Origin of the sequence: Roseovarius lutimaris (assembly GCF_900115165.1) — a bacterium.
Lineage (GTDB): Bacteria > Pseudomonadota > Alphaproteobacteria > Rhodobacterales > Rhodobacteraceae > Roseovarius > Roseovarius lutimaris.
The window spans coordinates 1-108,221 of sequence record NZ_FOVP01000020.1 but is presented as its reverse complement, the minus strand read 5'-3'; the positions used below and the strand labels follow the sequence as shown (position 1 = coordinate 108,221).

General features: G+C 61.7%; 106 protein-coding genes. 33 read left to right on the top strand and 73 right to left on the bottom strand.

Translation table 11 applies throughout. From position 1 onward, the window contains the following. On the bottom strand, positions 1 to 576 hold a 576-nt coding region (locus tag BMZ91_RS16970), incomplete at its 3' end, for a GTP-binding protein (protein ID WP_143076351.1). Between the two features lie 171 nt (positions 577 to 747). After that, positions 748 to 1,455: a hypothetical protein gene (locus BMZ91_RS16965; protein ID WP_092841404.1), complete on the bottom strand. Its 708-nt coding sequence runs from the start codon at positions 1,453 to 1,455 to the stop codon at positions 748 to 750. Between the two features lie 117 nt (positions 1,456 to 1,572). On the opposite strand from BMZ91_RS16965, the gene BMZ91_RS16960 reads away from it, so the two are divergent. Continuing rightward, complete coding sequence (locus BMZ91_RS16960; RefSeq protein WP_092841402.1) at positions 1,573 to 2,958, top strand: cytochrome P450; 1,386 nt, start codon at positions 1,573 to 1,575, stop codon at positions 2,956 to 2,958. 50 nt (positions 2,959 to 3,008) lie between these two features. On the opposite strand, the gene BMZ91_RS16955 is transcribed toward BMZ91_RS16960, so the two are convergent. Beyond that, positions 3,009 to 3,884 carry a 3-hydroxybutyryl-CoA dehydrogenase gene (locus BMZ91_RS16955; RefSeq protein ID WP_092841431.1) on the bottom strand — a complete coding sequence of 292 codons (876 nt, stop codon included), beginning with the start codon at positions 3,882 to 3,884 and terminating at the stop codon, positions 3,009 to 3,011. A gap of 160 nt (positions 3,885 to 4,044) precedes the next feature. Between BMZ91_RS16955 and BMZ91_RS16950 the strand changes: the two genes are divergently transcribed. Beyond that, positions 4,045 to 4,878, top strand: a complete 834-nt coding sequence (locus BMZ91_RS16950; RefSeq protein WP_092841429.1) for a DUF6473 family protein — start codon at positions 4,045 to 4,047, stop codon at positions 4,876 to 4,878. A 70-nt stretch (positions 4,879 to 4,948) separates the two neighbouring features. Here BMZ91_RS16950 and BMZ91_RS16945 read toward each other — a convergent pair whose 3' ends face one another. From BMZ91_RS16945 to BMZ91_RS16920, 6 genes are all read right to left on the bottom strand, one after another. Beyond that, on the bottom strand, positions 4,949 to 5,875 hold the full coding sequence (locus BMZ91_RS16945) for an electron transfer flavoprotein subunit alpha/FixB family protein (RefSeq protein WP_092841400.1): 927 nt from the start codon (positions 5,873 to 5,875) through the stop codon (positions 4,949 to 4,951). Beyond that, a complete protein-coding gene (locus tag BMZ91_RS16940) occupies positions 5,875 to 6,633 on the bottom strand; it encodes an electron transfer flavoprotein subunit beta/FixA family protein (RefSeq protein WP_085826124.1) in 759 nt (252 codons plus the stop codon). Before BMZ91_RS16940 ends, BMZ91_RS16945 begins: the two co-directional genes overlap by 1 nt. Positions 6,634 to 6,820: 187 nt before the next feature. Next, entirely contained in the window at positions 6,821 to 7,393 is a 573-nt protein-coding gene (locus BMZ91_RS16935) for a cob(I)yrinic acid a,c-diamide adenosyltransferase (protein WP_092841398.1), read from the bottom strand. Positions 7,394 to 7,396: 3 nt separating this feature from the next. Then, positions 7,397 to 7,603 carry a twin transmembrane helix small protein gene (locus BMZ91_RS16930; protein WP_092841396.1) on the bottom strand — a complete coding sequence of 69 codons (207 nt, stop codon included), beginning with the start codon at positions 7,601 to 7,603 and terminating at the stop codon, positions 7,397 to 7,399. 120 nt (positions 7,604 to 7,723) lie between these two features. Beyond that, positions 7,724 to 8,551, bottom strand: a complete 828-nt coding sequence (locus BMZ91_RS16925; RefSeq protein WP_092841394.1) for an SDR family NAD(P)-dependent oxidoreductase — start codon at positions 8,549 to 8,551, stop codon at positions 7,724 to 7,726. Between the two features lie 37 nt (positions 8,552 to 8,588). Continuing rightward, on the bottom strand, positions 8,589 to 9,206 hold the full coding sequence (locus tag BMZ91_RS16920; protein ID WP_092841392.1) for an SH3 domain-containing protein: 618 nt from the start codon (positions 9,204 to 9,206) through the stop codon (positions 8,589 to 8,591). 162 nt (positions 9,207 to 9,368) lie between these two features. Here BMZ91_RS16920 and parC point away from each other — a divergent pair, with 162 nt between their 5' ends. Then, positions 9,369 to 11,675 carry a DNA topoisomerase IV subunit A gene (gene parC / locus BMZ91_RS16915; RefSeq protein WP_092841390.1) on the top strand — a complete coding sequence of 769 codons (2,307 nt, stop codon included), beginning with the start codon at positions 9,369 to 9,371 and terminating at the stop codon, positions 11,673 to 11,675. Between the two features lie 15 nt (positions 11,676 to 11,690). Here parC and BMZ91_RS16910 read toward each other — a convergent pair whose 3' ends face one another. From BMZ91_RS16910 to BMZ91_RS16880, 7 genes are read right to left on the bottom strand one after another with little or no spacing between them, the layout of a single operon-like run. Next, on the bottom strand, positions 11,691 to 12,569 hold the full coding sequence (locus BMZ91_RS16910; RefSeq protein WP_092841427.1) for a lysophospholipid acyltransferase family protein: 879 nt from the start codon (positions 12,567 to 12,569) through the stop codon (positions 11,691 to 11,693). Positions 12,570 to 12,618: 49 nt separating this feature from the next. Then, positions 12,619 to 12,897 (bottom strand): HPr family phosphocarrier protein, encoded by a 279-nt coding sequence (locus BMZ91_RS16905; RefSeq protein ID WP_092841388.1) that lies wholly within the window; start codon positions 12,895 to 12,897, stop codon positions 12,619 to 12,621. A gap of 12 nt (positions 12,898 to 12,909) precedes the next feature. Beyond that, positions 12,910 to 13,302 (bottom strand): PTS sugar transporter subunit IIA, encoded by a 393-nt coding sequence (locus tag BMZ91_RS16900; RefSeq protein WP_092841386.1) that lies wholly within the window; start codon positions 13,300 to 13,302, stop codon positions 12,910 to 12,912. 7 nt (positions 13,303 to 13,309) lie between these two features. Beyond that, entirely contained in the window at positions 13,310 to 14,203 is an 894-nt protein-coding gene (gene rapZ / locus BMZ91_RS16895) for an RNase adapter RapZ (protein ID WP_092841424.1), read from the bottom strand. A gap of 54 nt (positions 14,204 to 14,257) precedes the next feature. Then, positions 14,258 to 14,695, bottom strand: a complete 438-nt coding sequence (locus tag BMZ91_RS16890) for an HPr kinase/phosphorylase (protein WP_092841384.1) — start codon at positions 14,693 to 14,695, stop codon at positions 14,258 to 14,260. Between the two features lie 4 nt (positions 14,696 to 14,699). Continuing rightward, positions 14,700 to 16,412, bottom strand: coding sequence for a sensor histidine kinase (locus BMZ91_RS16885; RefSeq protein WP_092841382.1), 1,713 nt, complete (start codon positions 16,410 to 16,412; stop codon positions 14,700 to 14,702). Next, the gene (locus tag BMZ91_RS16880) at positions 16,412 to 17,113 is read right to left on the bottom strand and encodes a response regulator transcription factor (protein WP_085826135.1); all 702 of its coding nucleotides are present in this window, start codon (positions 17,111 to 17,113) and stop codon (positions 16,412 to 16,414) included. Before BMZ91_RS16880 ends, BMZ91_RS16885 begins: the two co-directional genes overlap by 1 nt. 366 nt (positions 17,114 to 17,479) lie before the next feature. Here BMZ91_RS16880 and BMZ91_RS16875 point away from each other — a divergent pair, with 366 nt between their 5' ends. After that, on the top strand, positions 17,480 to 19,078 hold the full coding sequence (locus BMZ91_RS16875) for a phosphoenolpyruvate carboxykinase (RefSeq protein WP_092841380.1): 1,599 nt from the start codon (positions 17,480 to 17,482) through the stop codon (positions 19,076 to 19,078). 89 nt (positions 19,079 to 19,167) lie between these two features. Here the strand turns inward: BMZ91_RS16875 and BMZ91_RS16870 are convergent, their stop codons facing one another. After that, positions 19,168 to 19,941, bottom strand: a complete 774-nt coding sequence (locus BMZ91_RS16870; protein ID WP_092841378.1) for a sulfite exporter TauE/SafE family protein — start codon at positions 19,939 to 19,941, stop codon at positions 19,168 to 19,170. Between the two features lie 146 nt (positions 19,942 to 20,087). Here BMZ91_RS16870 and BMZ91_RS16865 point away from each other — a divergent pair, with 146 nt between their 5' ends. Further along, positions 20,088 to 21,776: an acyl-CoA dehydrogenase family protein gene (locus BMZ91_RS16865; protein WP_092841376.1), complete on the top strand. Its 1,689-nt coding sequence runs from the start codon at positions 20,088 to 20,090 to the stop codon at positions 21,774 to 21,776. Here the strand turns inward: BMZ91_RS16865 and BMZ91_RS16860 are convergent. Together BMZ91_RS16860 and BMZ91_RS16855 are read right to left on the bottom strand one after the other, a co-directional pair. Beyond that, positions 21,773 to 22,747 (bottom strand): SLAC1 anion channel family protein, encoded by a 975-nt coding sequence (locus BMZ91_RS16860; protein WP_092841373.1) that lies wholly within the window; start codon positions 22,745 to 22,747, stop codon positions 21,773 to 21,775. The genes BMZ91_RS16865 and BMZ91_RS16860 overlap by 4 nt on opposite strands. 10 nt (positions 22,748 to 22,757) lie before the next feature. Next, positions 22,758 to 23,456, bottom strand: a complete 699-nt coding sequence (locus BMZ91_RS16855; RefSeq protein WP_092841422.1) for a fumarylacetoacetate hydrolase family protein — start codon at positions 23,454 to 23,456, stop codon at positions 22,758 to 22,760. A gap of 163 nt (positions 23,457 to 23,619) precedes the next feature. On the opposite strand from BMZ91_RS16855, the gene BMZ91_RS16850 reads away from it, so the two are divergent. After that, a complete protein-coding gene (locus tag BMZ91_RS16850) occupies positions 23,620 to 24,306 on the top strand; it encodes a DUF1045 domain-containing protein (protein ID WP_092841420.1) in 687 nt (228 codons plus the stop codon). A gap of 149 nt (positions 24,307 to 24,455) precedes the next feature. On the opposite strand, the gene BMZ91_RS16845 is transcribed toward BMZ91_RS16850, so the two are convergent. The 3 genes from BMZ91_RS16845 to ubiA all read right to left on the bottom strand — a co-directional run bounded on the left by BMZ91_RS16845 (position 24,456) and on the right by ubiA (position 27,729). Continuing rightward, on the bottom strand, positions 24,456 to 24,791 hold the full coding sequence (locus BMZ91_RS16845) for an ATP synthase subunit B family protein (protein ID WP_092841371.1): 336 nt from the start codon (positions 24,789 to 24,791) through the stop codon (positions 24,456 to 24,458). Beyond that, positions 24,778 to 26,688: an OmpA family protein gene (locus tag BMZ91_RS16840; protein WP_092841369.1), complete on the bottom strand. Its 1,911-nt coding sequence runs from the start codon at positions 26,686 to 26,688 to the stop codon at positions 24,778 to 24,780. The genes BMZ91_RS16845 and BMZ91_RS16840 overlap by 14 nt, the downstream gene beginning before the upstream one ends. A 63-nt stretch (positions 26,689 to 26,751) precedes the next feature. Then, positions 26,752 to 27,729 carry a 4-hydroxybenzoate octaprenyltransferase gene (gene ubiA / locus BMZ91_RS16835; RefSeq protein ID WP_092841367.1) on the bottom strand — a complete coding sequence of 326 codons (978 nt, stop codon included), beginning with the start codon at positions 27,727 to 27,729 and terminating at the stop codon, positions 26,752 to 26,754. An 11-nt stretch (positions 27,730 to 27,740) separates the two neighbouring features. Between ubiA and BMZ91_RS16830 the strand changes: the two genes are divergently transcribed. The 3 genes from BMZ91_RS16830 to BMZ91_RS16820 all read left to right on the top strand — a co-directional run bounded on the left by BMZ91_RS16830 (position 27,741) and on the right by BMZ91_RS16820 (position 30,433). After that, complete coding sequence (locus BMZ91_RS16830) at positions 27,741 to 28,472, top strand: 16S rRNA (uracil(1498)-N(3))-methyltransferase (protein WP_092841365.1); 732 nt, start codon at positions 27,741 to 27,743, stop codon at positions 28,470 to 28,472. After that, complete coding sequence (locus BMZ91_RS16825) at positions 28,469 to 28,996, top strand: hypothetical protein (RefSeq protein ID WP_092841363.1); 528 nt, start codon at positions 28,469 to 28,471, stop codon at positions 28,994 to 28,996. Before BMZ91_RS16830 ends, BMZ91_RS16825 begins: the two co-directional genes overlap by 4 nt. A gap of 66 nt (positions 28,997 to 29,062) precedes the next feature. Beyond that, a complete protein-coding gene (locus tag BMZ91_RS16820) occupies positions 29,063 to 30,433 on the top strand; it encodes a glutamate--cysteine ligase (protein WP_092841361.1) in 1,371 nt (456 codons plus the stop codon). Between the two features lie 64 nt (positions 30,434 to 30,497). Here the strand turns inward: BMZ91_RS16820 and plsY are convergent, their stop codons facing one another. The 5 genes from plsY to BMZ91_RS16795 all read right to left on the bottom strand — a co-directional run bounded on the left by plsY (position 30,498) and on the right by BMZ91_RS16795 (position 34,466). After that, the gene (gene plsY / locus BMZ91_RS16815) at positions 30,498 to 31,106 is read right to left on the bottom strand and encodes a glycerol-3-phosphate 1-O-acyltransferase PlsY (RefSeq protein WP_092841359.1); all 609 of its coding nucleotides are present in this window, start codon (positions 31,104 to 31,106) and stop codon (positions 30,498 to 30,500) included. Then, entirely contained in the window at positions 31,106 to 32,386 is a 1,281-nt protein-coding gene (pyrC, locus tag BMZ91_RS16810) for a dihydroorotase (RefSeq protein WP_092841418.1), read from the bottom strand. Before pyrC ends, plsY begins: the two co-directional genes overlap by 1 nt. Positions 32,387 to 32,536: 150 nt before the next feature. Next, positions 32,537 to 32,959 carry a hypothetical protein gene (locus BMZ91_RS16805; RefSeq protein ID WP_092841416.1) on the bottom strand — a complete coding sequence of 141 codons (423 nt, stop codon included), beginning with the start codon at positions 32,957 to 32,959 and terminating at the stop codon, positions 32,537 to 32,539. Between the two features lie 23 nt (positions 32,960 to 32,982). Beyond that, a complete protein-coding gene (locus tag BMZ91_RS16800; RefSeq protein WP_092841357.1) occupies positions 32,983 to 33,513 on the bottom strand; it encodes a hypothetical protein in 531 nt (176 codons plus the stop codon). Continuing rightward, on the bottom strand, positions 33,510 to 34,466 hold the full coding sequence (locus BMZ91_RS16795; RefSeq protein WP_092841414.1) for an aspartate carbamoyltransferase catalytic subunit: 957 nt from the start codon (positions 34,464 to 34,466) through the stop codon (positions 33,510 to 33,512). The genes BMZ91_RS16800 and BMZ91_RS16795 overlap by 4 nt, the downstream gene beginning before the upstream one ends. A gap of 155 nt (positions 34,467 to 34,621) precedes the next feature. Here BMZ91_RS16795 and BMZ91_RS16790 point away from each other — a divergent pair, with 155 nt between their 5' ends. The 9 genes from BMZ91_RS16790 to BMZ91_RS16750 all read left to right on the top strand — a co-directional run bounded on the left by BMZ91_RS16790 (position 34,622) and on the right by BMZ91_RS16750 (position 44,668). Then, positions 34,622 to 35,419 carry a uracil-DNA glycosylase gene (locus BMZ91_RS16790; RefSeq protein WP_092841356.1) on the top strand — a complete coding sequence of 266 codons (798 nt, stop codon included), beginning with the start codon at positions 34,622 to 34,624 and terminating at the stop codon, positions 35,417 to 35,419. Beyond that, the gene (locus BMZ91_RS16785; protein WP_092841354.1) at positions 35,416 to 36,015 is read left to right on the top strand and encodes a metallophosphoesterase family protein; all 600 of its coding nucleotides are present in this window, start codon (positions 35,416 to 35,418) and stop codon (positions 36,013 to 36,015) included. Before BMZ91_RS16790 ends, BMZ91_RS16785 begins: the two co-directional genes overlap by 4 nt. Further along, positions 36,012 to 36,635, top strand: coding sequence for a LysE family translocator (locus tag BMZ91_RS16780; protein WP_092841352.1), 624 nt, complete (start codon positions 36,012 to 36,014; stop codon positions 36,633 to 36,635). Before BMZ91_RS16785 ends, BMZ91_RS16780 begins: the two co-directional genes overlap by 4 nt. Positions 36,636 to 36,640: 5 nt before the next feature. Beyond that, positions 36,641 to 37,183, top strand: coding sequence for a molybdenum cofactor biosynthesis protein B (moaB, locus tag BMZ91_RS16775; RefSeq protein WP_073196823.1), 543 nt, complete (start codon positions 36,641 to 36,643; stop codon positions 37,181 to 37,183). Positions 37,184 to 37,288: 105 nt separating this feature from the next. Next, the gene (locus tag BMZ91_RS16770; RefSeq protein ID WP_092841350.1) at positions 37,289 to 38,764 is read left to right on the top strand and encodes an efflux RND transporter periplasmic adaptor subunit; all 1,476 of its coding nucleotides are present in this window, start codon (positions 37,289 to 37,291) and stop codon (positions 38,762 to 38,764) included. A 3-nt stretch (positions 38,765 to 38,767) separates the two neighbouring features. Beyond that, on the top strand, positions 38,768 to 42,166 hold the full coding sequence (locus BMZ91_RS16765; protein WP_092841348.1) for an efflux RND transporter permease subunit: 3,399 nt from the start codon (positions 38,768 to 38,770) through the stop codon (positions 42,164 to 42,166). A gap of 50 nt (positions 42,167 to 42,216) precedes the next feature. Next, positions 42,217 to 43,155, top strand: a complete 939-nt coding sequence (locus BMZ91_RS16760) for a bifunctional riboflavin kinase/FAD synthetase (protein WP_092841347.1) — start codon at positions 42,217 to 42,219, stop codon at positions 43,153 to 43,155. Next, on the top strand, positions 43,152 to 43,622 hold the full coding sequence (locus BMZ91_RS16755; RefSeq protein WP_092841345.1) for a YcgN family cysteine cluster protein: 471 nt from the start codon (positions 43,152 to 43,154) through the stop codon (positions 43,620 to 43,622). Before BMZ91_RS16760 ends, BMZ91_RS16755 begins: the two co-directional genes overlap by 4 nt. Next, positions 43,622 to 44,668, top strand: a complete 1,047-nt coding sequence (locus BMZ91_RS16750) for a threonine aldolase family protein (protein ID WP_092841339.1) — start codon at positions 43,622 to 43,624, stop codon at positions 44,666 to 44,668. The genes BMZ91_RS16755 and BMZ91_RS16750 overlap by 1 nt, the downstream gene beginning before the upstream one ends. A 70-nt stretch (positions 44,669 to 44,738) precedes the next feature. Here BMZ91_RS16750 and BMZ91_RS16745 read toward each other — a convergent pair whose 3' ends face one another. Both BMZ91_RS16745 and BMZ91_RS16740 read right to left on the bottom strand, forming a co-directional pair. Next, complete coding sequence (locus tag BMZ91_RS16745; RefSeq protein WP_092841337.1) at positions 44,739 to 45,545, bottom strand: alpha/beta fold hydrolase; 807 nt, start codon at positions 45,543 to 45,545, stop codon at positions 44,739 to 44,741. A 4-nt stretch (positions 45,546 to 45,549) separates the two neighbouring features. Then, complete coding sequence (locus tag BMZ91_RS16740; protein ID WP_092841335.1) at positions 45,550 to 46,149, bottom strand: 2-hydroxychromene-2-carboxylate isomerase; 600 nt, start codon at positions 46,147 to 46,149, stop codon at positions 45,550 to 45,552. A gap of 102 nt (positions 46,150 to 46,251) precedes the next feature. On the opposite strand from BMZ91_RS16740, the gene BMZ91_RS16735 reads away from it, so the two are divergent. After that, positions 46,252 to 47,268 (top strand): ribose-phosphate pyrophosphokinase, encoded by a 1,017-nt coding sequence (locus tag BMZ91_RS16735; protein WP_092841333.1) that lies wholly within the window; start codon positions 46,252 to 46,254, stop codon positions 47,266 to 47,268. A gap of 60 nt (positions 47,269 to 47,328) precedes the next feature. On the opposite strand, the gene BMZ91_RS16730 is transcribed toward BMZ91_RS16735, so the two are convergent. The 7 genes from BMZ91_RS16730 to BMZ91_RS16700 form a co-directional block, all read right to left on the bottom strand. Then, positions 47,329 to 47,682 (bottom strand): H-type lectin domain-containing protein, encoded by a 354-nt coding sequence (locus BMZ91_RS16730; RefSeq protein WP_092841331.1) that lies wholly within the window; start codon positions 47,680 to 47,682, stop codon positions 47,329 to 47,331. A 113-nt stretch (positions 47,683 to 47,795) separates the two neighbouring features. After that, the gene (locus BMZ91_RS16725) at positions 47,796 to 48,221 is read right to left on the bottom strand and encodes a F0F1 ATP synthase subunit epsilon (protein WP_092841329.1); all 426 of its coding nucleotides are present in this window, start codon (positions 48,219 to 48,221) and stop codon (positions 47,796 to 47,798) included. A gap of 73 nt (positions 48,222 to 48,294) precedes the next feature. Continuing rightward, on the bottom strand, positions 48,295 to 49,719 hold the full coding sequence (gene atpD, locus BMZ91_RS16720) for a F0F1 ATP synthase subunit beta (RefSeq protein WP_092841327.1): 1,425 nt from the start codon (positions 49,717 to 49,719) through the stop codon (positions 48,295 to 48,297). Between the two features lie 19 nt (positions 49,720 to 49,738). Beyond that, a complete protein-coding gene (locus BMZ91_RS16715; protein WP_092841325.1) occupies positions 49,739 to 50,617 on the bottom strand; it encodes a F0F1 ATP synthase subunit gamma in 879 nt (292 codons plus the stop codon). Positions 50,618 to 50,631: 14 nt separating this feature from the next. Then, complete coding sequence (gene atpA, locus BMZ91_RS16710) at positions 50,632 to 52,170, bottom strand: F0F1 ATP synthase subunit alpha (protein ID WP_092841323.1); 1,539 nt, start codon at positions 52,168 to 52,170, stop codon at positions 50,632 to 50,634. After that, entirely contained in the window at positions 52,171 to 52,737 is a 567-nt protein-coding gene (locus BMZ91_RS16705; RefSeq protein ID WP_092841321.1) for a F0F1 ATP synthase subunit delta, read from the bottom strand. A 374-nt stretch (positions 52,738 to 53,111) separates the two neighbouring features. Next, positions 53,112 to 53,852, bottom strand: coding sequence for a methyltransferase domain-containing protein (locus tag BMZ91_RS16700; protein ID WP_092841319.1), 741 nt, complete (start codon positions 53,850 to 53,852; stop codon positions 53,112 to 53,114). A gap of 63 nt (positions 53,853 to 53,915) precedes the next feature. Here BMZ91_RS16700 and gloB point away from each other — a divergent pair, with 63 nt between their 5' ends. The 3 genes from gloB (at position 53,916) to BMZ91_RS16685 (ending at position 58,150) form a co-directional block, all read left to right on the top strand. Continuing rightward, positions 53,916 to 54,683 (top strand): hydroxyacylglutathione hydrolase, encoded by a 768-nt coding sequence (gene gloB, locus BMZ91_RS16695; protein ID WP_092841317.1) that lies wholly within the window; start codon positions 53,916 to 53,918, stop codon positions 54,681 to 54,683. A gap of 156 nt (positions 54,684 to 54,839) precedes the next feature. Next, positions 54,840 to 57,176: an ATP-dependent Clp protease ATP-binding subunit ClpA gene (gene clpA / locus BMZ91_RS16690; protein ID WP_092841315.1), complete on the top strand. Its 2,337-nt coding sequence runs from the start codon at positions 54,840 to 54,842 to the stop codon at positions 57,174 to 57,176. After that, on the top strand, positions 57,173 to 58,150 hold the full coding sequence (locus BMZ91_RS16685) for a M23 family metallopeptidase (RefSeq protein ID WP_092841314.1): 978 nt from the start codon (positions 57,173 to 57,175) through the stop codon (positions 58,148 to 58,150). The genes clpA and BMZ91_RS16685 overlap by 4 nt, the downstream gene beginning before the upstream one ends. 11 nt (positions 58,151 to 58,161) lie before the next feature. Here BMZ91_RS16685 and BMZ91_RS16680 read toward each other — a convergent pair whose 3' ends face one another. The 3 genes from BMZ91_RS16680 to BMZ91_RS16670 all read right to left on the bottom strand — a co-directional run bounded on the left by BMZ91_RS16680 (position 58,162) and on the right by BMZ91_RS16670 (position 61,946). After that, positions 58,162 to 60,120 (bottom strand): peptidoglycan -binding protein, encoded by a 1,959-nt coding sequence (locus BMZ91_RS16680; protein WP_092841312.1) that lies wholly within the window; start codon positions 60,118 to 60,120, stop codon positions 58,162 to 58,164. Positions 60,121 to 60,122: 2 nt separating this feature from the next. Next, positions 60,123 to 61,349, bottom strand: coding sequence for a biopolymer transporter ExbB (locus BMZ91_RS16675; protein ID WP_092841310.1), 1,227 nt, complete (start codon positions 61,347 to 61,349; stop codon positions 60,123 to 60,125). Positions 61,350 to 61,415: 66 nt separating this feature from the next. Then, positions 61,416 to 61,946, bottom strand: coding sequence for a gamma-glutamylcyclotransferase (locus BMZ91_RS16670; RefSeq protein ID WP_177193899.1), 531 nt, complete (start codon positions 61,944 to 61,946; stop codon positions 61,416 to 61,418). Between the two features lie 68 nt (positions 61,947 to 62,014). On the opposite strand from BMZ91_RS16670, the gene BMZ91_RS16665 reads away from it, so the two are divergent. Then, positions 62,015 to 63,016 (top strand): DUF2125 domain-containing protein, encoded by a 1,002-nt coding sequence (locus tag BMZ91_RS16665; RefSeq protein WP_092841306.1) that lies wholly within the window; start codon positions 62,015 to 62,017, stop codon positions 63,014 to 63,016. 159 nt (positions 63,017 to 63,175) lie between these two features. Here BMZ91_RS16665 and BMZ91_RS16660 read toward each other — a convergent pair whose 3' ends face one another. The 10 genes from BMZ91_RS16660 to BMZ91_RS16615 form a co-directional block, all read right to left on the bottom strand. Next, the gene (locus tag BMZ91_RS16660) at positions 63,176 to 63,790 is read right to left on the bottom strand and encodes an extensin-like domain-containing protein (RefSeq protein WP_092841304.1); all 615 of its coding nucleotides are present in this window, start codon (positions 63,788 to 63,790) and stop codon (positions 63,176 to 63,178) included. Beyond that, entirely contained in the window at positions 63,787 to 64,704 is a 918-nt protein-coding gene (locus BMZ91_RS16655; protein ID WP_092841302.1) for a prephenate/arogenate dehydrogenase family protein, read from the bottom strand. Before BMZ91_RS16655 ends, BMZ91_RS16660 begins: the two co-directional genes overlap by 4 nt. Next, entirely contained in the window at positions 64,701 to 65,786 is a 1,086-nt protein-coding gene (gene hisC / locus BMZ91_RS16650) for a histidinol-phosphate transaminase (protein ID WP_092841300.1), read from the bottom strand. The genes BMZ91_RS16655 and hisC overlap by 4 nt, the downstream gene beginning before the upstream one ends. A 112-nt stretch (positions 65,787 to 65,898) precedes the next feature. Then, on the bottom strand, positions 65,899 to 66,519 hold the full coding sequence (gene rpsD / locus BMZ91_RS16645) for a 30S ribosomal protein S4 (RefSeq protein ID WP_092841298.1): 621 nt from the start codon (positions 66,517 to 66,519) through the stop codon (positions 65,899 to 65,901). 231 nt (positions 66,520 to 66,750) lie between these two features. Beyond that, positions 66,751 to 67,815, bottom strand: coding sequence for a Hint domain-containing protein (locus BMZ91_RS16640; protein WP_092841296.1), 1,065 nt, complete (start codon positions 67,813 to 67,815; stop codon positions 66,751 to 66,753). 86 nt (positions 67,816 to 67,901) lie between these two features. Beyond that, on the bottom strand, positions 67,902 to 68,816 hold the full coding sequence (locus tag BMZ91_RS16635; protein ID WP_092841293.1) for a lipid A-modifier LpxR family protein: 915 nt from the start codon (positions 68,814 to 68,816) through the stop codon (positions 67,902 to 67,904). 114 nt (positions 68,817 to 68,930) lie between these two features. Then, entirely contained in the window at positions 68,931 to 69,515 is a 585-nt protein-coding gene (locus tag BMZ91_RS16630) for a GNAT family N-acetyltransferase (protein ID WP_092841291.1), read from the bottom strand. Then, entirely contained in the window at positions 69,512 to 69,904 is a 393-nt protein-coding gene (locus tag BMZ91_RS16625) for a ketosteroid isomerase-related protein (RefSeq protein ID WP_092841289.1), read from the bottom strand. Before BMZ91_RS16625 ends, BMZ91_RS16630 begins: the two co-directional genes overlap by 4 nt. Next, the gene (locus BMZ91_RS16620) at positions 69,901 to 70,362 is read right to left on the bottom strand and encodes an arsenate-mycothiol transferase ArsC (protein WP_092841287.1); all 462 of its coding nucleotides are present in this window, start codon (positions 70,360 to 70,362) and stop codon (positions 69,901 to 69,903) included. Before BMZ91_RS16620 ends, BMZ91_RS16625 begins: the two co-directional genes overlap by 4 nt. Before the next feature lie 4 nt (positions 70,363 to 70,366). Continuing rightward, positions 70,367 to 70,846 carry a UPF0262 family protein gene (locus tag BMZ91_RS16615; RefSeq protein WP_092841285.1) on the bottom strand — a complete coding sequence of 160 codons (480 nt, stop codon included), beginning with the start codon at positions 70,844 to 70,846 and terminating at the stop codon, positions 70,367 to 70,369. Positions 70,847 to 71,124: 278 nt separating this feature from the next. On the opposite strand from BMZ91_RS16615, the gene BMZ91_RS16610 reads away from it, so the two are divergent. The 4 genes from BMZ91_RS16610 to BMZ91_RS16595 all read left to right on the top strand — a co-directional run bounded on the left by BMZ91_RS16610 (position 71,125) and on the right by BMZ91_RS16595 (position 75,764). Continuing rightward, positions 71,125 to 71,784 (top strand): ABC transporter ATP-binding protein, encoded by a 660-nt coding sequence (locus BMZ91_RS16610; protein ID WP_092841283.1) that lies wholly within the window; start codon positions 71,125 to 71,127, stop codon positions 71,782 to 71,784. Continuing rightward, positions 71,762 to 73,414 (top strand): KpsE/RkpR family capsule polysaccharide export protein, encoded by a 1,653-nt coding sequence (locus BMZ91_RS16605; RefSeq protein WP_092841281.1) that lies wholly within the window; start codon positions 71,762 to 71,764, stop codon positions 73,412 to 73,414. The genes BMZ91_RS16610 and BMZ91_RS16605 overlap by 23 nt, the downstream gene beginning before the upstream one ends. Before the next feature lie 2 nt (positions 73,415 to 73,416). Beyond that, complete coding sequence (gene kdsA, locus BMZ91_RS16600; protein WP_092841279.1) at positions 73,417 to 74,250, top strand: 3-deoxy-8-phosphooctulonate synthase; 834 nt, start codon at positions 73,417 to 73,419, stop codon at positions 74,248 to 74,250. A gap of 74 nt (positions 74,251 to 74,324) precedes the next feature. After that, the gene (locus BMZ91_RS16595) at positions 74,325 to 75,764 is read left to right on the top strand and encodes a phosphomannomutase/phosphoglucomutase (RefSeq protein WP_425441595.1); all 1,440 of its coding nucleotides are present in this window, start codon (positions 74,325 to 74,327) and stop codon (positions 75,762 to 75,764) included. A 97-nt stretch (positions 75,765 to 75,861) separates the two neighbouring features. On the opposite strand, the gene BMZ91_RS16590 is transcribed toward BMZ91_RS16595, so the two are convergent. The 6 genes from BMZ91_RS16590 to BMZ91_RS16565 form a co-directional block, all read right to left on the bottom strand. Further along, positions 75,862 to 77,874 carry a M3 family metallopeptidase gene (locus BMZ91_RS16590; RefSeq protein ID WP_092841275.1) on the bottom strand — a complete coding sequence of 671 codons (2,013 nt, stop codon included), beginning with the start codon at positions 77,872 to 77,874 and terminating at the stop codon, positions 75,862 to 75,864. Continuing rightward, entirely contained in the window at positions 77,852 to 78,937 is a 1,086-nt protein-coding gene (locus BMZ91_RS16585) for a HesA/MoeB/ThiF family protein (RefSeq protein WP_092841273.1), read from the bottom strand. The genes BMZ91_RS16590 and BMZ91_RS16585 overlap by 23 nt, the downstream gene beginning before the upstream one ends. Then, on the bottom strand, positions 78,937 to 79,413 hold the full coding sequence (gene dut / locus BMZ91_RS16580) for a dUTP diphosphatase (protein ID WP_092841271.1): 477 nt from the start codon (positions 79,411 to 79,413) through the stop codon (positions 78,937 to 78,939). Before dut ends, BMZ91_RS16585 begins: the two co-directional genes overlap by 1 nt. 14 nt (positions 79,414 to 79,427) lie before the next feature. Continuing rightward, positions 79,428 to 80,630 carry a bifunctional phosphopantothenoylcysteine decarboxylase/phosphopantothenate--cysteine ligase CoaBC gene (gene coaBC, locus BMZ91_RS16575; RefSeq protein ID WP_092841270.1) on the bottom strand — a complete coding sequence of 401 codons (1,203 nt, stop codon included), beginning with the start codon at positions 80,628 to 80,630 and terminating at the stop codon, positions 79,428 to 79,430. A gap of 79 nt (positions 80,631 to 80,709) precedes the next feature. Continuing rightward, the gene (locus BMZ91_RS16570; RefSeq protein WP_092841268.1) at positions 80,710 to 81,480 is read right to left on the bottom strand and encodes a ChaN family lipoprotein; all 771 of its coding nucleotides are present in this window, start codon (positions 81,478 to 81,480) and stop codon (positions 80,710 to 80,712) included. Further along, the gene (locus tag BMZ91_RS16565) at positions 81,477 to 82,355 is read right to left on the bottom strand and encodes an RNA polymerase factor sigma-32 (RefSeq protein WP_092841266.1); all 879 of its coding nucleotides are present in this window, start codon (positions 82,353 to 82,355) and stop codon (positions 81,477 to 81,479) included. The genes BMZ91_RS16570 and BMZ91_RS16565 overlap by 4 nt, the downstream gene beginning before the upstream one ends. 106 nt (positions 82,356 to 82,461) lie before the next feature. On the opposite strand from BMZ91_RS16565, the gene cobU reads away from it, so the two are divergent. The 4 genes from cobU to BMZ91_RS16545 all read left to right on the top strand — a co-directional run bounded on the left by cobU (position 82,462) and on the right by BMZ91_RS16545 (position 86,165). After that, positions 82,462 to 82,989 carry a bifunctional adenosylcobinamide kinase/adenosylcobinamide-phosphate guanylyltransferase gene (cobU, locus tag BMZ91_RS16560; protein ID WP_425441594.1) on the top strand — a complete coding sequence of 176 codons (528 nt, stop codon included), beginning with the start codon at positions 82,462 to 82,464 and terminating at the stop codon, positions 82,987 to 82,989. Then, a complete protein-coding gene (locus BMZ91_RS16555) occupies positions 82,986 to 83,558 on the top strand; it encodes a histidine phosphatase family protein (RefSeq protein ID WP_092841263.1) in 573 nt (190 codons plus the stop codon). The genes cobU and BMZ91_RS16555 overlap by 4 nt, the downstream gene beginning before the upstream one ends. A gap of 58 nt (positions 83,559 to 83,616) precedes the next feature. Then, positions 83,617 to 84,495 (top strand): glutathione S-transferase, encoded by an 879-nt coding sequence (locus BMZ91_RS16550; protein WP_092841410.1) that lies wholly within the window; start codon positions 83,617 to 83,619, stop codon positions 84,493 to 84,495. Between the two features lie 155 nt (positions 84,496 to 84,650). Beyond that, positions 84,651 to 86,165: a YifB family Mg chelatase-like AAA ATPase gene (locus tag BMZ91_RS16545; RefSeq protein WP_092841261.1), complete on the top strand. Its 1,515-nt coding sequence runs from the start codon at positions 84,651 to 84,653 to the stop codon at positions 86,163 to 86,165. Here the strand turns inward: BMZ91_RS16545 and BMZ91_RS16540 are convergent. The 4 genes from BMZ91_RS16540 to rsmI are packed head-to-tail and all read right to left on the bottom strand — an operon-like array spanning position 86,131 to position 89,327. Beyond that, positions 86,131 to 87,048, bottom strand: a complete 918-nt coding sequence (locus BMZ91_RS16540) for an alpha/beta hydrolase (RefSeq protein WP_092841259.1) — start codon at positions 87,046 to 87,048, stop codon at positions 86,131 to 86,133. The two genes, BMZ91_RS16545 and BMZ91_RS16540, sit on opposite strands and share 35 nt — an antisense overlap. After that, the gene (gshB, locus tag BMZ91_RS16535; protein ID WP_092841257.1) at positions 87,045 to 87,980 is read right to left on the bottom strand and encodes a glutathione synthase; all 936 of its coding nucleotides are present in this window, start codon (positions 87,978 to 87,980) and stop codon (positions 87,045 to 87,047) included. Before gshB ends, BMZ91_RS16540 begins: the two co-directional genes overlap by 4 nt. A gap of 59 nt (positions 87,981 to 88,039) precedes the next feature. After that, entirely contained in the window at positions 88,040 to 88,450 is a 411-nt protein-coding gene (locus BMZ91_RS16530) for a YraN family protein (RefSeq protein WP_092841255.1), read from the bottom strand. Positions 88,451 to 88,463: 13 nt separating this feature from the next. Continuing rightward, positions 88,464 to 89,327, bottom strand: a complete 864-nt coding sequence (gene rsmI / locus BMZ91_RS16525; protein WP_092841253.1) for a 16S rRNA (cytidine(1402)-2'-O)-methyltransferase — start codon at positions 89,325 to 89,327, stop codon at positions 88,464 to 88,466. 84 nt (positions 89,328 to 89,411) lie between these two features. Here rsmI and BMZ91_RS16520 point away from each other — a divergent pair, with 84 nt between their 5' ends. Together BMZ91_RS16520 and BMZ91_RS16515 are read left to right on the top strand one after the other, a co-directional pair. Then, complete coding sequence (locus BMZ91_RS16520; protein ID WP_092841408.1) at positions 89,412 to 90,590, top strand: penicillin-binding protein activator; 1,179 nt, start codon at positions 89,412 to 89,414, stop codon at positions 90,588 to 90,590. A 37-nt stretch (positions 90,591 to 90,627) separates the two neighbouring features. Further along, the gene (locus BMZ91_RS16515; RefSeq protein ID WP_092841251.1) at positions 90,628 to 93,393 is read left to right on the top strand and encodes a [protein-PII] uridylyltransferase; all 2,766 of its coding nucleotides are present in this window, start codon (positions 90,628 to 90,630) and stop codon (positions 93,391 to 93,393) included. 117 nt (positions 93,394 to 93,510) lie between these two features. On the opposite strand, the gene folD is transcribed toward BMZ91_RS16515, so the two are convergent. The 14 genes from folD to BMZ91_RS16445 form a co-directional block, all read right to left on the bottom strand. Continuing rightward, positions 93,511 to 94,413 (bottom strand): bifunctional methylenetetrahydrofolate dehydrogenase/methenyltetrahydrofolate cyclohydrolase FolD, encoded by a 903-nt coding sequence (gene folD / locus BMZ91_RS16510; protein WP_092841249.1) that lies wholly within the window; start codon positions 94,411 to 94,413, stop codon positions 93,511 to 93,513. Positions 94,414 to 94,491: 78 nt separating this feature from the next. After that, a complete protein-coding gene (locus tag BMZ91_RS16505; protein ID WP_092841248.1) occupies positions 94,492 to 96,168 on the bottom strand; it encodes a formate--tetrahydrofolate ligase in 1,677 nt (558 codons plus the stop codon). Between the two features lie 159 nt (positions 96,169 to 96,327). Beyond that, on the bottom strand, positions 96,328 to 96,933 hold the full coding sequence (locus BMZ91_RS16500; RefSeq protein WP_092841246.1) for an MOSC domain-containing protein: 606 nt from the start codon (positions 96,931 to 96,933) through the stop codon (positions 96,328 to 96,330). A 78-nt stretch (positions 96,934 to 97,011) separates the two neighbouring features. Then, positions 97,012 to 97,797 carry a methyltransferase domain-containing protein gene (locus BMZ91_RS16495; RefSeq protein ID WP_092841243.1) on the bottom strand — a complete coding sequence of 262 codons (786 nt, stop codon included), beginning with the start codon at positions 97,795 to 97,797 and terminating at the stop codon, positions 97,012 to 97,014. After that, positions 97,794 to 99,713, bottom strand: a complete 1,920-nt coding sequence (gene ftsH, locus BMZ91_RS16490; RefSeq protein WP_092841241.1) for an ATP-dependent zinc metalloprotease FtsH — start codon at positions 99,711 to 99,713, stop codon at positions 97,794 to 97,796. Before ftsH ends, BMZ91_RS16495 begins: the two co-directional genes overlap by 4 nt. Before the next feature lie 79 nt (positions 99,714 to 99,792). Further along, positions 99,793 to 101,049, bottom strand: a complete 1,257-nt coding sequence (tilS, locus tag BMZ91_RS16485; RefSeq protein WP_092841239.1) for a tRNA lysidine(34) synthetase TilS — start codon at positions 101,047 to 101,049, stop codon at positions 99,793 to 99,795. After that, the gene (gene ybgF / locus BMZ91_RS16480) at positions 101,046 to 101,879 is read right to left on the bottom strand and encodes a tol-pal system protein YbgF (protein ID WP_092841237.1); all 834 of its coding nucleotides are present in this window, start codon (positions 101,877 to 101,879) and stop codon (positions 101,046 to 101,048) included. The genes tilS and ybgF overlap by 4 nt, the downstream gene beginning before the upstream one ends. Before the next feature lie 14 nt (positions 101,880 to 101,893). After that, positions 101,894 to 102,397, bottom strand: a complete 504-nt coding sequence (gene pal, locus BMZ91_RS16475; RefSeq protein ID WP_092841406.1) for a peptidoglycan-associated lipoprotein Pal — start codon at positions 102,395 to 102,397, stop codon at positions 101,894 to 101,896. Positions 102,398 to 102,475: 78 nt separating this feature from the next. Next, the gene (gene tolB, locus BMZ91_RS16470) at positions 102,476 to 103,801 is read right to left on the bottom strand and encodes a Tol-Pal system beta propeller repeat protein TolB (RefSeq protein WP_092841235.1); all 1,326 of its coding nucleotides are present in this window, start codon (positions 103,799 to 103,801) and stop codon (positions 102,476 to 102,478) included. Next, positions 103,798 to 104,916 carry an energy transducer TonB gene (locus BMZ91_RS16465; RefSeq protein ID WP_092841233.1) on the bottom strand — a complete coding sequence of 373 codons (1,119 nt, stop codon included), beginning with the start codon at positions 104,914 to 104,916 and terminating at the stop codon, positions 103,798 to 103,800. The genes tolB and BMZ91_RS16465 overlap by 4 nt, the downstream gene beginning before the upstream one ends. 11 nt (positions 104,917 to 104,927) lie before the next feature. After that, positions 104,928 to 105,401: a protein TolR gene (tolR, locus tag BMZ91_RS16460; RefSeq protein ID WP_092841231.1), complete on the bottom strand. Its 474-nt coding sequence runs from the start codon at positions 105,399 to 105,401 to the stop codon at positions 104,928 to 104,930. A gap of 3 nt (positions 105,402 to 105,404) precedes the next feature. After that, positions 105,405 to 106,100 carry a protein TolQ gene (gene tolQ / locus BMZ91_RS16455; RefSeq protein ID WP_092841229.1) on the bottom strand — a complete coding sequence of 232 codons (696 nt, stop codon included), beginning with the start codon at positions 106,098 to 106,100 and terminating at the stop codon, positions 105,405 to 105,407. Between the two features lie 112 nt (positions 106,101 to 106,212). Next, the gene (gene ybgC / locus BMZ91_RS16450; protein ID WP_281243387.1) at positions 106,213 to 106,584 is read right to left on the bottom strand and encodes a tol-pal system-associated acyl-CoA thioesterase; all 372 of its coding nucleotides are present in this window, start codon (positions 106,582 to 106,584) and stop codon (positions 106,213 to 106,215) included. A gap of 438 nt (positions 106,585 to 107,022) precedes the next feature. Beyond that, a protein-coding gene (locus BMZ91_RS16445) for an IS3 family transposase (protein WP_245736442.1) occupies positions 107,023 to 108,155 on the bottom strand; the annotation gives its coding sequence in 2 pieces (ribosomal slippage) (positions 107,023 to 107,876 and positions 107,876 to 108,155; 1,134 coding nt in all). Positions 108,156 to 108,221 lie beyond the last annotated feature (66 nt).

The window sequence follows — 108,221 nt, the reverse complement described above, 5'->3', positions numbered from 1 at the left end:
GGCCGCCATCAGTTCGCGGATCGAATTTTCGCCGATCGCTTCGTCACGGCCTTCCATCGCGGCCAGGGCCGAGCCCTTGATGACCGGAATGTCGTCGCCGGGGTAATCATACGACGACAGAAGCTCGCGGATTTCCATTTCCACCAGTTCCAGAAGTTCCTCGTCATCGACCTGGTCGACCTTGTTCATGTAGACGACCATGTAGGGGATGCCGACCTGGCGACCCAGCAGGATGTGCTCGCGGGTCTGGGGCATCGGGCCATCGGCCGCGTTCACAACCAGAATCGCGCCGTCCATCTGCGCCGCACCGGTGATCATGTTCTTCACATAGTCGGCGTGGCCGGGGCAATCGACGTGCGCATAGTGACGGTTCTCGGTCTCATATTCGACGTGCGCCGTCGAAATGGTGATCCCGCGGGCCTTTTCTTCGGGCGCGCCGTCGATCTGGTCATAGGCGCGGAAATCGCCGAAATACTTGGTGATCGCCGCCGTCAACGTCGTCTTGCCGTGGTCAACGTGACCAATGGTGCCGATGTTTACGTGCGGTTTTGAGCGGTCAAACTTTGCCTTAGCCATGGTGCAGGGCGCCTTGTCGGTTGGGGGGCCCATCGGCCCGATTATCTACTCCGCGCGCCGTTTATTGGGTTACGCGGGGAAAATCAAGCCGTTCCTGCGGTTTTCGGGCGCGCAGATCGAATGGCGCCCTTTGCCCCGACAACCTGATGGCCATAGAGCGCCGCCTTGGCGTCACTCGGCGGCGGCCGGTGCAACGGCGGGCTCTTCGATGACCTCGGCCGCGGCTACGGCGCTGGCCGTCCTGGCCGCAGTAGACCCCTCATCCGCCTCATCCGCCGCAGTCGCGGCGGTGTCGGAGGTGGGCGCAACCTTGGGGCGGGCCTTGGACTTGGCAGGTTTGCCGTCGTCCTCGAACCACCCGAGATCGTTATTCTGGTTCTGAAGCCAGTTCTGAATCTGCTTGGCCGCGTTACGGCTCAGGTTCAGCATTTGTTTTTCCTTGCTCTGGGTCAGCCCGGACCCAAGCAAGACAGGACCAGAGATGCTTTCGAGCACGGTAACGGTATGCGGATTTTCATTGAGCTTTTTGCCCGCCGCATCGTCCCAGACGGTGACGTTGAGAATCAGCGCCGATTTGGGTGAGGCCACAAGAGGCACGCCCGGAATTGCCAGAACATAACCTTCGACGCTCACCCCGAGATGATAAAGTTTGGAGCCATCATAGCGACTGAAGCGGTCCGTCATCGCCTTGGTCATTGCCGCAATCCATTCCTCCTTGCTGGCCGCGCGCGAGGCCGGCCCCTTGGTCAGGTTTGGCGCAACCACCACGTTATGCCCAAGACTGAAGTTGCCCAGATAGGCCGGTGTCTCGTCAAGGTCATTGGGATTGGTGCAGGCGGTGATCAAAACCAGCCCGAGAAGGGCGAACAGGCGCGTCATTGGATATTCCCTTGGAAATGGAGTTGCCGACCGATACAGCAGCAGCCCGGTCTTCGCAATCATTTGCCCAAATGCGGCACCGCCCCTATATCATTGGGACCAGCAGAGAGGTGCCCGATGCAACCCGCAGCCCCGCCCCCCGCCGCCGCCAGCCCGGCCCGCACGTATCCCGTGAAAGTGCCGCTTGTCACCGAACCGATGAATATCTTCGCAAGTCTGAAGGCGGCGCGGGCCAATGTGTTGTCGATCATCCCCGACATCGCCACCCGCCAGCCGATGGTCTCGGGGCGCACCGGAAAACGGTGGCACATGGTGATGGACCCGGATGCAATCCGCCGGATGCTTCTGGAAAACCTCGACGATTACCCCAAGTCTCTGGTCACCAAAAACCTGCTGCGCCCGGCAATCGGCGAATCACTTTTCATCGCCGAGGGCGCGCATTGGCGTTGGCAGAGACGTACGGCGGCGCCGGTGTTTTCGCATCGCAACATGATGGCTCTTGCCCCGATCATGACCGCCGCCGCCGAACGATCCTGTGCGCGCATCGCCGAGGCCGGTCCCCAAGCGGTGGATATGGCCGCCGATATGGTGCGCACCACCTTTGACATCATCGCCGATGTCACCTTTTCCGATGACGGCACCTTTGACGCCGATGTGGTGCATCGCGGCATTGACGCCTATATCTCGGATGCCGGCAAGATTTCCTTGTTTGATATTCTGGGCCTGCCCGACTGGGTGCCGCGCCCGGCGCGGATCATGTCGGGGGGCAGTGTTTCGGCAATGAAACGCGTCGCCGACGAGGCCGTCGAGGCGCGTCGGGCGCGTGGGCCAGAGGGCGTGCCCGATCTGCTTGATCTGCTGATCGAGGGCGAAGACCCCGAGACCCACCGCAAGATGAACACGGCCGAACTGCGTGACAACCTCTTGACTTTTATCGTCGCAGGCCACGAAACCACCGCGTTGGCCTTGTCATGGTCGCTCTATCTTTGTGCCTATGATCAGGGCGTTCAGGACCGCGCCCGCGCCGAGGCGCAAAGCGTGCTGGAGGGCCGCGCCGCCACCGACGAGGATGTGGCCAGGCTGCCCTATATCCGCCAGATCATCGACGAAGCCCTGCGGCTCTATCCACCGGCGGGGATCATATCGCGCACCGCACAGATCGCCGATACCCTTTGCGGCCGCGACATCCGGCCCGGCGACACGGTGATCATCCCGATCTATGCGCTGCACCGCAATCACCTGCTCTGGGACGATCCCGACAGATTTCGCCCGGATCGTTTCGTTGATCGCAAGGCGGTGCCGCGCTATGCATACCTGCCATTTGGCGACGGGCCGCGGATTTGCATCGGGGCAAGCTTTGCCCTGCAAGAGGCCGTCATCATTCTGGCGACGCTCTTGTCACGCTTTCGCTTTACCCCGGTGGCCGGGCGCGACCCGAACCCAGTGATGATCCTGACGCTGCGCCCCGAAGGCGGTGTCTGGCTTGAGGCAGAGCCGGTTTAGGTGCGCTCCGCGCGGGAGTATTTATGGAAAGATGAAAGCCAGCGGTTGCGCTAGCGCGTGGGCACTGGTGTTTCGCCGCGATAGTCATAGAACCCGCGCCCGGTCTTGCGTCCGAGCCAGCCGGCCTCGACATATTTGGTGAGCAAGGGACAGGGCCGGTATTTGGTATCGGCCAGCCCGTCATGCAGCACGTTCATGATCGCGAGGCAGGTATCCAGACCGATGAAATCGGCCAGCTCCAAGGGGCCCATCGGATGGTTGGCGCCAAGCTTGAGCGACTCGTCGATTGATTTGACGTTTCCGACCCCTTCATAGAGCGTATAGACCGCCTCGTTGATCATCGGCATCAGGATGCGATTGACGATAAAGGCCGGGAAATCCTCGGCAGAGGCGGCGGTCTTGCCAAGCTTTTCAACCACGGCAAGGCAAGAATCGTAGGTTTCACGGTCGGTGGCGATGCCGCGAATAAGCTCGACCAGCTGCATCACCGGGACCGGGTTCATGAAATGAAACCCCATGAATTTTTCCGGTCGGTCGGTGCGGCTTGCCAGCCGGGTGATCGAGATCGACGAGGTGTTCGAGGTCAGGATGGTATGGGGCTGAAGATGCGGCAGCAACTCATCGAAAATCGCCTGTTTGACCGGCTCGCGTTCGGTCGCGGCCTCGATCACCAGATCGGTTGCCCCAAGATCAGTCAGTGTCTGGGTGGTGGCGATCCGCGCCATCGCCGCATCCATCTCGTCCTGGCTTATTTTCTCGCGACTGACCTGACGGTCAAGGTTCTTGCGGATCAGCGCAACGGCATTTTGCAACGCCTCGCCGCTGATATCGTTGAGCAGGACATCATAGCCCGCAAGCGCCATCACATGGGCGATCCCGTTGCCCATCTGCCCCGCGCCGACCACGCCGATTTTCGCAATATCCATCTGCCCGCCCCTGCCGTTGTTCGCGCCTAGCATAGGCCCCGTCAGGGCCAGGCTGCAAGAGCCGGAAACCACTAAAAACAGGGGTTAATTTTAGCTTTAGGAAATTCTCAATGGATTTACGCGAATCCTTGGGACGGGTGAGTTAAACATGGGGGGCGTTATGGCCTTTGAACGGATGGGGCGTCAGCCCGTCGACTATATGCCTGTGCGCTATGGGACATCAAAACTGCTGTTTCGTGGGCCGCAACGGGTCTTGAACAAGGATTATGTGGCCTGTCTTGGCGGCACGGAAACCTACGGCAAATTCATTGAGCGGCCTTATCCCGATCTGCTTGAACGGCAATTGGGCGTGACCTGCGTCAACTTCGGCTGGGCCAATGCCGGGGTCGATGCGTTTTTAATGGATGACGGTCTTGTTGATCTCGCGCGGGGCGCCAGGGCGGTGATCCTTCAGCTTCCCTGTGCGATGAACCTGTCCAATCCGTTTTACCGGGTGCATCCGCGCCGCAATGACCGGTTCTTGCAAGCAACGGATCGCATGCGACGGCTTTTCCCCGAGGTGGACTTCACCGAATTTCACTTTACCCGCCACATGATGGCGCAGCTGAACCAGATCGCGCCGGAGCGCTTTTCGGTGTTGCGCGAGGGGCTACAGGAAACCTGGGTCGAACGCATGGAACAGCTTCTGGCGCGGCTTGAGCGGCCCGTTGTGTTACTGTGGTTCGCCGGGCACAAACCCGGGCGCGGCGATGGCCCGGCCGATATTGCCAATGACCCGGCCTTTGTCAGCCGCTCGATGCTGAATGCCATTGGCGCGCGCGCCGCGCGGGTGGTTGAGGTGGTGATAAGCCGCGCCGCGCGCGATCAGGGCACGCGCGGCATGCGATTTGCCCCGATGGAAGAGGCGGTCGCCGCCGATCTGCCCGGTCCGCTGGCCCATGCCGAGGCGTCAAAGGCGCTCTTGCCGACGCTGACTGAGGTGCTTAGCAAATAGGTGAGACTACAAATAAGGCCCGCGCATATTATCTGCGCGGGCCTTTTCAATTCAACCGGCGAGGCCGGGTTTACAGCTTTTCGACAAGCTCGGGTACGGCCGTGAACAGGTCCGCGACCAGGCCGAAATCGGCGACCTGAAAGATCGGCGCTTCTTCGTCCTTGTTGATGGCGACGATGACCTTGCTGTCTTTCATGCCCGCAAGGTGCTGAATCGCGCCGGAAATACCGACCGCAACATAGAGGTTGGGGGCAACGACCTTGCCGGTCTGGCCAACCTGCCAATCGTTCGGCGCATAGCCCGAATCGACCGCAGCGCGCGATGCACCCACAGCGGCGCCAAGCTTGTCCGCGAGGCTTTCGATCAGCGCAAAGTCGTCCTTTGAGCCAACACCGCGCCCGCCCGATACCACGACACCCGCCGAGGTCAGTTCGGGGCGATCCGAGGCCGCGACCTTGTCTTCGACCCATTCCGACAGGCCGGGATTGGCGGCGGCGGAAATCGTCTCGACCGGGGCGGCGGCCTGTTCGCCAGCGGCGTCAAACGTCGAGGTGCGGAACGACACGACCTTTTTGCCATCCCGCGATTTCACGGTCTGAATGGCATTGCCGGCGTAAATCGGCCTCTCGAATGTGTCGGCATCCACAACGCCGGAAGCGTCAGAGATCACCATCACATCCAAGAGCGCCGCCACACGCGGCAACACGTTCTTGGCGTCGGTCGTGGCCGGGGCAACGATATGGCTATAATCACCGGCAAGGCTGACAATCAGCGCCGCAGTGGGTTCTGCCAGACGGTGACCAAGCGAGGCATCCTCGGCGACCAACACCTTGGAAACGCCCGCGATTTTCGCGGCCTCTTCACCGGCGGCCGCGGCAGATGCGCCACAGCACAGCGCCGTCACATCCCCCAGTTTTTCGGCGGCTGTTACGGCCTTCGCGGTGGCATCCAGCGAGAGTTCGCCATCGGTGACTTCTGCGAGAAGTAGAACAGACATTACACGGCCCCCGCTTCTTTGAGTTTTGCAACAAGCTCGTCTACCGAACCTACGATGATCCCAGCCGCGCGGGATTCAGGCTCTGACGTGCCGGTGATTTCAAGACGCGGGGTGACATCGACGCCGTAATCGGCGGCGGTTTTCTCATCCAGCGGCTTTTTCTTAGCCTTCATGATATTGGGAAGGCTCGCATAGCGCGGCTCGTTCAGGCGCAGATCGACCGACACGATGGTCGGCATCGTCACCTTGATGGTCTGAAGACCGCCATCCACTTCGCGGGTCACGACGGCGCTGTCACCGTCGATATCAAGCTTGGAGGCAAAGGTGGCCTGGCTCCAGCCCAACAGCGCCGAGAGCATCTGGCCGGTGGCGTTCATGTCGTTGTCGATCGCCTGTTTGCCGCAGAGTACGACGCCGGGCTGTTCTTCGTCGATCACCGCCTTGAGGATCTTGGCGACCGCCAAAGGCTCGATATCGGTGTGAACATCATCGGCGGCAATCACCAGAATCGCGCGATCCGCGCCCATCGCAAGCGCGGTGCGCAGCGTTTCCTGAGCCTGCTTGACGCCGATGGATACGGCGATCACCTCGTCGGCCTTGCCGGCCTCTTTAAGGCGAATGGCCTCTTCAACGGCAATCTCGTCAAACGGGTTCATCGACATTTTGACATTGGCTAGATCGACACCGCTGCCGTCCGCCTTGACACGGACCTTCACGTTGTAATCGATCACGCGTTTGACAGGTACAAGCACCTTCATTGGCATGGTCTCCCTCGGTTTGATGAAGAGCCGACGACTCTTCTGTAAAGCTATCTTGCGCGTTGATACCGGGTCTGGCGCAGGTGAAACAGGGCAAAATCGTCACGTTGGCGTCTGACGACGTCGCGTTTCCGGTTTTGAGCGCAAGAATCTTGCGAGAGTGTTGCAAGTGGGCGCTTGGCCGCTTTCAGCGGTTCGCGCCCGGAACCCACAAAACATCGTCCTTGCCGCCATCATTCGCCATGCGCGAGGCAACAAAAAACCAATCGCTCAGGCGATTAAGGTATTTCACCGCCGCCTCATTGACCTGTTCAATCGTTGCAAGTTCCACCGTCAACCGCTCGGCCCGGCGCGACACGGTGCGACAAAGATGCAGATGCGCCGCAAGCGCCGCCCCCCCCGGCAGAATGAAACTGCGCAGCGGTTCAAGATGCTTGTTCATCGCGTCGATTTCGGCCTCAAGCCGGTCAACCTGGCTCGCCGCCACGCGCAGCGGCGGATATTCGGCATCGCCGTCCTTGTCCATATCCGGGCGGCACAGGTCGGCACCAAGATCAAAAAGGTCATTCTGAATACGCGCAAGCGCCTCGTCGGTCTCGCCCGCGGCGGCGAGCCGGGCAAGGCCGACGGTCGCGTTGACCTCATCGACGGTGCCATAGGCGGTCACGCGGGCCGAATGTTTGGCCACCCGCGACCCGTTGCCAAGTGCGGTTTCCCCGGCGTCACCGGTGCGCGTGTAGATTTTGTTCAATACGACCATAGCTTAGCCCCCCTGCCTGCGGAAATAGACGAATATCAGGATAAGAACGATGGCAATGGCCTGCGCGATCAGGCGCCATTGCATGAATTTGTTCGACCGCTTGGCGTTCTCGACCCCCTCTTTGCCAAAACTGCTGATCCCTCGGATCAGAATCACCGCAACGGCAATACAGGCAACGGCCACGAGGATGAAAAGCGGGTCTTGCAGCATGAGATCGTCCTTTCCGAGTCGGTCCTTGGGGCCATTTGTAGGCGCGCCGGAACAAAAAGCGAAAGCGAAAACGTGACGCAGCCCCAATGCGCGGCCGGCACGCAAGAGCCGGACAAGCGGCTAGCCCTTGCTCAAAACCCAATCAAGCGCCCGCGCAGGCAGGACCCGGCGCAGCGCGCCCATCGCATAGGTTGGCGTCGTCACATAATAGCGCAGCTTGGGGCGCTTTGCCTCCAAGGCATGCACAAGCTTTTTGGTCACCGCCGAGGCGGGCCATTGCGGGCCCTTGCTGCTGCCTTTGTAAAGCTGATCGAGCAGGGTTTCACGATATTCCTCAACCCGCGCGGAGTTTTCCCAATCAACCCATTTCTCGAATTGCTTGATCGCATTGGCGCGAAACGCAGTGTCGATCGGGCCGGGATCAATGATCGAGACGTGAATGCCGGTGCCCGTCAGCTCCATGCGCATCGCATCGCTCAGGCCCTCGACGGCAAACTTGGTCGCCACATAGGCCCCGCGCCATTTCATCGCCACCAGCCCAAGTACCGAGGAACATTGCACAATCCGCCCCGCGCCTTGCTTGCGCATCACCGGGATCACCCGGCGGGTCAGGTCATGCCAACCGATGAAATTGGCCTGAAAGATCGTGCGCATCGCCTCGGTCGGGATATCCTCGACCGGCCCGGCAATCGCATAGGCACCGTTGTTGAACAGCGCATCAAGCCGCCCGCCGGTCGCCTCAAGCACCTCGGCAAGCCCCCTGGCAATGCTCGCCTCATCCTCGTAGTCGATCCTCGGGCTGTCAAAGCCCTCACCGCGCAGGCGCGCGCAATCGGCCTCTTTGCGACAAGAGGCAAACACCCGCCAACCCCGCGCCCGAAGCCCATGGGCCGCGTCATAGCCGATGCCCGTGGAACAGCCGGTGATCAATACGGTTTTTTCAGTCATGGCGCCGTTCTGACCTGCGCCGCCGGGTGATGCAAGCCTAGTTTGCCGCTGTCAAAAGCCGATCCGCCATCCAGCCGATGCGCCCACTCTCCTGCACCCTGAGTTTGATCCAGCCATTGCCGGGATCGCGCAGCACGATCACCTCGGTCCCGCGTGACAATTGTCCGATCCGGCTATAATTCGTGCCGGGCCCAGAGCGCATGTTAACCTTGGTGCTCGCCACTGTGCGAATATCACGGCTTTGCGACAGTGCCGCCTGCACGACTTCGGCCGGCTCGGGCACCGCGTCAAGACCGGGGGTTTTTGGCACCATGACGGCGGTGGCCTTGACCGTGGGCACGTCGATCACGGCGGTGGTGACCGCCGCTGGTGTTGCCTCGGTAGAGGCAAGCGTGACCGCTACGCGTTTGCCGACGGTCAGATCCAGATCGTGCAGCGAGGTGATGGTGCGCGTCACCGATGTCTCTGGCGCGACCATGCCATCCTGCGCCAGTTCGATCACGTTCACCCGCAACGGGCGTGGCTTGGGGCGCTGATTGTCAAGAATCGCGCGCGCCTGAATGGAATTGGCGACCGGGCGATAATCGGCCCCACCACTAAGGACATAAAAAGACCAACCGAGAAAAGCAAAACTTACAAGAATAAAGCGCCACATCGCGCATCCCCCACATAACCCAAAATAATTGTCTAAAAGCTTGGCAGCTAGACCGATAGTATCAGATTCGCGTCTTTGGTTCAGGGGGAAATCCCAAAACTTTAACGCGCTGTGGTTTCTATGTGCTTTACGTGGATTTGCACGGCGGGTATCACCGCATCTATGAGTGATTTAGTCGATGACCCCAACATGCTGCCCGAGGCCGTGCCAGAGACGCTGCGCCGGGCGATTGGCGAGCGCTATCTGACCTATGCGCTTTCGACGATCATGCACCGCGCCCTTCCCGATGCGCGCGACGGGTTGAAACCTGTCCATCGCCGCATCCTTTATGCGATGCGCGAGCTGCGGCTGAGTTCGACCGGGGGCTTTCGCAAATCCGCCAAGATAAGCGGCGACGTGATGGGCAACTATCACCCGCATGGCGACGCGGCGATCTATGACGCCATGGCGCGTTTGGCCCAGGATTTCGCGGTGCGCTATCCGCTGGTCGATGGTCAGGGGAATTTCGGCAATATCGACGGCGACAACCCCGCCGCCAGCCGTTATACCGAGGCCCGGATGACCGCCGTCGCCGAGGCGATGCTGGACGGGTTGAACGAAAACGCGGTTGATTTTCGCGACAATTACGACGGCACCCTGACCGAACCGGTCGTGCTTCCGGCCAGCTTTCCCAACCTTCTGGCCAATGGCTCAAGCGGGATCGCGGTCGGCATGGCCACCAATATTCCGCCCCATAACATCGCCGAGCTGGTCGATGCCTGCCTGCATCTGATCAAGACGCCCGATGCGCGCGACGACACGCTTTTGAACTATATCCCCGGCCCGGATTTTCCCACCGGCGGGGTGATTGTCGAGCCCCCGGAAAGCATCGCTCAGGCCTATCGCACCGGGCGCGGCTCGTTCCGGCTACGCTGTAAATACGAGGTCGAGGATCTTGGCCGTGGCCAATGGCAGATCGTTGTCACCGAGATCCCCTATCAGGTCCAGAAATCCAAGCTGATAGAAAAGATCGCCGAGCTGATCCAGACCCGCAAGGTGCCGATCCTCGCCGATGTGCGCGACGAAAGCGCCGATGATATCCGCCTTGTGCTTGAACCGCGCTCGAAGAATGTCGAGCCCGAGGTTCTGATGGGGATGATGTATCGTAACTCCGATCTCGAGCTGCGGTTTTCGCTCAACATGAATGTGCTGATCGACGGGGTCACCCCCAAGGTCTGTAGCCTCAAGGAGGTGCTGCGCGCCTTCCTTGATTTCCGTCAAGAGGTGCTGATCCGGCGGTCGCATCACCGAATGGAAAAGATCGACCACCGGCTAGAGGTGCTCGAAGGGCTGATCGTTGCCTTTCTCAATCTCGACCGGGTGATCGACATCATCCGCTATGACGACGACCCCAAGGCGGCACTGAAGCGCGAAGACTGGGGCCAGACATTCGTGCGTGCCGCATCCGAGGCCGATTATGTCCCGCCCCCCATCGGCGGCGAGGAAGGTCTGAGCGAAATTCAGACCGAAGCCATTCTGAACATGCGCCTGCGCAGTCTGCGCCGCCTCGAAGAGCTTGAACTCAAGCGCGAGCGTGACGCCCTGATGGCAGAGCGCGCGGGCCTTGAGGACCTGCTTGACGACGCAGGCCTGCAATGGGCTGCGATTGCCGATCAGCTGCGCGAGGTCAGGAAAACCTTTGGCAAGGATCACATCTGGGGCGCGCGCCGCACCCGCTTTGCCGAAGCCGGCGAAGTCGAAGAGGTGCCGCTAGAGGCAATGATCGACCGCGAGCCGATCACCGTGGTCTGTAGCGAAATGGGCTGGATCCGCGCGTTGACCGGCCATATCGACCTCAACCGAGAGCTTAAGTTCAAAGACGGCGACGCGCCGCGTTTCATGTTCCACGCCGAAACCACCGACCGGCTTTTGGTGTTCGGCTCGAACGGGCGGTTCTATACGCTGAGCGCCGCCAACCTGCCCGGTGGGCGCGGCATGGGCGAGCCGCTGCGCCTGATTGTCGATCTGCCCAATGAGGCCGCGATTGTCGATCTGTTCATCCACAAACCGGGCCGCAAGATGCTTGTCGCCTCCAGCGCGGGCGACGGATTTGTTGTCTCAGAGGATGAGGTCGTGGCCCAGACCCGCAGCGGCAAACAGGTGCTGAACGTGCGCGGCGATATCCGCGCCAAGGTCTGTCGCCCGGTGAGCGGCGATCACGTGGCCTGCGTTGGTGAAAATCGCAAGGTTCTGGTCTTTGCGCTTGATGAATTGCCCGAGCTTGGCCGCGGCAAAGGCGTGCGTTTGCAGAAATACAAAGATGGCGGGCTAAGCGATGCCACCACCTTTACGCTGGCCGAGGGGCTAAGCTGGCTTGATCCGGCCGGGCGCACCCGCACCGAAACCGATTTGACCGAATGGATGGGCAAGCGGGCCGGCTCTGGCCGCATGGCGCCGCGTGGCTTTCCGCGCGACAACCGATTTACCTGATTCAAAGCGCGCGGATCACTCGCCGAGTGAAAGGGTATGCTCGCGCAGCCATTCCATGAAACCGCGCGGATCGTTTTCTAGCATCTTCATCCGCTCTGCGCTGATCGGCGCACCGACAACCGGCTTTTGCGGCCTGTTACAGCTATGCACCACCTCATGCAGCAACAGCCCCTGGCGCAGGGTTGGCGAAATCCGGTTCGCCATCTGATACCAACGCGAATTCGACCCCGGAAAAAAGATCGGCACCACGGTCGCACCCGACCGGCGGATCATCTGGGCGGTAAAGACGTTCCATTCCCGCTCAACCGCCGGGCCAAACAGGGAATCGCTGGACGCGACAACGCCCGAGGGAAAGACACTGATCAGCCCGCCCTCTTTAAGATGGGCCATGGAATTGGCGCGCATCTCGACCGACTTGCGCTGAGCGTCTGGTTCATGCGGGAAGGGCACTGAAATCATGTAAGAGGCCGCCACCTCGTCGATCCCGGTCAAAAGCGCGCGGGTCAGGATCTTGTAATCATTGCGCCGCCGCCCGATCAGATCGGCCAGGATCATCCCGTCCACAAGACCATGCGGATGGTTGGCCACCACCACGACCGGCCCTTCAGCCGGGATATTCGCAATCTCTTCATCCGGCGTGCGAAGCGGGATGCCCATGGTATCAAGCGCCGCGCGCCAGAACGCCTGACCGGTCGGCGCACCGCGTTTTTCAAATTTGCGGATCATGCCAACAATCGCCAGCTTGCCCGTCATCCACTCCATCGTGCGGATGACGGCAGAGGTCACCCTGCTGTCAAAACTATTGGCATAGGTCAGGCTGCGGCGGTCATATTTGGTAAATAGAACCGTTTCGCCGGACTGATCACCGGACTCGTTCTGCGCCTTGATGCTCAAATGCTCCGTCCCTGTCCCGCTTCCATCGCCGTCGCGGACCTCCGCGCCGTCACATATCTTCGCCAAAGCGGTCTGCCACCAGTGCCGTTACCGCATCCGCAAGCGGCTCGGCGTCGGGCCCCGCGATTTCGACGTCAATAGTGCTTCCGTTGCCTGCTGCCAACATCAAAAGCCCCATGATGCTATCGCCCGAGGCGGATTGGCCATTGTTGGAAACCTCTGCCACCGCGTCAAATCCTTCAACCACCTCAACCAGTTTGGCGGCCGCGCGGGCGTGCAGGCCCTTTACGTTCACAATCTCAAGCTGCCGGGTTACCTTGTTTGTCATGGTATTACTTTCTCAATCAGCCGATACGTTGTGGCTATCTATATATTTGCGCCCGGCTTCAAGGGCTGTGCGCACCGCATCCGGCACACTCATCTGGCGGCTTTTCGCCAGCTTGATCAACATCGGCAGATTGGCCCCATAGAGAATGCGGCGACTGTCCGGCCGACACGCCCGCAGCGACAGGTTCGACGGCGATCCTCCGAAGATATCGGTCACAAGGACAACCCCGTCGCCGGAATCAACCGCATCCGCAGCCGCACATATTTCATCCTGCTTGAGGGCCCGGTCGTGATCGCCCTCGATATTGATCGCCAGAATGCCGGTTTGGGCGCCGACCACATGTTCGACCGCCTTCAGATACTCACGGGCAAGCCCGCCATGTGCCACGATCACAATGCCGATCAAGACAGCCTCACTCCTTCGATTTCAGCTCGGGCCCGGCGGGTTGACCCCGCCGCTCAAGCTCACGGTGCCTTATTGACACCTGCCAACCGCCCTCTGCAAGCTTTTGCGCGAAAGTTTCTGCCATGCAGACGCTTCGATGCTGCCCGCCGGTACACCCGAACCCGATCGACAGATAGGCCTTGCCCTCAGCCTCATAGGCCGGAAGCAACAAATGCACCAAATCCCCCGTGCGGGCGCAAAACTCGTCAAAGCGATCATCCCCACGCACGTAACCGGCCACCTCATCCGAGCGGCCATCAAGCGCGCGCAGCGTCGGCTCCCAATAGGGGTTTCGCAAAAACCGGCAATCAAGCACCATATCAAGACCGCGCGGCAGGCCACGTTTATAGGAAAACGAATGCACCGAAACCGCGAGCCGCGCCGCGCCCTTGGGGGCAAACCAGCGTTCCAGTTCGGCGCGCAGATCATGCGGTGACATTTCCGAGGTATCCACCAGGATATCCGCACGCGCTTGCACCGGACCCAATAGATCGAATTCGCGCGCAATGCCCGCTCCGGGGCTTTCGCCCGGAGCCAGCGGATGGCGGCGCCGGGTCTCGGAGAAGCGCCGGAACAGAACGTCCGCATTGCAATCCAGGTACAAGACCTGCAACGGGACACCTGCATGCCAGTCGTTGCGGTCGATCACCTCGATCAGGGCCGCCGTCGAGAAATCGCGATTGCGCACATCGACCCCAAGCGCCAGCGGCTTTTCAGGCGCGCGCCCATCCAGCAGTCGCGGCAAAAGCGACAGCGGGAGGTTATCAATCGCCTCGTATCCCATATCCTCAAGCACCCGGATCGCCGTGGTGCGCCCCGCCCCTGACGGGCCAGTGATCAGCACCAGCCGATTGGCGGCCATGACAGGCGTCTCAACGTCGGGCTCAACTGTGCCGCCGGGCATCCGATATCTCCTTCAGGTCAATCTGCCATGTTTAAGATATAGCAGTAGTGCCGCAGGAAAATGGGGGAAAGAAGATTTTCTGACAGAGGGCAAAGCAACACCCAAAATCCTGTCCCGACGCAAAGGCGGCAGCCGCTCATCCTCGTCATGGTCCAGATCGACAATCAGCGCCAACGGCTGTGCTCCGATCGCCGGCAGATGCAGAATACCCATGCCGCGCGCCTCGATCTGGCCGACGATGGTGTCGGGTGCGGCGGCCATCACCTGTGCGTTCTCGCGCCAGAGGCGGGTTCGGTCATCCGCAACAAGATCGGCCCCAAGCGCCAGAAGTTGCAAAGCAAGCCCGGATTTACCGCGTCCCGCCGCGCCCCGGATAAGCACCGCGCGGCCCGAATGGGCCACGCATGTGGCATGCACCATGATCTCGGACGGCCCCGCCGCGTCGGTCACCGGATCAGACCGGCAAACCCACAACGAAACGCGCGCCAAGCGGCTCGGATGTGGCATCGGCATGGGTCGGGCGGATATTCTCGGCCCAGATCACCCCGTCATGCGCCTCGACGATCTGCTTGGAAATCGCCAGGCCAAGGCCGGAATTATTACCAAAATCGCCTTCGGGACGTTCCGAATAGAACCGCTGAAATACCTTTTCAAGCGCCTGATCGGGAATGCCGGGACCGGTGTCTTCGACCACGACAAGCACGCGGTTGGCCCGTCGCCGCGCCCAAAGCCGGATCGCATCGCCCTCTTCACAAAAGCTGATCGCATTGGTGATCAGATTGACAAACACCTGGGCCAGACGCGCCTCAAGCCCGGTGATGACAATCGGTTGGTTTGGGAAATCGGCGATAAATTCGATGCCCTTCTTGTCGGCCTCTTCGCCAAGATACTGGCCGAGATTGCGCAGCATGTTCAGAAGGTCAAAGGATTCCTGTTCTTCCTTCACCAGTTCACTATCAAGCCGCGACGCGTTGGAAATATCACTGACAAGGCGATCAAGGCGGCGCACGTCATGTTCGATCACCTCAAGCAGGCGCTCGCGCTGATCCTCGCGCTTGGCGATCCGCATCGTACCCACGGCCGAGCGCAGGCTGGCCAGCGGGTTCTTGATCTCATGCGCCACATCGGCCGCGAATTGTTCATTGCCGTCAATCCGGTGATAAAGCGCCGCCACCATACCGCGCAAGGCGCCGGAAAGCCGCCCGATTTCATCCGGTCGCGCCGTCAGATCAGGGATCCGGATACGCCCTTTGGGGCCGTCGCCGCGATTGCGCTCGCGACCGATCTCCGCCGCCATCGCAAGATCGGCAAGCGGGTTGGAAATAGTAGAGGCGAGGATAAGGCTGAGACCGACCGACACAAGCGTTGCGATCAAGAACATCTGCAACACGCGCTCGCGATCCGCGCGCGCGAGCTTGTCAATCTCACCGGTGGCATTGGCAAGCGCCACAACCGCGACCGGCTCACCGGCCTGCATCACAGGGGCCGCAACCGACAAAACCGTACCGACCGCCGTCTCACCGGTTTGCACCTGCACCCCGCCATTGACGGCCAGATCGACCATGTCGCGCGTCAGATCTTCGACCGAGCGCTGGCGCGCCACGCGCTCAGCACCTGAAAACGGCGCCGAAAGCCAACTCCAGAACCGGTCAAGAAAGTCGGTCATCGGTGTCGCGGGCAGGTCCTGCGCCGCCCCAAGCCGCGGCGTCGTTCCAAGCTTGTGCCCCGCCAGCACGCCGGTGCGATCAAAAATGAATATCTCGGTGCCCGCATGAACATCGAACCGCGACAGGGTGTCTTCGACATCGAGTCCGTCACCGCTCATCAGGTTCACAGGCGCACCGGCAGGCAAGCGCGACTCGACCACATCGGCAATAAGAGTGGTCTGCCCGATCAGGCTATCGGCGCGCTGCAATGCGAGATTGTCATGCGATGAGTTGAGATAGAGAATCCCGACCACCAGCACATTGAGAGCGATCAGGTTGAAGGTAATGATCTTACGAGTCAGAGAAGATTCGCGAAACGAAAACCACCCCCGCTGCGCCCGGCGCGCAGTGAGTTCGGTTTCATCCGCCCGGTCAGGGGCGACGAAATCATCCCCAAGGACAACGTCGTTATCCTGTCGCCGCACCATATTGCGAACCTCTATCCCTTCCGCGAGAGCCATTATTCCTCGTTGTACCTGTATCCGATACCATAAAGCGTTTCGATCGCCGAGAATTCAGGATCGGCCATCCGCAATTTCTTGCGCAGACGCTTGATGTGGCTGTCGATGGTGCGGTCATCCACGTAAACCTGATCGTCATAGGCCACATCCATCAGCTGATCGCGGCTTTTGACGAAACCGGGGCGCTGCGCGAGGGCCTGCAACAACAGGAATTCGGTCACGGTCAGCGACACATCCTGGCCTTTCCAGCTTACCGAATGGCGCAGCGGATCCATCCGCAACTCACCGCGCTCGATAACCTTGGTTTCTTCGGTATCGGCCACCACATCGCCGTTATTGGCATCCTGACGCCGCAGAAGCGCGCGAATGCGTTCGACCAGAAGACGCTGTGAAAACGGTTTCTTGACATAATCGTCCGCGCCCATGCGCAGCCCGAGAACCTCGTCGATCTCATCATCCTTCGAGGTCAGAAAAATCACCGGCATCTGCGATTTCTGGCGCAGGCGCTGCAACAGGTCCATGCCATCCATGCGCGGCATCTTGATGTCCAGAACGGCCATATCCGGCAATTTCTTACTGAAGGCATCAAAGGCCTGCTGGCCATCGTTATAGGTTTCAACCTCAAAGCCTTCGGCCTCGAGCGTCATTGATACGGATGTCAGAATATTCCTGTCATCGTCCACAAGGGCGATTTTCGACATAGGTTTGTTCCTTATACTGCTCAGATTACCTGCTTTTTTCGGCTACTATGCTCTGGTTTGGCGCATCCAATCAATCCAAATCTGCGAATCAGCACCCAAGCGACGCCCCATTGACGCAAATAAATCTTAGGAATGGCTAAATTGACTCACTTTTCCCGCAGACCGTGATCACCGCTTACGCCAACTGCCGGGTGGTTGCGCTAACTTGCGCTTGGTTGCGCTAACCGCGCCAATGCGCCCTGTTCTCTTTAAGAACCAGCGTGTTAAGAGGCGCTTAGCCGGGCAAACTGCCCGACCGACGCCGCCAGCCGGCGCCTCATAGATATGCCGCATCGCGCGGACATGGCTAAACAGGAGCTTGGAACCATGACATTCGGACGGGTAAACCCGCAATTTCGACTTGAAGATCAAGGGATCACAGGGTTGGGAAATGTCTATTACAACTTGATTGAACCCGCGCTGATCGAAGCCGCCCTGAAAAAGGGCGAGGGCACCTTAGGCAAAGGTGGCGCGCTTTTGGTGACGACCGGGAAATTCACCGGACGCTCGCCGAAAGACAAACATGTCGTCAAAACCGACAGCGTGGCTGATACGATCTGGTGGGAAAACAACGCCGAGATGTCACCCGAGGGGTTTGACGCCCTGTACAACGACATGCTGGCCTATATGAAAGACGGCGATTTCTTTGTGCAGGATCTGGTCGGCGGCGCCGACCCGACACATGCGATCAACGTGCGCATGATCACCGAACTGGCCTGGCACGGCCTCTTTAACCGCCACATGCTGCGCCGCCCCGAGCGCGACAGTCTGGACACATTCATTGCCGATTTCACCCTGATCAACTGCCCCGGCTTCAAGGCCGATCCGGCCAAGCATGGCTGTCGCTCGGATACCGTGGTTGCGATGAATTTCGATCGCAAGCTGATCCTTGTGGGCAATACCGAATACGCCGGCGAGAACAAGAAGTCGGTCTTTTCCCTGCTCAATTACCTGCTGCCGGAAAAAGGCATCATGCCGATGCATTGCTCGGCCAACCACGCCAAGGGCAACCCCGTCGACACGGCCGTTTTCTTTGGCCTGTCAGGCACCGGTAAAACCACGTTGTCGGCCGATCCCGCGCGCACGCTTATCGGCGATGACGAACATGGCTGGTCGGATCGCGGCACCTTCAACTTCGAGGGCGGCTGTTACGCCAAGACCATCAACCTTGACCCCGAAGCCGAGCCGGAAATCTATGCGACGACCACCAAATTCGGCACCGTGATCGAGAATATGGTGTTTGATCCGCTGACGTTCGATCTGGACTTCGAGGACGATTCGCTGACCGCGAACATGCGCTGCGCCTATCCGCTGCACTATATCTCGAATGCCTCCGAGACAGCGCTTGGCGGTCACCCCAAGAACATCATCATGCTGACCTGTGATGCGTTTGGCGTGCTGCCCCCCATTTCGCGGCTGACGCCAGCGCAGGCGATGTATCACTTCCTGTCGGGCTTTACCTCGAAAGTGGCGGGCACCGAGCGGGGCGTAACCGAGCCGGAGCCGACCTTTTCGACCTGCTTTGGCGCGCCCTTCATGCCGCGCCGCCCCGAGGTTTACGGCAACCTTCTCAAGGCGAAAATCGCCAAGCACGGCGCGACCTGCTGGCTGGTGAATACCGGCTGGACCGGTGGCGCCTATGGCACCGGGTCGCGCATGCCGATCAAGGCGACCCGCGCGCTTTTGACCGCGGCGCTTGACGGATCGCTGAACGAGGTTGAATTCCGCAAGGATGCGAACTTTGGCTTTGATGTGCCCGTGGCCGTGCCCGGCGTTGCCGAAGTGCTGCTTGATCCGCGCCGCACCTGGGAGGATCCCGACGCCTATGATGCGCAGGCCAACAAACTTATGCAGATGTTCGCCGATAACTTTGCGCAATATGTGCCCTTCATCGACGATGACGTCAAAGCCGCCGCAATCGGCTAGGCCATTGCGCGGGCGTGGGTTTCACCCACCCTACACAAACAGCAGACGCCCCGGCCCAATGGCTGGGGCGTTTTGCGTCCGGGGACGCGCTACAGGATCATGATACCCCGCCGGATCAGGTTCAGCCCGGCGATCAAAAGCACCCAAAGCGTCATCCGGCGAAAGGTCGTCTGATCGAACCGGTCCTGTAGGCGAAAGCCGATCCAGATCCCCAAAAGCGCCGGTGGCATCATCCCAAGCGACAGCGGCAATGTCTCGGCTCGAAGCACGCCAGAGCCGATATGCGCCCCCACAAGCGCCAATGCGCCGAGGCCATAGATCACGCCCTGCACGCGCATCTGTTCTTTCTTTTCGGTGCCCCGCGCCGTCAGCATCGCCACCGTGGGCGGCCCCCACATGCCGGAAATGCCGCCGAACACCCCCGCAAGCGCGCCCATCGCCGCCTCGCCCCTTGGCCCCGGATCAGGCGGCAGCCGCAGACCCCGGCCAAACAGGGTGGACAGGGCGTAAAGCGTGATCAGCGGCCCGATGAACAACAGCATTCCCGCCGGTGGCAAGACCGGCACAAGCTGTGCCGCCAGCACCATCACCACGCCGCCCGCAGCCAGAAACACCCGGAACCGGAGCACCGAGGCCAGAGCCGCCCCCGCCCCCTGTCGCAGGGCCTGCCAGAGATTTGTCGCCAGCGTCGGCAAGATCAGCCCCGCCAGCGCCAGATCGGGCGCCATGACAGAGCTAAGCCCGGCGATCAGCACCGTCGGCATGGCAAAGCCGACCACGCCCTTGACCATGCCCGCGCAAATTGCCACGCCAAAGGCAAACGCCCAGCCCCAGAGCGGCCCGATATCAAAAAACGCTTCCATGATCCCCTCTTAACACGCTCTCTAGGGCGGCAGTCCATAAAATCAATGCGCAACTTTCAATCAAAAACCCCAACCTTTTCGTTAAATAGTTGCGCTGCACCTGCGAAGTAGATAAAACCGGCCCCAATCACGAAAGGACGCGTTACATGGCACATGACGGACAGGATATTGCAATGGCGAAACCGATCATTCTGGGCGACCTTCTGGCCCTTACAGGCGCCTCCATTGGCCCGGTTGAAACCCTCTTTGAAGCGGCAAAATCCAATATTCGCCAATTGGTTAGCATTGATGGCCGGGTGTCGGGCGCCACCATCGAGGCGCACCAGAGCGCGGCCCATGGTCTGGCCTGGCTTGCAACCTACACAGAATCTTTGCGGCAGATGCAGCATTGGGCCACCCGGCTGAACGAATCCGGCAGTTTTGGCGAGGTCGAACAGCTTTTGCTGCAAATCGCCTTTGGCGAATATCTTGGCCAGATTCAGGGTGGCATTTTGATGAACCAGGGCGAGATCATCCGTGCCCATGACATGGGTCTGAGCGCCACCGATATGGCCGCCTTTGCGCGCCCCGCCGTGACCACGCTGATCGCCGATGGCAATAGTCAGGCCGCGCGCAGCCGCCTTGTCGAGCTGATGCAGGAACGCTCGGCCGAGATCACCGTCGGGCGCACCGGGCTTGATGACGAGCTTGAAATGATCCGCGAACAATTCCGCCGCTTCTCGGTCGACAAGGTCGAGCCGCACGCCCATGACTGGCACCTCAAGGACGAGCTTATCCCGATGGAAATCATCGAGGAACTGGCCGAAATGGGTGTCTTCGGCCTGACCATTCCCGAGGAATTTGGCGGTTTTGGCCTCTCCAAAGCGTCGATGGTGGTTGTGTCCGAGGAGTTGAGCCGCGGTTATATCGGCGTCGGAAGCCTTGGTACCCGCTCCGAGATCGCCGCCGAGCTGATCCTTTGTGGTGGCACCGATGCGCAAAAGGCGCATTGGCTGCCGAAACTGGCCAGCGCCGAAATCCTGCCGACGGCGGTGTTTACCGAACCCAATACCGGCTCTGATCTGGGCTCGTTGCGGACCCGCGCGGTCAAGGACGACAACGGCGACTGGAAAGTGACCGGCAACAAGACCTGGATCACCCACGCCGCGCGCACCCATGTGATGACATTGCTCGCGCGCACCAAGCCCGACACCACCGATCACCGGGGCCTGTCGATGTTTCTGGCCGAAAAGACGCCGGGCACCGACGCGGCCCCCTTCCCGACCGACGGTATGAGCGGCGGCGAGATCGAAGTACTGGGCTATCGCGGCATGAAGGAATACGAGCTTGGCTTTGACAACTTCCATGTGAAGGGCGAAAACCTGCTTGGGGGCGAAGAGGGCAAAGGCTTTAAACAGCTGATGGAAACCTTTGAATCCGCCCGCATCCAAACCGCCGCCCGCGCCGTTGGTGTGGCCCAATCGGCGCTTGATGTGGCGATGAAATACGCCATTGACCGCAAGCAATTCGGCAAAAGCCTGATCGAGTTTCCCCGCGTCTCGGGCAAGCTTGCAATGATGGCGGTCGAGATCATGATCGCCCGTCAGCTGACCTATTTCAGCGCTTGGGAAAAAGACAACGACCGGCGCTGTGATCTTGAGGCGGGCATGGCCAAGCTGCTTGGCGCGCGTGTCGCGTGGGCGGCGGCCGATAACGGGTTGCAGATCCACGGCGGCAACGGTTTCGCGCTTGAATACACCATCAGCCGCATTTTGTGCGACGCGCGCATTCTCAACATCTTCGAGGGCGCCGCCGAAATTCAGGCCCAGGTCATCACCCGCCGCCTGCTGGATTAATCGGGCACGAAAACCTCGTTGTTTCGCACGGCTTTGGCGGTGCGGAACAACAGCGCCAGTATGATCACGCAAAGCACCGCCAACAGGCCAAGCCCGATGATGCGATGCCCCGCCGATCCGGTGGCATCGGCATAGGTAAAGCTTGCAATCGTCACCCCCGCCATCGGAAAGCTAAGCGCCCAGAACGCCAGTGAAAACGGCAGCCGCAGAAGGCTTGGCAATTGCACCGCCACGATCAGCGTGAACAAATAAGCCACGTTCAAAAGCACGCGGGCCAGGGGATCAATCCCGCCCACAAGCGCCACCCAGGCCAGAAACCCGACCGAGGGCGGCGCAATCAGAATGACCAGCGTCGGCTGAAGCCGCACCGGCAAAGGATCATGAAAAATCAGCCGGTTCATCACCAGCACCAACATGATTATCCAGAAAATGAGCCCGACCGAGGTGAAAAACCAGCTGATCTCGACATAGCCCAGAGGCACGCCGCCAATCGCCACGATCACATTGCCCACCGCCGGAATGAACCAGGCGGGCGTCAGGTGCCCATGCTGAAACGCGCGCGCACTGATCCAGCCGCTGACCACCGACACCGTCAGAACAAGCTGTAGCGGCACCGCCACAAGCCACATCGCCCGCGCCAGCCCCGGCGCCGGATCAAGCATCACCACCGACATCAGGACAAGCGCGATCGAGATCGCCGGAAAGAACGCAAGCTTGACCGGGTGCTGCCATTCGGCCACCACGGCGCCCGGATGGAGCAGACCCTTGGCGACATACAAAAGCGACACGACCGCAAAAACCACCATGGTCAGGACATGCGCCACGCCAGAGATGAGATACCCCACCCCAAGCGTCGCCTCGCCCGCCCGAAGCGCAAGCGTAAAGCCGCAAAGCCCCATCACGACGGTGAAAAGCGTGACCGGCACATGCGCAAGCCAATTGGTCGGGGCGGGCTGTGCCGTCTCTGACATGCGCCCGCGCCTATTCGGGCGCGCCGATGTTCAGCGACAGGTCGCTCAACCCGTCAATCTGACCATGCAATGCGCTGCCGGGTTTGACCGGCCCGACGCCCGCCGGAGTGCCCGTATAGATAAGATCCCCCGGCATCAGATGATAGAATTGCGACAGATGGGCGATCACTTCGGGCACCGACCAGACCATATCGCTTAGCCGCGCCTCCTGCACGGTGGCGCCGTCACGTGTCAGGCGAATCGCCTGATCGGCGATCTCGCCAAACTCTGCCGCTGTGGTCAGGGGGGCGATGATCGCCGAATCCTCAAAATCCTTGCCCAGATCCCAGGGGCGGCGCTTGTCCTTGGCCTGCGCCTGCAAATCGCGGCGTGTCAGGTCGATCCCGCAGGCATAGCCATAGACCGCCTGCATCGCGTTGCCCTTGGACGCCCGAAAGGCCGGCGCGCCGATGGCGACGACAAACTCCATCTCGTAATGGCAATCCTGCGTGCCGAGCGGATAGGCAATGCTCGCCCCGCTGTGACAGATCGTATGCGCCGATTTGGTGAAATAAAACGGTGCTTCGCGATCCACCTCATTGCCCATTTCGGCGGCATGGGCGGCATAATTGCGCCCGACGCAGAAAATCCGGCGCACCGGAAAGCCGCCCTCTTGCCCAAGAACAGGAACTTGCGGCGCTGCGGGAACGTCAAAAAGCGATAAGGTCATAACGGGCTCCGGGGCTGGCTGGTGTCTTTGGCGCCCGTTATGCGCCCGGCCCCCGGCCTTGTCAAAGCCCCCTCGCCCGCCGCGGCATTGGCGCGGGTCAAACCCTGTGTCATGAAGGCACGACATGACCCTGACAGATCATGACAAACCAAAAGGCCCGCGCATGGATTTCAAAAGATACGCCATCTACGCCACCCCTGCCCCCGGACCGCTCGCCGATTTCGGCGCGGCCTGGCTTGGCTGGGATTGCGCGGCGGGCTGTGCGGTTGATCACCCTCATGTTTCGGGCCTGCCCATGCCACTGGCCGAGATCACCGACGCCCCGCGCAAATACGGCCTGCACGCGACGATGAAACCGCCCTTTCGCCTGACCGAGGGGCAAAACGAGGCTGCACTCAAAGCCGCCTTTGAGAGGTTTTGCAGCACCACGGCACCGGTGACGCTTGACGCGCTCACCCTCGCCCGGCTTGGCCGGTTTCTGGCGCTCGTGCCTCTGGGCGATCAAACCGCATTGAACGCGCTTGCCGCCAAGACCGTGAAGGCCTTCGAGCCATTTCGCGCGCCCCTCACCGAATCCGAGCTCACCCATCGCCGCGCCGCAGGGCTTAGCCCCGAACAGGACGCTCTTTTGCTGAAATGGGGCTATCCTTATGTGATAGAGGCGTTCCGCTTTCACATCACTCTGACCGGCAAGCTCCCCCGAGCGCAAGCGGTCGAGACACACACCATCCTTGCTCGGCTTATAGAACCGCTTTTGCCGCGCCCCTTCCCGATCTCATCTCTCGCCCTGATGGGCGAGGATGGGCTTGGCCGGTTTCACCTGATCCATCGGCGTGCCCTGTCCGGATAGGCGATTTTCAAGGCCGTCCCGGGCCTTTACGCCTGCGCGGAATGGTACGACTGGAAAAAGAGGTTTTTGCCTTCGGCGAGGATATTTAGCGCCAGAAGAAACAACAGCCTATTGCATTCACCATTCTGAAAATACTCAAAACCCGGCGCTTACCCCGCCGCGCGGCCGCTGGACTTTTCAAGATGCTCGCGCATCTGCTCGGCCTCATATCGCGCCTCGCGCAGGCCGTCCATCGTGGCCGCAAGCTCGGCTTCGGTCTGGCTCAGTTGATTTGTCAACTCGGCCTCGCGTTGCTGGAGATAGGTGATCGCCTGATCGCGGGTTTCCTCGGCCTCGTGAAGCTCTTGTGCCATGCGCTCCAGCTCGCCGACATCCGAGCCGGCCACCCGGATAAAGCGATGGATCAGCCAATTCGCGAACCAGCCCATGCAAAACGCCACGAACAAGACGATTGCGGTGGCAATGATAAACTCAGTTCTGTTCATCGGTCGGGTTTTCCTGATCCTGCGCGTCGGGCCCTTCTTCCACAGGTTCCTCAAGGCTTTCAAGGGCTGTTTGCTCTTCGGGCACCGGCTCGGGGCGGATCAGGCGGAATTCGATCCGCCGATTGGTCTCGCGTCCGTCCTCGGTGGCGTTATCGGCAATCGGCTTGCTTTCGCCATACCCCTTGGCATCAATCGACGAGGTCAGGACACGGCGCAGGCGCAATTCGTTCAAAACCGCGCGCGCGCGCTCTTCGCTGAGTTGTTCGTTCATTTCTTCGCGGCCCTGACTATCGGTATGACCGCCGATTTCCATGCGGATTTCGCCACAACGCTTCAGGATCTCGGCAATATCATCCATAATCGCCGCACCTGTGCTGTCGATATTGGCCGAGCCGGGCTCGAAATTGATCTTGCGTCCGGCTTGCACAGCGGCAATCTCGGCTTCGCACTCGTCCGGCGTAGGCAGCCCGGCCACCGGATCAAGCGCCGCCTTATAGGTCACCTCAATCGAAAATTGTTCCGAGCCGCCAAGCTTTTCCGACAGGAATTGTGAAATCTCCGCGCTTGCGCTTTTGCGTCCGGTATTGCCCTGCACGGCAAGGGTGTCGGGCGTCACCGTCACCGCCCCGTTCGAGAGATAGGACAGCGCTTCAAGCGCCGTCAGCACCCGCAACGGCCAGCCCTTCGGCAACCCTTCGGCAACCCGCGCGGTGACGTGCACCGCATCGGATGAAAACCGCGCCTTGGCAAAGCTGTTGACGGTGTCACGCGTGGTTTCGCTATTGACCCGTCCACGGATCAGAACCTGACCTTCGGGCGACAGGGTGGCGATGAATTCAGGCACCACCGGCGCGTCGGTATTGGGCGGCGGCGGCAGCGTTGCCTGCAAGGCAAACACCTCGGGCAAATCGGCCTCAAGCTGCCCGACCACATCGTCAAACTGCCCCTGCGGAGTGCCCTCTGGCGCCCAAAGGGCGATATCGGCATCCGAGAAGGTCACGCTGCCGCCGCCCAGTTTGCCCACAGCCGCGATCGCAAGCTCTGCGGCACGCGCCCAGTGCGGCGAGGGTACGCCCATGCCGACAACGCAATCGGCCTTGTCCTGAAGCCCGGCCTGACCTGCGGCGCGCAAAATACGCTCGCGCGCCTCTTCGGTATCGGCCGAACAGGCATCAAAGCGCGCCTGCCCGTCTTCGATCAGAAACCGAAGCGTGAACGGCGTGAGAACCGGACGCGGCGCCGAGATATCAAGCGCAAGGCGCACGTCATTCGGAGCGGTTCGGGCAAGATCGGTTTCCATCCGGCGTTGTGCCTCGGGGCTGTCGACCATGGCGGTGATTTCAACCCGCTCGGCGCTGACCGAAATCTTGGTGCGTGGCAATTTTCCGAGCGAGCGCACCGCATAGCGCAGCGCATCGGGCCAGGTATCGGGAAAAGGATAATCCGCCGCATCCAGCAGATCGGCCACCGGCGCCCCATCCGTGGCCTCGGCAATATCGGCCAAAAGCTTGTGCCGGTCGGTGGTGCTTGGCACCAGCCCGATCAGGGAAATGCCCCGGTCGTTGCGCAAGATCTCGATGGCAAAGCGCGGCGGCGCGATATCGGCGGCATCCTCAACCAGCATCTGGTCAATCACCCGCGCGGCATCAACAACCGTGCCGGCCACCGAAAGCGCCTTGAAGCGCGCGGCTTCGGTCGGGGCCGTGCCGGCCAGAAACACCTGAAGCCCGTTGGTATCGACCTCGGCCCAGACCATGTCTTGCAGATCAAGCGTGTCTCGCACCGCACGGCGCGATCCGTCCTCGATGGCGCTGACCGCGAATCCGGCGGCAACCACGCATAAAACGGCCGCGCCGGTGAATGTGGCGGCAATCGTGAAAACTGAGGATAAACGCATGAGGTTATGGCCGGTCCTTTTTCCCTTGGCTTAGTCTTTAGGCCGCTGCCCGCACAAGATCAATCAAAGCAACAGGGCGACGGCGAAAAATGGCACAGGCAAAAACCCTGCGTCGCGGTTGGAGCGAAACAGCATCAAAAGCCGCGCCGTGTCATCAAGCCTGAGCTGGCGCATCTGCCATTGCATGTGCCAGCCCATCGCCCAAGGCCCGCAGAGCGCCACCAAAAGCGCCAAAGGCCGCCCCGAGGGCACCGCCAGAATGACCGCCACGGCCATGATCGACACCGACGCGACCAAAAACCACCGCAACCAGCGCGGCGAATTCTCTCCGAACAGCCGCGCAGTGGATTTCACCCCGATCAGAGCATCATCCTCGGCATCCTGATGGGCATAGATCGTGTCGTAAAACAGCGTCCAGGCTATCCCTGCGAGGTAGAGCAACACCGCAGGCACCTCCAGCCGCCCGCTATGCGCGGTCCAGGCGAGCAGAGCGCCCCAGTTGAACGCCAGCCCCAGAAACACCTGCGGCCACCAGGTAAACCGCTTGGCAAAAGGATAAATCGCCACCGGCAAAAGCGACAGCACGCCAAGCGCAATCGCGGCTATATTGAATGTCAAAAGGATACCGAAAGCCACCAGGGCCTGCGCGGCGAGCCAGACCAGAGCCCCCCTGACGCTGACCTGCCCCGAGGGGATGGGGCGCGATGCGGTGCGCGCCACCGAGCCATCAATATGGCGGTCGGTGATATCGTTCCAGGTACATCCCGCGCCACGCATCAGAAAGGCGCCAATCGCGCAGCCCGCAAAGATCCAAAGATCATGCCAGCCCGCGCGCCCATCGCTCAGCATCGCAAGCACCAGCCCCCACCAGCACGGCAATAGCAAAAGCCAGGTCCCGATCGGGCGATCGGCGCGCGCCAGTCGCAGATAGGGCCGTGTCGCGGCAGGCGCCAGACGGTCCACCCAATTGCCGCGATAGGCATCGGCCACCTGCCCGCTGCTTTCGCCTCTGGGCTCTGGCGTCTGGTTGGTTCCGGTCATATGTTGGCCTCATGAAAACGGCAAAGATCAGGCTTTATGTAGAGCACCCATTGGGGCAAGGGCAAACGGTTCCTCTGACCCGCGACCAGGCGCATTACCTTTTCGGGGTAATGCGTCAGGGGGCGGGCGACGCGGTTTTGCTGTTCAACGGCCATGATGGCGAATGGCGCGCCAGCGTGGCCGAGGCCGGCAAGCGAGGTGGCCTGCTCAGGGTCGAAGAGCAGACCGGCCCGCAACGCGATCCCCCCGATCTCTGGCTGCTGTTCGCGCCGATCAAGAAGGCGCGCACCGATTTCATCGTCGAAAAAGCCGCCGAGATGGGCGCCGCGCGGATCCTGCCGGTGCAGACCGATTTCACCAATTCCGACCGCATCCGCCAGGACCGTCTACAGGCGCATGCGGTTGAGGCCGCCGAGCAATGCGGCGGCACCTTTGTTCCCGAGGTCTGCGGGTTGCAAAAGCTCGACCGGCTGCTGGCCGAGTGGCCGGAAGGGCGCCAGTTGATGTTTTGCGACGAGGCGCTCGCGGGCGGCTCATCCGCCCTGACAGGCGGCCTCGCAAAGGGCGCGCCATGGGCCATCCTGATCGGCCCCGAGGGCGGATTTTCCAAGGCCGAGCGCGCGCGCCTTCACGCCGTGCCCTTGGCCCATGCCATTGCCCTTGGCCCACGCATCCTGCGCGCCGACACCGCCGCCGTGGCCGCCATGACCCTCTGGCAACGCACCCTTGGGGATTGGTCATGAGCTTTCTGCGCCCCGAAGCACGCGCCACCCTTTGGCGGTGGCGCGAGGTGCTGGTCGGCGCCGCCCTCGTGGCCATCGGTCTGTGGTGGGCGCTGACCACCATCGGCCTGCTGCACTGGCTTGGCTATGCCGTTCTTGTCCTGGCCGCCGCCATCCTTGCCGCAGGTTTGCAACGCGCGCGCTTTCGCGCCGGTTCTGGCGGGCCGGGGGTGGTGCGTGTCGATGAGGGCCAGGTGGCTTATTTCGGCCCGCTGACCGGCGGTGTTGTGGCGATGGGCGATCTTGTCACCCTCAAGCTTGATCCGCGCGCGCGCCCCGCCCATTGGCTCCTGAGCCAGCCCGGCCAGCCCGAGCTTGCCATCCCGCTCACCGCCGAAGGCGCCGACGCGCTGTTTGACGCCTTTGCCACCCTGCCCGGCATTCGCACCGAACATATGCTGGCCCAGATGCGCCGCCCCTCTGCTCAAGTGGTCGTGATCTGGCAAAAGCCTCAAACCGCCGCTTCACACTTAAGGCTGCATTGACACTCTGCGCGTTACGGGCCACTTGTGACCTCTTAATGCTACATGACCCGATCAGGAGGCCCGATCATGTCCATTCCACAATCCGGCGGCGGGCCGATTGAACACCACGACCAGCTTGCCGAATATATGGCTAGTGGCTGTAAACCAAAAGAAGACTGGCGCATCGGCACCGAGCACGAGAAGTTCGGCTATTGCAAAGACACCCTCAAACCGATCCCCTATGAAGGACCGCGCAGCATTCTGGCCGTGCTTGAGGGATTGCGCGACGGCCGCGGCTGGGCCCCGGTGGAAGAGGGTGGCAAGCTGATCGGGCTTGAAAAGGACGGCGCCAATGTCTCGCTTGAACCGGGTGGTCAGCTTGAGCTGTCCGGCGCGCCGGTGGAAACCATCCACGAAACATGCGACGAGGTGAACGCCCATCTGCGCGACGTCAAGGACATCGCCGACAAGGTTGGCGTCGGCTTTATCGGGTTGGGCGCCGCCCCGGTCTGGACGCACGATGAGATGCCGCTGATGCCCAAGGGCCGTTACAAGCTGATGGACAGCTACATGCAAACTGTCGGCACCATGGGGCGCAGCATGATGCGCCGCACCTGCACCGTGCAGGTGAACCTCGACTTCAGTTCCGAGGCCGACATGGTGCAAAAGTTCCGCGTCGCCCTGGCGCTGCAACCGGTGGCCACCGCGCTGTTTGCCAACTCGCCGTTCTTCGAGGGCAAGCCCAATGGCCATAAATCCTGGCGCGCACGGGTCTGGCGCGATCTTGATCCGGCGCGCACCGGCATGCTGCCCTTCGTGTTCGAGACGGGCTTCGGCTTTGAGCAATACGCCGATTACGCGCTCGATGTGCCGATGTATTTCGTCTATCGCGATGGCAAATACATCGACGCCCTCGGCCAATCCTTCCGCGATTTCCTGCGTGGCGAATTGCCCGCCCTGCCCGGTGAAAGGCCAACCCTGTCGGATTGGGCCGATCACCTGACCACGATCTTCCCAGAGGCGCGGATCAAGAAATTCATGGAAATGCGCGGCGCCGATGGCGGCCCCTGGCGTCGCCTTTGCGCGCTTCCCGCCTTCTGGGTCGGGCTGATGTATGATCAATCCTCGCTCGATGCGGCCTGGGATCTATGCAAATCATGGACCGCTGAAACCCGCGAGGCGCTGCGCGTCGCGGCCAGCGTCGATGGGCTTCAGGCCAGGGTCAACGGCATCGACATGCACGATCTCGCCCGTCAGGCGGTGGCAATCTCGAACGTCGGCCTCAAGGCCCGCGCGCGCACCGGCGGCGGTGGCCTTATTCCGGATGAGACCCATTTCCTGAACGCACTCAACGAAAGCATCGAATCCGGAAAAACCCCGGCAGATGAGTTGCTTGAGCATTTCAACGGCGACTGGAATGGCGACCTTGACCGGATCTACACCGAATACAGCTACTGATCGCGGTTTCTTCTGGCCGAAAATATCCCGGGGAGTGTGAGGGGCAGCGCCCCTCGCGCCGCATTCACCCCTTTTGGCCGATCTTCGGCTCTGTCCCGGCCTTGATCCGCGCCATGTTGCTGCGATGCCGCCAGAACACCAGCAGGGTCAGGACAAACGCCAGGATGATGATCGCCCCATTCCCCAGAACAATCGCCCAGCCCGTCGACAGTGACGCGGCCATTATCGCGGCCATTGACGACATCCGGCTGATCAGCGCCGCAACCAGCCAGGTCAGACAGCACGCAATCCCCACCGGCCAGGCAAGCGCGAGCAGGATGCCAAGAAAGGTCGCGACCCCCTTGCCGCCGCGAAACCCAAGCCAGACCGGATAGCAATGGCCGATAAAGGCCATCAGCGCCGCAAGCTGCACCGCATCCTCCGCGGCAAAGACCCGCGCCAGAAGAACCGCCACAGCCCCCTTGCCGCCATCGAGCAAAAGCGTCAGCGCCGCCGCCAGCTTGTTGCCGGTGCGCAGCACATTGGTCGCGCCAATATTGCCCGATCCGATCTCGCGCAGATTGCCGAGGCCCATGACCCGCGCCAGCACCATGCCAAAGGGGATCGACCCAAGCCCATAGCCGATCACGGCCCAGAGAATCAGACCGGCAGTCGTCGTTTCAAGAAGTGGCATCAATCGGCCTCATAAACTGGGATTCCGGCAACATAGGTCGCCAGCACCTTACCTTGCAGGCGCGCGCCGTCAAAGGGCGTGTTCTTGGATTTCGAGCGCAGCGCAAAGCGATCGAGCAGAAACGGCTTATGCGGATCAAACAGTACCAGATCCGCAGGTGCCCCGACCGCAAGCCGCCCCGACGCAAGCCCAAGTCGGCGCGCCGGATTAAGCGACATCGCCCGAAACAGCGTCGGCAGGTCAAGCGCCTCGGCGTGATAAAGCCGCAGGGCCGCCGGCAACAGCGTCTCAAGCGCCACGGCGCCGCTGGCCGCCTCTTCAAACGGCAGGCGCTTGCTTTCTTCGTCCTGCGGTGTGTGCATCGAGCTGATGATATCAATCAACCCCGAGCGCAGCGCCTCGATCACCGCCTGGCGGTCGTCCTCCGAGCGCAGCGGCGGCTTGACTTTGAAAAAGGTCCGGTAATCAGACACGTCCAGCTCATTGAGCGTCAGGTGGTGAATGCTTGTGCCCGCGGTGATATCAAGCCCGTTGCGCTTGGCCCGCTCAAGCGCCGGCAAGGCGCGCGCGGTGGTGATCTGATCGGCGTGATACCTGGCGCCGGTCATTTCCAGCAGGGCGATATCGCGGTCGAGCCCCATCCGCTCGGCCATCGGCGACACCGCTGGCAAGCCGCGCAGGCTGGCGAACTTGCCGCTGGTGGCGGCGGCGCCCGCGCTCAAACCGGGGTCTTGCGGATGACAGATGACAAGCGCGCCAAGGCTGCGCGCATAGGTCAACGCACGTCTCAGAACCTTGGTGTCGCTCACCACATGATCGCAATCGGTAAAGGCGATGGCACCGGCATCCATCAAAAAGCCGATCTCGGTCATCTCGCGCCCGGCGCGCCCCTTGGTCAGCGCCGCCATCACCAGCACATTGACCGGCGCGGCCTCATTGGCGCGCCGCGCCACGAATTCAAGCACCTCGGGGCTGTCGATCGCGGGCAGGGTATCGGGCCGCGTCGCCATGGTGGTGATGCCCCCAGCCGCCGCCGCAAGCCCGGCCGAGCGATAGCTTTCCTTGTGCCGCTCACCGGGTTCGCAGACCTTGACCCCGATATCGACGATCCCCGGCGCAAGACACTGTCCGGCGCAATCGAGCCGCTCGTCCGCCCCTGGCGTGTCGGCCTCGCCCCCCATCGCCGTGATCTTGCTACCCTCGACCAACAGCCAGCCAAGGCCATCGGTGCCCGTCTCGGGATTGATCAGCCTGGCATTTGTGAAAAGGGTCCTGGTCATTGGCCAATCTTTCTGTCTGATGTCCACCCCCTCACTCATGCCGCCACCCAGATCATCACCCCGGTGAGGGCGAAAATCACCAACAGGGCGATCATCGCGATCCGCCCCGACATCTTTGGGTCTTTCGGTTCCTGCATGGCGCTCTCTCCTTCATGTGTCGGCGATAGCGGCCCTGATCCGGGCCATCGTATCGGCGCGATCGGGCTGATATTTCAACAGATGCTTGTCGCCGCTCTTGGTCACCACCTGCACCGCGCTGCCAAGGCTGCGCAAGGTCTTGATCTGGGCAAGTGGCACGGCGCGGGTCTGTGGGCCCAAAAGCCGCCGGTCGGTCAGATCCCACCGCACCTGCATCTCGTCCGAGGCCACATAGAACGCCCGCACCGCCACTGCCGCAAGCCCGCCAACCGCCCCGGTCCAGACATGCGGATTGTCCGCGATCCACAGCGCCAGCATGCCAAGCGCCATCGCCGCCGCCGCAAGCCAGGCATGGTCGCGCCAATAGCTCGCGCGATCCGGTACAAAGGTGTGCAGCACCCGCTCACCCGGCAAAGGCGGCGTCGTCGGCACCATCGAATAGATCAGCCCCTCGCCCTTCACGGCAGCACCGCAAGACTGATCACCAGCGCCAGAACCAGCGCCATGATCGCGAAGAACCCAAGCGCCAGCCAGCGCGCCGCCCGCTGCCGCCCGGGCGTCTTATCCGCCTTCAAGGGCATCACGCCCTGCGCCCCACCGTCGGGAAGGGGCGCAAAACTGACCGGTGGCACCTCTTCGCTAAAGCGCCCGATCATCCTGAGCGGCGCGCGCGGCCGCATCTCTTGGGCGCGCCCGTCAAAGGCACGCGAGGGCAACAACAACACCCGACCCGTCAGACCGTTCAGCTGCGCGCGCATAGGCGCCAGTTGATCGCCCGCGATGCCGTGCCCCTCGGCCAGATACTCCGACAGCGTCATGTCCTGCAAATCGTTCACATCGAACAACTCGACCTCGGCAGTCTTGATCGCCTCGGCGCCCAGCGCCTCCAGAACGGCCTGATCCTCAACCGGTGCGTCTACCGCCTCGTCCACGGCAAACACCCGCAGCACATGCGCCTCATGCGCTGGAATGCGTAACAGCGTGGTCATGTGCCCTCGCCCGCCCCGGTCCGTCTTGCGCGCAGGTTGCGCGCCAATAGGTCCATTGCGGCCATGCGCACCGCAACCCCCATTTCAACCTGATCCTGAATGACCGAGCGATTGATATCATCGGCGATCTCGCCATCAATCTCGACACCGCGATTCATCGGCCCCGGATGCATCACGATCGCATCCTCGCGGGCAAAGGCCAGTTTTTCGCCATCAAGCCCGTAGCGGTGATAATACTCACGCTCGGACGGAATAAACCCGCCATCCATCCGCTCTTTCTGAAGCCGCAGCATCATCACCACATCCACATCCCGAAGGCCCTCGCGCATGTCGTCATAAACCTCGACGCCAAACTCTGCGATCTGCGCGGGCATCAGGGTCGGCGGCCCGATCAGACGCACCCGGTTCTCCATCTTGCCCAGCAGCAAGAGGTTGGAGCGCGCCACCCGGCTATGGGCGATATCGCCGCAAATCGCGATGTTGAGCCGATGAAGCCGCCCCTTGGCGCGCCGGATCGTCAGCGCATCCAGAAGCGCCTGGGTCGGATGCTCGTGCCGCCCGTCGCCGGCATTAAGCACCGCACAACGCACCTTTTGCGCCAGCAAATCCACCGCCCCCGAATGCGGGTGCCGCACCACAAGCAAATCCGGATGCATCGCATTCAGCGTCATCGCCGTATCAATCAGCGTCTCGCCCTTCTTGATCGAGCTGGCCTGCATCGCCATGTTCATCACATCCGCCCCAAGCCGCTTGCCCGCCAGTTCGAAACTGGCCTGCGTGCGGGTCGAATTCTCAAAGAACATGTTGATCTGGGTAAGCCCCTCAAGGGCATCGGCATGCTTCACATCGCGCCGGTTGAGCGCCACATATTCATCCGCCAGATCAAGGATCGCGGTGATATCGGCAGGCGCCAGTGGCTCGATCCCAAGCAGGTGCGCGTGTGAAAAGGTCATGCCGCCTCCAATCCGATTTGCCCCGCTTATAAAAACCGCGTGCCTCAGGGGCAAGGCAGGGCTTTCATCTTTCCATAAATACTCAAATTTCACCGGTTTCACACAGGCCGCTTTCGCGGCTTTCACGTGGCGCCCACCCGAGGTAGCTTGCAAATATGGAATCGGTCCTTGGATATCATGACGCAAAGGCGCTTTTGGCGTGGCAAATCGAACTTGGCGCAACCGAGGCGATTGGCGACACACCGGTCAACCGCTATGAGCTGCCGGAAAAATCCGCCAAACCGGCCGTTGCCGCGTCTCCAGCGCGTGTCGACGGGCCGGTTGCGCCAGGCCCCGAACCGACCATTGATCCTGTCACTGTCGCCAAATCCGCCACCGCCAACGCGGGCTCGCTTGACGGTCTGAAATCGGCCCTGGCCGCTTTTCCACATTGTGATCTGCAACGCGGCGCGCGCAATCTGGTGTTTTGCGACGGGGTGGCAGGCGCGCGCGTGATGATCATCGGCGAGGCGCCGGGGCGCGACGAGGATCGCGAGGGCCGCCCTTTCGTGGGCCGCGCCGGTCAACTTTTGGATCGGATGTTCGCGGCCATCGGCCTTGGCCGTGCGCCCGAACGCCCCGAGCACGGGATTTACATCACCAATGTGCTGCCCTGGCGGCCGCCACAGAACCGCGATCCCACCGCGGAAGAGATAGCGATGATGCGCCCCTTTGTGGCGCGCCATGTCGAACTTGCCAATCCCGACCTCGTGGTGTTGATGGGCAACATAAGCTGTGATGCGGGCCTTGGGAAACGCGGCATCACCCGGTTGCGCGGCACCTGGACAAGCGCCTATGGCAAACCGGCGCTGCCGATGGTGCATCCGGCCTATCTGTTGCGCACCCCCTCGGCCAAGCGCGAGGCATGGGCCGATCTTCTGTCGCTTCAAGCGCGGCTTCGGGGTAGCGCATGAAAATCCTCGCCTTTTCCGACCTGCACCTGTCGCGGGCCCGCGCCGCCGATCTTGTCGCGGCCAGCGTGCACGCCGACCTTGTCATCGGTGCAGGCGATTTTTGCAACATGCGTCAGGGGATTGACGAGGCGATGGATCTTTTGCGCGCGATCACGGCCCCGATGGTGGCGGTCCCCGGCAATGCCGAAAGCGCGCCTGAACTGACCGCCGCCGCCCTGCCGAATATGACCGTCTTGCATGGCACGGGCACCGAAATCGGCGAACTGCACCTTTTCGGGCTGGGCTATGGCGTGCCGGAAACGCCGTTTGGCGCCTGGTCCTGTGATCTCTCCGAAGAGCGCGCGAGTGAGATGCTGGCCCCCTGCGCCGCCGCCGATATCCTGATCCTGCATGCGCCGCCCAAGGGCCTATGCGATGTCACCTCGGCCGGGCAATCGGTCGGCTCAACCGCGATCCGCGCGGCGATTGAGCGTCTTCAACCGCGCCTCGCGGTTTGCGGCCATATCCATGACAGCTGGGGCAGCAGCGGCCAGATCGGCGCCACCCGCGTCGTCAATCTTGGCCCGACCGCCAATTGGTTCGAGGTCACCCCATGATCATCGACCCGCTTGTTCTTCTGGCCTTTATCCCGGCGGGGCTTGCCCTCAACCTCACGCCGGGGGCGGATATGATGTTCTGCCTTGGGCTTGGCCTGCGCTCTGGCCCACGTGCGGCCGTGGCGGCCAGCGCCGGTATTGCGGCAGGTGGGGTTGTGCATGTCATGCTGGCGGGGCTTGGCCTTGGGGCTATGGTCGCTGCATTGCCCTGGCTTTTTGACGTGATCCGCTGGATTGGCGTGGCCTATCTTTTGTGGCTTGCGGTGAGCGCATTGCGCGCGCGTCCCCTGCGCCCGGATGCACCGCCCCTTGGGATGGCCCGCGCCTTTCGGACCGGCATGCTTGTCAATCTCACCAATCCCAAGGTGATCCTTTTCGTGCTGGCCTTTGTGCCACAATTTGTTGACCCGGCGCGCGGCGCGATCCTGCCACAGTTCCTGATCTTCGGGATGGTGCTTGCGATCGGCGGTTTTTTCATCAACGGCGCGGTGGGCGTCTTTGCCGGCTCGCTTGGCCGCCGCATGGCCACCTCGGCGCGCTTTTCGCGTGGGCTTGGCGCGATATCGGCGGTGATCTTTACCGCCCTGGCCGCCCGCCTTGCCCTTCTGGAACGGAGCTGACACCCATGTCCCGCATTGACGACACCAAAGACTTCATCCCCGTGCGCATCGCCGTTCTTACCGTGAGCGACACCCGCGACATCACCGAGGATAAATCCGGCGCACTCCTTGTCGAGCGGATCGAGGCCGCCGGTCACATCCTTGCAGACCGCATGGTCGTGCGCGATGAACGCGATCAGATCGCCGCCCATCTGCGTGACTGGATCGCGCAGGATGACGTTGACGTGGTGATCTCGACCGGCGGCACCGGCCTGACCGGGCGCGATGTCACCGTCGAGGCACATCGCGATGTCTATGAAAAGGAAATCGACGCCTTCGGCACCGTCTTTACCATGGTCAGCATGGCCAAGATCGGCACCAGTGCCGTGCAAAGCCGCGCCACCGGCGGCGTTGCGGGGGGCACTTACCTCTTTGCCCTGCCCGGAAGCCCCGGCGCCTGCCGCGATGCCTGGGATGAAATCCTCAAGCTTCAGCTTGATTACCGCCATCGCCCCTGCAACTTCGTCGAGATCATGCCGCGCCTTGACGAACACCAGCGACGGAAATGACCCGCGCCCGCGTATAACACTCAGGACGCTTGGCATTTCACCAGTCAGGGTTACATTCCAAATGGGCCCGGTCGCGGTGCGGGCCATATCAAGAGGTTGCGTTTCATGCGGTTTTTGCGCCAGTGCCTGACGGGGCTGTTCCTTTTATCGCTTACCCTGGGGCTTTTGGCCTATGCCGGGCAGACCGTGGTCAGCGCCGTCTCTGAACGCATGTCCAAAGAACCGCGCCAGCCCGATCGGCGCGAGCGCGTCTTTGCCGTGCACACCACCCTTGCGCAAGAATCCAGCATTGCCCCGGTCCTGACTGCCTTTGGCCAGGTTCAAAGCCGCCGCACGCTTGAGTTGCGCACCCAGGCCAGCGGAATCATCACCGAATTGTCGCCCGATTTCGTCGAGGGCGGACAGGTGCGCGCCGGGCAGTTTCTGGCCCGGATCGACCCCGCCGATGCGCAAACCGCACGCGATCGCGCCCGCGCCGACCGGATGGACGCCGAGGCCGAGCAACGCGAAGCCGCCCGCGCGCTTGACCTGGCGCGCGACGAGCTTGAGGCGGCGCGCGATCAATTCGCCCTGCAAGAGCGCGCCCTGGCCCGCCAGCGTGACCTGGAAACGCGCGGCGTGGGCACCACCGCCACCGTCGAGACCGCCGAACTGGCCGCCGCACAGGCCCGCCAATCGGTGCTTGGCAGCCGTCAGGCGCTTGCCCTCGCCGAGGCCCGCATTGACCGCGCCGCCACCGATCTTGCGCGCGCCGAACTGTTGCTCTCCGAGGCCGAGCGCCGCCTTGACGAGACCCGCATCACCGCCGATTTCAGCGGCACGCTCAGCGATGTGAGCGTGGTCGAGGGGCGGCTTGTTTCGGCCAACGAACAGCTGGCCCAACTGGTCGATGCCGCCGCGCTTGAGGTCGCGTTTCGCGTCTCGACCCCGCAATATGCCCGGCTTCTGGATGAGCAGGGCGCACTGATTGGCGCGCCGGTCCGGGTCAGTCTTGATGTTTTCGGCCTTGAACTGACGGCCACAGGGCGGATTTCGCGCGACAGCGCCGCCGTCGGCGAGGGCCGCACCGGACGGCTTGTCTTTGCCACGCTGGACAAGGCGCCGACGATGAAGCCCGGCGATTTCGTCACGGTACGCATCAATGAGCCCCCGCTGGAGCGCGTCACGCGTCTGCCGGCCGCAGCGCTTGGCGCGGATGGCGCGGTTCTGGTGCTGGGCAAGGAGGATCGGCTTGCCCCCTTCGCCGTCACCCTGTTGCGCCGTCAGGGCAACGATATCCTTGTGCGCGCGCCGGGGCTTGCGGGCCGCGAGGTGGTGAACCAGCGTACCCCGGTGCTTGGCCCCGGCATCAAGGTGCGCCGCCTCTCGCCCGAGGCGGCCACGCAAGAGGGCGACGAGGGCGCGGTAAAAACCGCCGATCTGGTTGAACTGACCCCGGATCGGCGCGCGCGGCTGGTGTCCTTCGTGCAATCCAGCAATGACATGTCCGCCGCCGTGAAAGAGCGGCTTTTGGGCCAGCTCGACAAACCCCGCGTTCCCGTCGCCATGGTCGAGCGGCTGGAACGCCGGATCGGGGGTTAACCCATGCAGGGCGCGCCCACCGGCCCGTTGCAGGGCATCCTGTCCTACTTCACCCGCCACCGCACGGCGGCGAACCTCTTGCTGGTGGTGATGCTGGCGCTTGGCCTTGCCGCCCTGCCGCGCATGCGCGCGCAGTTCTTTCCCGATGTGGTAATCGACAACATAAGCGTCTCGGTTCTCTGGGAGGGCGCCAGCGCCGAGGATGTCGACAACGCGATTGTCCAGCTTCTCGAACCCGCGCTACTGGCGGTCGAAGGCGTTGAAAGCTCCAGCGCGAGCAGCCGCGAAAACAGTGCAACGCTTCTGCTCGAATTCGAACCCGGCTGGGATATGGGGCGCGCCGCCGACGAGGTGCAGGGTGCGCTCGATACCATCACCACCCTGCCCGATGAGGCCGAAGAGCCGGTGGTGCGGCGCGGCGCCTGGCGCGATCAGGTGACCGATGTGGTGATCACCGGCCCGGTGGGCACGCAGCAGCTTGCGCTTCTGGCCGATGAGTTTGTGATCCGCCTGTTTGATGCGGGCGTGACCCGGACCACGATCCAGGGCGTCGCGGCCCCTGAAACCATCATCGAGGTGCCCTCGACCAGCCTGATCGCCAACGATATCACCATGGCCGAGATCGCCGCCGCCCTTGCCGCCGAAATCACCGCCGACCCGGCCGGCGACATGACCGGCGCCAACACCCGCGTGCGCACCGGCGTCGAAAAGCGAAGCCCCGATCAGCTTGCCGATGTGGTGCTGCGTTCCAACCCCGACGGCTCGTCGCTGACTGTGGGCGATGTGGCGCGCGTGCGCGTCAAGGGGGTGACCCGCGAGGTGGCCTATTTCGTCGGCGATGAACCGGCCATCACCGTGCGTGTCGATCGCTCGGCGCGCGGCGACGCGCTTGATATTCAGGCCAAGGTTCAAACCCTCGCCGATCAGATGGCCGAGACGCTGCCCGAGGGCGTCGACATCAGCCTTATCCGCACCCGCGCCGAGGCGATCTCGGGGCGCATCTCGATGCTGCTCGACAATGCGCTGACTGGGCTCGCGCTTGTGGTCGGGCTGTTGTTCCTGTTTCTCAATGCGCGCACCGCGTTCTGGGTGGCGGCGGGCATTCCCGTGGCTCTCATGGCGGCGATGGCGCTTATGTTTGCCGCTGGTCTTACGATCAACATGATCTCGCTTTTCGCGCTGATCATCACCCTTGGCATCGTGGTCGATGACGCCATCGTGGTGGGCGAACATGCCGATGCGCGCCTGCGCAAACTTGGCGAGCCGCCGATGGTGGCCGCCGAACGCGCCGCCGGACGCATGGCGCTTCCGGTGTTTGCCGCCACGCTGACCACATTGATTGCCTTCTTCGGGCTGGCGGTGATTGGCGGGCGGTTTGGCGATCTGATCTATGATATCCCCTTCACCGTGATCGCCGTGCTGATCGCGAGCCTGATCGAGTGTTTCCTGATCCTGCCCAATCACATGGCCCATGCTCTGGCGCATTCCGGGCGGCGGCATTGGTATGACGTACCAAGCCGGGTGGTCAATCACGGCTTTGGCTGGTTTCGCGACCGCGCGTTTCGCCCGCTGATCGCGTTGGTGATCCGGGCGCGCTATGTGGTGCTTGCCGCCGCCATTCTACTGCTGGCGCTGCAGGCGGCAGCGTTCATTCGCGGCGATGTCACCTGGCGCTTTTTCAACGCCCCCGAACGCGGCAGCGTCAGCGGCAATTTCGCCATGACCGCCGGTGCAACCCGCGATGACACCCTTGCCATGATGCGCGAAATGCAGCGCGCCACCGAGGCGCTTGGCGCCGAATACGAGGCCGAGTATGGCACCAATCCGCTGGATTACGTGATCACCCAGATCGGTGGCACCGCCGGGCGCGGGCTTGCCGGATCCGACAGCAAGGACGCCGATTTGCTTGGTGGCATCACGATCGAATTGATCGACGCCGATTTGCGCCCCTATTCAAGCTTTGCCTTTGTCGCCGACCTTCAGGACCGGGTCGAGCGTCATCCGTTGGTCGAAACCCTGAGCTTTCGCGGCGCGCGTTCCGGCCCCGGTGGTGACGCGCTTGATGTGCAGTTTTATGGCTCCAGCGCCGAGATCCTCAAATCCGCCGCCGAGGCGCTTAAAACCGCGCTCTCCCGCTTTCCCGAGGTTTCGGCGGTCGAGGACAACCTTGCCTATGACAAGGAAGAGCTGATCCTTGAACTGACCCCGCAGGGCCAGGCGCTTGGCTTTTCGATTGACGATCTGGGCCGGGTGTTGCGCCACCGCGTCGGCGGGATCGAGGCCGCGACCTATCCCGACGGCACGCGCTCTGCCGAGGTGCGGGTCGAATTGCCCGAAGGCGAATTGAGCGCGGATTTCATCGAGCGGATGCAATTGCGCACGCCGGATGGCGACTATGTTCTGCTGGCCGATATCGTAAGCGTGACACAGCGCACCGGATTTTCCACCGTGCGGCGCGAAAACGGTCTGCGGCTGATCAATGTAACCGGCGATATCTCCGAGGATGACCCGGCCCGCGCCAGTGAGATCGCCGAGCTTTTAAGAAGTGAAATCCTGCCCGGGGTGGCCAGCGAATTTCAGGTCGAATGGCGCCTTGGCGGCCTCTCTGAGCAAGAGGATGAATTCATGGCCGACGCCCGGCTTGGGCTGATCATGACGCTTCTGGGGATTTACCTTGTGCTGTCGCTGGTCTTTGCAAGCTGGACCCGGCCCCTGGTGGTGATGGCGATCATTCCCTTTGGCCTTGTCGGCACCATTTATGGCCATGCGCAATGGAATGTGCCGCTGAGCATGTTCACGGTGGTCGGTCTTTTGGGCATGACCGGGATCATCATCAACGATTCCATCGTTCTGGTGACCTCGATTGACGAATATGCCCGCGAACGCGGTATCGTTCCTGCGATCATCGACGGGGTCGCCGACCGGCTTCGCCCGGTGCTTTTGACCACACTTACCACAGTTCTGGGGCTTGCACCGTTGCTGTTTGAACGCTCGACGCAGGCGCAATTCCTGAAACCGACGGTGATCACGTTGGTCTATGGGCTTGGCTTTGGCATGTTGCTGGTGCTGCTGGTCGTGCCCGCCCTGATCGCCATGCAACAGGACCTTGCGCGCCAGATCGCGGCGTTTCGCCGGGGCCTCAAGGTGCGGCGCGGCGCGCTTGGGGCAACGCTATGGCTTGGGCTTGGGGCGATGCTGGCATGGTTTGGGGCCACAGTCGGGGTCACGCTTGCCACCGGCGCCCTGCCCGGCGCGATCACGCAGGCCCTGCCGATGACCGCCGCCATGCCTGGGATGATGGCCGCGCTGCTGCTGTTTCTGACCGGGACATTCGCCTTGCTGATGCTGATCTATATTGTCATGGCCATCGCGCTCCATCAGGGGCGCACCTCTGCGGGCTGAGGGCGTGTTCAGGCTTGCACCCAAGGCCGGGCGGCGCTAGGCCTAGCGCCATGCGTATCATCCGGGATTTCCAGTATGTCACCCAGGCCGATCGCGGCGCCAGCGCCGCCATCGGCAATTTCGATGGCGTGCATCTTGGCCACCGTTCGGTAATCGACATCGCCCGTGCGGCTGGGGCCAAGATCAACGCCCCGCTTGGCATTCTGACGTTCGAGCCACACCCGCGCGAATATTTCGCCCCCGACGCACCGCCCTTTCGCCTGATGGGGCCAGAGGCGCGCGCGCACCGGCTTGAAAAGCTCGGGGTCGAGCGGCTTTACGAGATCAACTTCAACGCCGCCCTCAGCGCCCTGACCCCAGGGGAATTTGCCCGCAACGTCATAAGCGACGGTCTCGGCCTGCGTCATGTGGTGGTCGGCGCCGATTTCTGCTTTGGCAAGGGGCGCGCTGGCAATGCCGCCGATCTTGAGGCGTTTGGCGCCGAGATGGGCTTTGGCGTGACCATCGCTCGGCTACTGGAAGGCGATGCCGGGCAGGTCTCTTCGACCGCGATCCGGCGCGCCTTGTCCGAGGGCGAACCGCGCAGCGCCGCCGATATGCTGGGCCACTGGCACCGCATCGAGGGCCCGGTCATAGGCGGCGAACAGCGCGGTCGCGGGCTTGGCTATCCTACCGCGAACATGTCGATTGCCGGGCTTCATCCGCCGAAATTCGGCGTTTATGCGGTGCTGGTCGATGTGCTTGACGGGCCGCACAAGGGCACCTATCACGGCGCTGCCTCGCTTGGGGTGCGGCCAATGTTCAACGGTGAGGTCGCCAATCTGGAAACCTTCATTTTCGACTTTTCCGGCGATCTTTATGGCACCGACCTGTCTGTCGGTCTGGTTGAGTACCTGCGCCCGGAAGAAACCTTTGACAGCCTTGAGGCCTTTATCGCCCAGATGGACACCGATTGCCTGCGTGCGCGCCAAATCCTGGCCGCCCTATGAGCGACCCGATTGAACGCAGCGGCCTGCGCCCCGGGTTCTGGAAGACCACGCCGCTTGAGCGCATGACCCAGGCCGAATGGGAAGCGCTTTGCGATGGCTGTGGCAAATGCTGCATGAACAAGCTTGAGGATGAAGACAGCGGCGAAGTGGTGCTGACCCGCATTGCCTGTCGGCTGTTTGACGATACCACCTGTCGCTGTTCGCAATACCCGATCCGCCATCAATTCGTGCCCGAATGCATCTCGCTTAGCCCGCAGAACCTTGACAGTCATCTCTACTGGATGCCCGAAACCTGCGCCTACAAACTCTTGCATCAGGGCAAGCCGTTGTACGACTGGCATCCGCTGATCTCTGGCGATGAGCAAAGCGTGCATGACGCGCGCGTGTCGATGCAATCGCGCACCCTGCCCGAGTTCGAGATTTCCGAAGACGACTGGGAAGATCATATCATCGAGGAACCACTCTGATGTTTTTTGGCTCTGACAATACCGGCCCCGCGCACCCCTCGGTAATGGCCGCCATGGCCGCCGCCAATACAGGGTTTCAGCCCTCTTACGGCGATGACGCGTTGATGGACCAGGTACGCGACCATATCCGCACCCTGTTTGAGGCGCCGCAAGCCAGCGTTTACCTTGTGGCGACCGGCACGGCGGCGAATGCCCTGGCGCTGGCCACCCTGTCACAGCCCTGGCAGACGGTGTTTTGCACGCCGCTGGCCCATATCCACACCGATGAATGCAACGCGCCCGAGTTCTTTACCGGCGGTGCCAAGCTTAGCCTGACAGGTGAGGGCGACAAGATGACGCCCGCCGATCTTGAGGCGGCGATTGCCAACTGGCCCAAGGGCGATGTGCATGTGGCCCAGCACGGGCCGCTGGCCCTGACCCAAGCCACCGAACGCGGCCGGATCTATAGCTGCGAGGAACTGGCTGCGCTGACCCGCGTGGCGCGTGATCACGGGCTACCGACCTATCTTGACGGCGCGCGCTTTGCCAATGCGGTGGCCGCCCTTGGATGCAGCCCTGCCGACATGACCTGGAAGGCCGGGATCGACGCGGTCAGCATGGGCGGCACCAAGAACGGCTGTCTCGGGGTCGAGGCGGTGATCTTTTTCAACCCCGAAAACGCCTGGGAATTCGAGCTGCGGCGCAAACGCTCGGCGCATCTGTTCTCGAAACACCGGTTCTTATCGGCACAGATGCTTGGGTATCTAGAGGGTGATCTGTGGCTTGAGCTGGCGCAAATCGCCAATGCCCGCGCCGCGATGCTGGTGGCGGGCCTGCGCGAAATACCGGAGGCCACCTTTGTGGTCGAGCCGGAGGTGAACATGATCTTCGCCACCCTGCCGCGCGCCACCCATCAGCGCCTCAAGGCGGCGGGGGCCGTCTATGGTCTCTATCATGGTCCGCTTGAAAATGGCCCCGGTGACGAGCCGCTTATGATGCGGCTGGTCTGCGACTGGTCGATCAGCGAGGACCAGATCACCACCTTCCTCAACGTCGCGCGTGGCTGACACGCTGCTCTTCGCGCCCTTGCGCGCGCGCCTCGCGAGGCCAGCACGCAAGAACCGGATGAGTCCCGCCTCAAGTCCAGCCGAGAAAGCGCAGCACCTCGGAGCTGACCTGCTCGGGGTGGGTGATCGGCCCCATATGCCCGGCGCCAACGATCACCGAGCGTTCGACCCGGTCGATACGCGCCGCCAGCCCCTCGTTGATCGCTGCGATGATCGTCGGTGAGCGATTGCCCTCCAGCAACAGCGTTGGCGCCGTGATCCGCTCCAATGCGCCGCTTGCCAGCATGCCGCCCGCATCGTCATAAAGCGCAGGCGCCGCCGCCTCGATCAGCGGCATTTGCGCGGCCATCGAGGCGCGGACCGTCTCGGGAATATCCGCCCAGTCGCGCCCATCGCCCCAGAGCCGGACAAAGCCTTCTGCTGCGCGACAATGATCTCCGGCGGCCATACCTTGCAAATACATCGCCATTTCCGCCTCATGGGGCGCGCGCAATTCGGGATGATCGGCAAGCGCCACGGCGAAAAATACCGGCTCATAGAGGATCAAAGAGCGCACCAGATCCGGGCGTTCGATCGCCAGCCGCAAGGCCACCGTCCCGCCAAAGGAATGGCCGATGATATCCGTTGGCCCCTCCAGAAAGCTGGCCGCGATCGCGGTGGTGACCCCTTGGATTTCGCCGCGCGGCTCCCAATCGGCACTGCGCCCATGGCCCGGTACGTCAAATGCCAGCATGCTAAGCGCACCGGACAAGCCCCGCGCCATGCCGCCCCAGCTTGCGCTATGGGCCAGCGAGCAATGGATCATCAGCGCCGCGCGCGGCCCCTGCCCGAAGGTCGTCCAATTGGTCTCGACCCCGGCCTTTACTGCACGCGGCATGGGCTCAGAGCTTGCCCGCAAGAGAGAGGTCAAGCTCGTCGAGGCGGTCCTGCCCCCAAAAACTTTGCCCGCTGTCCACCACGTAAAAGGGCGCCCCAAAGACACCGGCATTCACCGCCTCTTCAAGGTTGCGGGCATAGGTTTCGGCCCCGCTCAACAACCCGCTATCGGCAAGCTTGGGATCGAACCCGGCCTTTTCAAGGCACTCGCGCACCACATCATCCCCGGCAATATCGCGATCCTCGGCCCAACAGGCGTGCATGATACCATGCGCCAAAGCCCCGACATCGCCGCCACCGGCATTTTGCGCCGCAATGATAGCATAAGACGACGGCGCGGGGTTGGTCGGCCAATGCGCGGGCTTGGGGTTAAGCGCCATACCGCGCTTTTTCGCCTGACGCGGCAATTCCTGCGCGCGGTAGGCATTGCGCGAGGGATGACGCTCGGCGGGCGGGGTGCCCCCGGTGCGCGCAAACAGCGCCATGATATCAAGCGGCTTATAGGTCACCGTTGCGCCATGCCTGGCCGCAATTTCCTCCAACCCGGTTCCTGCCAGATAGGCATAGGGTGACAAAGTTGAGAAATAATAGTCGATATGGGCCATTTTGGCGTGCTCTCCCGTTGCATAGCTTTGCCTGACCCTAGGCGCATGCTAAGCGGTGTCAACATCACGAATCTGTCACATTGCACAGCCGGGGACTTTACCATGCCAACCACATCGCAACCCAAGCTCATTTCGGGCAACGCCAACATGCCACTTGCCACCGCCATCGCCCGGCGAATGTCGATGCATCGCGGCGTCAACGTGGGTCTTGTCGACGCACGGGTGGAACGCTTCAACGATGGCGAGATTTTCGTCGAGGTCTATGAGAACGTGCGCGGCGAGGATATGTTCATCATTCAGCCCACCTCGAACCCGGCCAATGACAACCTGATGGAATTGCTGATCATGGCCGACGCCCTGCGCCGGTCCTCGGCGGGGCGCATCACCGCCGTGATCCCCTATTTCGGCTATGCCCGTCAGGATCGCCGCTCCAAGGCGCGCACGCCGATCTCGGCCAAGCTGGTGGCCAATATGATCGTTGAGGCGGGGATCGAGCGGGTTCTGACCATGGATCTGCATGCCGCACAGATTCAGGGCTTTTTCGACATTCCCGTGGATAACCTCTATGCCTCGCCGATCTTTGCGCTGGATATCATGATGCAGTTCAAGGGCGCGATGGAGGACCTTATGGTCGTCTCGCCGGATGTCGGCGGCGTTGCGCGGGCGCGCGAATTGGCCAAACGGATCGAGGCGCCGCTCTCGATCGTCGATAAACGCCGCGAGAAAGCCGGCGAAGTGGCCGAGATGACCGTGATCGGCGATGTGACCGGCAAGAAATGCCTGATCGTTGACGATATGTGCGACACCGCCGGCACGCTTTGCAAGGCGGCCGAGCTTTTGATGGAAAACGGCGCCTCAGAGGTACACGCCTATATCAGCCACGGTGTCATGTCCGGCCCGGCGGTCGAGCGGGTCGAGAAATCGGTGATGAAGTCGCTGGTGCTGACCGACACGATCGCGCCTAATGACGCCGTGCGCGCGGCCCACAATATCCGCATTCTGCCGACGGCGCCGGTCTTTGCCCAGGCCATCCTGAACATCTGGAACGGCACCAGCGTGTCGTCGCTGTTCGAAACCCCGACGCTTGAGCCGGTCTATGAGGGCCAGTTCGGCATCTGATCACAAGATAACGGCGCGCAATATCGTAGGGTGGGTGAAACCCACGCCCGCGCGGAGGGCCTAATACATCTCCTGCCAGTCGTCCTCGTGAAACACCTCGCCGATCGCCATCCAGCGGACGCGCACCCGCGCGACGCGGGTATCGGCCCAGGTGCGAAACACCACGTCAAATCCCTTCAGGGTGACCTTTTCCGCCGTCACATCGGCGCGCGCATTGGTGGCGCTGTCCATATCCCAGAGTGACATCGAAAGATGCACGACCGGCTCTGATTTGAACGGTGTCTTGAACACGACCTTGGTGCGCCGCTCACGCTCGCCATGGCCGGTCCACATTTTCCCACCGTCCTCGTAATCCGAAAACAGCACATCATCGCCCTGATCAATGCCTATGGCCTGATTGATGAAAATTTTCATGGCTTAGCCTCTTGGGTCCGGCCTTTGGTAATAAGGGCTTCTGGCAGAATTGAGAACTGAAAAAGAAAAAAGGGCCGCAGAACGGCCCCTTTAGATAACACGACCTTAAGGTCTTAATTGGCCGAAAGACCGATGTGGTCGCCAATTGCCACCATATCCGCCAAAAGCTTGGCGGCATCGTCAACCGGGCCGGGCTCGTTGACAAAGGTCTCCTGCGCATGCGCAAGCTTGTCTGTCGCCTCGGCCACCATGGCCTTGAACTCTTCCGCGGTCATGTCCTCACGCGGGATGGCGCGCTCGGCCAGAACCGAAATGCTGTCACCGCTGATTTCGGCAAAGCCGCCGGTGACGACATATTCGCGGCTCCCGTCGGGGCCTGAAACCTTCAGAACACCGGGGCGCAGCGTGGTGATCAGCGGCGCATGGTCGGCCATGGCCGTGAGATCGCCCTCGGCACCGGGAATCTGCACCTCTTTGGCGGCGACCGATGCCAGAAGCCGCTCGGGGCTCACCAGATCGAATTGCACTGTATCAGCCATTTGGGCCTCCTTGATGATGCAGCGCCCGAGCGGCGCACATGCTGTGGTCCGCTCGGGGGGCTACATGCGTTTCCTAGGCCGCGTCGGCAGCCATGCGTTCGGCTTTGGCGATCACATCGCTGATACCGCCAACCATGTAGAAGGCACCTTCGGGAAGGTGATCGTATTCACCCGCCACAACCGCCTTGAACGACGAAATGGTTTCTTCCAGCGGCACCTGAATGCCGTCAGACCCGGTAAAGACCTTCGCCACGTCGAACGGCTGCGACAGGAAGCGCTGAATTTTACGGGCGCGCGACACGGTCAGTTTGTCTTCTTCCGACAGTTCGTCCATGCCGAGGATCGCGATGATGTCTTGCAGCGATTTATAGCGTTGCAGGATGCCCTGAACGTCACGCGCAACCTGATAGTGCTCTTCACCAACCACCGAAGGATCCATCAGACGCGATGTCGAATCGAGCGGGTCAACGGCGGGGTAGATGCCCAGTTCGGAGATCGCACGCGACAGAACGGTGGTGGCGTCAAGGTGAGCAAACGAAGTGGCCGGCGCGGGGTCGGTCAAGTCATCCGCAGGCACGTAAATCGCCTGAACCGAGGTAATCGACCCGGCCTTCGTCGAGGTGATCCGTTCTTGCAGGGCGCCCATGTCGGTGGCCAGCGTCGGCTGATAGCCCACAGCCGAAGGAATACGGCCCAGAAGCGCCGACACCTCGGAGCCCGCTTGCGTAAAGCGGAAGATGTTGTCGACGAAGAACAGAACGTCTGTGCCCGACTGGTCACGGAACTGTTCGGCGAGGGTCAGACCCGACAGGGCAACCCGCATACGCGCACCCGGAGGCTCGTTCATCTGACCATAGACCAGCGCCACTTTGGAATCGGGAAGATTGTCGGGAACGATAACGCCCGATTCAATCATCTCGTGATAAAGGTCGTTGCCTTCACGGGTCCGCTCGCCAACACCCGCGAACACCGAGAAGCCCGAGTGCACTTTGGCGATGTTGTTGATCAGTTCCATGATCAGAACGGTTTTGCCCACACCGGCACCGCCGAAAAGACCGATCTTACCGCCCTTGGCGTAGGGTGCCAGAAGGTCCACGACCTTGATGCCGGTTTCCAGAACCACGGATTCTGTCGATTGCTCGGCGAATTCCGGGGCGGGCTGGTGGATCGCGCGACGCTCGTCTGCCTTGACCGGGCCCTGTTCGTCAACCGGCTCGCCGATGACGTTCAGGATGCGGCCCAGGGTGGCGCTGCCGACGGGAACCGAGATCGGCTCGCCGGTGTCTGTCACGGCCTGACCGCGCACCAGACCTTCGGTGGCGTCCATCGCGATGGTGCGAACAGTGCTCTCACCAAGGTGCTGCGCCACTTCGAGGACCAGCGTCTTGCCATTGTTATCGGTTTCCAGCGCGTTCAAGATCGCTGGCAGGTGGCCGTCAAAGTGAACGTCCACCACGGCGCCGATGACCTGGGTCACTTTGCCATTTGCTTTTGCCATGTTTACGTCTCCGGTTTTCTTAAAGCGCTTCCGCGCCCGAAATGATTTCAATAAGCTCGTTCGTGATCACGGCCTGACGCGAGCGGTTATACTCGATTGTCAGCTTGTCGATCATCTCACCCGCGTTGCGTGTCGCGTTATCCATGGCGGACATCCGCGCGCCCTGCTCCGATGCGCCATTTTCAAGCATCGCGCTGAAGATGGCCGTCGCAACACCGCGCGGCAGAAGGTCCGCAAGGATCGCCTGCTCGTCGGGTTCGTAATCATAGAACGTGCCGGTATCGGCCGCCTCTGCCGCCTCGCTCACATCAGCAGGAATGATCTGCTGCATGGTCGGGATTTGGCTGACCACATTCTCGAAGCGCGAGAAAAAGATTTTCGCGACGTCGAATTCGCCGGCGTCAAAACTTTTCAGCACATTTGCCGCCACCGTCTGCGCATCGCCATAACCGATGCGTTTGATGGCCGACTGATCGACATGATCCACGAAATACTGGCTGTATTCCCGTTTCATCGCATCGCGGCCTTTTTTGCCCACGGTCACGATCTTGACGGTCTTGCCTTCGGCCAGCAGATCGGTGGCATGCGCCTTGGCCAGCTTGGCGATATTGGCGTTGAAACCACCGCAAAGCCCGCGCTCGGCGGTCATGACAATCAGCAGATGCACCTTGTCGTCGCCTGTGCCGCGCAACAGGACCGGCGCGTTTTCCGCGTCGCCCACTGATGCCGCCAGCTTACCCATCACGGCGTTGAACCGCTCTGCATAAGGACGTGCTTGTTCGGCAGCCTCCTGCGCGCGGCGAAGTTTCGCCGCGGCAACCATTTGCATGGCCTTTGTGATCTTGCGGGTCGATTTGACCGACGCGATCCTGTTTTTAAGGTCCTTGAGGTTCGGCATTGCCTTATCTCCCCTTAAGCGAAGTCAGCGGCGAATTCGTCCAGCGCGGCCTTGATCTTATCCTCGGCCTCACCCTTGATCTTGGGATCTTCCTTGGTGATGTAGTCCAGCAGATCGGCATGTTTGCCGCGCAGATGGCCAAGCAAACCAGCCTCGAAACGACCCACCTGATCGACACCGATCTTGTCCAGATACCCCTTGGTACCGGCATAGATCACGCAGACGATCTCGGCGTTGGTCAGCGGCGAATACTGGGCCTGCTTCATCAGCTCGGTCAGACGCGCGCCCCGGTTCAGCAACTGCTGTGTCGAGGCATCAAGGTCAGAGCCGAACTGCGCAAAGGCGGCCATTTCGCGATACTGAGCAAGCTCAAGTTTCACCGGACCGGCGACCGATTTCATCGCGTTGGTTTGTGCCGAAGAGCCAACCCGCGAGACCGACAGACCGGTGTTCACAGCCGGGCGAACACCCTGATAGAACAGTTCGGTTTCAAGGAAGATCTGACCGTCGGTGATCGAAATCACGTTGGTGGGAATAAACGCCGACACGTCACCGCCCTGGGTTTCGATGATCGGCAGAGCCGTGAGCGAGCCCGAGCCGTTGTCTTCGTTCAGCTTGGCCGACCGCTCCAGCAGGCGGGAGTGAAGATAGAAAACGTCCCCAGGATAGGCTTCGCGACCGGGCGGACGGCGCAGAAGCAGCGACATCTGGCGATAGGCAACGGCCTGCTTGGAAAGGTCATCATAAACGATAAGTGCGTGACGGCCATTGTCGCGGAAATGCTCGGCCATGGCGGTGGCCGAATACGGCGCGAGAAACTGCATCGGGGCGGGGTCAGAGGCGGTCGCCGCCACAACGATCGAATATTCGATCGCGCCGCTTTCTTCCAGCTTCTTCACCAGCTGTGCCACGGTCGACCGCTTCTGGCCAATCGCAACGTAGACGCAGTACAGCTTTTTGCTTTCGTCGTCGCCAGCGGCCTCGTTATACACCTTTTGGTTCAGAATGGTGTCAAGCGCCACGGCGGTCTTGCCGGTCTGACGGTCGCCAATGATAAGTTCGCGCTGGCCACGGCCAATCGGGATCATCGCGTCAACCGATTTGAGACCGGTCGCCATCGGTTCATGAACCGATTTACGCGGGATGATGCCCGGCGCCTTCACATCGGCCAGGCCGCGTGTCTTGGTCTTGATCGGGCCCTTGCCGTCAAGCGGGTTGCCAAGGCCGTCGACAACACGACCCAAAAGCCCGTCACCGATCGGAACGTCCACAATCGACTTTGTCCGTTTGACGGTGTCGCCTTCCTTGATCTCACGGTCCGACCCGAAGATCACGACGCCGACGTTATCGGCCTCAAGGTTAAGTGCCATCCCCATGATGCCACCGGGGAATTCGACCAGCTCGCCGGCCTGCACATTGTCAAGACCGTGAACGCGCGCAATACCGTCACCGACCGACAGAACCCGACCAATCTCGGCCACTTCGGCCTCTTGACCGAAATTCTTGATCTGGTCCTTAAGGATCGCAGAAATCTCTGCTGCTTGGATACCCATTTATCCGACCTCTTTCATTGAATTCTGAAGGGAATTAAGCTTGGAGCGGATCGACGTGTCGATCATCTTCGAGCCCACTTTAACGACAAGACCGCCAATGAGGCTTTCATCGACGGTCGCATTGATCTTGACGTCCTTGCCGACACGCGCTTTCAGCGTCTTGGCCAGTTTGTCTGCTTGTACCTTGGTCAGCGCCTTGGCGCTGGTCACTTCGGCACTCACTTCGCCCTTGTCCTCGGCGATCATCGCGCGCAGCTGGGCCACCAGCTGGGGCAGGACAAACAGGCGACGCTTTTCAGCCATCAGCCCGAGCCCGTTCTGCATCTCTGGGACAAGTTTCATTTTCTTTCCGATGGCGGCCATCACGGCGCCCTGCTCGTCACGTGTCACAACCGGAGAGTTGATCAACGCGCTCAAATCGGCACTCTCATCCAGCGCCTGCGCCAGATCGTTAAGATTGGTTTCAAGTTTCGCCAGAGATTTGCTCTCTTTCGAAATCCCGAAAATAGCCGTGGCATAGCGCTCGGCGATGCCGGAGGAGATCGAAGCTGGTTCGGACACGTCCACCCTTCCGATTGTCTGGCCCCGGTTTGACAAGCCTAACTTGGCCGCTTCCGGGGACGTTTGCGTGCGATGATATTTAAGAAACACCGAAATTCGGCTGCGGTATAGCAGTGCCTTGCCAACCTAGCAAGCCGCGCGAAAATCATTGTATACCATCGAATACCGTATATTTTCAAAGACTTACCAAAGGTGCGACCTATTGCGCGCATTTTGACCATGTAAAAAGATCACTTTTTCGTACCATTTTGCGATTCCCCACTCCCTGACGTCGCTGAATCGCGCAGGCCGCGTTACCGCTATCAGCCACAATCGCCGCAAGACCGCCCGGCCCATCAATCCGCTTAGGGTGGGTGAAACCCACGCCGCCGCCCCCCCCCTCACACCGGCTTCGCCTCGGGCTGCGGCGTCAGCACCCCCAGAGGCTGGCGCACCTTGTCGCGCAGGCCCGGCCCGCTCGGGGCCTGCACCCGTTTCGTGGCCTCGACCATCAAAACACCGCCCGCCGCCACCACCGAAAGCTTGGCGCCCATCCGCTCCCACATGCCGGCGGTCTTGCGCCAGAACGGTTTGTCCGAAGGCGGCTGATAGAGCGCGGTTGCGTGCCGCTCGGGCAGGAAATTATGCGACTTCAGCTCTGTTTCAAGCTGGCTTTGGGAATAGGGCCGCCCAAATCCAAAGGGCGTGCGGTCACTGCGCGACCAGAGCCCGGCGCGGTTCGGCACGATGAACAACGCCGATCCCCCCGGCCCCAGCACGCGCCAGCATTCTTCCAGCAACGCGCCCGGCTGTTCGGAGGTCTCAAGCCCATGCACGACCAAAAGCTTGTCGACATGCCCGGTTTCGATCGGCCAGAGGGTCTCTTCACATAAAACCGAAATATTCGGCATCCCCTGCGGCCAGCCGATCACCCCCTGCGGGGCAGGCATCAAGCCGACCACGCGGCGGGCATCGGCAAGGTAGGGACGCAGGAACGGCACCGCAAAGCCATAGCCGACCACCGTCCGGCCCTTTGCCTCGGGCCAGAATTCGGCCACTTCGGCACGCACAGCCTTTTGAACCGCGCGCCCAAGGGTGCTTCGGTAATAAAAATTTCGTAGGTCCTGCACGTCCAGATGCATTGCAGCCCCGGCAAAGATCGGTCACTCTCGAAACTAACAGTAACCGGCATTCGGGAAAAGACCATGACTTTGCACATCCTGACCATTCCCTGCCTGTCCGATAATTATGCCTATCTCGCGCATGACCCCGCGACAGGTGACACCATGGCCGTCGATATCCCCGAGGCGGCCCCGATCCTTGCCGCGCTTGCCGACACCGGCTGGGGGCTGAACCATGTTCTCCTGACCCATCACCATGCCGACCACACCCAGGGCCTTGACGAATTACTGGCCACCGCCCCGGCCAAGGTGATCGGCGCCGCCGCCGATGCACATCGCCTGCCGCCGCTTGATATGGCGGTGAGCGAAGGCGACACGATCACCATCGGCGGCGAAACCGGCCATGTGATTGACGTCTCGGGGCATACTGTCGGCCATATCGCGGTGCATTTCCCCGACAGCGCCGTGGTCTTTACCGCCGACAGCCTTATGGCGCTTGGCTGTGGCCGGGTGTTCGAAGGCACGATGCCGCAGATGTATCAAAGCCTGTGCAAGCTGGCCGCTCTGCCGCCGCAAACCACCGTCTGCTCGGGGCATGAATACACCCAGGCCAACGCAAAATTCGCCCTGAGCGTTGATCCCGACAATCCCGCGCTTATATCAAGGGCCAAGGCAATCGACGCCGCGCGCGCCGCAGGCCAACCGACAGTGCCCTCAACCCTGGCCGAAGAACTGGCCACCAACCCCTTTTTACGCGCCACCGATCCGGGCATTCAGGCCAATCTTGGCATGACCGGGCAGGACCCTGCCCGCGTCTTTGCCGAAATCCGGGCCCGAAAAGACCGCTTTTGATTGGTATAGTGATCAAATAACCAGCCGATGTTACGAAAAGTGACCCGGATTTAAAAAAAAAGCCTTGAAGGATGGCCACTATCGACCAAACTTTAAGACTATGAGGCCAAGGTTGGGGTGATACCGCCCTGACCCAGATCAGAAGGAGCACTTACCGTGCCTTCATTCTCGACCACGCTGGAACAAGCAATCCATGCCGCTTTGGCCCTGGCCAATGCACGCCAGCATGAATTTGCCACATTGGAACACCTGCTGCTCGCCCTTGTGGATGAGCCGGATGCGTCGCGGGTCATGAAGGCCTGTAGCGTCGACACCGAAGAATTGCGCACCACCCTAGTCGAATTCATCGACGACGACTTGGCCAATCTGGTCACCGATATCGACGGATCAGAAGCGGTGCCGACCGCCGCCTTTCAGCGGGTCATCCAACGGGCCGCGATCCATGTGCAATCCTCGGGGCGAACCGAGGTGACCGGGGCCAATGTTCTGGTCGCGATCTTTGCCGAACGCGAATCCAACGCCGCCTATTTCCTTCAGGAACAGGATATGACGCGCTATGACGCGGTGAACTTTATCGCCCACGGCGTTGCCAAAGACCCCGCTTACGGTGAATCCCGGCCACTGAGCGGTGCCACCAACCTTGAGGACGAAGGCGCCAAGCATCACACCGAATCCGACGCGGTCGAGGCCGGAGAATCCGCGCTTGCGAAATACTGTGTCGATCTGAATGAAAAGGCGCGTTTGGGCGATATCGACCCGCTGATCGGCCGCTCTTCAGAGGTTGAGCGCTGCATTCAGGTGCTGTGCCGCCGCCGCAAGAACAATCCGCTTCTTGTGGGCGATCCGGGTGTAGGCAAAACCGCCATCGCCGAGGGCCTCGCCCATAAGATCATCATGGGTGAAACCCCTGAAGTGCTTTCGAAAACCACGATCTTTTCGCTCGATATGGGCGCGCTTCTGGCCGGCACCCGCTATCGCGGCGATTTTGAAGAGCGGCTCAAGGCGGTGGTGACCGAATTGGAAAAACACCCCGATGCGGTGCTTTTCATCGACGAAATTCACACCGTGATCGGCGCCGGTGCCACATCGGGCGGCGCAATGGATGCCTCGAACCTGCTCAAGCCTGCGTTGCAGGGCGGCAAGCTTCGCTGCATGGGATCGACCACCTTCAAGGAATTCCGCCAGCATTTTGAAAAAGACCGCGCCCTTGCGCGCCGGTTTCAGAAAATCGACGTGGCCGAGCCGACAGTCGAGGATGCGGTGAAAATTCTCAAAGGCCTCAAGCCCTATTTCGAGGATCACCACAGTGTCAAATACACCAATGACGCCATCCGCTCTGCGGTGGATCTCTCGGCGCGCTACATCAATGACCGCAAACTGCCCGACAAGGCAATTGACGTGATTGACGAAGCCGGTGCCGCGCAACATCTCGTGGCCGCCTCGAAACGGCGCAAAAGCATTGGCGTGAAAGAGATCGAGGACGTGGTCGCGAAAATCGCCCGCATCCCCCCCAAGAACGTCAGCAAGAACGACGCCGAGGTTCTCAAGGATCTCGAGGCCGGGCTCAAGCGTGTGGTGTTCGGACAGGATACCGCCATCGAGGCGCTGTCCTCGGCGATCAAACTGTCGCGTGCGGGGCTGCGCGAGCCGGAAAAACCGATCGGCAACTATCTCTTTGCCGGTCCCACCGGTGTCGGCAAAACCGAAGTCGCCAAACAGCTTGCAGATTCCCTTGGCGTGGAACTGCTGCGGTTTGACATGTCCGAATACATGGAAAAACATGCGGTTTCTCGCCTGATCGGCGCGCCTCCGGGCTATGTCGGCTTTGACCAGGGCGGGCTTTTGACCGATGGCGTCGATCAGCACCCGCATTGCGTGTTGCTGCTTGATGAGATCGAAAAGGCGCACCCGGACGTGTTCAACATCCTGTTGCAGGTGATGGATCACGGCACGCTGACCGATCACAATGGCCGCACCGTCGATTTCCGCAACGTGGTTCTGATCATGACCTCAAACGCGGGCGCCTCGGAGCTTGCGAAATCCGCCGTCGGCTTTGGCCGTGATCGTCGCGAGGGCGAGGATACCGCCGCCATCGAGCGCACCTTCACGCCGGAATTCCGCAACCGTCTTGATGCGGTGATTTCCTTTGGCGCATTGCCCAAAGAGGTGATCCTGAAGGTGGTCGAGAAGTTCGTGCTTCAGCTTGAGGCACAGCTTATGGATCGCGACGTGACCATCGAGCTGACCGAACCGGCGGCGGCATGGCTTGCGGAGCGTGGCTATGACGACAAGATGGGCGCCCGCCCGCTTGGCCGTGTCATTCAGGAGCACATCAAAAAACCGCTGGCCGAAGAGCTTTTGTTTGGCAAACTTGCCAAGGGTGGCGTGGTCAAGGTTGGCGTCAAGGATGGCAAGATCGACCTCTCGGTCGAAGGGCCGGTGGCACGGCGTCTTTCGGGCAAGAAAAGGCCGCCGCTGCTCACCGCTGAATGATGGCGCGGGCGGATTTCGCACTGATCGCCTTGCTACTGGCGGCGGCCCCTGTGGCCGCCGCCGATGCGCCACGCCTCAGCCTTCCGATTGACTGTGAGCCCGGCAAAACCTGTTATATCGAAGACTATGTCGATGCCGATCCCGGCCCCGGCAAGCGCGATTTCATGTGCGGTCTCAAGAGCCGCGAAAACCACCGCGGCACCGATATCGTTCTGTTGTCCTTTGACGCGATGGCGGCGGGCGTGAATGTTCTTGCCGCCGCCCCCGGCGTCGTGGCCGCCACCCGCGACGGTGTTGCCGACCAACCTGTAACCCCCGAAACCCGCGACAAGATCAAGGGCCGCGAATGCGGCAACGCGGTTCGGCTTGATCACGGGGACGGCTGGCAAACCCTGTATTGCCACATGAAACGCGGTTCGGTCCAAGTTCGCCAAGGCGACACTCTGGATCGCGGCGCGGTTCTTGGACAGGTCGGGCTAAGCGGACTGACCAATGTGCCGCACGTCCATATCGGCGTGTTGAAGGACGGCGAGATCGTTGACCCGTTCAACCCCGAAGATCGCGATTCCTGCGGCGCCGCGACCGGTACGGGCCTTTGGGACAGCGCGTTTGCCTATGATCGCGCGGGGCTGTTCACGGCCGGGTTTTCCACCGCTGTCCCCGGCTTTGGCGCCGTTAAATCCGGCGCGGCGCGCGCGTCAACGGCCAAGCCCGATCAACCGCTGGTGCTTTATGGTCATGCGTTTTACGCAGAGCCCGGTGATCGCCTGATCTTCACGGCCCAGGGCCCGGACGGTGAAATCTTTCGCCATGACATCACGCTTGATGATCCCCAGGCCCAGCTTTTTCGCGCCTATGGTCGCAAGGCCCCGCCCGCAGGCTGGCCCGCCGGGGCCTATCGCGGCTATGTCCGCCTGCAACGCGGGCAAGAGGTTCTGGCGCTGCGCCATGCGGATATCACCGTCGCGCCCTGACATCCGCCCGCCTATTTCCCGGTCAGCTTGAGTTCGATCCGACGGTTCTGGGCGCGGGCCTCTGGCGTGTTTGCAGGGTTGATCGGCTGATATTCGCCAAACCCGTTTGCCGACAGACGGTCCGCCGGGAATTCGAGCGCTCCGACCAGATAGCGCACCACCGACAGGGCGCGCGCCTGGCTTAGCTCCCAGTTGTCGGCGAATTGCGCCCCGCCGATCAGCGGCACATTATCCGTATGCCCATCGACCTGTAGCACCCAGTCGATGCCCTCTGGAATTTCATTGGTCACATTGCGCAGGATGCCCGCCACCTTGGCGATCTCTCCCTCCCCGGCGGACGACAACCGCGCCTCGCCCGGCGCGAACAGAACCTCAGAGGAGAACACGAAGCGGTCGCCAACAATACGCACGCCCTCTTGCTGCCCCAGCAGATCACGCAACCGTCCGAAAAACTCGGAGCGGTATTTTTCAAGGTTCTCTTTTTCTGCCTCGGCAAGGCGGCGCTTTTCTTCTTCCAGCAACCGGCGGCGGCGTTCCTCGGATGCCACCCGCGCTAGGGCTGTATTCAACTCATTGCCAAGCGACTGAAGCTGTACCTCATTTGCCGCCTCGCGCACCTTGGCATCATCCAGCAACGCCTGAATCCCCGAAAGTTGCTGGCGCAGGGCGGCAACCTGTTGATTGAGCAGGGCCTGTTGTTTTTGCGCCTCACTGGCCAGTTCCTGTTGATCCGCCAGACGTCGGCGCGCCTCTGCCAATAGGGTGGCGCGCTCCTCTGCGGTGCTCATCTGTTGCTCGGCCTGATTTTGCGCCGCAAGCTTGGCCGCCAATGCCGCCGTCAACTGTTGGCGCACCTCATCGGCATCCATCGCCTCGCCTTTGGCCGCCTCGGCCTCGACCAGGGCGCGGGCCAGAGCCTGTTCAAGCTCGGCCACCCTCGCCTCGGCGCGGCCAAGGTCATCCTGCGTCGCCCCGAGCGTATCGTTGACCTCGGCCTGCCCGCTTCGGGCCTCGGCCAAGGCGGTTTTCAAACCGGCGATCTCGGCGTCTTTCGCGGCAAGCGTGGCCTCGCTGCCCTCAAGCTGTGTGGCCACCTCGTCTTGCGCCAAAAGCGCGGCGACCAACTGATTGTCGATATCCGCACGCGCATCCTCTGCGGCGGCCAGCAGGGTCAGCGTTTCCTCGGCGCGCTTGCGCTGTTCCTCAAGTGCCAATGTCATCGAGGTCAGCTCGGCCTGTGCCCCCGTCAGCCGCTTGCGCAAGGCCTCTGCGGCTGCGGCCTCGGCCAGGCGGGCCTGTTCCTGCTCGCTCAACTCGGCCTCCAGCGCGGCCACCTCGGTGCCAAGCGTGGCCTCGGTTGCGGCGTTCTGGCGGCGCAGGTCCTCTGCCAGGGCCTCAAGTGCTTCGCGGCGCGCGGCGGCAAGGCGCGCGGCCTCAGCCTGTGCATCAACCTCGTCGCGCAGGCCGGCCAGCGCCAGTTGCAAGGTCTCCTGTTCGGATAAAAGCGTGTCGCGCTCACCCTCCAGATCGGCAATCCGGCCCTGCGCGAGGTCGCGTTCTGACAAGAGACCGGCAACCTGTTCCTCAAAACTGGCGATCCGGGTTTCGGCCTCGTCCAGGGCCGCTGTCTGTGCTGCCGTCCGGGCGCGTAGCGTGTCGATCAGCGTCGCCTGCTCTTCCTGACGCGCGCGCGCCTCGCCCAAGGTCGCGGTCAGCGTGCCAACCCGGTCCTGCAAATCGGTGCTGCGATCCCGCTCAAGCCCAAGGGCGCGCGACAGCGCCGCCACCTCGGCCCCGAGCGCATCAAGCTTGGTGGCCTGACCGCTGATCTCTTCGCGCAGGACAAATTGCACCACCATGAAGATGGTCAGAACGAACATCAGCACCAGCAAAAGCCCGGTCATTGCATCCACAAATCCCGGCCAGATCGAGCCCTGAAACCGTGCTCCGGTGCGCCGCGACAGGCCCATGCTCAGCTCTCCCCGGTCTTGTCCGGGTCGGCAAGGCTTCCAAAGGGTCGGCTGCGTCGCTCGGGCGTGGCCCGCCCCTGATTAAGCACGCGGGTCAGGGCCGCGAGATCGGTGCGCAACTCGGTCATGGTTTCCTGCCGTCCGGCGCTTATCTCTTCCAGAATCCGCAGCATTTGCACGTCGATCGAGCGCAGCCGCATCCGGCTTTCGGCATCAAGGCCCTCATGGCCAGCGTTCTCGCGGTTTTCCAGCGTCTGGATCAGGCGTTCCTGCCCCTCGGCCATCCGCATCAATGCGCTTTGCACCGGGTTGCTGTCGCTCATCCGGTGAGTCAGCCGTTCAATTGAATCCGCCAGCACGCCCAGCTTTTGATCGACCATGGCACGGCTGACATCCGATTGGGTGATCACCGCCTGCAAGCTGTCCATCTGATCCGCCATATGGTCAAGCACATGGGTCATGGCGTCGGTTTCGCTGCCGCCCTCGCCATCACCGCTGGCAAAGCCGACCCGCGTGATGGTCGACATCCATTCCTCAAGCTCTCGGTAAAACCGGTTCTGGCCGTGGCCTGCGAAGAGTTCCAGCAAGCCAACCACAAGCGATCCCGCAAGCCCCAGAAGCGACGAGGAAAACGCCACCCCCATGCCGCCCAACTGGGCCTCAAGCCCAGTCATCAGGCGGTTGAACACCTCAACCCCGCCTTCGCCATTTTGCGGCGCGAGGCTTCGGATGGTATCCACCACGGCGGGAACGGTCGTTGCCAGCCCATAGAAGGTGCCCAAAAGCCCAAGGAAAATCAACATATTGACGATATAGCGCGTGATATCCCGCACCTCATCGATACGTTGCGCCACGGAATCCAGGATCGAGCGCGCCGAGGTCGAGGCGATCTGCATCCGCTTGCCGCGCGAGCGCAGCATCGTCGCCAGCGGCGCCAGCAATTGCGGCGGAGTGGTCAGCTCATGCCCCGGTGTCTGGGCGACAAAACCTTCAATCCAGCGCGCCGATCCGATCAGCTGAAATACCTGCCAGAAACAGGCGATAACCCCGATCAGAAAGACGAAAACGATAAACCCGTTTAGCCAGGGATTTGCCTGAAACACAGGCAGAACCCGCGGCAAGGCGACAAAGGCGCCAAGCCCGGTCAGCCCCAGAACGAGCAGCATAAGCACGATCTGGCGAACGGGATGTGAAAACTGTGGCTCGACCTCGCGGTCCGGCTGGTCCATCTGGACGCTCCCGACACTTGAATTATTGGCCCAACCCTACGCGGTAAGACCTGACAAGCCAAGGATTTATCCAGCCAGATGGCGCACCCTGCGCACCAGCCAGTCTAGATCGCGGTCCATGATCCCAAGCTGGTCAAGATGGTCGGCGGTGTTAAACAGATATTCGGTGTTGGGCCCGCGCCCGCCCACCGCACGGGCGATGATGCCGGCCTGTTCTTCAAGGTCCAGACCACCGCAATATTGCACGTGATCGGGGTCGATCACATAGGTCACTGCCTCGACGCGGCGACCATCGGCAAGGGTAATATCCAGCATCTTCTCGATATAGGCCGAAGAGATTAACTCGCGCTCGCGCAGATACTCAAGCACCTCACCCGCCTTTTCTGGTGGCACCGACAGGGCGACCCCATGACAGACCGCGCCCGGCGCCTCGTCAAGCGCAAGAACAAGGCCGGGGTTTTCATCGGTGCCGCGGTGGTGAATGCTGCGCATGCAAAAACTTCGGTGATAGCCGGGCAAGCTTGCGATCACCCGGTCCCGCGCCTCGAAACCGGGGTTCCAGACCAGCGACCCATAGCCGAAAACCCACATTGTCATTTTGCTGTTCCTCGTGCTTTTGCCCCTATAAACACCATCCCAAGAGGGCATGAAAGGGGCGCTTGCAGATGAGAGCATTGCTGACATTGATCGTGATCGCCACTCTGGGCTGGTCGGGCTATTGGTTTGTCGGCCAACGGGGCCTGCAACAGGCGTTCGGCCAGTGGTTTGACACCCGCCGCGCCGAGGGTTGGGTGGCCGAAACCTCTGATCTTTCGGTTCAGGGTTTTCCCAACCGGTTTGACACAAGCTTTCGCGATCTTGCCCTTGCCGATCCCGAAACTGGCCTTGCCTGGGAGGCGCCGTTTTTCCAGATCCTGGCGCTAAGCTATCGCCCCAATCACGTGATTGCCGTCTGGCCCGATGATCAGCTTTTTGCGACGCCACAGGATAAATTCCGTGTCCAGAGCACCGATATGCGCGCAAGTCTGGTTCTGGCCCCAAACACCGCACTTGCCCCAGAGCGCGCCACCCTGACGGCCGAATTCCTGCGCGTCGCCCCGGCCCGGCGCCCTGACGAGACGACCGCGCTCACCGCGCTCACCCTCGCGGCCGAGCGCAACGGCGAGGCCACCTATCGCTTTGGTCTTTCGGCCAGGGGCCTGAGCCCGTCAACCCCGTGGCGCGCCCGGCTTGATCCGCAAAATTCCCTGCCGACACAGCTTGCCGGGGTGCGCGCCGATCTGAGTGTGAGGTTCGACAAACCCTGGGATCGCAGCGCCATCGAGGACGCACGCCCCCAGCCCACCCATATCAAGCTCGACCTCGCCGATGCCACATGGGGCCAGCTTCAGCTTCAGGCCGCCGGCGAGGTCTCGATAGATGCCGTCGGTCAACCGACCGGCGAGATCACAATCAAAGCCCGCAACTGGCGCGATATTCTTGAACTTGCCGTGACCGCGGGGGCCGTGCCGGATTCCCTCGCGCAAAGCCTTGAATCCGGCCTGTCGATGATGGCGCAAATGGCGGGCAATCCGCAAACCCTCGACATCCCGCTCAGCCTGCGCAATGGGCGTGTCATGCTCGGCCCGATCCCGCTTGGCCCTGCCCCGGTGCTGCGCCTGCGCTAGGGCGGATTTCGCCAAAAAAGGGTTCAACCTCCGCCCTATCCCTTTGTTTTATCGTGCATTTCCCGCGAAGATCAGCCTTCTTCTGGCTCCAAATATCCGGGGGGTCCGGGGGCACAGCCCCCGGCGGATCGGACCGCCAAGGGCGGTTCGACACCAGATTTACCGGCAATAGGGACCGCCGCGATGCGACGCGGTGTCAAAATGGAAATGGTCACGGTGATGACGGTCTGAATTGGGGCCAAGCACCGTGCCGAACGGCCCACAGGCGGCTTTGTGCGTGCGGCGCAAAATCCGGCCGCGCGGCCCCTGCCCCCAATCGCGCAGCACCGCAATTTCCGACCCATCGCGCAATTGCAGCGCCGCGATATCAATCGCCTTGCCCCGACCGTGTTCGGAAATCCGCGCGCCGGGCCGGTTGTTACGTGTGCGACAGGTGTAATGCGCCACAACCCGCAACCCGCTCAGACCACCGCCCATGCGCCCGACCTCTGGCTTTGCACTTTTCGTAACCCAGGTTTCAAGCGCACGCGCCGTCGGGCAATCCATCGTCGCGGGCTGGCTCAGCCGGATCGCGCCCACCGCCTCAAGCCGGATCGCATGATCAGAGCCACAGCCATCGACGGGATTGCTGAGTGGACCAATGACCTCTCCCGCAAGGGCCGGACGCCCGCACAACCCGCCAGTATTGCGGCTCACGGTCTGATCGTCACCGCGCCCGCACCCCGTGGCAAGCGCGCTTAGCCCGATCGCAAGACCTAGGGCAAGCCGCCTCATGTTTTCCGCCCCCGGCCAAAATCGGGCGCATCGGTGTCCTGCCCGGCCTCGACAATTCCGCGCCGGATCGCGCGCGTGCGGGTGAAATAGGCATGCAGGTGATCACCGTCCCCAATGCGGATCGCCCGCTGCAACGCAAAAAGTTCCTCGGTGAACCGGCCAAGAATCTCAAGCGTCGCCTCCTTGTTGTTCAGAAACACATCGCGCCACATGGTCGGATCGCTGGCCGCAATCCGGGTGAAATCGCGAAAGCCCGCAGCGGAATACTTGATCACCTCAGTGTCGGTCACCCGGCGCAGATCATCGGCCACGCCAACCATCGTATAGGCAATAAGATGCGGCGCGTGGCTTGTGACAGCCAACACCAGATCGTGATGATCGGCCTCCATCTCATCGGTATGCGAGCCCAGAGCCTGCCAAAAGCTCTCTAGCCGGGTCACCGCCGCGCGGTCGCTTCCCGTCTGCGGCACAATCAGACACCAGCGGTTGTCAAACAGTTCGGCAAAGCCGGACCGTGGCCCCGAATGCTCGGTCCCGGCCAGCGGATGGGCGGGCACGAAATGCACGCCCTCGGGCAGATGCGGCGCGACCGCCTCGATCACCGCACGTTTGACCGATCCGACATCGCTTACCGTGGCACCGGGTTTCAGGGCGGGGGCAATCTCGGCGGCCACGCCGCCCATCGCGCCGACGGGAACGCAAAGCACCACAAGATCGGCGCCCTGCGCGGCCTCGGCGGCACTATTGCACACCCGGTCACACAGCCCGATGTCGCGCGCCACATCGCGGGTCTCGGCCGAGCGGGCATAGCCCGTAATCTCGTCGGCCACGCCCGCACGCCGGATCGCATGCGCCATCGACGAGGCAATCAGGCCAAGCCCGATCAGCGCCACACGCTCATAAATCACGCTCATCGCGCGCGCCCCATGAACTGGCCAATCGCATGTGCCACACGGCGACAGCTTGGCTCGTCGCCGACCGTGATCCGCAGGCAATGCGGCAGGTTATACCCCGCCACCCGGCGCACGATAAGCCCCTCAGATTGCAGATGCGCGTCACAGGCCTCGGCCTCGGCACGTTCGGAAAACCTTGCCAGGATGAAATTCCCGGTCGAGGTGTCCGACGCTACGCCATAGCCCGCCAGGGCCTCGGCAAGCCAGGCCCGCATGCGGGTGTTGTCATCGCGGCACTTCGCGGCCCACTCGGTATCGCGCACTGCCGCCTCGGCGGTGACAAGCGCCGCATGGCTAAGGTTGAACGGCCCGCGCACCCGGTTGAGCACATCAACCACATGCTGCGGCCCATAGCCCCAGCCGACGCGCAACCCGCCAAGCCCGTAAAGCTTGGAAAACGTGCGCGTCATCACCACGTTCTCGCGCGCCTCGACAAGGCCCGCACCGCCGTCATACCCATCGACATAATCGGCATAAGCGCCGTCAATCACCAAAAGCGCCCGTTCGGGCAGGTTCTGGGCGAGCCGCGCAAGATCGGCCTCGCCCACCATCGTGCCGGTGGGGTTGTTGGGGTTGGCAATAAACACCAGCCGGGTGTTGTCATTACAGGCCGCCAGGATCGCATCGACATCGGTTACCCGCTCGCGCTCGCGCACCTCGACGGGGGTGGCGCCATTGGCTAGGGCGCTGATGCGGTACATGGCAAATCCGTGCTCGGTATGGATCACCTCATCGCCCGGCCCAGCGTAGGACTGACAGAGAAACGAAATGATCTCGTCGCTGCCGACACCGCAAACGATCCGCTCGGGGTCAAGCCCATGCACCTCGCCAATCGCGGCCCGCAGGCTCGCGTGATCGGTCGAGGGATACCGGTGCAACTCATAGGCCGCCTTGCGAAATGCCTCTTTGGCCGCATCAGAGGGGCCGAACGGGTTCTCGTTCGAGCTGAGCTTGACCACATTGGTCATACCCTCGACATGCGACGCCCCCCCCTGATAGGGCGCAATCTTCAGAATGCCGGGCTGCGGTATAATCTTGGTCATTACAAAAATCCCCCAAGCGACGTTCTAGCTTTGGCACCGCCCCTTGACCAGTACCAAACAAAAAAGGCCGCGGCGGTTTCCCGTCGCGGCCTCTGACACATAAACAGAAAACCTAGTTCTGCGCGTAGAATTCGATGACGAGGTTCGGTTCCATCAGCACCGGATAGGGCACATCCGACAGGCCCGGCTGGCGCACGAAAGTGGCAACCATCTTTGAGTGATCCGCGTCGATGTAATCGGGAACGTCACGCTCGGCGAGTTGCACGGCTTCCAGCAGAACGGTCATCTGTTTGGAACGATCACGCACTTCGATCACGTCGCCCTCTTTCACGCGATACGAGGGGATGTTCACGCGCTGACCGTTCACCTTGACATGGCCGTGGTTCACGAACTGACGTGCGGCAAACATGGTGGGAACGAATTTGGCGCGATAGACAACCGCGTCAAGACGGCGCTCAAGCAGACCAATCAGGTTCTCGCCGGTATCGCCTTTGACACGCTCGGCCTCGGCAAAGATGCGACGGAACTGTTTTTCGGTCAAATCACCGTAATAGCCCTTAAGCTTTTGCTTGGCGCGCAGCTGAAGACCAAAGTCAGAGATTTTACCCTTGCGGCGCTGACCGTGCTGGCCGGGGCCATATTCACGGCGATTGACGGGCGATTTGGGGCGGCCCCAGATGTTTTCGCCCATGCGGCGGTCAATTTTGTACTTGGCAGACGTGCGTTTTGTCACGGCTGATCTCCTTCGTAAAAGTGTGAAGGGCGTTGTCCTTTGGCCTTATCTCTCGACAGGGTCCCGACAGGCATCCCCTTGCAGGGGCCACCAACACCAATGAAGTCGCGCTTATACAGCGCCGGACCCTGCTGTCAACCACTACCGGACAGGGGCTTCTTCTTGGCAAAAATACTCAAAAACAGCACCCGAAGGGCGGCACGGGGCGACGCCCCCGTTCAACACCAGACCCTAGGCCGCCTCATAGGCAAGTATCGCCGCCTCCGACCCGTTCAGACAACGTCGCGCAAAGCCGCCATAAAGTTGCGGCTCAAGCTCCAGATTTGGATTGAGCGCAAGCAATCGCGCGCGATCCGCGTCCGAAAGGGTTGAAAGTGCGGCGCTTGCGGGGTGAAAGCTTTCGGTTTCCACGCCGTTGGCCCAGATGATCTGGTGGCAAGGCAACAAGAGGTGAATATATGTCACCTCGCGCGACGCCAGATCAACGCTCACCGTGTCATTATTGATAAGATCGCGCGCCGTCACCAGAACCTCGGTTGTGTTGAACAGTGCCCGCGCCACATCGCCCTGCACCAAAAGCCGGTGTTCGGGCGACACAAGCAGTTCCGCATCCGGACGGTCAATCCCAAGCGATCCGGCGCGAAGGCGAACAGGCCGCAGCTTGGGCATCGCAAACAGGCGCGCGCCGGTCATCCGGCGGCTACCGATCCACTGGATTTCCTCGGCACCGTTATCCTTGGTCTGAACCCGGTCGCCTTCGCGCAGCTCTTCCACAAGGCGCGGGCCATCGGGGGTTTCAATTCGCGTGCCGGGGGTGAAACAGATCACCCCGCCGCTGGCTGGTCCGGTCGAGGCCCCGCGCATGCCCTCCAACGAGTGATGCACCACCCACATTTCGCGCCCGACCGGCGGAATATCGTCGTGGAACATCAGCAACGGCGCACCGCCGCCGCCGACCTCGATGATCGTCACCGTATAGCTCCGCGTACCGTCGGTCACGACGAACCCGATATCCATAAGGGGATCTGCCACCTCGACCCGATCCAGGTCGCGTGTATTGTTCATTGCAGCGCCCACAAGGCGCCGTACCATCCGTGCCGCACGTTTGCGGTTCACGGCTTCGCCATCCGACATCTCGAGTCGCAGCAATTCATTTGGCCCGTCCACCCGCACGGTATCGCCATGCCAGGACCAGGTGACCCCGACAGAAAGCGCCTGCACGGATGCAGGTCTCAGACCATCTAACTTCGTTTGCGACCAGGAGATGACGAACGTGCCCCGAAAGCCCGTTCCCATAACCCTACTGCCTGCCTCATCGTTTTTTTATTACTAAAAGCTTAACAAAGCCGAATCACTCTGAAAAGCCCTCATTGAAACTTTTGTCAGAAACGCAACCTAAACTGCACAGATCCGACAACCTGGCCGTCGCTCTGCTGGTCGAATTCCTCGCTCAGCCATGTCACACCATAAAACAGAGAGCCGCCCCTGCGGCCTTCCCAATGGGCCCCGCCGCGCAGGCGGGCGCGATCCTCGGTGATCGTGATGCCGCTGCGCGCGGGCAGGTAGTCGCTTTTGTCCACATAGGCGATATCGCCCCCCAGGACAAAGGCTAGGCCGGGGCGGTCGGCGCGCACCACGCGATAGCGTTGCCCGGTCACCGGCTCGCGGACCATCAATTCATTGCGTGTCAGCATTCCGATGGTGATATCGGCCCCGGCGCGCACCAGATCCTCTACGCCCACCCGTGCCTCGGCAAAGGGGCGGATGCGTGCCATGCCAAAGTTGAACTCGCGTCCCGCCTCGAACACGCCGGAGGGGCGAAACGCGTTATCGACCTGATCGCGTCGCACGTTGCTGCTGATATTGCGCTCGCCAACGATGTCATGGATGAAATCCTGAAAATCATCCAGCCCGGTCTGCGAGCCGGTGACAATCAGATCGGCGCCCGCGCTGTATTCGATCCACGCCGGTTTGAAATGCGTGTGCAACCCAAAGCTTAGCGCGCCAACGAACGGTCTGTCCTGAACCGCCGGGCGCGAGAGGTCTTCGGGCGCGATAACCTCGCCGTTGAACCGGAATTCAAGCAGTTCTCCGACCCCCGCAGGGGCCGCGCCGTTCCAGCCATCTGCCCAGACCCGGCTCGACGCCACCGATCCTGTACGCCAGCGGTCCTTGGTATCGCCAATCACATCGTTGGTGAAAAGCACCCCATAGCCGATCCGCTCCCGGCCTTCGGCCAGAGCCATCGTCGACAGACCCGCACAGAGGCCAAGGGCCAAGACAATAAAACGCGTCATCAAGCACGCTCCTGATTTGTTGCCCCCCGGCCCGTTGTGACTAGCAAAGACCAGTGACCCTTTGCCAGCAGAACTTCGGCAATTTCATGAAAAGTGGCAGAATTCCCATAGGCGTCAAAGGGTCCGCATCCAGAATTGGAGCGGGTGGCCGGTCTCTGCGCCCTGATCGGTATCCTTCCAGCGGAACTGCGCGACCGCGCCCTTGAGCGGCGCATAGCCCCGCTTGCGCCAGAACCGGTCAAGCGGGCGGTATCCCTCGGGCCGAAGCGGATGGTCCGCAGGCCGGACCACCGCGCAAAAGGCGCAATGGCTGCGCCCGAGCGCGCGGGCGTGATCCTCGCGAGCCTCAAAAAACCGATGCCCGATCCCCTGCCCGCGATAGCCGGGCAAGAGCACGCTTTCGGCACAATAAAAGATGTCGCTCAAGGCGATGCCCTGCCCGTCAAAGGCGGCGGCGAAATCGTCGGCGTGATCCTCCATCGGGGTGCCGGTCGCGGCCCCGACAAGGCGCGTGCCGTCGTAAGCGCCGACCAGAATGGCGTCGTCACTGTCACGATAGGTCCGAAGGTAGCGTTCCTCGTAAGCGAGATCACCGTCATATAAATAAGGGAAATCACGAAACACCGCGATCCGAAGCGCCGCCACATCGGCAAGCGCCGCCGCAAGCGCCGCCCCGGTCAGCCGCGCAACCCGGATCAAGTGACCTGTGCCGTCCAATCGGCAAGATTGTAATAGGTCACCACGCGCGCGATAAGCCCGTCCTTGAGCGTGAAAAACGACCCCGCAGGCAGACGGTATGTCTGACCATTCGCCTCGGGCAGGCCCTCGTCGGTCTCAAGATAGGTGCCGTTGACGATATATTCCGCCGCTGCACGGGTGCCGCCCTCGGCGTCGAAAATCACCATATCGGTCAGCTCTTCGCGATAACAGCGGTTCATATGCTCGCAAAAGTCGCGAAACATGTCCTTGCCGGGGCGCAGCTTGCCCTCGTTGACGTAATGCGACACATCCTCGGACACACAGGCCAGCATCGCGGGCACATCGCCGCGATTGAAGGCATCGAAATAGGCTTTGACGGTGCTGTTCATATCTGTTCTCCGGGCAGGCCCCAACGCTGTTGCAGATGCCCAATGATCTGATCGCGGGTCTTGCGATAGGCCTCTAGCCGGGCCTCGCGGGTCTGGGCAAGGCCGGTCGGGTCCAAAATCGGCCAGTAAACCACGTCAAGATGGAAAAACCGCGTCAGCTCCAACGCGCGCCGCTGGCTTGCGGGGCTAAGGGCGACGATCACATCGAAAGACGAAAGATCATCGCCCCACTCTTCCATCTCGTCAAAGCTCCGGGTGCGGTGGCGGTCAAGCTCGACCCCGATTTCACGGCATACCGCAATGCTGAACCCGTCGATTTCCATGTCACTCTTGACACCTGCCGATTGCACATAGGTATCGGTGCCATAAAACTTTTTCATGATCCCCTCGGCCATGGGCGAGCGGACGGCATTGTGATCGCAGCAAAACAAAACCGAATGCGGCAGCGGGTCGGGCATGCCGTCAGCCCCCGAAATGCAGTACGCAGATCAGCGTGAACAGGCGGCGCGCGGTATCGTTGTCGACCTCGGCCTTGCCCTCAAGACGTTCCCCCAGAACGCGCGCGCCCTCATTGTGGATCCCGCGGCGCGCCATGTCGATGGTCTCGATCTGGCTTGGCGGCATGTTCTTGACCGCGTCGAAATAGCTTTCGCAGATCGACCAGTAATCCTTGACCACCTGGCGAAACGGGCTCAGCGAGAGGTGAAACTCTGCCGCAAGTTCCCCGGCTTCGGTGCGGATATCGAACACCAGCCGCTTGTCGCGGATCGACAGCGCAAGGCGATACGGGCCATCCGGCACCGCGCGACCATCGCGCGCAGGCAGATCAAAGCTGTTTTCCTCGATCAGGTCATACATGGCCACCTTGCGCTCTTGTTCGATCTCGGGCGTCGGCGGCGCCAGGTTGGCATCATCCAGTTCGATATGGCAAATACGGCTCATGGGACTTCTCTGGCACAGGGCAATAATATCGCTCCTAGCGCAGCCCGCCCGCCGGGGCAATTGCACCCTTGCAGGCCGTCGCGCTAAATCCACCCGGCGTCACCCGGACGCAACGCTTGGGGCGGGTCGTTGCATTTTTTTCCGCCTGCGGCATAAAATCGCCGCGTTTCATTGGCATGATGGGTCTGGATCGGCCATAATGCGTGCAAAACGTGACTAGGCCGTCGTTAATAAAACCCCGCTAGAACGGGGGAGCAGTGTGAAACCGGGGCGATTTGATGCTCGAGTTCGAAAATGTGAGCAAGTCCTTCTGGACAGGCACCCAGCACAAGGTGATCCTTGACCGGGTGTCGTTTCGCGTCGAGCTTGGCAAAAGCCTTGGCATTCTCGCCCCCAACGGCACCGGCAAGACCACGCTGATCAACATGATGGCCGGCCTCGAAAAACCGGATGAGGGCGAAATCCGGCGTGGTTGTCGCATTTCCTTTCCTCTGGGGTTCATGGGCGGGGTTGTCAGCCGACTGTCGGCACTTGAGAACTCGCGCTATATTGCCCGGCTTTATGGCCTTGATCCCGACTATATCGAATCCTTTTGCCGCTGGATGTGCAATCTTGGCGAATATTTCGACCAGCCGCTTGGCACCTATTCCTCGGGCATGCGGTCTCGGTTCACATTTTCGCTGATGTTGGCGCTGGATTTCGATATGTATCTGATCGACGAGGGCATGCCCAGCTCGACCGACGTTGAATTCAACCGCAAAGCCGGCGAAATCCTCAAAGAGCGTTTGCGCACCACCACCGTGATAATTGTGTCGCACCAGCCCCAGACGCTTGAAAAATTCGCCCGCTCTGCTGCGGTTTTGATGGGCGGGCAACTTTATATGTTTGATACCTTGGAAGAGGCGAAGCACCTTTATGACTACGAAACCCAAGGCTAGAAAGTTCCGGATCCGCCGCAGCTCTGCGCCGCAGCAAACCGGACCCGCCGCGGCGCACAGGGCGCCCGACACCGTGCCGCATTCAACCGCGGCACAAACCGACATTCCCGACGCGCCTCAGGACGCGACGCCCCCCCCCGAAGGCGCCCGCAGCGGTCAAGTCGCCTCGGCGCGCGAAATGGGCACCGTCCAGACGATTGACGAAATCCGCCAAGAGGGGCTGACCGGTCGTCAGCTGCGCATGGCGCGGCGCATGGCACAAAAGCACGGGCTTGCCCCGACCTCTGATTTCGACGCGGTGCGCCTGTTGCGGGTGCGCGGCATTGACCCGTTCCAGCGCGCCAATATCCTTGAATTGGTGGCGACCGACGGGCGCGCCAAAACCGCGCCCGTCGAGACCACCGAAGACCAGCGGGTACAGCTACCGCAAACCATACCGGCGGCGCGCCAGACCCTGCCAAGCACCGAGTTTAGCCCAGCCGACCGGCGGGCCGAAGAGATCATGGCGATTCAGCGCGATATCGGTCGCCGCCGCCGCCGCAAGCTTATGCTTTTGATGTCGCGGCTGATGGCCTTTGTGATGCTGCCGACACTCGTCGTGGGCTATTATTTTTATGCCATCGCCACGCCGATGTATTCGACCAAATCCGCCTTTCTTATCCTCTCGGCCGATGGCGGCGGCAGCGCCGGTGGCCTTGGCGGGCTGTTGCCCAGCCAGTTTGCAACCGGGCAGGATGCGATTGCCACGCAGGAATATCTCCAATCCAAGGATGCCATGCTGCGCCTTGATGGCGATGTCGGCTTTCGCTCGCATTTCAGCCAGCCCTGGATCGACCCGCTTCAGCGTCTGGATCCGGATGCCAGCAATGAATCTGCCTACAGCCTCTACAAGAAATACGTCAAACTCGGCTATGATCCGACCGAAGGCGTGATCCGTATGGAGGTTTCTACCGCCGACCCGACGGTCAGCGCCGAATTTTCCGAACACCTTATCACCTATGCCGAAGAGCGCGTCGACGAACTCAGCCAGGAAAAACGTCAGGACGCCGTCAAAACCGCAATCGAAAGCCTGGATCAGGCCAAGGCCGATCGTCGCGCTGCCCAGCAGATGCTTGTGTCCCTGCAAGAGGACAGCATTCTCGATCCCGAAGGTGAGATCGCAGGTATCCGCAGCCTGATCAGTACAGTCGAATTGCAGCTACAGGAAAAGCAGCTTGCCCTGAACATCCAGCTTAACAACGCACGCCCCAACCGCGCGAAGGTCGAGGCGCTTGAAAGCGAGATTGTCATCCTTCAGGCCGAGCTTACGAGACAAAAGGCACGACTGACCCAGGCGGCTGAAGGCGGAAGTTCTCTGGCGTCCAAAACCGCGGCGATCCAGATGGCGCAGGCCGATCTTGCGACCGCTGATCTGGTGCTGCAATCCGCACTTGAGGCCAAGCGCCAGTCTGAAGTCGAGGCCAACAAACAGGTCCGCTATCTAACCGTCAGCGTGCGCCCCCTGCCCTCGCAGGATGCGTCTTATCCACGCTCGTTTGAAAACACGATACTGGCCTTCCTGATCTTTTCTGGTATCTACCTGATGATCTCACTCACCGCCTCTGTGCTGCGCGAACAGGTATCGTCATAAATATGCATAAAATTGACCTAAACGGGCTCGCGATTGCCAATGATCAGCCGCTTACGCTGATTGCCGGCCCCTGCCAGCTTGAATCCGCCGATCACGCCCAGATGATTGCCGGCACCCTGCAAGAGGCCTGCGCCGCCTTTGGCGCGCGGCTGATCTTCAAGGGCAGCTTTGACAAGGCCAACCGCACCTCTCTCTCGGGCAAGCGCGGGCTTGGCGTCGATGCGGGCCTCAAGGTGCTGCAATCGGTCAAGGAGGCGCTCGGGCTGCCGGTTCTGACCGATGTACACCTGCCCGATCAATGCGCGCCGGTGGCCGAGATCGTGGATGTGTTGCAAATCCCGGCGTTTCTCTGCCGTCAGACCGATCTTTTGATCGCGGCGGGCGAAACCGGCGCGGTGATCAACGTCAAGAAGGGCCAGTTTCTGGCGCCCTGGGATATGCCCAATGTGGTGTCCAAGATCGAAAGCACCGGCAATACCCGGATCATGCTGACCGAACGCGGCACCTCTTTTGGCTACAACACCCTTGTGACAGACATGCGCGGATTGCCGCAAATGGCCACCACCGGCTACCCGGTGGTGATGGATGCCACCCATTCGGTGCAACAGCCCGGCGGCAAAGGCGGAAGCTCCGGCGGACAGCGCGAATTTGCCCCCGTCATGGCACGCGCTGCCGTCTCGCTTGGCATTGCTGCGGTCTTTATCGAGACCCACGAAGCCCCCGATACCGCGCCTTCGGATGGGCCCAATATGATCCCGCTGGCACAGATGCCCGCGCTGATCAGCACCTTGATGCAGTTTGACCGTCTGGCCAAGGCCAATCCAATCCACCTTTGAGAAACAGGAAGATTGCCGTGATCAAACCGAGGCCCGATGTCACCCCCAACACCTGGGACTTTCTGCGCGATCCGATGATTGTTCCTGCGGGCTTTCGCGAATATGACGCCCGCTGGCAATATCCCGACCAGATCAACCTGCCCGGCATCACCGCGCTTGGCCTCGGGCTTGGCACCCAGATGCAGGCGCGCGGCATTGCGCCCGTCATCGCGGTTGCCAATGACTATCGCGACTATTCCCTGTCGATCAAGAACGCGCTGATGCTTGGCCTGATGCAGGCCGGGATTACCGTCAAGGATATCGGCCCGGCGGTTAGCCCGATGGCCTATTTCGCGCAATTCCACCTTGATGTGCCCGCCGTGGCCATGGTCACCGCAAGCCATAATCCCAATGGCTGGACCGGCGTCAAGATGGGCTTTGAGCGCCCGCTGACCCACGGCCCCGACGAGATGTCGGAACTGCGCGATATCGTGCTTGAAGGCCGCGGTGTGCCACGTCCGGGCGGGGCCTATGAATTCGTCGATGGGCTGCGCGAGGCCTATCTTGACGATCTCGTTGGCGATTTCCGCATGACCCGCAAACTGCGCGTCGTCTGCGCCACCGGCAATGGCACCGCATCTGCCTTTGCGCCCGAGCTGTTTGAGCGCATCGGCGTCGAGGTGGTGCCAAGCCATAACCGGCTGGATTACACCTTTCCGCATTACAACCCGAACCCCGAAGCGATGGAAATGCTGCACGATATGGCCGATAGCGTGCGTGCCACCGGCGCCGATTTCGCGCTTGGCTTTGACGGCGACGGCGACCGCTGCGGTGTGGTGGATGACGAGGGCGAAGAGATCTTTGCCGACAAGATGGGCGTGATCATGGCCCGCGACCTTAGCAAGATCCACCCCGGCGCCACCTTTGTGGCCGATGTAAAATCAACCGGCCTGTTTGCCTCGGATCCCGAGCTGATCAAGCACGGCGCCAAGGCGGATTACTGGAAAACCGGTCACAGCCATATGAAACGCCGGGTCAAGGAACTTGGCGCCCTGGCGGGGTTCGAGAAATCCGGCCACTACTTTCTGGCAGAGCCGATTGGCCGAGGCTATGATTGCGGCCTGCGCGTTGCGGTGGAAATCTGCAAGCTGATGGATCGCAATCCAGGCGTGTCGATGTCCGATCTGCGCCGCGCCCTGCCGCGAACCTGGGCCACGCCCACCATGTCGCCCTTTTGCGCCGATACCGAAAAATACGCGGTGCTCGACCGGCTGGTCGCCAAACTGGTCGCCAAACACGAGGCTGGTGAACCGCTTGCCGGGCGCCCGATCAAAGAGGTGGTCACCGTCAACGGCGCCCGCGTGATCCTTGACAACGGAAGCTGGGGCCTGGTGCGCGCTTCGTCCAACACCCCCAATCTTGTGGTGGTCTGCGAAAGCGCGCAATCCGAGGCCGAAATGCGCGCCATCTTCGCCGATATCGACGCCGTCATCCGTACCGAACCACTCGTCGGCGACTACGATCAGACGATCTGACCTTCTTCTTGGTCCAAATACTCCGGGGGGGTGTGGGGGGCAGCGCCCCCCACCTGATCGGATCGCCAAAGGCGATCCGAAACGCAGATCGAAAACCCTAGGCCGCCAGCCCACGCCCCTTCAAAAGCGCCTCGACCCCCGGAAGCCGCCCACGGAACGCACAGTAAAGCGCCTCTGCATCCTCAGATCCACCACGCGACAGGATATGCGCCTCAAGCGCGCGGGCGCGCTCGGGATCGAACGCGCCATCCGCCTCTTCAAAGGCGGCAAAGGCATCGGCATCCATCACCTCGGACCACATGTAGCTGTAATAGCCGCTGGAATACCCATCGCCTGAAAACACATGCGCGAAATGCGGGCTGGCATGGCGCATTGTAATCGCCTGCGGCATGCCCAACTCGGTCAGCACCTCGGCCTGCCGCGCCATAAGGTCCTTGGGCGGCACGCCTTCGTGAAACGCCAGGTCGACCAGCGCCGAGGCGACATATTCCACCGTCTGAAACCCCATGTCAAAGGTTGCCGCCTTCAGCATCTTGTCGAGCAGATCACGCGGCATCGCCGCGCCGGTGTCGACATGGGTGGCGTATCGCTCAAGCACCTCGGGCACCTCAAGCCAATGTTCATAAAGCTGGCTCGGCAGTTCGACAAAATCACGCGCCACCGAGGTGCCCGACACGCTTTCATAGGTCACATCCGACAGCATCTGATGCAGCGCATGACCAAATTCATGAAACAAGGTGCGCGCATCGTCATAGGACAAAAGCGTCGGATCGCCCTTGGCGAAGTTGCATACATTGATCACCACCGGCCCCTGAACCTTGGGCCATTTCGCCTGACCGCGCATTGCCGAACACCAGGCCCCGGATCGCTTTGATCCGCGCGCGAAATAATCACCGATAAAGACGGCCACATGCCGCCCCTCGCGCGTCACCTCCCAGGCGCGGCAATCGGGGTGGTAAAGCGGCACATCCAATGCGCGAAACTCCAGCCCAAACAACCGGTTGGCACAACCGAATGCCGCCTCAATCATCCGCTCCAGCGAAAGGTAAGGCTTGAGCGCGGCTTCCTGCAAATCATGTTCTGCCTGGCGCCGCTTTTCCGCGTAATAGCGCCAATCCCAAGGCTCCAGCGCGCCATTGATGCCGTCGCCGTGCAGCATCGCGGTCAACACATCCGCGTCGGCCTCGGCCTGCGCCTTGGCCGGCTCCCAGACCGCCATCAACAAGTCGCGCACCGCCTCCGGGGTCTTGGCCATCTCGGTTTCAAGCTTGAAGGCGGCAAAGCTGTCATAGCCCAAAAGCTGTGCCCGCTCGGCCCGCAGAGCAAGGATTTCCTCGGCCACGGCACGGTTGTCAGCCTCGCCGCCATTGGCCCCGCGCGCGGCCCAGGCCTGAAACGCTCGCTGGCGCAGATCCCGGCGCGCAGAGAATTGCAAAAACGGCGTGATCAGCGAACGTGATAGCGTGATCACCGGCCCCGGCAGGCCCTTTTCCCGCCCCGCCGCGCGCGCCGTATCGACCACGAAATCCGGCAGCCCCTCAAGATCGCCCTCGGACAATTCCATGTGCCATCCAGCCTCATCGGCCAACAGGTTCTGGGTAAACGCCGTGCCCAGCACCGACAGCCGTGACATGATTTCGCGCATGCGCTTATCTTCTGCCCCGCTCAGCCCGGCACCCGCCCGGCGAAATCCGCGATGGCTCAGCATCAAAAGCCGCGCCTGTTCTGGCGTCAGATCAAGCGTATCGCGCGCCGCCCAGAGCGCCTCGATCCGCTGGAAAAGCGCCTTGTTGCCATAGATCGCCGAGGAATGCGCCGCCAGTTTCGGGCCAAAGTCGCGCTGCAATTCCTGTCGCCTGGGGTTGCTATCGGCCCCGGCCAGCGTGAAAAACACCGACAGAACCCGGTCAAGATCCTTGCCCGAGGCCTCAATCGCCTCGATCGTATTGGCAAATGTCGGGGCCTCGGGAGTGTCGGCGATCGCCTCGATCTCGGCGCGTGCCGCACTTAGGGCCACCTCGAACGCGGGCGCGAAATCGGCGTCACTTATCGCTTCGAAAGGCGCAAGATCGAACGGTGTCGTCCACTCAGCCAGCAACGGATTTGTCATCGCTCTCTCCTTTGGTGCCACAGATCGGGCAATTTTCTCTCGGGCTCAGCCCGATCTTGCGGCTCTCGCCATAAAGCGCGTCATAGATAAGCATTTTGCCACGCAGCGCCTCACCGGCGCCGATGATGATCTTGATCGCCTCGCCCGCCATCATCGCGCCCACGACCCCTGGCAAGGGGCCCAAAACGCCGGCCTCGGAACAGGACGGGGCCAGCCCCGGCGCAGGCGCCTCTGGAAAAATGCATTGATAACAGGGCGCGCCGCGCGCCGGGTCAAACACGCTAAGTTGCCCTTCCCATTGCGACATCGCGCCTGAAATCAACGGGATACCAAGATTTACAGCCGTCGCATTGACCAGGTAACGGGTCTCGAAATTATCGGTTCCGTCAAGAACAAGGTCATACTCGTCAAAAAGCGCGGCCGCGATCTCGGGCGTCAGGCGGCGTTGATAGGGGCGTACCGTTATATGCGGGTTCTGGGCCTGCATCGCGGCGGCGGCCGATTGCACCTTGGGCAGGCCGATATCGCCATCGCGGTGGATCACCTGGCGTTGCAGGTTGGAATTATCGACCTCATCGTCGTCGATCACGCCAATCACGCCAACCCCCGCCGCCGCCAGATACAGCAGAACCGGCGACCCAAGTCCACCGGCGCCGATCACAAGAACCCGCGCCTGTTTCAGCGCCTTTTGCCCCGGCCCGCCAATCTCTCGCAGCACGATATGGCGCGCATAGCGGTCAAGTTCGGCCTCGGTAAAAAGCGGTTTGCGCCCGGTATCGCCGCCGCTCACGGTCGCACCGGCCCGTTGCTTTGCCCGCGCCCGCAACCGGCCCAATCCAGCGCGATAGACCAGCACGACCCCCGCTGCCCCGCCAAGCATCAGCCAGAGAGCGGCGCTTTCCCCCGTGGCAAGCCGGAGCGGGTGAGCATCCGGCAAGACCAGATGCAAGCCAATCACCGCCAGCCACAGGATGGCGATCATCCCCCACCGCAATCGCTGGGGTGTCCCAAGCGCGGCGCCGATGCCCCAAAGCATCGCCGCCATGATCAAAACCAGCATCATCAGGACACCCCGGTCGACCCAAAGCCGCCCGGCCCGCGGGCGGTTTCATCCAGTCTTTCAACCAAGTCGAACCGCGCCTGAACCACCGGCGCCACGACCATCTGGGCAATCCGCGCACCATGGGCGACGTGAAACGCCTCTTGTCCGGCATTCATCACGATCACCCCCAAGGGCCCGCGATAATCGGCATCAATCGTGCCGGGGCTGTTGGGCAGGATAATCCCATGCTTGAGCGCAAGACCGGATCGCGGCCGTATCTGCACCTCGAACCCCATTGGAATGGCCAGCCGAAGCCCGGTCGGCACAAGCGCGCGCGCACCCGGCGCAAGCATGACACCATCCTGGTGCCCCGTGGGAAAATTCGCGCGCAAATCAGCGCCCGCCGCCCCCGCGGTCTCATAAGACGGCAGACCAAGTGAGCGGTCCGCCCCCTCGTCCCAAACCATTGATACGGTTAGCAAAGGCCCCACTTTCATCTTTCCATAAATACTCAATGAGCGTCCAGAAGCGCCCTGGCGATCCGTTCGGCAAGCTGTTGCGCCACCCGCGCCTTTGGCATCCTCGGCCAGGGTTCGGCAGCATCGGCGCTGATCAGGGTGACGGCGTTTTCCGTGCCGCCCATGATGCCGGTGCCATGACCCACATCATTGGCCACAATCCAGTCACAGCCCTTGCGCGCGCGCTTCGCGGTGGCGTTTTCAATCACATCGTCGGTTTCGGCGGCAAAGCCGACCACAAGCCCGGGCCGCCCAGCCTTCATCTGGCTCACCCGCGCAAGGATGTCGGGGTTTTCGGCAAACTCGAGCTTGGGCAATCCGCCCTTGGTTTTCTTCAACTTCGATAGGCTGGCGCCGAGCACATGCCAATCTGCCACGGCCGCCGCAAAGACAGCCGCGTCAACCGGCAATGCCGCCTCGACCGCCGCCAGCATCTCTTGCGCGGTCTCGACGCGCACCACCTCGACACCCTCGGGCGGAGGCACGCTGGCGGGACCGGTGACAAACACCACTTCGGCGCCAAGCGCGCCGAGCGCACGGGCAAGCGCGGTGCCCTGCGCGCCCGATGAGCGGTTGGCGATATAGCGCACCGGATCAATTGGTTCATGCGTGGGGCCGGAGGTGACCAGCACGCGCCGTCCTTTCAGGGGGCCATCCGCCAGGGCCGCTTGCACCGCCGCGATAACTTCCGGCACCTCGGCCATGCGCCCGGGGCCATGTTCACCACACGCCATATCGCCCTCATTGGGGCCGACAACGCCGATACCATCACTGCGCAGGGTGGCAAGATTGCGCTGCGTGGCCGCATGCTCCCACATCCGTACATTCATTGCCGGTGCGATCAAGACCGGGGTATCCGTGGCCAGTAAAAGCGTCGAGGCAAGGTCATCCGCCTGCCCGCCCGCCATTTTCGCCATCAGGTCCGCAGTGGCCGGGGCAACCACGATCAGATCGGCGCTGCGGCTTAGCTCGATATGGCCCATTTCCGCCTCATCGGTGAGGTCAAAGAGGTCCTGAAACACCTTGCGCCCGGCCAGTGCCGAGATCGACAGAGGCGTGACAAATTCCGATCCGGCACGGGTCAGAACCGGCGTCACCTCGGCGCCTTGCTCGCGCAAACGACGGATCAGGTCGAGCGATTTGAACGCTGCAATACCGCCGCCGATGATCAGAAGAATGCGTTTCGATGCCAGCATGGGCGCGTTCCTTGTTCAGCCGCTGCGACAGTAGGGCGTGGCCTTCGGGGTGACAAGGGGCAGCCCGCTTCTCAACGCGCTACTTGAATGCCGCACAGGGATCAGTACGTTCCGCCGCTGGTGCTGAGATCACCTCGTCAAATTCACCTTCGAGGGGACGGTCATCTTCAGTCTGACCAACGACCAAAATCTCAAGCTCACCTTGCACAAAGGACAGCACCGCAGGCATGCCCCAGTCGCGCCGGGCGTGGCCATTGCCGGTGATCACCGCCACCGCCCCCCCCGTCTCATCCAGAGCGTTGAGAACCGCCCGCGCCAGCACCGCGTCGCGCAGGCGCTGGATCTCGACCATGCCGGGCAGGATGTCAGGCGGCAAGGCATCACAATGCGCCGACATCTGAAGCGCCTCGCGCGCAGCTTGCTCCTGCTCGGGCAAGGGACGGTCAAGCCCATAGCGCGCGGCATCCTTGCCAAAGCTGGCCACGAGACCGCCCTCGACCACAGCGCGCGCCTTTTCCCGAGGCACCTGCGCGCCATAGATTGCGGCCTCCGGGGCTGCGGCAAAAATCGGATAATACATTTCGAAATCGGGCCAACCGCTGTCTGACCACTCCAAGGCCTCTGCCAAAGCGACAGGGTCGCCACGCAGCTCAGGCTCGGCGTTTTCCGCCTGCGCGAGGGTCAGCATTTCAAAAACGATTGCAGCGGGTTTCATCTCCGCCACCTTCGCAGCCTGAAACGCATGATGCGCGGGGTTATCGTGCACCTCGCCCAGCACGACGACATCCTGCGCCACCACAGGCAGGGCAAAACTCAGGCCAGAGACAAGGGCGACAAAACGCGGGATCATGCCAACAGGTTGTGAACCTCGGACCCATGCTTTTCAAGGTGTTTGCGCATTTTCTGAAAGGCGGCGGCCTCAAGCTGGCGCACCCGCTCTTTTGAAAGCTTCAATTCGGTGCCCAAACTCTCAAGCGTGCGCGGCGCATCGCGAAGTTTGCGTTCGCGCACGATGAAGCGCTCGCGCTCGTTGAGATTTTGCATCGCATCGGTCAGCCAGTTGCGCAATGCGCCAAGATCGTGATCCTGCTCGACAAGCTGATCACCGCGCGGGCCGTCGTCCTCAAGCGTGTCGATCCATTCGCGGCCCTCATCCTCGGACGACTGCGTGGCATTCAACGAGAAATCCGACCCCGAAAGCCGCCCCTGCATCATTTCGACATCGCGGAGCGGCACGCCAACCTCATGCGCGATCATCTCGCGAAGCTGATAGCCGTCAAGCTCTTCACCATTGGCCATCGCCTTGCGCTCAAGGCGGGCCTGCACCCGGCGCATGTTGAAGAATAGCGACTTCTGGCTACTGGTGCTTCCGGTGCGCACCATAGACCAGTTGCGCATCACATAGTCCTGGATGCTGGCCTTGATCCACCAGACCGCGTAGGTCGAAAACCGCACGCCGCGATCAGGGTCGAATTTGTCCGCCGCCTTCATCAGGCCAAGCCCGGCCTCCTGGATAAGGTCGTTCATCGGCGCGCCGTAGCGACGAAATTTCGACGCCATCGAGATCGCCAGCCGCATATAGGCGGTGATCAGACGGTGAAGCGCTTCTTCGTCACGCTGATCGCGCCAGGCATAGGCCAGCGCCAATTCGGTTTCCGCATCCAGCATCTCCGCTTTCATCGCGGTGCGGGACATCGAGCTTGTTTGTGGTGCATCAAGTGGCATCGTAGTTCCCCCTGTCAGGCGGCGTAAGGCATTGCGCCCTTTATCGGTCGTTTGATGAGTGCTACGCATCGCCCGGTAAATCGGATCAAAAAATTTGGGGGCGCGGGTGCTGGATCTGCCGGAACTGACCTTGATCCTGGGCGGGGCCGCCTCGGGAAAATCGGCCTTTGCCGAGGCGCTTGTCTTGCGCACTGGCCGGGCGCGGGCCTACCTTGCCACCGCCCAGATGTTTGACGATGAAATGCGCGCCAAGGTGGTGCGCCATCAAACCATGCGCGGGGGCGGCTGGCGCACGATCGAGGCGCCGCTTGATCTGACGCCCGCCCTCACGGCCGCGCGCGCAGATGAGGTGGTGCTTCTGGATTGCGCCACCATGTGGCTGAGCAATCACATGCTGACCGAAACGGATTTACCCGAGGCCGAAACGGCGTTGATCACGGCGCTCGCCAGCTGCGCCGCGCCGGTGGTGGTGGTCAGCAATGAGGTCGGCCTGTCGGTCGTGCCCGAAAACGCCCTTGCCCGCCGCTTTCGCGAGGCGCAGGGCCAATTGAACCAAAGGCTCGCGGCCAGGGCCGGGCTTGTGGTCAACGTGATCGCAGGCCTGCCGCAGGTCCTCAAGGGTCGCCTCGAATGAGCCGGTTTTACTGGGTCCGCCATGGGCCAACCCATGCCAAATCCATGGTCGGCTGGTCCGATTTGCCCGCCGATCTGAGTGACGCCGCGCAACTCGCCCGCCTCTCCGCGCATCTGCCTCAGGATGCCCTGGTGATTTCCTCTGACCTGATCCGCGCCCGCGCCACGGCGGATGCGATTGCAGGGTCGCGCAGACGCCTGCCCGATGATCCCGACCTTCGCGAAATCCATTTTGGCGCCTGGGAGTTGCAGGTCTTCGACAAGATCGCCGACCAGGAGCATTTGCGCGCCTTTTGGGAAAATCCAGGCGATGTCCGCCCCCCCGGCGGCGAAAGCTGGAACGAGGTTTCAAACCGCGTCACCGCTGGCGTCGCCCGCCTGCTGACCGCCCATCCGGGGCGCGATATCATCGCCATCGCCCATTTCGGCGCGATCCTGACGCAGGTGCAACAGGCGCTCGAACTAACCGCCTATGAGGCCTTCGCCCACCGGATCGACAATCTGTCTGTGACGCAATTGCACCGGGATAACGACCGCTGGACGGCGCAATCCATCAATCACCTGCCGTGATGGCAGAACGCACATTTTTTGGTTTTGCGCATGCCACATCCCGGCCTAGCATATGCCGATGACATACACCCTTATCCTCGGCGATTTCGCCTATTCCTCATGGTCGCTGCGCGGCTGGCTTCTGCTCAACCGCTTTGGCCTGCCGTATAAAACCCGGCTGCTTGATTTCAACGATACCGCAAGCGTCGCCGAGCAGTTGCGCGATGTCGCTCCGGCGCGCACGGTGCCGACGCTTGTGACGCCCGAGGGCGCGATCATATCGGAATCACTCGCAATGGCAGAAGAGCTGGCAAGCCGCCATCCCGAAGCGGGCCTTTGGCCAGGCGATCCTTTGGCGCGTGCCACCGCGCGGACCCTGGCCGCAGAAATGCATGCAGGGTTCACCACGCTGCGTGGTGATTGCCCGATGAACATGCGGCTGGCCTACACCGGCGTCACCCCCTCGGATGCGCTTCTGGCCGATCTGGCCCGGCTTGAGGTGATCTGGGATCACGCCCGCAAGACCACCGCCCCCGAGGGCCCCTGGCTCTGCGGCGGCTATAGCGCGGCCGATGCGTTTTTCGCCCCCGTAGCGGCCCGGATCGCGGGCTATGGCCTGCCGGTTTCCGCGACTGCGCGCACCTATGTTGCGGCCCACCTCGCCGATCCCGCCTTTCGCCGCTGGCGGGCCATGGGGCTGGTACATGGCGCGACCTTGGAACGATATGCGCGCGATTATGCCACCACCGATTGGCCCGGCCCCATCCCGCGCCCCGCAAAAGCCGTAAGCACTGGCACGCCGGAAAACGAGGCCTGCCCTTATTCGGGCGATCCCGTCACCCATCTGATGGAAACAGACGGGCGTATTTTCGGCTTTTGCAACGCCTTTTGCCGCGACAAGACCGTGGCCGATCCCGATGCCTGGCCCGCCTTCACTGCCCTTCGCGACGCAGATTGAGCCCCAACTTTCATCTTTCCGGAAATACTCCGGGGGACCTAAGAAAATTCGCCGAATTTTCTTAGGGGGGCAGCGCCCCCTTGCGCCGTTAACCATTCTTAAACCACCCGCGGGCTAGGCATTAACCATGTTTAAACGCAGGATCGGGGAGTGGCATGGTCGCACGCGCCTATACGGTGGCTTTTGAGGGCGTCGAGGCCAAACCGGTCGAGGTGCAATGCGCCATTACTCCCGGCCTGCCGGCCTTTTCGCTGGTCGGCCTGCCGGACAAGGCCGTCTCCGAGGCCCGCGACAGGGTGCGCACGGCGCTGTCCTCAATGGCGATCGCCCTGCCCTCCAAACGCATCACCATCAACCTCTCGCCCGCCGACATGCCGAAAGAAGGCAGCCATTTCGACCTGCCCATCGCGCTTGCCCTGCTTGCCGCGTTGGACATCATCCCGAAGGACGCCGCCGAGGGCACCATGGCCCTGGGCGAGCTGTCTCTCGACGGCTCCCTGATCGCGGTCCTCGGGGCCCTGCCCGCCGCCATGGCCGCCGCCGAAGAGGGCCGCATGCTGCTCTGCCCCAAGGCCTCGGGGCCCGAGGCCGCATGGGTCGGCAGCGTCCAGGTGATCGGCGCCGCCAACCTGGCGGATGTGGTGCGCCATTATACCGGTCAGGCGCCGATCGTGCCTTCCGAGCCCGGCGAGGTAACCGGCCCCCCTGCCGGGCGCGACCTGCGCGATGTCAAAGGTCAGGAGCGCGCCAAGCGGGCGCTTGAAATCGCCGCTGCGGGCCGCCATCACCTGATGATGGTCGGCTCGCCCGGCTCTGGCAAATCCATGCTGGCCGCGCGGCTGCCCGGCATTCTGCCACCGCTCACCCCGACCGAGGCGCTGGAAACCTCGATGATCCATTCACTGGCCGGATTGCTGAGCGAGGGCGGCATCAGCCGCACCCGGCCCTTTCGCGAGCCCCATCACACCGCCTCCATGGCGGCGATTGTCGGCGGCGGCCGCCGCGCCAGCCCCGGTGAAATCAGCCTTGCCCATAATGGCGTTTTGTTCATGGATGAATTCCCCGAATTCCCCCGCGGCGTTCTTGAAACCCTGCGCCAACCGATCGAAACAGGCGAGGTCATGGTGGCGCGCGCCAATGCCCATGTGAAATACCCCTGCCGTTTCATGCTGGTGGCCGCCGCCAACCCTTGCAAATGCGGCCATCTGAGCGATCCCGCCCGCGCCTGTTCGCGCGCGCCGATCTGTGGCGAGGATTACATGGGGCGGATTTCCGGCCCGCTGATGGATCGCTTTGACTTGCGCGTCGAGGTGCCGCCGGTGGCGTTTCGCGATCTCGATCTGCCGGCCGCAGGGGATGCCTCTGGCGCCGTCGCCGCGCGGGTCGATGCCGCCCGCGAGGTACAGACCGCGCGCTTTGCCGATCACCCCGAAATGCGGCTCAATGCCGATGCCGAAGGCCAGACGCTTGAAGATATCGCAAGCCCCGATGCCGAGGGGCGCGCCCTGATCAACCGGGTCGCGGAACGCTTTGGCCTATCGGCGCGCGGCTATCACCGGGTGCTGCGGGTCGCACGCACGATTGCTGATCTTGATGGATCACAATCCGTGCTCCACCCGCATGTCGCCGAAGCCGTCAGCTTTCGCCTTGCCGGCATGAAAGAGCTTTGATCCACCCCGCCAATTGGCGAAGGGTCGCCTGCGCCTCGGGCAACACCCCCTGAAACAGCGGCCAGACATGCGGCAGGTCATGTTCGATCTTGCAGTGCACGGGCACGCTCTGCGCCTCAAGTCGGGCAGCCATCCGCCGCGTGTCATCGAGCAGGATCTCGGTATCGCCCACCACAAGCCAGACCGGCGCCGCCCCTTTGAAATCCGCAGTCAATGGCGAGGCGCGCGGATCATCCGCGTCCGCCCCCGCCAGATATAACCGCCCCATTTCCGGCGCGCGGGTTGCGGGCAAGATCACTTCGGCCCTGGCGTTATGCACAAAGCTTTCGCCGGAAAATGTCAGATCGGTCAACGGCGAAAAGGCAAAACACCCCAGCGGCTGTGCCAGCCCCAGCCGCGTAATCTCGCCCAATAGCGCAAGCGCAAGGCCGCCCCCGGCACTGTCCCCGCCAAGGACAACGCCACCGGGATGCCCGGCAAGCGCGCGATACGCCGTCAGAGCATCTTCAACGGCGGTGGGAAAAGCATGCTCTGGCGCAAGACGATAGCCGGGCAGACAGGCAGGCAATCCACTGAGCGCCGAGAGGCGCGCCAGCATCGCCCGATGGGTCCTGGGCGAGCCGAACACATAGCCACCACCGTGAAAATACAACAACACCGGCCCGGGCCGCGCACCGGGGGCCACTGCCCAATGCACGGGCACCTGCGCGCCCTCATGCGTCAGCACATCATCGCGAAAATCGGTGCCGCGCGGCGCGCGAAAGAAAAGCCGCGCCTTCACCTCAAAAGCTTTGCGCAAGTCAACCGGCCGTGCCGTGCGTGCAAGATGCGGCTTTTCCGTCCACCTAAGCCAGAGGTTCAGGATCGGCCGCATCAGGCTCATGCGCGTTTGGCCTCGATCACCTGCCAGATTTTTTCGGCGATGTTCACACCGTCAAACCGCTCCAGTTCCTGAATGCCGGTGGGCGAGGTCACGTTGATTTCGGTCAGATAGGTGCCGATCACGTCGATACCGACAAAAACCTGGCCCTTTTCGCGCAAAAGCGGGCCGATGGTGGCGCAGATTTCAAGATCGCGCTCGGTCAGGTCAACCTTTTCGGGGCGCCCGCCGACATGCATGTTTGATCGCGTCTCGCCCTGTGCGGGCACACGATTGATCGCGCCCACCGGTTCGCCATTGACCAGAATGACACGCTTGTCGCCATTTTTGATCTCGGGCAGGTATTTCTGCACGATCAGCGGCTCGCGGCTAAAGCCGGTGAACAACTCGTGCAGGCTGCTGAGGTTGCGATCAGATTCCGGCAGGTGAAACACCCCGGCGCCGCCATTGCCATAAAGCGGCTTGAGGATCACATCGCCATGGCGCGCGCGGAACGCTTTGATTGTGGCCAGATCGCGGGCAATGGCCGTGGGCGGCATGAGCTGCGGGAAATCCAGAATCAAAAGCTTTTCAGGATAGTTGCGCACCCAAAACGGATCATTCACCACAAGCGTGCCGGGGCCAAGGCGATCCAGAAGATGCGTCGTGGTGATATAGAACATGTCAAACGGCGGGTCCTGACGGAGCCAGACAACGTCAAAATCGGCCAGATCGACCGTCACTTCCTCGCCAAGGTGGAAATGATCGCCCTCGACCCGCTGAACGCTAAGCGGCCAGCCGCGCGCGGTGATGCGCCCCTCGTCATAGGCAAGGTTATCTGGCGTGTAATAGAAAAGCTCATGCCCGCGCGCCTGCGCCTCTTCGGCCAGGCGGAAGGTGCTGTCGCCATTGATACTGATCGGCCCGATCGGATCCATCTGAAACGCGATTTTCATGTTTTGCCCCTGTTTTAAGGTCTGCCACTTACATGCGGCATGGGCGGCAAAGGTGCAATTCAGAAATGACCAAAGGCGTTCTCGTTAATCTTGATTGTGCCCGATCCATCGACCGCCGCCAAGTCGAACCGCACCGAGGCAAGCTGTCCTTCGGGGGTCTGGCCAAGATATTCCGACGCCGCCTCGACGATCCGGCGCGCCTGTGCCGGGCGCAGCCGTGCCATGGCAAGATCAAGTGTCGCCGCCTTTTTGACCTCACAGAACACGTAATCCTCTGCATCACGCAGGATAAGGTCAATCTCGCCGCCCTGCCCGCGCCAGCGGCTGTGCAGAACCGCCACACCGCGCGCGGCGTAGGCGCGGATCACGCCAGCTTCGGCGGCCTGTCCAGAAAGATAGGCGCGTTTGCCCCGTTCCCTGCGCTGCCCGGCGACAGTGGGCACGGTATACTCAGCACGATGGTGATCCATTTCCGCACATCCCCTAACCTTCAGCTGCCAGTCGCAGCGCGCGCTGATAGACCTGTCGTCGTGGCAGGCCAAGCTCGGCCGTCACCGCATCGGCCGCGTCGCGTACCGACAGCCGCCCAAGCGCCTTGCTCAGGGCTAGGTCTAGATCCTCTTCGCTAACATTTACTGAACGCCCGCGATCAATGATCACCACGATCTCGCCCTTCGGCGGGCTTTCGGCACAGCTCGCGGCCAGCGCGTCAAGCGTCCCGCGCCGGACCTCTTCGAATTTCTTGGTCAATTCCCGGCACATCGCCGCCTCGCGCGCACCGCCCAGAACCAGCGCCGCATCGCGCAGCATTGCCGCCACCCGCTTGGGTGATTCGTAAAACACCAGCGTCGCGGGCACGCCCGCCAATTCGCCCAACACGGTTTTGCGCTTGCCCGAGGCATTGGGCAAGAACCCCGCGAACAAGAACCGATCCGTCGGCAGGCCCGCCAGCGTCAGCGCGGTGATCACCGCCGAAGGCCCCGGCGCCGAGATAAGATCATAGCCTTCGCCCACCGCCGCGCGCCCCAGATCGAAACCGGGATCGGCCACCATCGGCGTGCCGGCCTCAGAGGCGTACACAACCGATTTCCCCTCGGCCAAAGCCGAGAGAATGCGCGGGCGCATGCGCTCGCCGTTGTGGTCGTGATAGGCCCAGAGCGGCCGCTCGCCCACCGCCACACCGTGAATATCCATCAGATGGCGCAGGCTTCTGGTGTCTTCGGCGGCGATCACGTCGGCCGAAGCCAGGATATCAAGCGCGCGCAGCGTGATGTCGCGCGCGGTGCCGATCGGTGTCGCGATCAGGTACAGGCCGGGGGCCAGTTTCTGCTTGTTAAGATTCACCACTGGACCCGCCCTCTCTGACGTTTATTATCGCCCGCAATCGCGTCTGGCCTCTGGCAAAGCGCAAAAAGGGAGTGAGACACTATGATGTTCGCCGTTTTATCCGTTATCCGCAAGCCATTCACCCGCCTCTTTGTGGTCTTCGCTGCATTCTGGCTGGCCGCCTGTCAACCTGTATCAATGACCAATACCGGCGGCGCGAGGACAACGTCCGGCGCGCCGATTGCCGTGGCGCTTTTGGTGCCGCATGGCTCTGCGAGCCCACAGGAACAGCAATTGGCGCGTGATCTTGAAAATGCGGCGCGCCTTGCGGTGTCCGATCTGGCGGGTGTCAAGATCGACCTGCGGGTCTATGGCACAGCCGGTCAACCGGTGCAGGCGCAATCCGCCGCCCTCAACGCCGTGGCCGATGGCGCGCGCATTATCGTCGGCCCGCTGCACGCCGAATCGGCCAATGCCGTGGCGGTCGCCGTGGCCAACAAGAACGTGAACGTTCTGGCGTTTTCGAACAATCCCACCATCGCGGGCGGCAACCTTTTCATTCTCGGCCAGACCTTTCAGACCACGGCGAACCGGCTTGCCAGTTTCGCCACCCGTCAGGGAAAATCGCGGATCATGGCGGTTTATTCCAACAACCTCGCTGGTCAGCTTGGCCGCGCCGCCATCGAACAGGCCGTGCGCGACAATGGTGCGACCCTTGCGGGCAGCATCGGCTATGAATTCTCGCAACAGGGCGTGGTCAGCGCCATCCCGGCCATCCGCACCGCCGCCGAAACCAACGCCGCCGATGCGATCTTCATGACCGCCAACACCGCCGGCGCGCTGCCGCTGTTTTCACAGATGCTGCCGGAATCCGGGCTTGGCCCCGACAGGATGCAGTATATCGGCCTCGCCCGTTGGGATACCCCGCGCCAGACGCTGGACCTGCCCGGCGTTCAGGGGGGCTGGTTCGCGCTGCCCGACCCGCAGCGCACCGCACAGTTCAACAGCCGCTTTCAGGCCGCCAATGGCAACACCCCCCACCCGATTGCCGGGCTTGCCTATGACGGGATTGCCGCCGTTGGTGCGCTTGTCAAATCCAACAAACGCGAAGCCTTGGGCCGCAATGCCCTCACGCAATCGGCCGGGTTTCAGGGCGTGAACGGCGTCTTCCGCCTGCGCGCGGATGGCAGCAACGAACGCGGGTTGGCAGTGGCCACGATCCGCAACAAACAGGTCGTCATCCTGTCACCGGCCCCGCAAAGCTTTGGCGGCGCAGGGTTTTGAGGGCGCAGGGTTTTAGCAGAGGCCAGACAGCCATAACATGACACAAACGATTACCCGCCGGGACGATCTGATTTGTCCGGCCGACGATATCTTTCACATCAGCGACGTCGAGACGCGGCTTGCACAGGCCGTCAGCGACAGCGGCGGTGACATGACTGCGCTGCGCGCCGCCGTGGTCGAATTGCTCGGTGCCGAAATGAAACGTGGCCGCGAGGCGATTGCCACGGGCTTTGCCGCGCACCCGTTCGCGGCGCGCCCGGTGACCCGCGCCTATTGCTGGCTGACCGATTGCGTGATCCTGACCGTGCTTGACGTGGCCACCCGGGTGATGCATCCGCTGCCCAACCCGACCGAGGCCGAGCGCCTTGCGGTCTTTGCCGTGGGCGGATACGGGCGCGGCGAAATGGCGCCGCAATCGGATGTCGATCTGTTGTTTCTCACGCCCTACAAAATCACCCCCTGGGCCGAGAGCGTCATTGAATCGATGCTCTATATCCTCTGGGATCTGCGCCTAAAGGTCGGCCATGCAAGCCGCACGATCCGCGATTGCCTGCGCCTTGGCGCCGAGGATTACACGATCCGCACCGCCCTGTTGGAAAACCGCCACCTGGCGGGCGATACCAAGCTGGCCGACGATCTGAACCAGAGGCTCTGGGACGAACTTTTCAAAGGCACCGAGCGCGACTTTACCGAGGCCAAGCTTGCCGAGCGTGACGCCCGCCACGAAAAACAGGGCGAGCGCTATATGGTCGAGCCCAATGTCAAAGAGGGCAAGGGCGGCTTGCGCGATCTGCAATCGCTGTTCTGGATCGCCAAGTATCTGCACCGCGTCACCGACGTCAGCGAGCTTGTGGCGCTTGGCATGTTCACCGATGATGAATTCAGCACCTTCGCCAAGGCCGAGAATTTTCTCTGGGCGGTGCGTTGTCATCTGCATCTGATCACCACGCGACCGAATGACCAGCTGACCTTTGACATGCAGGTCGAGGTCGCCGAGCGCATGGGGTATGCCGATACGGCCGGACGGCGCGGCGTGGAAATCTTCATGCAGGAGTATTTCCGTCATGCCACCGCCGTGGGCGATCTGACCCGGATTTTCCTGACCAAGCTTGAAGCGACACAAATCAAGTCAGAGCCGCTTTTGCAGCGCCTGTTCCGGCGACGAAAGAAGCTCAAGGAGGGTTATACCGAGGTGCATGGCCGATTGGCGATTGTCGATGACGCCGCGTTTCTGTCCGATCCTCTGAACCTGTTGCGGCTGTTCGAAGAGGCGCTGCGCACCGGGCTTTTGATCCATCCCGATGCGATGCTTCTGGTCACCGCCAACCTGAACTTGATCAACGATGCGATGCGCAATGACGCACGCGCGCGCAAGCTGTTCCTTGATCTGCTGCTCAAGCATGGCAATCCCGAACGCGCGCTGCGCCGGATGAACGAGCTTGGCGTTCTGTCGGCCTTCATCCCCGAGTTCGAGCCGATCGTCGCGATGATGCAGTTCAACATGTATCACCATTACACCGTTGACGAACATATCATCCAATGCATTAGCCATCTCGCCCAGATCGAGCGCAACGAGCTGATCGAGGAACTGCCGGTGTCCTCGACGATCCTGAAAGAGGGCCTCAACCGCCGGGTGCTTTATGTGGCGCTGTTGCTGCATGATATCGGCAAGGGCCGGGACGAGGATCACTCGATCCTCGGCGCTAGGATCGCGCGCAAGGTGGCGCCGCGCCTTGGGCTCAAGCCGAAAGAGGTCGACACCGTGGAGTGGCTGGTGCGTTATCACCTCCTGATGTCGGACATGGCGCAGAAACGCGATATCGCCGATCCGCGCACGGTGCGTGATTTCGCCAAGGCGGTGCAGACCCGCGAGCGGCTTGATCTGTTGCTTTTGCTTACTGTCTGCGACATCCGCGGCGTCGGGCCGGGCACCTGGAACAACTGGAAGGCCTCGCTGCTGCGCGCGCTTTACCGCCAGACCCGGCGCGCCATGGAAGGCGGGCTTGAGGATCTCAACCGCGAACAGCGCGGCTCGGATGCCAAGCGCAACCTGCGCGACGCCCTGAGCGACTGGGACGCCAAGGACATCAAGCGCGAGACAAGCCGCCATTACCCGCCCTATTGGCAGGGGTTGCATGTCACCGCCCACGAGGTCTTTGCCCGGCTTTTGCATGGCCTCGGTGACAATGATATCGCCGTCGATCTGCACCCCGATGAAGACCGCGATGCGACCCGCGCCTGTTTTGCCCTCGCCGATCATCCCGGCATCTTCTCGCGGCTGGCCGGGGCGCTGGCGCTTGTCGGGGCCAACGTGGTCGATGCGCGCACCTATACGTCAAAGGATGGCTTTGCCACGGCGGTGTTCTGGATTCAGGATGCCGATGGCCACCCGTTTGAATCGAGCCGTCTGCCACGTTTGCGCCAGATGATCCACAAGACGCTTCTGGGCGAGGTGGTGGCTCGGGACGCGATCAAGTCGCGCGACAAGCTCAAGAAACGCGAGCGTGCCTTCAGGGTGCCGACCCATATCACCTTTGATAATGACGGTTCGGAAATCTACACCATCATCGAGGTCGATACCCGTGACCGCCCGGCCCTGCTCTATGATCTGACGCGCACATTGGCCTCGAGCAATGTCTATATCGCCAGTGCGGTGATCGCGACCTTTGGCGAACAGGTGGTCGATACCTTTTATGTCAAGGACATGTTCGGCCTGAAATTCCACTCCGAGGCCAAGCGCGCCGCGCTGGAACGCAAATTGCGCAATGCCATCGTCGCCGGGGTTGAACAGGCCACAATGTAACCCTCCGACAAATGCGTAGGGTGGGTGAAACCCACGCCCCCCAAGGTCATCCCATGGCCATAGAAAACCCGGCAAGTGACCTCGCCGGGGGCTTTCTTTTGCTCTGGCCCGTCGCCCTCAGGCGGTCAGCCCCTCAGGCTCATCCAGCCCATTGGCGCGACAGCAGGCCGTGACGGTGTTGGCCAGCAGACAGGCAATGGTCATCGGCCCCACGCCGCCCGGCACCGGGGTGATCGCCCCGGCCACCCTGGACGCGCTCGCAAAATCGACATCGCCCACAAGGCGGGTCTTGCCCTCGCCTTTTTCAGGCGCGTCGATCCGGTTGATGCCCACATCAATCACCGTCGCCCCCGGCTTGATCCAATCGCCCGGCACCATCTCGGGGCGACCCACGGCCGCCACCACGATATCGGCGCGCCGCACCACATCGGCAATGTCCCTGGTCCGGCTATGGGCAATCGTCACGGTACAGCTATCGCCTAGCAACAACTGCGCCATCGGCTTGCCGACGATATTGCTGCGCCCAATCACAACCGCATCCATCCCCGACAGTGACCCGTGAAAATCCCGCAGCATCATCAGACAGCCAAGCGGCGTGCAGGGCACCATGGATTTCTGCCCGGTGCTCAACAATCCAACGTTGGAAATATGAAACCCGTCCACATCCTTGGCCGGATCAATCGCGTTGATCACAAGATCTTCGTCCAGATGCTTGGGCAGGGGCAGTTGCACCAGAATGCCATGCACCGCCGGGTCGCCGTTGAGCCGCTCAACCAGCGCCAGAAGATTAGCCTCGGATGTGTTCACATCAAGCTTGTGCTCAAACGATTGCATGCCCACTTCGACGGTCTGCTTGCCTTTTGAGCGCACATAAACCTGGCTGGCGGGATCTTCGCCCACAAGCACCACCGCAAGGCCGGGAACAATGTCGTGATCCGCCTTGAGCCGTGCCACATGGCCCGCCACCTTGTCCCGGATCGTGGCCGCAAAGGCCTTACCGTCAATAATCTGCGCCGTCATCTTTCTTCCTTCCCGCGTGGTGGGTTGCACCCACCCTACAGTCATTCCGTAGGGTGGGTGAAACCCACGCGTTTTGTCTTAGAACAGACCTTCGATCTGGCCACCGTCATTGAGGTGGATGTTCTCAGCCGCCGGCTTGCTTGGCAAGCCCGGCATGGTCATGATCTCACCGCAGACCGCGACGATAAACCCGGCGCCCGCGCTCAGGCGCACTTCACGCACCGGCACCGAATGCCCGGTCGGCGCGCCGCGCACACTTGGGTCAGTGGTAAAGGAATACTGCGTCTTGGCCATGCAGATCGGAAGATTGCCATACCCCTGCTCTTCCCAAGCCTTGAGCTGATCACGGATTTTCTTGTCGGCAATCACCGCATCGGCGCGATAGATCCGCTTGGCGATGGTTTCCATCTTCTGGAACAGCGCCATGTCATCGCCGTAGAGCGGGGCAAAGTTGGCATTGCCCGCTTCGGCCACTTCGACCACCTTGCGCGCCAGCGGTTCCGAGCCTTCCGAGCCAAGCTCCCAGTGACGCGACAGAACCGCCTCGGCACCATGCGTGGCCACAAAATCCTTCACGGCCGCAACTTCGGCCTCGGTATCGGTCACGAAATGGTTGATCGCCACAACCACCGGCACACCGAAAGATTTGATGTTCTCGATGTGACGGCCAAGGTTCGGACAGCCTGCCTTGACGGCCTCGACGTTCTCGGCCCCAAGATCGGCCTTTGCCACGCCACCATTCATCTTCATCGCGCGCACCGTGGCCACAAGCACCACGCAATCGGGCGCAAGACCGGCCTTGCGGCACTTTATGTTCATGAACTTCTCGGCGCCAAGATCGGCGCCAAATCCCGCCTCGGTGACCACATAATCGCTAATCTTGAGGGCGGTAGTGGTCGCAATAACCGAATTGCAGCCATGCGCGATATTTGCGAACGGACCGCCATGCACAAAGGCCGGGTTGTTTTCAAGCGTCTGCACCAGGTTCGGTTGCATCGCATCCTTGAGAAGCACGGTCATCGCGCCCTGCGCCTTGATATCGCGGCAGAACACCGGCGTGCGATCCCGGCGATAGGCGACGATCATGTCACCAAGACGCTTTTCCAGATCCTTCAGGTTCAGCGAGAGGCACAGGATCGCCATGACCTCAGAGGCCACAGTGATGTCAAAGCCACCCTCGCGCGGAAAACCGTTGGCCACACCGCCGAGCGAGACGTTGATCTGACGCAGGGCCCGGTCGTTCATGTCGACCACACGACGCCAGACAACCCGGCGCACGTCGATATCTTCTTCGTTACCCCAATAGATGTGGTTGTCGATCATCGCGCTCAACAGGCTGTGCGCCGAGGTAATCGCATGAAAATCGCCGGTGAAGTGAAGGTTCATATCCTCCATCGGAACAACCTGCGCATAGCCACCACCAGCGGCGCCGCCCTTCATCCCGAAATTCGGCCCAAGGCTCGCTTCGCGGATACAGACCGTCGCCTTCTGGCCAATCCGGTTCAGACCATCGCCCAGACCCACCGTGGTGGTGGTCTTGCCCTCACCCGCCGGCGTCGGGTTGATCGCGGTCACAAGGATCAGCTTGCCGTTCTTGTTGCCCTGAACCGAGGTGATGTAATCTTGGCTCACCTTGGCCTTGTCATGGCCGTATGGCAGAAGATGTTCACCCGGGATGCCAAGTTTTGCGCCGATCTCCTGAATCGGTTTCTTGTTGGCTTCACGCGCGATCTCGATGTCTGATTTATAGCTCATTTCTGGTCCTCATGCTGTCCGCAGGGCGGAGGGGTCTGGTTCGGCTATACCGAGTTTGACGCCCCATGCAGCACGCGAATCCGACACATCCCGCCTCGCTTGCGGCGGGATGCCGCAGTCCGGTTTCCGATCAGAAACCACCACCGCTCATCGGGCCTCTCAGCCCGCCTCGCCAAACAGCGGCAGCGCCCCCTGCCAGGCCCGCTGATCCGGGATATGCAGACGCAGGCGATCACCCACCACCAACCGCCCTTCCCGTTCGACCCAGGCGGTCACCCCGCGCCGCCCCTTGGCGGCTGATTTGAACGCCTTGCCAAAACCGGGATGCACACCGTCAATCACCTTGGCGGGCAATTGACAGGGGCGGTTTTCCATATCCACCACAAGGGTTACCCCATCCGCCCCCTGCAATCGCGACGAGGGCGGCAGATGGGTGAAATCCGGCAATCCCTCAACAGCGATCGACGCGCCGACCCAGGCCGGTTCAATCCGCTCCAGCCCCATGCTGGCGGCGATCAGCGCCAATTCCTCGGTGCTGACAATCGAAAATTGCCGTACATTTCGAATCACCGTATCGCGCGGATGCTGCAACAACACCCGGCTGCACGATGGCCGCGTCAGCCCGCCATGCTCTTCGCCCATTACCCCGGCAAACCCGACCGTCACCTCTTGTAACGGTTCCGCCTCAAGCGTGGTCGCCCGATTGGCCACCCGGCCAAGCCATGTGACCTTGCCCGAAAAATCGGTTGGCATCAGCGCCGGCATGCCCGCTCTCCCAGATATCTGAAGCCAGTGCTTCTTCTTGGCAAAAATACTCGCCCCGCAGGGCCGCCCTGCCCCCGCCTAAACGGTCAGGGTGAAAAACAGCCGCCGGAACGGGAACAACACCGTGCCATCGGCCCGCACCGGATAGGCCGCCTGCATCACCTCTTCATAGCGGCGAATGAGATCCGCCTTTTCCTCAGGCTCAAGCGCGGCCAGAACCGGACGCGCATAGGTGCTCTCGGTATAGCGGCGCACCGGGTGGCTACCGGCTTCGGCGGTCAGACGCTGATAGTAATCGGTTTCCCAAAGGCGAAACTGGCCAAGCGGGGCCAGCAATTCCTCGTATTTCACCGGAGCCATGACACCGGGTGTGCCCATTTTCTCGACCCGTCCGGGAAACAGCTCCTCCACCAGACTAAGCCAGACGCGATGCGACGGCGCCTTGTTCTGATGCGGCATCTGCACGGCGAGCGTGCCGCCCTTGCCAAGCATCCGCGCCAGTCGCGGCATCAATGCCTCATGCCCGCCGACCCAATGCAGCGCCGCGTTGGAAAAGATAAGCCCCGGCGCACGCCTTGGGTGCCAGTCGTTGAAATCCGCCTGCTGAAGCGACGCATAGCCATTCGTCGCACGCGCCTTTTCAAGCATCGCCGGCGAGCCATCGACACCGATCACCTCGCGCCCACCTGCCCGCGCCCTGAGCGCATCCGCCATGGCGCCATTGCCACATCCAAGATCAACAATATCACCGGCGCCCATCTGGCCAACCGCGTTCAAAAGATCCAAGGCAGGGCGCAAACGCTGATCCCGGAACCTTGCATAGGCCCCGGGATTCCAATCAGCTTTTCCGGAAACGCCGCTCACGTTGACGGCTCAGGCTCCAGCCCGCCATCGCCTGGTGACGATTTGGGCTTGGTCTTCGGAATGGCGGTAACCGAGGGCTTGCTGCTCTCAGAGCTACCGCCGGTGTCGTCATCATCGGCCGCCGGCGGCTCGCCGCGCAGCACACGTTTGATTTCCTCGCCGGTCAGGGTTTCGTATTCCAAAAGCCCCTGCCCAAGACGTTCCCATTCGTCCTTGCGTTCGGTCAGGATTTTCTTGGCCGTCTGATAAGCCTCGTCGATCAGGCGTTTCACCTCATCCTCGATAAGCTCCTTGGTATGGGCCGAGATCGAAAATCCGCCGGCACCATTGCCCATATAGCCTTCATGCGCCTGCTCGTAATCGATGTTGCCGACCTTGTCGGACATGCCCCACCGCATCACCATCGCGCGCGCCAGACCGCTGGCCTGCTGAATGTCTCCGGCCGGGCCATTGCTCACATCATCCTCACCGTATTTGAGGATTTCGGCGGCCTTGCCGGCCATGGTCATCGCCAGCTTTTGCTCGCATTCCGAGCGATGCCAGTTGAGCCGGTCAATTTCGGGAAGGCTAACCACCATGCCAAGCGCACCACCACGCGGAATGATCGTGGCCTTGTAGACCGGATCGCATTTTGGCAGGGCAAGCCCGACCACCGCATGGCCGGCCTCATGATAGGCGGTCTTTTCCTTTTGATCGTCGGTCAGAACCATCGAGCGGCGCTCGGCCCCCATCATCACCTTGTCCTTGGCGTTTTCAAAGTCGACCATGGTCACAAACCGTCGCCCCACGCGTGCTGCGGTCAACGCGGCCTCGTTGACAAGGTTGGCAAGGTCAGCCCCCGAGAATCCCGGTGTGCCGCGCGCAATCAGGCGCAGATCCACATCCGGGCCAAGCGGCGTCTTGCGGGCATGCACCCCAAGGATCTTTTCGCGGCCCTTGATGTCTGGGTTGGGCACGGTCACCTGACGGTCAAAACGACCGGGGCGCAGCAACGCCGGGTCAAGAACATCCTTGCGGTTGGTGGCCGCGATGATGATCACCCCTTCATTGGCCTCAAACCCGTCCATTTCCACCAGAAGCTGGTTGAGGGTCTGTTCACGCTCGTCATTGCCGCCGCCATAACCGGCCCCACGATGGCGACCGACCGCGTCAATCTCGTCGATAAAGACGATACAGGGCGCGTTCTTCTTGGCCTGTTCAAACATGTCGCGCACCCGGCTTGCGCCGACGCCGACAAACATTTCCACAAAATCAGAGCCCGAGATGGTGAAGAACGGCACCCCTGCCTCGCCCGCAATTGCGCGCGCCAGAAGGGTTTTACCGGTGCCCGGCGGGCCAACAAGCAGCGCCCCCTTGGGGATCTTGCCGCCAAGGCGGCTGAACTTTTGCGGATTGCGCAGGAATTCGACGATCTCTTCAAGCTCTTCCTTGGCCTCGTCGATGCCGGCAACATCGTCAAAGGTCACCCGGCCATGCTTTTCGGTCAGCATCTTGGCCTTGGATTTGCCAAAGCCCATCGCGCCACCCTTGCCGCCGCCCTGCATGCGGTTCATGAAATAAATCCACACCCCGATCAACAGTAGGAAGGGCAGGAGCGAGACAAGGAAGGTCTGAAAGCCGGATTGTTCCTGGCTCTCGGCCTTGACCGGGATACCGGCGTCGATCAGGCGCTGCGTGATCTCGGCGTCCTCGGGCTTGATCGCGGCATAATCGGTGCCGTCGGTCGTGCGATAGCGCACGGTTTCGCCATCCAGGGTCACCTGGCTGACCGATCCGTCATCGACCGCAGCCACAAACTCGGAATAGGACACGGATCTGCTTTGCAGCGTATTGCCTGAGCCACTGAACAGATTGAACAGTGCCAGGATCAACAGGAACAATACCAGCCAGAAGGCGATATTTCTTGCGTTACCCAAGGAATCTCTCCTTAAAATTCGGTTGTCCTGCATCTATCACAGGACCCATGCCTGTTAAATAGAGATCACGTCTGTATCTTCAATGAGATAATAGCGTTTTGTAGAACTCTTGTTCATCGCGCAGCGCCCTGATCGACCAGCCATTGGCCCAGCCCGCGAGCGGTGCGGCCAGCAATTCATCGCCCAACCAGACCCCCGGTAGGGCCAGGGCCGTGCTGCGCGGTACTCCGCCGAGGCGCCAGTCGGGACAGGCGCGCAGGCCCGCCTCGCCCAATGCCGCCAATTCCGCGCCTGCCATATCCGGGCCACGGCCCACGCACCAGCGCCCGTCCCAGACATCGCCCACAGGCACGCGCAGATCAGCAACGGCCTTATATTCGCGAGTCACACGCAGCTCGCTCGTGGTGACGCTGAGCAAACAGCCCTGTAAGGTCATGCCGTTGCCGGCATATGCGGCGCTCAGAAATCCGTCCATCGCGCGCCCGCGCGGCCCATATTCCGCACCGCTGATCCAGCCAAGCATGGATTGCAACAACCGGCGCGCCACCTCGGGGCACAGCGCGGCAAAGCCGGCGCGCGTCAGCACCAGATCGCCCGCGTCGAACCGCAGGATTTCTTGCGCCGCATCAAAGGCATACCCATAAAGAGTGGTGCGCACATCGGTCATTTTTCGCGCCACATCGGCAAGGCCGTCAACGGTAATCCCCAAGGGATCGAGCGCGCGCAGCGCGGCGCGTGCGCGCGTCCTTGCATAGGTTCTGTCGTCATTTGTCGGGTCGTCAACCCAACCCACGTCCCGCGCGCGCAGCACTTCGCGAAGGGCCTCACGCCTCAGGCCAAGCATCGGGCGGTGAAACCAGACATCGCCCTGTTGCCACCGGGCGCGCATCGCCGAGAGCCCGTCAACGCCCGCCCCGCGCGCCAGCCGCATCAGAAAGGTTTCGGCCTGATCATCGCCCGTATGGCCAATGGCGATATCGCCAAGGCCCTGCGCCCCGGCCCAATCGACCATCAGGCGGTAGCGCGCGCGCCGGGCCTGATCGGGCAGGTTGCCCTGCCCGTCCCAGTCCTGCCAATGAAGGGTGTGATGTGAGATGCCGCGCGCGGCGCAAATCCGCGCCACCTCTGCGGCCTCATTCGCCGAGTCAGCGCGCAACCCGTGGTCAACGGTGACCGCAAGCACCTCTGGCCCGCCATTTTCCCACCAATCGCCAAGCAGCGTCAAAAGCGCCAGCGAATCGCTACCACCAGAGACGGCAACGCCAAGACGGCGCGGCGGGTCGGGCTGAAAATGCCCGGCGATCTGGTGCCAAAGCGCGGTCGCGTCTTGCGTCACTGACAGCCCAGGTTGGTCATCTCGCCCTGCGCGCGCGTCACCGAATCGGACTGTGGATAGCGCGCCGCGACCTGACCAAGCGTGACGCAGGCCTCATCCGTCTGCCCCAGACGGCCAAGCGAGCGCCCCAGCCGATAAAGCGCCTCTGGTGCCTCGGGACCATTCGGGTCGGCACTGAAGGTTTCAAGATAGGCGCGCGCCGCATCGCTTTGCTGGTTCGCCCCTTCCAGAGCCTCGCCGCGCATCAACCCCGCACGCCCCGACAACGGCCCACCGGGATAATCCGTCTGAAAGGCCGCAAACTGTGCGGCGGCCTCGGTGAATTGCCCGGCCTGAAGCGCCGCTTCGGCCCGCTCAAAATCGGCTTGCTCGCCAACCGCAAGCTGCGGGGTTTCATCATTTTGCACAGGGGTGACAAAACCGCCGCCGCCGCCGCCGGTGGCCGGTTCAACCCCGCCAAGGGTGCTGCCGGGCTCAAGCGTGCCGATATCGCAGGCCTCGTCCATCTCGCAGAGCCGGAATTCAAGATCGCCAACGCGATTGGTGCCATCGGTGACCACCCGGTCAATGCGAAACTCTAGCTCTTCGGTCTTCTTGGTCAGGCGCTGAACCTCGCTTTCGATCGCGTTGACGCGATCAACAAGCGATCCCCCACTGCCAAGTTGCCCCGCTGATCCGGTCGTGCTCAGCTCGCGCTTGAGCTTTTGCAGCTCGACGAACAGCACCGAAAGCTCTTGCCGGATATCGGCAATCGTCTCGCTTGATTGCGCGCTGGCTCCGGCAGGACCAAGTAGCGCGACGCAGATCAGCAGTTTGACAAAATGGCGCATGTGCCCCCCTTGGATCAGCTCGTGAGGCCTGCCGCGATGACCGTCACCGCGCGGCGGTTCTGGGCATAGCAGGCTTCGTTGCTGCAAATCTCGATCGGGCGTTCCTTGCCATAGCTGACCACCTTGAGGCGGCTTGCGGCAACCCCCTGGTTGACCAGATATTCATGCGCGGCATTGGCCCGGCGGGCGCCAAGCGCAAGGTTATATTCGCGCGTGCCCTGCTCATCGGCATGGCCTTCGATAATGGCGGTATATTCCGGGTTCGCCATCAGCCATTGCGCCTGACCGGCAAGGGTCGCTTGCGCCTCGCTGCCAATCGTGGACTGATCTACCGCAAACAGAACACGGTCGCCAACCGTCTGCTGGAAATAGGCCGGTGATCGCGGATCTTGCGGCGACCCCGACAGAGCCCCGCCGTTCAGATCAACCGTGTTGGTGTCGTCAAACCGGTCCGGATTGGTACAGGCCGCCAGCGACAGCCCCGCACAGAGAATAAGTGTTTTGCTCACATAGGTCATTTTTGCCCCGTTCATTATGGTCATGCTCTTGGCCCTTTTATCACAGCCCGCGCCCCAAGGAAACGCGCGCCGCACGGCTTAATTCTGCAAGGGTGACCACGACGGATCACTTGCCCCGGTCGAGGTCTGCACCTGCTTGAGATTGCGCCCGGTGATATCCACCGAGTAAAGGCTTGCCTGCCCCTGCGGCCCTTGGGTTTCGCGGGTGAACATGATCACCCGGCCATTCGGCGCCCATGTCGGGCCCTCATCCAGAAACGACGCCGTCAACAGGCGCTCTTCGCTACCATCGGTGCGCATCACGCCAATATGAAAACGGCCCTTGGATTGCTTGGTAAAGGCAATCAGATCGCCGCGCGGCGACCAGACCGGCGTGCCATAGCGGCCCTGACCAAAGCTGATCCGGCGCGCCTCGCCGCCATTGGCCGACATCACATAAAGCTGCGGCGTGCCAGAGCGGTCGCTCTCGAACACGATCTGGCTTCCATCGGGGCTAAAGCTTGGGGCGGTTTCAATTGAGGGCGCATCGGTCAGCCGCGCACTTGCGCCGCTGTTGATATCCATCCTGAAAATATCGCTGTTGCCGTTCTGCGTGAGCGAATAGACCACCGTGCGCCCATCCGGGCCAAAGCGTGGTGCAAAGCTCATCGTGCCGGGCTGGGTTTCCAGCGCCCGACGCCCGACACTGGCCACGTCAAGCACATAGATGCGCGGAAAGCCGGTTTCATAGCTGGTGTAAAGCACCCGGTCGCCGGTGGGCGAAAACCGCGGCGCAAGAACGATGCTTGAACTGTCGGTGAGATAGCTCACGTTGGCACCATCATAATCCATGATCGCCAGACGTTTGGCGCGTTTGTCCTTGGGGCCGCTTTCGCCCACGAACACCACGCGGCTATCGAAATAGCCGCCCTCGCCGGTGATCCGGGTGTAAACCTGATCGGCCACCTTATGGGCCATCCGCCGCCAGCCTTCCTGGGTGCCGACAAATTGCAATCCGCTGCCAAGTTCCTGCCCCGAAAAGACATCGTAAATCCGGAACCGCACCACAAGCTTGCCGGCGTTATCCACACTCACCGCGCCGGTGATCAGCGCCTGCGCATTGATCGCCTTCCAGTCGGCATATTGCACCGGGCTTTCAAAGCTGGTGATCTGGCTGATATGGGCCTCATTCGGAATTTCACGAAACAGCCCCGTCCCGCTCAGATCCGAGGCAATGACCCGCGCGATCCGACGACCGAAATCGGCCCCGGCGCTATTGTCCGAGACGAAGTCAGGCACCGCATAGGGCAGCGGCTCGATCACCCCTTCGGTGATCTCGATCCGAAGCGGGCCGTTGCTCTGCGCCACGGCAGGTAGGGCCCAAAGCGACAGGGCCATCAGGAGGGTCGCTAACATACGCATCATTTGATCCTCATTTTCTCCGGATTAAATGTCATTTCAATATCACGCCAGCTGTCGTATTTCTCAACCGGAAGGTCAAAGCCGCGCGCACCACAGCGGATGATCGCCCGGCGCGCCGCCTCGAACGCCTGTTTTGCCGCCGTATCGCCGCCGCCCGATGCGCTCAGCATACGGATCGAACCGTTATTGGGTTTGCCATCCTCGCCCATGCTTACCGCAACCACAACCGTTGTGCGCAGCGCGTCCGAACTCAGGCTGCCGACGTTCCAGCATTGCTGAACCGCAAGGCGCAACGCGTCCTTTTCACCCGACGTAAGCGGCGGCCCGCTTGGGCGGTCGTTGTTTTGCTGCGCGCCGCCAAGCGCCGCCGCAAGGGCATCGTTCACCGCCGACTTATCCGTTGCAGGCTTTTGGCGGCTGGGTTCGGGCGCAGGTTTCGGCGCCTCCTGCGCCGCTTCGGTGGCGCGGGCAGGCCGTGCCTTGGGCCGCATCGACACCGAGGGCGCGGCCTGTTCAAGCTTTTCGGCCTCGGTCACGATTTCGGTCGCGGCCTCTTCCGGCGCGGTGGCCTCGGCGGGTTCTTCAACAACCTCGGCGCCCTGATCGGGGGCCACCTCGGGGTTGGCCACATCATCAATCCTGACGTCCGGCTCGGGCGGGGCCACGGCCTCGGGGGCGACGCGCGGCGCAGGGCGCGGATTAGGGCGCGGCGAGACCTCTGGCACCATGGCCGCCATATCCTCTTGCGGCACCTCAAGCACCGGCGGCGCATCCGTCACCTCGGCAGGGTCCGGCGGCGTCATCTGCGACACATCGGGCACCGCATCGGGCGGCGGGCTATCGTTGGCCTCGGGTTGGGTCACCTCGGGGGGGGCATCGGCCGCCGACGACAGATCCGGCGCAAGATCGCCCGGCGCGGGCGGCTCTGGCGTGTCGACGCTGGCCACCGCCTCCGGGGCGCTGTCGCGGGCCAGGAGCGCGGCATACTCTTCGGTCGAAATGGCGGTGACTTCCGTCACCTCAAAGGGCAGCGGATCGGAGCGGAAAACACCACCGATCAGGGCCCAGCCGATCAATGCCAGATGGCCCGCCCCCGATATGATCTGACCGGTATTCACCAGATGCGCCCCTAGCCGCCCTGCCCGTCCAGCGCAGGCCCGCCGGTCTCTGTCACCAGACCGATATTGCCAAAACCGCCACGGTTCAGCGCGCCCATCACCTGCATCACCTCCGCATAGGGCACCGCGCCATCGGCGCGCAGGTAAACCCGCGTGCTGTCGCGCTCTGTTGCAATCGCGCGCAGGCGCGCCACAAGATCCTCGCGCGCCACCTCGGTGGTCTGGATCATCACAATGCCCTCACTGGTGATCGTCACGCTCAGCGGTTCTTCTTCCTCACCCGGAAGCGCATTGGCCGCCGTTTTCGGCAATTCCACCGGCACGCCCACGGTCATGAGCGGCGCCGCCACCATGAAAATGATCAACAGCACCAGCATCACGTCGACAAACGGCGTGACGTTGATTTCCGCCATCGGCCGCGACCGGCCCCGGCCCCGCCTGCGCCGACCGGTATCGCCGGATTTCTGAACGACACCCGCGCCCATGGCCTAGCTATCCAACTGACGGCTGAGGATGGTGGCGAATTCATCGGCAAAGGCCTCATAGCCTGCAACGATACGATCACTGTCCGCGCTCAGCTTGTTATAGAAAATAACCGCCGGGATCGCCGCCAACAGGCCCAGACCGGTGGCCAAAAGCGCCTCTGCAATGCCCGGCGCGACCACGGCAAGGTTGGTGTTCTGCTGCTCGGCGATATTGATGAAGGCATGCATGATGCCCCAGACCGTGCCGAACAGCCCGATAAACGGCGCGGTCGAGCCGACCGTCGCCAGCACCTGCAATCCGCCTTGCAAGCCTTCGGCCTCTTTGACGATCGCCACATCCATGCTGCGATCAATCCGCGCCGTCGCCCCGGCGATCAACCCGCCGTCATTGCGATGACTGCGTCGCCATTCCATCATGCCGGCGGCAAAAATACGCTCCGACTGGCCGTCGGGCTCTGCGCCGATCTCGTCAAACAGCGTGTCCAGCGGCTCGCCCGACCAGAACCGGCGGTCAAATATCTCGGCCTCGCGGCGGGCCTTGCGATAGGTGATGATCTTCTGCACGATGATCGACCAGGACCAGAACGAGGCCACGACCAGAATCAACATCACAAGTTTCACGATTAGGGTTGCGCGTGCAAATAGCGCCCACATGGAGAAATCCATCTCCTGTGCCAATGCCAGGGTTTCTGCTTCCATCTGCCTGCTCTTTATGGGTTGGCCATTTTTCCGGCCCTTTTGCGAGGCAAACTAGCCGATTTCCAGAGGGAAAGCCAACACATCCGCGTCATCATTGCGGGTTTCGGCCTGCTTAATGCAGGATCAGGCGGATATTTGCCGGCAAACGCGCCGGTTGACCCGCCTCATTGAGGCAAACAACCGTCACCACGGCCTGAAAAAGCAGGTCCGTACCGCGCCTCACCTGCTGTTCCATCACCAGCCGCGCGCCGGTCACCGCGTTTGTGCGGGTCTCGACCTCAAGCAGATCATCGAATTTCGCAGGTCCAAGATAATCCGCCTCGACCCGGCGCACCGCAAAGATCATGCCGTCGCGCTCGCGCATCGCATTCTGATCAATGCCCATGTCGCGCACCCAGGCGCTGCGCGCGCGCTCGATGTATTTAAGGTAATTGGCATGATAGACGATGCCGCCCATATCGGTATCTTCGTAATAAACACGGATCGCAAAGCGGTGAGTCCCTGAATTTAATGCTTTCGGATCTGGATTATTAATTTTTGATTTATTTTCTGACACTTGGCGCTTCAACTTCCATTTCCATCGAGTTCAACGATTTAAGAGTTCTTGCATTCTTTTCATCACAAATGGTCACAGATGGTGAACGATGTTTCATACAACGCAGGCTGAACGTTAAAGATATAGCACACATGACTGACCGCAGAAAACTCACTGATGCCTTCGCGAAGAAGCACTTCGAAGCCGGGAACCCAAGGGTAATTTGGGACACAATCCGAAGCGGGTTCGGACTGAAAGTGAACGCTAAGGGCCATGTGATCTGGATCGTGAAATTTAGAATCGGCACCGGGCGCTCAGCACGCACACAGAGGTGGTCCTGCTTTTTCGACCAGCTTGCAGCCCTGTTAAGATGGATCAGGGTTTCATTTATGCTGCTAATCTCATTGGTTCTGTTTTGCTGGCATAAGCCTCGTCCGGGGTCAATATGCCGTGCGTCGAATGGGGTCGCTCAGCGTTGTAATAGGTCAACCACTTTCTGATCCCCATCCGCATTTCTGAACCTGTTTCAAAAGCGTTCAGGTAGACGCATTCATACTTCAGAGATCGCCAAAGCCTTTCGATCATCCGGTTGTCACGCCATGCGCCTTTGCCGTCCATGCTGATCTTGATCTTTGCATCGGTCAGCACGTCGATCCAAGCACCGCTGGTGAACTGACTGCCTTGATCGCTATTGAAGATGTCCGGCGTGCCGTGCTTGGCCAAGGCCTCTTTCAGGGCCTCAACGCAGAAGTCCGCGTCCATGCTGTTGGACAACCGCCAGGCCAGCACCTTGCGGCTGTACCAGTCCATAATCGCCACGAGATACAAAAAGCCACGTCTCATAGGGATATAGGTGATATCTGCGCACCAGACTTGGTTCGGGCGGTCAATCACCACGTTTCTCAGTAAATACGGCCAGATCTTATGCTGCGGATGCTTCTTGCTGGTGTTCGGCTCCTGATAGATGGGAACCAAACGCATAAGGCGCATTAATCGTCGGACACGGTGCCTCCCGCATTTGCGGTTGTTGCGCTGCATGTAACGCGCCATTTGGCGTGATCCGTACCGCGGTGTTTCCAGGAACTGCTTGTCGATTATTTCCATAAACCGCAGGTTCTCGGCGCTTTCGCCGACAGGCTGATAGTAAAGCCGTGACCGCGATAGCTGCAACAGTTCGCACTGTTTACGCATACTTAACTTATTATCCCGGCTCACCATTTTTTGCCTCGCGTCCCGAGCAACTGATGCGAGGCTTCGGCCAAAAAATCACGCTCCACCACCAACTGGCCGATCTTGGAATGGAGTTTGTCCACTTCGGCGGCACTCACCTGTTCCCGCGCGGTTCCCCGTCGCGCAAAGGCTGTCGCCATGTTTTCAATTGCTGCCCGTTTCCAAGTGCCGATCTGGGTTGGGTGGACGCCGTACTTCTTCGACAACTCGGCCAGCGTCATCTCCTCACGGATCGCCTCAAGCGCAACCTTGGCCTTGAACTCGGGCGAATGGTTCTTTCGTTTCTTCATTCTGGATCACTTCTTTCGTCATGCGATCCACCTTAACAAATGGTCCAAATTTTCGCGACCACCTCT

Bases quoted from the DNA above. Each gene is read 5' to 3' on its own strand.
- BMZ91_RS16725 (WP_092841329.1), bottom strand. From the start codon at position 48,221: ATGGCTGATACAGTGCAATTCGATCTGGTGAGCCCCGAGCGGCTTCTG.
- BMZ91_RS16885 (WP_092841382.1), bottom strand. From the start codon at position 16,412: ATGGCTCTCGCGGAAGGGATAGAGGTTCGCAATATGGTGCGGCGACAG.
- BMZ91_RS16605 (WP_092841281.1), top strand. From the start codon at position 71,762: ATGACTACGAAACCCAAGGCTAGAAAGTTCCGGATCCGCCGCAGCTCT.
- BMZ91_RS16935 (WP_092841398.1), bottom strand. From the start codon at position 7,393: ATGGTCGTATTGAACAAAATCTACACGCGCACCGGTGACGCCGGGGAA.
- gshB (WP_092841257.1), bottom strand. From the start codon at position 87,980: ATGAAAATCGCGTTTCAGATGGATCCGATCGGGCCGATCAGTATCAAT.
- BMZ91_RS16945 (WP_092841400.1), bottom strand. From the start codon at position 5,875: ATGTCTGTTCTACTTCTCGCAGAAGTCACCGATGGCGAACTCTCGCTG.
- BMZ91_RS16675 (WP_092841310.1), bottom strand. From the start codon at position 61,349: ATGGACCAGCCGGACCGCGAGGTCGAGCCACAGTTTTCACATCCCGTT.
- BMZ91_RS16870 (WP_092841378.1), bottom strand. From the start codon at position 19,941: ATGGAAGCGTTTTTTGATATCGGGCCGCTCTGGGGCTGGGCGTTTGCC.
- BMZ91_RS16620 (WP_092841287.1), bottom strand. From the start codon at position 70,362: ATGCCCGACCCGCTGCCGCATTCGGTTTTGTTTTGCTGCGATCACAAT.
- BMZ91_RS16740 (WP_092841335.1), bottom strand. From the start codon at position 46,149: ATGGCCCATATCGACTATTATTTCTCAACTTTGTCACCCTATGCCTAT.
- BMZ91_RS16615 (WP_092841285.1), bottom strand. From the start codon at position 70,846: ATGAGCCGTATTTGCCATATCGAACTGGATGATGCCAACCTGGCGCCG.
- folD (WP_092841249.1), bottom strand. From the start codon at position 94,413: ATGACGGCGCAGATTATTGACGGTAAGGCCTTTGCGGCCACGATCCGG.
- BMZ91_RS16520 (WP_092841408.1), top strand. From the start codon at position 89,412: ATGTTCGCCGTTTTATCCGTTATCCGCAAGCCATTCACCCGCCTCTTT.
- parC (WP_092841390.1), top strand. From the start codon at position 9,369: ATGAGTGATTTAGTCGATGACCCCAACATGCTGCCCGAGGCCGTGCCA.
- BMZ91_RS16905 (WP_092841388.1), bottom strand. From the start codon at position 12,897: ATGACAAACAAGGTAACCCGGCAGCTTGAGATTGTGAACGTAAAGGGC.
- BMZ91_RS16625 (WP_092841289.1), bottom strand. From the start codon at position 69,904: ATGAACAGCACCGTCAAAGCCTATTTCGATGCCTTCAATCGCGGCGAT.
- pal (WP_092841406.1), bottom strand. From the start codon at position 102,397: ATGACCTATGTGAGCAAAACACTTATTCTCTGTGCGGGGCTGTCGCTG.
- BMZ91_RS16930 (WP_092841396.1), bottom strand. From the start codon at position 7,603: ATGCTGCAAGACCCGCTTTTCATCCTCGTGGCCGTTGCCTGTATTGCC.
- BMZ91_RS16865 (WP_092841376.1), top strand. From the start codon at position 20,088: ATGGCACATGACGGACAGGATATTGCAATGGCGAAACCGATCATTCTG.
- BMZ91_RS16955 (WP_092841431.1), bottom strand. From the start codon at position 3,884: ATGGATATTGCGAAAATCGGCGTGGTCGGCGCGGGGCAGATGGGCAAC.
- BMZ91_RS16920 (WP_092841392.1), bottom strand. From the start codon at position 9,206: ATGTGGCGCTTTATTCTTGTAAGTTTTGCTTTTCTCGGTTGGTCTTTT.
- BMZ91_RS16960 (WP_092841402.1), top strand. From the start codon at position 1,573: ATGCAACCCGCAGCCCCGCCCCCCGCCGCCGCCAGCCCGGCCCGCACG.
- ubiA (WP_092841367.1), bottom strand. From the start codon at position 27,729: ATGACCGGAACCAACCAGACGCCAGAGCCCAGAGGCGAAAGCAGCGGG.
- BMZ91_RS16595 (WP_425441595.1), top strand. From the start codon at position 74,325: ATGATTGTTCCTGCGGGCTTTCGCGAATATGACGCCCGCTGGCAATAT.
- BMZ91_RS16860 (WP_092841373.1), bottom strand. From the start codon at position 22,747: ATGTCAGAGACGGCACAGCCCGCCCCGACCAATTGGCTTGCGCATGTG.
- BMZ91_RS16795 (WP_092841414.1), bottom strand. From the start codon at position 34,466: ATGACCTTTTCACACGCGCACCTGCTTGGGATCGAGCCACTGGCGCCT.
- BMZ91_RS16825 (WP_092841363.1), top strand. From the start codon at position 28,469: ATGAGCTTTCTGCGCCCCGAAGCACGCGCCACCCTTTGGCGGTGGCGC.
- kdsA (WP_092841279.1), top strand. From the start codon at position 73,417: ATGCATAAAATTGACCTAAACGGGCTCGCGATTGCCAATGATCAGCCG.
- BMZ91_RS16640 (WP_092841296.1), bottom strand. From the start codon at position 67,815: ATGGGAACGGGCTTTCGGGGCACGTTCGTCATCTCCTGGTCGCAAACG.
- BMZ91_RS16665 (WP_092841306.1), top strand. From the start codon at position 62,015: ATGAGAGCATTGCTGACATTGATCGTGATCGCCACTCTGGGCTGGTCG.
- BMZ91_RS16545 (WP_092841261.1), top strand. From the start codon at position 84,651: ATGGTCGCACGCGCCTATACGGTGGCTTTTGAGGGCGTCGAGGCCAAA.
- pyrC (WP_092841418.1), bottom strand. From the start codon at position 32,386: ATGACCAGGACCCTTTTCACAAATGCCAGGCTGATCAATCCCGAGACG.
- BMZ91_RS16820 (WP_092841361.1), top strand. From the start codon at position 29,063: ATGTCCATTCCACAATCCGGCGGCGGGCCGATTGAACACCACGACCAG.
- BMZ91_RS16950 (WP_092841429.1), top strand. From the start codon at position 4,045: ATGGCCTTTGAACGGATGGGGCGTCAGCCCGTCGACTATATGCCTGTG.
- plsY (WP_092841359.1), bottom strand. From the start codon at position 31,106: ATGCCACTTCTTGAAACGACGACTGCCGGTCTGATTCTCTGGGCCGTG.
- BMZ91_RS16610 (WP_092841283.1), top strand. From the start codon at position 71,125: ATGCTCGAGTTCGAAAATGTGAGCAAGTCCTTCTGGACAGGCACCCAG.
- BMZ91_RS16670 (WP_177193899.1), bottom strand. From the start codon at position 61,946: ATGACAATGTGGGTTTTCGGCTATGGGTCGCTGGTCTGGAACCCCGGT.
- BMZ91_RS16585 (WP_092841273.1), bottom strand. From the start codon at position 78,937: ATGATGCTGGTTTTGATCATGGCGGCGATGCTTTGGGGCATCGGCGCC.
- BMZ91_RS16965 (WP_092841404.1), bottom strand. From the start codon at position 1,455: ATGACGCGCCTGTTCGCCCTTCTCGGGCTGGTTTTGATCACCGCCTGC.
- atpA (WP_092841323.1), bottom strand. From the start codon at position 52,170: ATGGGTATCCAAGCAGCAGAGATTTCTGCGATCCTTAAGGACCAGATC.
- hisC (WP_092841300.1), bottom strand. From the start codon at position 65,786: ATGACCAAGATTATACCGCAGCCCGGCATTCTGAAGATTGCGCCCTAT.
- BMZ91_RS16770 (WP_092841350.1), top strand. From the start codon at position 37,289: ATGCGGTTTTTGCGCCAGTGCCTGACGGGGCTGTTCCTTTTATCGCTT.
- BMZ91_RS16925 (WP_092841394.1), bottom strand. From the start codon at position 8,551: ATGACTGAAAAAACCGTATTGATCACCGGCTGTTCCACGGGCATCGGC.
- tolQ (WP_092841229.1), bottom strand. From the start codon at position 106,100: ATGGAAGCAGAAACCCTGGCATTGGCACAGGAGATGGATTTCTCCATG.
- BMZ91_RS16550 (WP_092841410.1), top strand. From the start codon at position 83,617: ATGACATACACCCTTATCCTCGGCGATTTCGCCTATTCCTCATGGTCG.
- BMZ91_RS16805 (WP_092841416.1), bottom strand. From the start codon at position 32,959: ATGGTGCCGACGACGCCGCCTTTGCCGGGTGAGCGGGTGCTGCACACC.
- BMZ91_RS16500 (WP_092841246.1), bottom strand. From the start codon at position 96,933: ATGCCGGCGCTGATGCCAACCGATTTTTCGGGCAAGGTCACATGGCTT.
- gloB (WP_092841317.1), top strand. From the start codon at position 53,916: ATGACTTTGCACATCCTGACCATTCCCTGCCTGTCCGATAATTATGCC.
- BMZ91_RS16655 (WP_092841302.1), bottom strand. From the start codon at position 64,704: ATGAGCGTGATTTATGAGCGTGTGGCGCTGATCGGGCTTGGCCTGATT.
- BMZ91_RS16735 (WP_092841333.1), top strand. From the start codon at position 46,252: ATGCCAACCACATCGCAACCCAAGCTCATTTCGGGCAACGCCAACATG.
- atpD (WP_092841327.1), bottom strand. From the start codon at position 49,719: ATGGCAAAAGCAAATGGCAAAGTGACCCAGGTCATCGGCGCCGTGGTG.
- BMZ91_RS16635 (WP_092841293.1), bottom strand. From the start codon at position 68,816: ATGACGCGTTTTATTGTCTTGGCCCTTGGCCTCTGTGCGGGTCTGTCG.
- ybgF (WP_092841237.1), bottom strand. From the start codon at position 101,879: ATGCGCCATTTTGTCAAACTGCTGATCTGCGTCGCGCTACTTGGTCCT.
- BMZ91_RS16760 (WP_092841347.1), top strand. From the start codon at position 42,217: ATGCGTATCATCCGGGATTTCCAGTATGTCACCCAGGCCGATCGCGGC.
- BMZ91_RS16765 (WP_092841348.1), top strand. From the start codon at position 38,768: ATGCAGGGCGCGCCCACCGGCCCGTTGCAGGGCATCCTGTCCTACTTC.
- tolB (WP_092841235.1), bottom strand. From the start codon at position 103,801: ATGATGCGTATGTTAGCGACCCTCCTGATGGCCCTGTCGCTTTGGGCC.
- BMZ91_RS16565 (WP_092841266.1), bottom strand. From the start codon at position 82,355: ATGCCACTTGATGCACCACAAACAAGCTCGATGTCCCGCACCGCGATG.
- BMZ91_RS16700 (WP_092841319.1), bottom strand. From the start codon at position 53,852: ATGCATCTGGACGTGCAGGACCTACGAAATTTTTATTACCGAAGCACC.
- moaB (WP_073196823.1), top strand. From the start codon at position 36,641: ATGTCCCGCATTGACGACACCAAAGACTTCATCCCCGTGCGCATCGCC.
- BMZ91_RS16570 (WP_092841268.1), bottom strand. From the start codon at position 81,480: ATGATCCCGCGTTTTGTCGCCCTTGTCTCTGGCCTGAGTTTTGCCCTG.
- BMZ91_RS16505 (WP_092841248.1), bottom strand. From the start codon at position 96,168: ATGAGCTATAAATCAGACATCGAGATCGCGCGTGAAGCCAACAAGAAA.
- BMZ91_RS16940 (WP_085826124.1), bottom strand. From the start codon at position 6,633: ATGAAGGTGCTTGTACCTGTCAAACGCGTGATCGATTACAACGTGAAG.
- BMZ91_RS16685 (WP_092841314.1), top strand. From the start codon at position 57,173: ATGATGGCGCGGGCGGATTTCGCACTGATCGCCTTGCTACTGGCGGCG.
- BMZ91_RS16730 (WP_092841331.1), bottom strand. From the start codon at position 47,682: ATGAAAATTTTCATCAATCAGGCCATAGGCATTGATCAGGGCGATGAT.
- rapZ (WP_092841424.1), bottom strand. From the start codon at position 14,203: ATGGCCGCCAATCGGCTGGTGCTGATCACTGGCCCGTCAGGGGCGGGG.
- coaBC (WP_092841270.1), bottom strand. From the start codon at position 80,630: ATGCTGGCATCGAAACGCATTCTTCTGATCATCGGCGGCGGTATTGCA.
- BMZ91_RS16780 (WP_092841352.1), top strand. From the start codon at position 36,012: ATGATCATCGACCCGCTTGTTCTTCTGGCCTTTATCCCGGCGGGGCTT.
- BMZ91_RS16680 (WP_092841312.1), bottom strand. From the start codon at position 60,120: ATGGGCCTGTCGCGGCGCACCGGAGCACGGTTTCAGGGCTCGATCTGG.
- BMZ91_RS16785 (WP_092841354.1), top strand. From the start codon at position 35,416: ATGAAAATCCTCGCCTTTTCCGACCTGCACCTGTCGCGGGCCCGCGCC.
- BMZ91_RS16540 (WP_092841259.1), bottom strand. From the start codon at position 87,048: ATGAGCCTGATGCGGCCGATCCTGAACCTCTGGCTTAGGTGGACGGAA.
- BMZ91_RS16555 (WP_092841263.1), top strand. From the start codon at position 82,986: ATGAGCCGGTTTTACTGGGTCCGCCATGGGCCAACCCATGCCAAATCC.
- BMZ91_RS16850 (WP_092841420.1), top strand. From the start codon at position 23,620: ATGGATTTCAAAAGATACGCCATCTACGCCACCCCTGCCCCCGGACCG.
- BMZ91_RS16800 (WP_092841357.1), bottom strand. From the start codon at position 33,513: ATGACCACGCTGTTACGCATTCCAGCGCATGAGGCGCATGTGCTGCGG.
- tolR (WP_092841231.1), bottom strand. From the start codon at position 105,401: ATGGGCGCGGGTGTCGTTCAGAAATCCGGCGATACCGGTCGGCGCAGG.
- BMZ91_RS16715 (WP_092841325.1), bottom strand. From the start codon at position 50,617: ATGCCGAACCTCAAGGACCTTAAAAACAGGATCGCGTCGGTCAAATCG.
- dut (WP_092841271.1), bottom strand. From the start codon at position 79,413: ATGAAAGTGGGGCCTTTGCTAACCGTATCAATGGTTTGGGACGAGGGG.
- BMZ91_RS16830 (WP_092841365.1), top strand. From the start codon at position 27,741: ATGAAAACGGCAAAGATCAGGCTTTATGTAGAGCACCCATTGGGGCAA.
- BMZ91_RS16660 (WP_092841304.1), bottom strand. From the start codon at position 63,790: ATGAGGCGGCTTGCCCTAGGTCTTGCGATCGGGCTAAGCGCGCTTGCC.
- BMZ91_RS16530 (WP_092841255.1), bottom strand. From the start codon at position 88,450: ATGGATCACCATCGTGCTGAGTATACCGTGCCCACTGTCGCCGGGCAG.
- BMZ91_RS16840 (WP_092841369.1), bottom strand. From the start codon at position 26,688: ATGCGTTTATCCTCAGTTTTCACGATTGCCGCCACATTCACCGGCGCG.
- BMZ91_RS16755 (WP_092841345.1), top strand. From the start codon at position 43,152: ATGAGCGACCCGATTGAACGCAGCGGCCTGCGCCCCGGGTTCTGGAAG.
- BMZ91_RS16590 (WP_092841275.1), bottom strand. From the start codon at position 77,874: ATGACAAATCCGTTGCTGGCTGAGTGGACGACACCGTTCGATCTTGCG.
- BMZ91_RS16750 (WP_092841339.1), top strand. From the start codon at position 43,622: ATGTTTTTTGGCTCTGACAATACCGGCCCCGCGCACCCCTCGGTAATG.
- BMZ91_RS16515 (WP_092841251.1), top strand. From the start codon at position 90,628: ATGACACAAACGATTACCCGCCGGGACGATCTGATTTGTCCGGCCGAC.
- BMZ91_RS16875 (WP_092841380.1), top strand. From the start codon at position 17,480: ATGACATTCGGACGGGTAAACCCGCAATTTCGACTTGAAGATCAAGGG.
- BMZ91_RS16880 (WP_085826135.1), bottom strand. From the start codon at position 17,113: ATGTCGAAAATCGCCCTTGTGGACGATGACAGGAATATTCTGACATCC.
- BMZ91_RS16845 (WP_092841371.1), bottom strand. From the start codon at position 24,791: ATGAACAGAACTGAGTTTATCATTGCCACCGCAATCGTCTTGTTCGTG.
- BMZ91_RS16790 (WP_092841356.1), top strand. From the start codon at position 34,622: ATGGAATCGGTCCTTGGATATCATGACGCAAAGGCGCTTTTGGCGTGG.
- BMZ91_RS16855 (WP_092841422.1), bottom strand. From the start codon at position 23,456: ATGACCTTATCGCTTTTTGACGTTCCCGCAGCGCCGCAAGTTCCTGTT.
- BMZ91_RS16745 (WP_092841337.1), bottom strand. From the start codon at position 45,545: ATGCCGCGTGCAGTAAAGGCCGGGGTCGAGACCAATTGGACGACCTTC.